The sequence below is a fragment of the Taibaiella koreensis genome (assembly GCF_003545715.1).
Lineage (GTDB): Bacteria > Bacteroidota > Bacteroidia > Chitinophagales > Chitinophagaceae > Taibaiella > Taibaiella koreensis.
The window spans coordinates 288,157-403,499 of record NZ_QVNU01000007.1 but is presented as its reverse complement, the minus strand read 5'-3'; the positions used below and the strand labels follow the sequence as shown (position 1 = coordinate 403,499).

Below are 115,343 nucleotides of genomic sequence, written 5' to 3'. Positions count from 1 at the left end.
ATTACACAAGGAGATGGTGCCCCCAACACCACCGATGATCCGGGGAGTATCTACACATTTGCTGCCGACCGCTTCAACCAACAGCATGGTTTCAAGTTTGGCACAGGTAATGCTTCTACTATAGGCGAAATGTCCTGCACCGATCTATACGAGCTTAAAGTGGCCGATAATACCTTACGGGAGCGTACAGATGATATCAATATAACCACATACGGCTCCTACAATGCCGCTACCTTGGATATGGTTAAAGTGAGCGATGTCCGCGTGGAAGCGATCCCTGAATGTGAAACCGAACAACGCGGCACGGCGCCGGATAATACCGGCTTCCTGCTTCAAAGTGCCAGCACCGTACAAATGAATACCGAACACCTTCGCATAACAACAGACAAAGCCATTGCTACCGTGCAGCTGCTCTCTATCGACGGCCGCTGCCTGTTGACAGCCGGGAATATCAATAGCAGCAACTTTCAACAGCACTTTGCCCACATCCTGGTACCAGGCATTTATGTTGTCCGCATCGGTTATGCCGACCAAAGCTCAGAAGTGCGTAAAATAAGTATTCACTAAGCCGGTTAACTGCAGGTAGCCCAATAGCCCCATTAATGCAATACCCTGTGACCGGCTGGTCACAGGGTATTTTGTTTTCGGAACAAAGCACGGAATAACAATTGGCTTCGTAACGGTTACAAGATGCCGTCTGTAAAATGCATTGCTTGTCTGAAGCTCCTGTATCTGCGCGGCAGCCCGGGTCATTGGCGATACAGATACGCGGCGTATTATCGAAACATTTTTTTACTTTCGCCCTGATCACTATGTTTTCTTTAAACGCTACTTCACTGGTCCGGCGCCGGGCATCTATCCTTTTCCATCAGCACAAAGAAAGCTACTCAGCCGGCCTTTGTGCCAGGATACTTATCCTTGCCAGGCAGGAGCCGTCAAGGGCATTTTATACCTGCTCAAAGATCATCGAGAAAAAGGCTCCGTTGCTTTTACTGGTTATTTGTCTGTTGTTCTGTAAAACCGTTATCGCGCGCAGCAATCCTTCCGATTCGCTCAGTCGCCTGGAAGACGATGCTTTGATCGGTTATAGCTTTCGCCTTTTCAGCGATGAGCTCCAATATGCCGATTCCGCAACGGCTTTAGCCAGATTGGACGGCATGATGCAGATAGCAGAAGCCAGGAAATCGTGCCCCTTGCGCACTACCGTCATTTTCCTGAAGGGTAAATACCGTTTCCTGCTGGACGCCAATAATAAATTCAGGTCAATAACCTGTCTTCCTTTTTTCGACGAAGTGCTGGCACAGCCCAAATGTTCCGATATTTTATACATTGAAGCCATGTTCTTCAAAGGGTATACGCTCAGTAAAACCCCGGCCTATTCCAAAGGCTTTGAATACATCATCCGTGCCAAAGAGATGGCGGCAGAAAAAGGCCTTGCCGCATTTCCCAATACCTTCGAACTGTATGCCATGCTGGGCAACACATTTTATTCTTTCTCCGACTATGAGAACGCCCTTGCTTTCCTGCTGGAAGGCATAAAGTTTCAGCGCACGGTAGAAATGAGGGAAGTAGTCGATGCCTATAATACGATTGCCTTGTGTTATCGCCAGATGGGTAATTACGACTCCGCCGGGTATTATTTCCAATACGCCTTCAAACTGGCCGACAAGGCGCACGTCGCCGACTGGACCGGTATCGTAAGCGGTAATATAGGCGAGCTCCTGTTCCGTAAAAAACAATACCGGGAGGCGCTACCCTACCTGTACCGGGATGTGCAGATAAGCGAGGCAACACAGCAGATCGCCAGCGCCGCCAGGGCCAGCATCGATATCGCGAAAATATACCTGGCCCTTTCGGAAAAGGACTCCGCCGATAAAATACTACAGGATGCCGCACCCCTTGTGTTTGCCGCCAATGAAAACAAGGTGTATGCCGGATATTACTTCAACCTCTTCGAGATCAACAAAGGCAGGGATGCAACAAAAGCCATCCGTTTCGTAGACTCCTTTCTCTATTACCAGGAGAAGGCTGCAAAGGAAATGGACATTGTGGCTGCGGACAGGGTAAAAAGCAAGCTGGAGGCGGAAAAGCTCCAGGCCAATATCAAATTGCTGGAAAGCGAAAGCAGGCGGCACCGTACCGAGCGAAAGGGCGTGATTATTATTGTGGTGCTAATGGCGCTGGCGGGCTGGCAATTGGTCAGACGGGTTCAGGCAGAAAAAACACACACCAAAAGACAACTGGGCAATGCCCGGCAACTGCTCGATACCTACATCAGTACCCTGAAGCAAAAAAGCAAGCTTCTGGAAGAGACAAAGCACGAACTGGCATTGCTCAACCAGACGTCGGGCTACGACCAGCAGCAGAACGATGAGATCCTGCACAAGCTGCAGCAGGCCACCATATTGACAGAGGATGACTGGCGCGATTTCAAGAAGACCTTCGGCCAGATCCATACCCAGTTCTTTGCACATCTCGAACAGCATTTTCCCGGCCTTACCAATGCAGAGATACGCCTGCTGGCACTCTCCAAAATAGGCTTGTCGATAAACGAAAAGGCGAGTGCCCTGGGCATCTCGCCTGATTCGGTAAGGAAAACAAAACTAAGGTTGTTTAAAAAGCTGGGCATCACGGAAGAAGAGATCTTCAAGCGGATGGACAGCCGCTAGCGGCCTATCGTAGCAAGGTAAGATCGCCCCTCAGCTCATACACTTTTTTATCGTCGCAGGTATAACTCATCATATACATATAGGTGCCTGCATTGGCTGCAGTCCCATTCCTGTAGCTGCCGTTCCATCCCTTTTGTATATTGTCGTTGTCATACACCAGCTTCCCGTAACGATCAAATACTTTCAGGGTAAGCAGCAACTGGCCGGGCTTCAGGGCCGGGTTAAAGTAATCGTTAAGACCATCGCCGTTGGGACTGAATGCCGTCGGTACCAGGGCCTGGCAACAGGGATGCACCAGGGCCAGTACCGAATCGACAGCATGGCAACCGTAGGGGCTGTATACCGTAAGGTATACCTTCTGGCTCTCCTTAAAGGTACCCTGTACGCTTATCCCTTCTTCTCCGCCCAACAGGCGAAACGCTTTGGCCGGCTCCCAATTGTAGTAGGAACCTGCAGCCTGCGGCACAGCCTCGAATACCAGCGTATCGTAAGTGCATAGCGAGATGGCGTCGTAGCGGATTGCGGCTTCAGGTACCTCCCTTTCGGTCACTTTTACCCTTAGAGAAGTGTCGGCGCAACCGTCGAGCAGGCCGGCTACGCGGTAGTTGCCGCCTGCAATAATTTTGTATACACTGCCTGTCTCCCCTTCGATGGGTATGCGCTCGTTCAGCCATTGGTAGGTGGCGCCGGCATCCGGGTTACCTACAGCCAGCTGCAGGGTATCGCCCATACAAAGATCGCGGCTGCGGTCGCCGGCAATGTCGACAAAAGGTAGTGGCTTTACCGTAAGATTTAAGGTATAAAGCGTACCGCAGATATCGGCCGGCCCGCTTTTGATCAAGGTATCGTAGCTCCCCGAAACCCCCAGGTAGCGGCCGTAAAATTCATAGGCGACGCCCGCGCATACCGATGCATCTATGGTCGTATGTGGGAACTCCGCCACTTCGATAATGCTGGTATCGCTTACAGCGACGCAATTATAATTGCCGGTAAGCCCCTGTGGCCCGGTCATAAACCGCACCATGTAAGTTCCCGGCGCAAGACCGGTTGTATTGAAGGAATAGTGGGTACCCGCGCTCGGTGGCCCCTGGTTTTGCCAGGTAACGCCGTTATCTGAAGTGTACTGCCATTGATACTCTGCCGGATTATAAGGGCTGTTGATCACATTGGCATCAAAATCGATGACCGTATTCTGGCAAACGGTCTCGTCCAGCTTGGGCAATATGTGGGATTCGGGTACACAGGGTTGCACAGTAATGTCGTCAATAGCCAGGTCGTTGCCCCAGCCCGAACCGACAGAGTTGTTGACCAGCTGTAGCTTAATGCTGGTGCTGGTGCCGTTGTTGAATACGATCGAGTATTGGTGCCAGGCTTCATCGGCGGCCACATCACCCGATTCGGCGGTACCCAGCACCGCGTTGGTAACCCCGTCAACGGCCTTAAGCGTCATATTGGGATATTGGTAAATAGGATTGGTGATCAGCGAAGGATCATTGGCATTCAGTATCCATACCGAGAGCTTTAATGTCGTATTGGGACAAAGGTTATCCATCACATATTCAAAGAAGACGGTAGCAGCAGTGGAGGGTGCGTTGATGAGGAACATCAGGCCATTGGTATTGCCGGTATGATCGGGCGTCGATACCCAGTTGCCTTGTCCGCTGGCGGAGGGGAGCTTAGCCAGGCCCGAAAAGCCATCGCTCAACACACCGCCTACAGGACCGGCGGCGCCTACAAAGGTCGTGGAGGTCGAGGCGCCGGGCGCATAGGCGCTCAATGGTCCGTACCAGGTATCCGTCGCTGTTCCCTGGCCAAAGGTCTGGTTGACCAGGAACTGACCCCATACACCGTTACAGCTGTTCTGTGCATGCAGGGAAAGACCTGCTGCAAATAATGCCCAAAAGAGAAAAAAAGACCGAGTCATGCGTGAAAGATTTAGGCTGAAGGGTTGCCGGTTACAAATCATAAATTGTGTCTTGTGAATTTATTCATCGAAGACATCATTTGTTGGGAACAGGTATAGACAAAGCGTAAGACAACCAAGAGGACAAAAAAAAGGACAAAGATAGTCTTGACAATGAACACATTTCATTTAACACATTTTCATCTTCGAAAACAAAACCAATACGCTCCAACATGAAAATGCGGGTAGCATTAACGATAAAACACATGCAAGGAAATACGGGGAGATAAGAAAACACCGGAAAGAAGCCGGCATTGCCGGCACCGGGCAGCAGACTATCCGGAGCATGAAGCGGCAGAGATATGCTGCACTGTTTCATCCTGCATTACTCAAATCTGTTATTACAGCCAGGGACAGACTTCAGCGGAGACCAACCGGCGTTTAAGCCCTTCCTCCGTTAAAGAGACAATGAACCTATCTGGCAGAACGAAGCGGACTGCCCGGAAAAATCCGTGCAGCCCGCTTCTGTGTGAGACACCATGCTCTTGCTATAGCTTGTTTACTTTAAAGGTAGCCTTTACCTGTCCTGTGCTGTTAAATACTTTAAGGAGGTAAAAACCCTGCGTCAGGGTATGCATAGGCAGGGTTTCTCTTTTTCTCTTAGCCTTAAACGACACCAGCAATTTGCCTTCGATGCCATAGAGATAAAGCCTATCGCCTGCCTGCAATCCGTTGATATGGATGTCGTCGCTCGTCGGATTAGGACTGATCCCGATCTCTGCAGCGCAATGGGCCGGTACCGCAACTGTCCGGCTTAATATTGCCGTTCCATCACGGTCAACCATCGATAGCCGGAAAAAGTTATGTTCTCCAGACAAAACATAAGTATAAGCATAATCGCCGCCGGTTCCGGGGTATTGGTAGGAAACATTGCCTATGGTCTCGAATAACCGGCCGTCGGTCGAATATTGAATGTCAAAACGGCCGGCGTTCACCTCCGTGCCCGTGGTCCAGGCCAGGAGTGCCGTACATTGTTCAGCCTTCGCGACAAAAGTTTGCAGGCTTACGGGCAGCGGCGTACTGAATACCGCCGACCTTTCGGCGCACAAACATTGTGTTGTATTGCCGGCAGTCAGCGGCCGCACTTTAATGGTAATTGCCGACTGGTTGCTGCATCCGCTGGCCGGGAAGGTCAGGTTTACAGTATCTGTTTGTGAAGCACCCGGAGCTACCGCTTTGGAAAGTATCGCCGTAAAAAAGGGCGCCGCCACCGGATCGCAGAAGAATTCGGCCTGGTAGGTGCCGGCCGGCGCCGAAAGCGTACCGTTATTGGCATACGTAAAGGCTGCCTCCCCTTGCTGACCGGGCATCCAATTGCCCGAGATCCTTTGGGCAGCGGACAATACCAGGTCCGGTTTGTTGATCGCTATCGGCTCAGAAAAGGCGCTGCCGATGATCATTTTACTACTACTGCAAATTACTGTGCCACAAGTCAGGGGGCGGTATCACCGAACGTTCGACGGTACATGCTATCGAATCGGAACCACAGGTAGCACCATCGGTGGCAATAGTATAGCTGAACTGGATGGGTGTGTTGGCAGGCGACCCCACCGGTAGCCCTACACTAAGATAAGTCAAGCCGTCGGACCGCACTTCCTCGGCCAGCACACAGCCGGTGCAATTGGCGCCCGGAGTGAAGCTTCCGGCATATTGTATTCCTTTCGGCAGCTGATATACTGCTGTATCTACGCCCAATGGCGCGCCCACCGGCGTTATAGTCAGGTCTACCGTAGTGCCGCTGCTGCAACCTATAGAAGGAGCAGCAATGTCGATTTGTGTCGCAGCACTGCTGACGACCGGTGGCGCGCCGAGGATATGGACCGGGTTGCTACGCAGCGAAACGCCATCGCCGGGCGCGGGCTCTCCACAGGGCCGCTGACCGTGCAGCACAAATGCCAGTTGGCTTCCGCTGGCAAAAGAGCAATCAGTAGTGAACCGGACTTTTAGCCGGGCCTGCCTGTCCTCAGCATCGGGATTGGAGAGGGTACCCGGCAGGCCATTGATCCCCATGCCGGTATGCTGCGACAGGTCGATGCTATAGCTGCCGCCCGCCAATACGGGATTAATGCCCTGCCAGTTGCCGCTGTTGAAGGGATATTCAACCTCAAAAGGTACCGTCAGGGTCATACCCTGCGGCGCCGTTACCTTTATGGCAGGGCTAGTGATATTGGCCGCCTGTGCGCTGTTCATATCCAGCACCACACTATCGGTGCTGCACATCGGTATCGGCTGCGTAGGCTGGCTGCCGATCGAGAATTGAACCTGGCTGGGCTGCAGGGAGAACGTCAGGTTGGTGGCGGGCAAAGTCCAGGTCGCCTGGGAAGGATCGGGATAATAGCCATCGCATTTCCAGCCGGCACGGGCTACCAGTGTACCCGGCTGGCAGTTGGTGGCATGGAAAAATACCCGGTATTGCTGCGCCTGGCTGGCTGGCACATTAGGCAGCTGGTACCAGGTGCCCTGGCTATAACCCAATTGGCTAAGCGCCATACCGGCTACCGAACCGGTAAGGGGGCACACGCTATCGACCACTATGCCGGTTCCGGCAGCAGGATTGAGCTGCAACCAGGTATTGGGCGAGGCATTGGGGCCGGTATTGCTTACCGAGATATCCCAGCTACTCTGCTGCTGTATAACCTGTACATTCCCGCTCAGGTTGGTCACACTCAGTTGCGGCTGCTGGGTCAGGTGGATGAATACGTTTTGGGCGATCACATCGGTTACCGGTTGGTCGGCGTAAGCATTCCTGCGCACATAATAGGTTACCGTCATATTCTGGCCGGCTTGTCCCGCTCCTTGTGAGGAGGCCCTTATCAAAAAGTTGGCGATCCGCCCATAACTGCCCTGAGCGCTTTGATCGCCGATATCGGCCGGGGCCCAGTAACCAGGATTGCCCGGGCCCGGATTGGTAGCCCTGATCATATTACCGGCAACGGTGGTGGCGACATTGACCGTGAGCGCGCCGGCAGCGGTATAGTTTAGCGGCATTGGGCTGCCGAAGTTGTAATAAGCCGGTAAAGTGGTCCTCATCGAGTCGATGATCACCGAGGGCCGGAACTCGCCGGGGTATAGGTCGCCCTCGGCAAAACCATAGCCGAAAGCCGGGGAACCAGGGACGGCGCCGCACACCGGGGCGGTAGCAAAACCGGCGTTGAAATTGCTCGTTAAAACAGGCTTCACTGCGTAGAAATAGAAGGGCGAACGGTTACATATCTGAAGCGTATCCTGTGCGCCACCCGAGCGGCTGAAAAAATAGCTGGCCGTGCTATCCACTGCCGTACGGGTACTGGAACGGGCTTCTTCCAGCCGGTAGTAAACCTCCGTCCATACCGAGTCGCCCTCTGCCAGGCCGCCGGGCGGCAGGCAGCCACTCAGGTTCCAGACCAGCCGTTGAAGCATAGCTGTGCTGGAATCGGCCGGCGCAGGCATGACGCAGCTGGAGATCTGCCCCAGACCATTCCTGATATAGAAAATACCACGCCCATAAGTAACCAGGTTGGCGCTGTTTTCTTTTCTGACCTGGAAATTATAATAGGCATTGCTGCGGCTACCGTGATTGACACCGCCCTGGCTGAGGGTAAAGCTGTCGGATTGCGCCACCGTGATGGCGGCAAGACCGGTGACCGCAGCGGCCGCTACACGGGTAGTCATGGTGTTGTTGGTATAGCCGAATGTCTTTCGCGCAAAAAGGGCGCCGTTATTGGCGATCATATCGGGGCAACCGGGCGGCTGTACAACAGCTATATTGTATAGCTGCAGGGGCAGGCCGGTAATCTTACAGTTACAGCTGTTGTCGGCCACATAATCATTGGAAGAACCGCTGGTAATGGTCGTAGCCGCACCATTATTGACCAGGTCGATCGAAAAGTTGCCGGCCGTGAAGCCAGTGCCGGCAACGACCACCAGGGTATCGGGAGCCAAAGGCACAGCAGCAGCATGAACGCTTACCTGGCCGGCCGGCACGGCCCCGCCGTTGCGGGTAATGTTACCCGTGCCTGACAGGGAAAGGCCGGGTGGCAGCAGCAGGCTGAAATAGGAGGTATTGGTAGGCGCCGGAAAGGGCAGCCAGTTGGACTGCATACTCTGGTTCACTACTATGGTAAAAGGCGCTCCCGGGCTGATCACCGTAGGATAGAGAGCATTCCGGGACCGGGGATTGAAGGTAGATCCATAGATCATGTCAGGAAAGCCTGTATCCCCGATACTACCTTGCCCCTGTTTAAGGGTGCCACAATTATCGGTATAATTCAAACGGCTTTGAGGACGGGCGAGCATGTTGGCTCCGCAGCCAAAATGCATATAATACCGCAGCCGAAAGCTGCCGCCCCGCACCAGGTCGTCGTACTGGCCGTCGCCGTCCAGGTCCTGCAGACCGCCGGGACCATCCGGATCGGCGCTCAAGAACGACATCGGTATCTGGTAGGTACTGCCGCTCTGAGTATAAGGTATGGCATTGCTCATCGTAGCAGCGCCCATATACAGGCGTATGCTGTCGATGCCCTCGGCGCCGCCAAGAGTATAAGTAGGGATCACGTTAAAGATACGGCCGCCGGGTGTGGTATCATTGGCCGTATTGCCGTTGACATAGGTGAGGTCAAAGACGCTCTGGCCGCAGGTAGCCATTTCCTGGCTGGCATTAAAGGTAACATTGGTGCTGACGGTGATGGGTGCCATGTTCATGGTGCCGGTAGCGGTCACCGTCTGACAGGCCGTCGCATCGTCGGCATGGCCCCAGCGGGCCCCGAAGGTGGTGGTGGTATTGCAACGTTTGATCGTGGCAGTCTCGGTAAAGGCTACTGTGCCGCCATTGCAGAGCCCGCCATTGGCGCTGAGCTCAGCGCCCGATGCTTTAAAGAACAGGGTATCGCCATTGCTGCGATAGCTGGTAATCGTATTACCGTTGGCCGTTAGGCTTTGCAGCTGCATACCGGACGAAGGATAACGGATGAAGAAGTACAAGGTATCCAGGCAACCGTTGCCGCCATTGATCACGGAAAGCGTACGGGTAATCATAGCGCTATTCACCGCATTGTTCAGCGGAGCTACGGCTGGCATGGTCAGTGAAGGGGAGATGATCGCATAGCTATTGACAGTACCGGTGTTCTCCGTTTGTGTTCCGCAATCGCCGGTTACCATTACCGTATCCTTGCTGCCGGCGGGCGCATTGCATAGCGCTTTTCGCCTGATGGTAAAGGTAATATCGGATACCCCGGTCACACCGGTAATGCTGAAAGTGGGAGAGCTAAGCGAACTGCCGGTAGCTGTGATCCCCACAGATGCAGAGCCACCGGTCTTGGCCACGCTACCGGGAATATAATTGACTCCTGCAGGGAACCGGATATTGACGGCGGCATTGTTGCAGGCAGCAGCAAAAGCAACGTTAACGGTCAGAAGCGAGGAATCCAGTTGCCGGGTAAGGCCCTGGGCCGGCGTGGGGTACGTAATAAAGATCTGGGCCCGCGCTGCTAAGGAGAGCAGCAGGAACAGGACACAGACCAGCAGCGAACTGTTGAAAGATACGCATGTTCTTTTCATAAGTGTAATTTTTTTGGTCAGTCAAGGAAAGGAGCGATGGTTCAGCTAGGCATGGGTAGCACGTTATGGCGGCGCCCTGGTCGACAGGTTGATCGAAGACGTCATAGCAGATAAAATGATTAACTCTTTTAATTGGATGGTACATTTTTGGGTTGACCGCAATAAGCAGGCACACCAGAATGAGGATTTTTTCAACAATCTAACAAAATGCTAAATTATAAACAATGTTTATATTTTACAACTTATTCACTTAAAACAAGGTGATTTGTAGTAATTTGCGTATTTTAAAAATACGAAACATCTTTATTTTGGTTTGTATAAAACAGGAAATAGATTTTCCTCCGGGAAAGAGTGCTGTGCTTACCGAATTGGCGGGCGGAGCCTGTGCACAGAACAACATTGCCTCATTACAACGGGAACAGCAGTTTTCTTATCGGCTGCAAGGCGGCGGAAAGATCCGGGAATGAGGCGGAGTACATTCTGATTGATACAGAAGGTATTTGGATTACCCAAAAGCAGGTTCAGGAAAAAAACGGACGTATAAAGTAGCATCCGGGTATTGGTCAATTCTGAAAAAACGAACAACCGAAAGCATAATGGGCAAACCAAAGTATTGTGCTGTTAAAGGCTTACAACCGGGACATCCTGGCAATGAGCGGCCACCTATTATAGGTTTTCCACCGGTACAAAACATGTAAGCACAGTTGGGGCGCAGGAGAGAACTGCAAAAAATACACTGTACAAAACTGATCTAATGAATGCCAAAGGCTTTATACCCGTCCTCAATAGCTCTATTTTACTTATTCGCTTTAATCAGCCGGCGAACCATACACGGCGTTATGACATGCCCCCGCCGGCTGCTGAGCACAGTGTAAACGTAACCGTGCTGCAGCGGCTCCTGATCGGCTCAGTACGGCACCAAAGCTTTAAACATCTGATACCGGCCCCCTGGAGATCATTACTTAAAGCTATTGGGTTTACTAACATAGGGATTGCCCTTTACAAAAAACCGCCAGGGTAGCAGCGCATCTTCCTTTGCATAAGCAACGCCGACACGGGGAACCGCAGCTATAGCCTCAGCGGGATAATGGATGCCCCGGTCTTCGATCCGGATATCGTCGCCCGTCAGGCTTCTTCCATTAAAAGCAAGATCGATTCCCAAGGCTTTGGCGGCTGCGCCGGGACCCGATGAAATAGCCACCCTCGTAGCCGGCATACCCCGCCTGGCTTCCATCCATTCCGTTCCTTCCAGGGGCACTACGGCGCGTAGCAGCACAGCATGTGGCTCCTCTTCGATCGAAGTGACAATATTGAACAAGTGATGAATACCGTAGCACAGGTAAACATAGGCAATGCCCCCTCCGGCATACAGCGGCCCCGTACGCCGGGTGCGCCTGCCGCCATAGGCATGCGATGCCTTATCCACGACGCCGGCATAAGCTTCCGTTTCGACAATGAGACCTGAAGTAAGCTTGCCCTCTGCATGGGTAACAAGCACTTTGCCCAAAAGGTCTTTGGCGAGGAAAAGAACATCCCTGTTCCGGTAATAGGTGGCATCCAGCTTTGTCATAGGCAAAAATAAAGATCAGGCGGCAATAGCCTTTGTTATGGTACCGGAAGATACGATGTTATTAATCTTTTAACCGCAGGAAATGGCTGCGAATTTTTTTTAGTATCAGCTTATGGATCCAGGTCAACCAATATAGCCGTTAGCTCATCCGGCCGCTGCATCATTACATTGTGGCCACAATCGATCGTCTCGACACGCCAGCCGGAAGTTTCTTTCAACCTTTCGTATTGCTCCCTGAAAGGCGTATCCTCCCAGCCGCTGAGATAAATAAATATGCGGTCGGAGACCTGCTCACGCCCTCCGGTCAGCTGTTCGTGTTGCTCAAAAGGGGGCATCGGTTTTCTGATGTAAAAAGTCAATTGTTTCTGCTACTGTACCTTTAGCAGCGATCATTTCAATTGCTCTGCAAGCGAATATATTTTCCCTTTAGCGGCATATTTCTTATCCAGGCTCCCGATATATTTCAGCGTCGCGGGCGATAATATATAAGCGCCTTGCCTGTCTTTTTTTGATGCCCGATCGTACAGGTATATATAGTAAAAGGGGTTGCTGATGTGCGCTATCAATTCCTTCCTGTAACCATTGCGTTCGATCACCTGCATCATGTAGTACCCGGGAATATGGCCACTGGTATTGGACGTATTGATCAGCTGATTTACTTTAAGTGCGCCCTTATCCACTTTATCTTGTGCCAATAGCGAATCGATATGCTTGAGCACCGGAACGCCTTCCTCTAGAAAGCTTTCCGGGTATCCTTTCTGAAATTCAAGGAGGCCGGAACGACTACCCATGTACGGCTTGTCGATAAGGTCGGCGCTGCCCTCGTTGAGGATGCGCTGCAATACAGTAACCACAACTTTGTCTTCCGCTTCTGTTTCAAAAAGGAACCTGGGCCGCAATATATGGTGCAGCTCATGTCCACCCAGCACACCCAATTTGTTGGCATCATTAAAATAAGCTGCCATCAAAGTATAAATGATCCAGCCATTTTCCACATGCGCATCATTGTGTAAAGGGATTATCGAAAAGCGCAGACCAGGTACGCGTCCATGAGCCTGGACCGGCAACATACCATAGCTGTAATGATAACAGGTATCAAGATAGTCCGTCTTGCTTTTATCGATCCACTCCAGGTAGGCCTTCATTTTATCTTCGTTTACCTTATATTCATTTACGATATAGGTCCACCAATATTGTTCGGGGTCTTTCAATTGCCGCTGCAACTTTGCCTCGTTGGCAGGCATATAAACAATCTCCATGATCCTGCGGTAACGTTCAAAATAAGCGCTATCGACGCCCTGGTCCTTCATGTAAACCCTTATCGCTTCATTTTGCAGGAAACCGTTCCATTCTTCCTTACTAAGGCTGTCGCCGGCTTTTAAGCGGGCTGTGATGTTGAAGTATTCCCAGCAGGAACGATCGTCGATAGATTGGGCCATTGACCGTGTGGCAAGCCAGCTCAAAGCAAGCAGCAATATTATTTTCTTCATTCTGCAGGTTATTCGTTTGGGTGGTTAATGGTTTTGGTTGGGATCTGGCATGCAAGATAAAAAGAAATAAAGTTAGCGCTCTGGTCCCGCGTGGGGCTTGGGGCAATTCGTTTAATGTGACAGGCCTGAAACCTGTTTAGACAGACTCTTCTTGTACCACAAAGAGAAATGCTTCAAACACTAATAACGTTTGGGGTATCATTAAATGGCAACCAGATGATGACATTCCCGGAATGTCAATAAGAAGGCAAGGCCGGCCCCACGCTACTTATCCGGTGAGGCTGTTGTATCATTGCAACGTCTTCGTGCCTTCCTTGCCTGAAGCCGGCTTTTCTATATTTAGTGTATGATTGCCGAAAATGCGCTATTTTTCGACAAACATATGCTTAATGCGAAGTTTGCTTGTGATTCTTCTATGCTGCGCTCTTTCTTCGCTCAGAACATTTGCACAAGAATATAGCTATACCCATTATGATACAAAAGATGGGCTGGCTAATTCGACCGTATATAATATATGCCAGACTAAAGACGGTTTTATCTGGTTTTGTACCGAAACAGGCTTAACCCGCTTTGACGGTTGTCGTTTTAAAACATTTACAACTACAAATGGGTTACCCAGTAATCAGGTTCTGAATGCTTGGGAGGACAGTCGTGGAAGATTATGGCTAATGATGTTTAAAGACGCTATCTGTTATTATGCAGACGGTAAGATACACAACCAGGAAAATGATAGCATTTTAAAAAAGGTTCACATTCATGCGAGTTGGAATGCCATAGTGGAAAGTCCCGATGGCAATATTACAGTTCAGGAGGCAAATTTTACGCATATCATCACTGCCGCAGGTAAGGTTACTACTTATCCCTGGGGAACGAGTGACTGGGATAAGTTGGCAGCAATGTTAATTAATATTTCTACTTTCTCGGGTACACTTCCGGCCAATTTTGTCATGTTACCAAATGATATCCGTAAAGCGGTCAGACCTAACTGGATCTTCTTGCGTAAATCAGGATCAGTGAATAAGCCGTATTACGCCTTTGCAGGCACGGATACACTTTGGTTTGTTACACCCTCGGGAAATGAAAGGATATATGCGCCTCATTCGCAATATAGAACCGTTTTTTTAAACGATCATCAGTATGTTATTTATAATCGCCTGAAAGGCGTCAAAGTAGTTGAACAAGGCAGGGAAATGACATCCTGCAGCTATTTTACCGATTATGATATCAACGCTGTCATCAAAGACCGTGAGCAAAATATTTGGTTTTCCACTCAGGGTTCGGGCGTATTTAAAGTTAGCCCAAACCGGTTTAAAAGCCTATTTACGAAAGAAAAGGCAGACACTTATATTTGCGATATTCATAGGGTAGGATCTTCTATATGCATCGGAACCAAGAGTAATGATTACTGGAAATTTGATACCATTAGTGATGCTTTTTTTGAGAATGAAACAAAAAATAAATCGAGATCGTTTGTTGCAGATGACCATTTTTTACAGCAATTGCCGAAACAGACCATCTTTCAAGTCGCAAATGCTGATTTTCTAAATCTTGGTCGCTTGAGTGCTAAATTTTCATCGGGAGTAAAAACAATGCAATCGCTTCAGGATACATTACTCCTTACGAACAGTGCCGGTGTATTCCTTGTCAGTATAAAGAACAAAAAGATTATTAAAACCCTTTATCATGAACGGGCGACGTGTGCCTATAAACAAGGGGAGACTTATTATATAGGTACGCTTAAAGGCCTGTACACAACTTCCGATGGTAGTAAAGCGCTTTACAAAGGGACACGATTTCCTGAGTTCAAAAATAATATCAGCACATTCGCGGAAAGTAACGATGGTACCCTTTGGGTGGGAAGTAATGGCGGCGGTGTTTATGGATATAGAGAGGGCAAAATTATTGCCGCTTTTGACAATTCAACCGGCCTGAGCAGTAACATGTGCAGCAGTCTTTGTGCCTCCGGGAACAAGCTTTGGGTTGGATCGGAAAAAGGACTCAACCAGATCGATATTACACCGGGCGTCTATAAAGTGGTTTCAAACATAACGGTAAGCGACGGCCTGAACTCAAATATTGTAAACTCGGTTTATGTTGATGGGAGCTTTATATACGTAGGAACGCCGGTTGGTATTACGGTATTTGATGAAAGAAAAGTCCAGACTCATGGAATCTGTTATCTGAACATGACGGACATTATCGTTTCAGGACAATACAAAAAACCCAGCCAACGGAGTCTTTTATTGAAGCATGAAGAAAACAACATCTCTTTTGCGTATTCGGGCATTTCTTTTTTATCCGGAGGCGATATCACCTATAAATATAGGGTATTGGGTTTGGACGATACCTGGAAATACACAAAGGAAACAGTGCTTACCTATCCTTCATTACCTTCCGGAAAATATACACTCGAACTGATCGCGATTAATAAGTTTCGTAATGAAAGCAAACCGCTGAGATATCATTTTGAAATTGAAAAATCCATTCTGGAAACCGCCTGGTTCAAAAGCGTAATGATAATTGCAGGCATAATCATTATCATCGTGATTGTCCGGTATGTCATTCTTCTATCTCACCGGAAAGAGAGGAAGGCGTTAATGGCTGATCATAAAATGAAGTCTCTGGAACAAATGGCATTGAGGGCACAAATGAATCCTCATTTTATTTTTAATTGCCTTAACTCGATGCAGCGATACATTATCGACGGAGACATTAAAAAAGCAAATTTTTACCTGTCCCGTTTTGCTGCATTGGTACGGGAAACACTTGATAATGCAGCGAGGGTATTTATCACCATCGAAGAAGAAATCCGGTACCTGACCAATTATATTGACCTGGAGCGTGTACAGATACAAGATGCATTTGAGTATGTTATTCTTATTGACCCGCTTATAAATCAGGCAGAGCTCATGATCCCCAACATGGTATTGCAACCGTTTGTTGAAAATGCAATCAAGCATGGCCTGGATCATCCCGGGATACAAGGTAAGCTGACAGTTTCCTTTATTCTCCTGGAAGAGCGGCGGATGCTGCAATGTGCGATAGATGATAACGGCCCCGGCATAAAACAAAGCATGGAGCTGAAACAAAAATATGGCCGGCAGTTCCCCGCGAAGGGCATGTCCATTACCAACCAAAGGATACTTACTCTTAATCAATTACAGTCGGGAGACCGGCCGATACGGATACAGGTAATTGATGTCGGCGAAGAGGAAAGTGTTGGGGGCACCGGAACAAGAATTATGATTAACCTTCCTGTTAAATACTATGATGAAGAGTCTGATTATTGATGATAAATCGGCCAATATAGATACGCTGAGCAAGCTCCTGGGCTTATACTGTCCGCAGGTGCAGGTTTGCGGAACAGCGGGAAATGTGGAAGACGGGTATAAAGCTATCCAGGAGCTTAGGCCTGCGCTGGTTTTTCTCGATATTGAAATGCCCAATGGTAACGGATTTGATCTATTGAAGAAATTCAATACCCTTTCTTTTGAAGTCATCTTTACAACGGCTTACAACCAATATGCCGTTCAGGCCTTCCGGGAAAATGTACTGGACTACCTGTTAAAGCCTATCGACATAGACATTTTGCAGCAGGCGGTAGTTAAGGCAGAGCATCGAATCATTCAGAAGCAAACCAATGAATACCTGGTCAGATATATGCAAACCCTGCAACCCACCCACAACAACAGGATCAGCATACCGGTACTGGATGGCTATCTTTTCCTCAACTGCCAGGATATTATCAGGTGTGAGGCTTCCGATAGCTATTGCTTTTTCTTTACTACCGACGGTAAAAAAATACTGGCAAGTATGCGGCTCAAGGAATGCGAAACGTTATTACCGTCAAACCAATTTTTCAGGGTGCATCATTCCCATATTATCAACCTGCAATACATGGTCCGATATATTCGCGGAAGAGGCGGTAGCGTAGTCATGCAGGACAAAAGTATCGTAGAAGTGGCTGCCAGTAAAAAGGACGCTTTCTTAGGAAAACTCCGGGATGGCTTCTAGACGAAAACACAAAAGGCAGCAAATCCTGCATAACTACGGCCTCGGATAACACAACGGCGTATTTTCTTTTTCCGAATTTAAAATGAGCGCTATTATTGTGTCAGTAAGGCTTTTCAATGTTCGGCTACTATAAAAATTAAAGCCAGATTGACCAGGTTTACACATACGCTCATTTAAAACCATTTTCAAAAAACAAAATGCTATGAAAAAGAAAAAAATCGAATTGAATGCCAAATTGTTTTTAAACAAAACTGTTGTGAGCTCCCTCAATAGCTTACAGACAGTTGGTGGCGGCAATAATACGGCAACGAACTGTCCGTCCAATGCGACGAGTCCCTGCGCTCTTTGCCATGAAACGCAAACTCCAGACTGCGTTAACACCCAGATAACCCAACCTGTTAACCTTTGTAACTTTGCAACCTCCAAGATCCCTGGCGATTGTAATCCAACCGGGAATCTCGCCTGCCAGAGCGTCCTTAAGGGTGCCTGCGGTACCATAGTTTCTACTCCCGGCGGTGGCTGCGGAGGTTAATCAGGCACAAAATCCTGCTTTGATCACTATTGTTTAGCTGACAGACCAGCCAGCTAAACAATAGTTGTCGCAGATGCCGGGTTTCACGGACATATGCTGGTGCTTAGGGCGGACCAATCAATTTGAAAGAGGGCATAAAATTATTGGGGGCTTTCTGAATACGCACACTTCATTCAATCAGCGAAACCCAGGTACAAACGTTACCATTATTAAGAGCGTGAGGAACTATGCTACCAACCTGACCCATGCCACGCTTCTGGATGGATTTATGTTTACGGGTAGCAAAAGTGGCCGGGCGGTGCCCTATACAATGAAAATGCCAGTCCGTTTGATCACCAACTGCATTTTCTCCGGAAACGAAGGGGGCTAAGTACACTATAGACTCGGTAGGCATAGGGTTAAGTTGACGAAATGGCCTTCCTGACTGCACGTTAAGCCGGCTGAACCGCTTCCAATACAACAATAATATTGTGGATAAATGATGCGTCTATCTCACTGCCGCTGTCAACGGCTTGTACCAGCGCACGAAATTCGCCACTATCATCTCGTTCAAACACAAGTTCCCTGCCGTTTACCATAACGTAAAACTTGTACGTGTAAGCAAAGGTGACCAATCGCCCCTTTAGCAATAGCTCTTCTCCATTGTGATTTACTGGTAACTCAAAAAAATGTTCCATTTCCTTACTTATATGCTCAAGCTAAACTAATTCATCCCACCCCTTATAATCGTGTTTATAGTTGCGCCCCAGCTAGCGCAACGTTTCTACCGGTGCCTTCCTTTGATCTGGTTTTTGGTCGTTTTTCCCTGCGCTATAGGCGAAGATGAAAGACATACCAACAATAATAAGAAAACAGGCCGCGACAATCTTTAGTCGTTTAGTAGTCTTACGCAACGAAGCTCTTTCGTAGATTGTCAGTGTGTTCGGTTCCCTATAATTGCGCCGATTAATTTTCAGTTCTTCAATTTGTTCCACAAAAACCGAAAGCCGGGACTTGTTGCGACCCGGTAATTTTCCCGGATCATTAAAGCCGGAACTATAGTGCTTTCGCTTTCCGAAGTTCAAAAGAAGCGCTATACCGGCGATGATACAAGAAATACCTACTATGATTACCGGCATAAAAGCAGACAGCATTGATCTGGCTCAAAGCTATGCACTATTTTTAGATTGTAGCAATTGATTTGTGGAATGTACAACATCTTACAGGTAACATCAGATCTGCTACATCCCGCTTGACCCGGAGCTTCCAGCTTGAAGTAGAAGCAATAAAAAAGCCTGCAAATTTGCAGGCTATTCTTGTACCCCTAACGGGAACTCAATTGAACACTTTAGGCGAAAATGGTCTTACAGATATGGGCAAGATCTTGAATGTTGTTAGAGAAATTACGGATATGCATTTATAATTATCAGTTTCATTCTGCCTGGAGAACCTGTCAAAGTTCGAAAATTTTTTATGCTTATTTATATGAAATTCAGTTTTTTAGAGATTAGTTCGTAAAGACTCTAGATGTTATTTCCTGATCTGATTGAGTTTGTTGATAAAGATCTTATTTCTTTGACGAGCTCTTTGAAGTAGCGTCGAATACTTAATTACTTCAGAATATATTGAGCCATTTGTCCTTCCATCAAACCCTATTACATTTTCCGATGGTCTAAATAGATAGTCAAATTGATAAGATTGTTCATATCTACTTACTGCTCCTAAAACGTCTCTTGGTTCTATATTTTCTCCTAGTAGATATCCATAAAACGTAGTTATTTGAAACTCATCTTCAGTATAGTTTCTAATAAAATTTGCGTATTTATCTATTTGAGTTAAGTGGTCGGAAGCGTTAACATGCGGTGCCTTAAATTCAATGATTATACATTTACCTTCTTCTGGAAATAGCAATACATCCGGCCGTTTAATTTTTCTATCTTCGCCTAAAGAGCTTAAATAACGTTCTTCTTCATCGGAAAAACTTTTTTTAAATACGGGCTTTCCATCAATTTCCAATTTGCTCAATCGTTTTTCTGAACTTCCTTTAAAATAGATGAAATCTTCGTTTATCATCCACAAATCACTGTCAGACGCATCAGTTGAGCCCTTCTGAAATAAAAGATTATGAATTAAAGCTTCGTCATAGTTTTCCTTTTGTTGCTGGACATTCAGTTCCCTCATCAAAATCTTATCGAATAAATCCAATATTAGCTTACGGCGCGCGACATAATGAGTTAAGGCCAATTTGTTTTGTAATGGAATTGCATTAACTAAAATATTTATCTCCTTCTTTAATTCTTCGTCATAATTTGGACTTCTAGTATCAAGGTTATTCAAATTATCCATTGATTTTTTAAGAGTGGCGTCAATAGCAGCTTCCTTTTTTGCTTCTGCCTCGTAAAATTTTTTCAAGATATCCGTTTCACTGTCATTGATTGATATTGTTATTGACTCCGCTGTTTCATCATCAAGCAAAAACATCTCCTTTAATTTTTCAAAATCCTCAGCATGTTTTCTTTTGACATTCTCGATTTCTGGATACATTTCATTTATCTTGCTATTCACTTCGGATTGAATATCTTCGATGAAGATTTCCGAGTCATTACTAAATGCATCCTTATAAAATGAATCTCTGTTTAAGATATTCAATTCACCTCTAAGATTAGTATCCCGTGCATCTATGAAGTCACTTGATACGAGAAATAGATACTTATAACCTTTTATTTGGTCATGTTGTGATAAGCTTTCAAGAAGAATAGCGGAATCTTCAATGACCTCATTCTTCGAAACCAAATTGAGCTTGTTTTCATTTAGGAGACTCTGCTCAATCTTAAAAGCTTCAATAAAAAAATTCTCTTTCTCATCTTTCTTTTCAATACCTTTTGCAGTTTTATGATAGTAATTAATGGAGATTTTGTCTTTCTTATCAATAGGTGGTATATCACTTTTTGAAATAGTAGCGGTACCTTTTAGTTCTGTTTGCTCATAAAACTCAATTGAAATTTTTGGCAATTTATTGCTGTTGTGGCATAGATAGGGCAAATATCTTTCTAATAATTTTTGCTTAAGAACCATTTCATTTAGCTCGTTATAGACATTACTATTATCAATTAAGCCCTCAAACTTAATGGTTGTCTCATTTAATTCTGTTTCTATTTCATTGCAAAAGCGATGTTTTACAATAGCATTGAGCCTTAGAAATTCTTCTCTTTTAGAAACCACAAAGTTGCGATGCCAGAATTTCTTCTCTGATTCAAAATAGCTATCTACTGTTGCTGATTGAAAAAAATGTACGTATTGGATTCTGCCGGATCCCAAATTTTTGAATCCTTTAGTTGTTAATTTAAATGTGTTGAATCTTTGAAATTCTTGATCGTTAAATCCGATCCCATTATCAGTTATTGATAAACTTTCAAATTCCTTTCCACCATCTATCCGTTCTTTAGCAACAAGGCTAATTTTAATCTCACCCTTATAGCCTTTGGCTCCCTTTGACTTAATTTTTATTGCTTCCAATGCATTTGTAAATGCTTCAAATACCGGCTGCATCGCAGTTCGCGACTTTTTTAAATCGTGGAGTACACCAACAAATGATAAATCTTTTGCCTTTATAAATTCATCGTTTTGGTAAAGCATATAAGATTAGATGTTTGATACTGAAGTTAAAAATTTGACTCAAATTATTATTCATTCTTGTAATTTGTGGTAAAATTAAGTTATAATTGCTTTGCCATAGGAAACAAAATTACGATGAACGAAACACAGGAACTTAAAGACGTAGAAAATGCGATGAGAGATTTCATCGCTGTAAAAATGGAAGCACAGTTTGGCGCTGATTGGTTTCCATCATCTGGGATTTCAGCCGAGAGAATAGAGAAATGGAAAGAAAAAAGGGAGGAGGAGCGTAGGAAATTTGGTGCGGTAGTATTGGAAGAAAGACTATTGTATTTTTCAGATTTCTACGATCTCGGAGTAATTATCGAGAAGAATTGGGAGAAGATATTTCACCCAGTATTTGAAGATAAAAAGACGTTTACGATTTTTTGGAAACTACTTGGAGATTATCGCAACCCTGACGCTCATCGTAGAGAACTATTGACTTTTCAAAAACATTTGGTAGCTGGAATGTCCGGATATCTTAGAAACAAAATAGTAGTACATCGCAGCAAAATGGAAACAGATAATGACATTTTTCCACGCATTGAAAGCATCACGGATAATTACGGGAATGTTTGGGTGCCAGGACAAGGGGCGGGAATGTTCGAAACAATTTTATATCCAGGGGAAAAATTAGAATTTAACGTGAAAGCTACTGATCCTGAAGGTAGAAAACTCCAATATGGATTTCATCCGAATCTACAATGGCAAGACAGTCACGTACTAAAGGTGGATTTAGACAATTCTCATATCGCCAAATGGAAAGCGTTTGTTATAATAATCAAGAGTGACCGAGAATATCATGCAGATGGTGATCATGACGGTGCTGTCATGCTAAATTATAAAATTCGACCAGCTAAATGATGGGGTGAGAAAAACAAAACGAAAATTTATTTGACCGTACCAAATACCCAAAACAAAAAACATAAAAACTATGAACTCAAAGCTTACGGATTATTTACAACTTCATTATGCAACACCTGAAATAAAGCAACGTCTCGATGCTGTATCAAAACTCGTTAATGATATTTTGCGCGATAATAAAGGGGATGTATCTATGAATGTTATCACCCACTTAGAAGAAGCGAGGCAGGATAAAATCGCGATTCAAGCTGAATTAACTAATCACGAGAATGCTATTCAAAAGTTGAAAGATGAAATATTTGAATGGTTGAGTGAAAGTCCTGATATAAATTCTGTAACTGTGCCAAGATCAAATATCAATGCGCCTACAAGAATGATTTTTAACCGCAAGGATAAGAATATTGAATTGTATGGAGCATAGAGCCTATCAAATTAATAAGGCTTAAGATGTCCGAAACCTTATTGCTTATAATCCACATTGTCAAAAATTTGAGTGTTCAATTCCCATTAAGGGTTATAACACAAAACCCGCTCTGAGAGCGGGTTTTGCTTGTGTACCACGTACGGGAATCGAACCCGTGATTCCTCCGTGAAAGGGAGGCGTCTTAACCCCTTGACCAACGCGGCGTTGATTGCTTTGGGATGGCAAAGGTAGCATACTTTTTTACATTTCCAAAAAAACGCAAAAAATTTTCCAAAAAATCATTTTGCTTACGCAGGCTGTCCACATTAATTGGAAAATACTTTGCTTGCATTTACCTTTGCACCGATTTTTTAACACAGTAAAAATCCGATTTTAAACAATGAGTAAAGTTAAAGTTGCCATTAATGGTTTCGGGCGTATTGGCCGCCTCGCCTTCCGTCAAATCTACAACATGGAAGGAATTGATGTCGTTGCCATCAACGATCTTACTGAGCCGAAGGTACTGGCGCATTTGCTGAAGTACGATACCGCCCAGGGCCGTTTCGGACAAGAAGTAAATCATTCCGAAAACGCCATTACCGTTAATGGTCACGAGATTAAAATATACGCTCAGCGGGATCCTTCGCAGATCCCCTGGGGACAGCATGAGGTAGATGTTGTACTGGAGTGCACCGGTTTCTTTACTGATGCGGAGAAGGCTAAAGCCCACATTACTGCGGGCGCCAAGCGTGTCGTGATCTCCGCTCCTGCTACCGGCGACCTCAAAACCGTAGTGTTCAACGTAAACCACGATATCCTCGACGGTTCCGAAACTATTATCAGCTGCGCTTCCTGCACTACCAACTGCCTGGCTCCCATGGCTAAAGTCCTGCATGAGCAATACGAGATCAAGGCCGGCCAAATGACTACCGTGCACGCTTATACCAACGATCAGAATACGCTGGATGCACCGCACGCCAAAGGCGACCTGCGCCGCGCCCGTGCTGCTGCCGAGAACATTGTTCCCAATTCCACCGGTGCTGCCAAAGCCATTGGCCTGGTACTACCCGACCTGAAAGGCAAGCTGGACGGCGGTGCACAACGCGTGCCTACTGTAACCGGCTCCCTCACCGAGCTGACCACCATCCTGGGTAAAAAAGTAACCGCCGAAGAAGTGAACGCTGCAATGAAAGCTGCCGCCAACGAATCCTTCGGCTACAATGAAGATGAGATCGTCTCCAGCGATATCATCGGTACCACCTTTGGTTCCCTGTTCGACGCTACACAAACCAAAGTGGTGACTGTAGGCGACGCACAGCTGGTAAAGACCGTAAGCTGGTACGATAACGAGATGAGCTATGTGTCTCAGCTGGTGCGTACCGTAAAATACTTCGCGGGACTGATCAAATAAGCAGCTCAGCGATATACTATATATAAAATGCCTTCCTTTGCGGAGGCATTTTATATATACAGCCTTTGGTAAATTATTCGTTATTTAATGTTTCCCTGTTTTATCCCATCTAAATTGCTATTACTTTTGTGGCAATAATCGAAACGATTCTTCGTTTGAACCTAAATGCCCTTCGTCCGCTTATATTCTAGAAAGTTCCTCCTGGTTATCCTGGCCTTGCAGATACTGAACCTCAGTATTTACAATACGAACTTCTATTGCAACAACTGCTTTTGCTCTGCAAAGGCCCAGTTAAAGGATGCTAACCCTATCGATTCCTTCGCCGAGCTCATGGTAGAGGATGTTGCAGGCTATCAGAACGCTTTCCCTGAGCCCAGGCACAAGAACGATAAGCAGTCGGGCGAGCTGAAGCACAATATCTCTTTCAAAATGGTCCACCAGGATCATTTCGCCAGGCTTCCGGAGAATATCGTCTATCATAATGATGGGGCCGCCATGGCCCTTCCCGGCTTTTGCGATAACTATTCCTATTTGTTCTGGAAAGAGATCAATCATCCCCCTGCATAGTTATTCCTCTTCCAGATTGATGCATTGCTATGCCTTTTAAGAGGCCTTGGCTCATTGTTCCTATACCCGGATCACGTCTTTAATCTATTATTTATTTATGATTACCCTCAAACATTCCCTTCGTGGATGGGGCTGGGTCCTGCGTATCGCACCAGGTCTCTTTACCCTGCTGCTGGGGACACAGCCGGTCCAAGCGCAAAGCCGGACCGACACCCTCTCCCTGACACTAAAACAAACCGAAAGGATCTTCCTGGAGAAGAACCTTGAACTGTTGGCACAGCACTACAATATCGAAGCCAGCAAAGCGCTGGTACAGCAGGCCAGGCTTTGGGACGACCCTACGCTAACGACAGATCAAAATGTATATTCCAACAACAAATGGTTTGAACATGGCACCAATCCTGACGGCACGCCCAAAGGGCAGTTCTTCGTCCAGGTGCAGCAGTTGATCAAGACCGCCGGTAAACGCGGCAAGCAGATCAGCATGGCCCAAACCGGCGTTAACATCAGCCAGTGGCGGTTCACCGAGTTGATGCAACACCTGAAATTCCAGCTGCGCAGCGACTTTCATACACTGGTGCAGCTGCAGGCAGTACAGGACTTGTATACCGAGCAGGACCGGCAACTCGATCAATTGCTCGCAGGCATGACCGGCCAGTTCAGCGCAGGCAACATTGCCCGTAAAGACCTGCTTCGTGTGCAGGCGTTACAGGTAAACCTGAAGCAGCAAATGGCCGATAACCTGAAGCAGATTGAAGACAGCCAGTCGGAATTGAAAACACTGCTGCAGATCACCGGCGACACCGTGCTCCACCCCATACCGGAAGTACAGTCGGGCCAGCTGCGTCCTTCGCTTAATGTGGCTTCGTTGGTTGATACGGCCAAAGAGAACAATGCCACTTACCAGCTGGGACAGCTGCAGGTACAGTACCAGCGGCAGAACCTGGCGTTCCAAAAAGCGCTGGCAGTACCCGATGTAACTGTAGGTCCCAGCTACGATCATAACAGCAATTATACGCCGCACTATGTAGGCCTGGGCCTGTCGTTGCCTTTGCCCATCCTGAATGGCAACAGGGGCAATATTAAGGCTGCACGCTGGCAAGTGAAGCAGGAGGAAACTAATTTGTCGCAAGCCGACGTGCGCCTGCAAAACGATGTGGCCAGCGCCTACAAAAAATACCAGTATACCCTGCAGCTACAAACGGGCGCCCACCAGGACTTCTATGCCGATTATAAGAAGTTGCAGGAAAACATTGCAGAAAGCTTCAGACAACGGCAGATCAGCCTGCTGGAGTTTATCGACTACTTCAACGATTACGAGGAGGTGCGCACCAAACAGCTGCAACTACAGCTGGATACCCAGCTGGCCAAAGAAGAGCTGAACCTTCAATTGGGTGCCGATATCTTTTAATACAACGGCCCTGAACCTGCCGTTCCCGAAAAAAATCAATTTAAGCATATGAAATCTTCAATAGCCATCATCCTTATCACCCTGATCACGCTGGCTTCCTGCAAAGAAAAGCAGGAGCAGAAAGAAGCGCCGCAGCCTTTTACACTAAGCGATTCCATGCAGCGGCTGATACGGATCGATACGGTATCTTACTGCAATATCAGCGATGAGCTGTCGCTGAGCGGCGAGGTAAGCTTTAATGAAAATAACCTGGTACGTATATTTCCGCGCAGCAGCGGCCAGGTAACCGATACCCGTGTATCGGTGGGTGATAAAGTAAGCAAAGGCCAGGTGCTGGCGGTGATCCGCAGCGCCGACGTGGCCGGCAATTACAGTGACCTGAGCAGCGCCAAGGCAGATGTTTCGATCGCCAAAAGGCAGCTGGACAATGCGGAAGCACTTTATAAAAATGGCATCAGCAGCGAAAGGGAATATACCGAGGCGAAACAAACCTATGAAAAAGCCCTGGCAGGCAGGGAAAAGGTACAGGCCACGATCAGCATCAATGGCGGCGGCCGCACCAATGCTAACGGCGAATACGTGCTCACCTCTCCTATCGACGGCTATGTGGTGGAAAAAAAGACGGCTACAGGTGCATTTATCCGTCCCGACATGGGCGACAACCTGTTCACCATTTCCGATCTGAAAAATGTATGGATCTACGCCAATGTATACGAGACCGATATCGCCAAAGTGCGGGAAGGTTTCGAAGTAAAAGTAGTGCCTGCCGCCTACCCCGATAAGGCCTATACCGGTAAGATCGACAAAACCGGCCAGGTGCTTGATCCGCAAAGTAAGACCATGCGGATAAGGGTGGTGCTCGAGAATACAGATATGCTGCTGAAACCCGACATGTTTACCAAAGTGATCGTAAGCAACAACGAAGGACAAAAAGCGATCTGTATCCCTACTGCAGCCCTGGTGTCGCAGGACGGCAAGACCTACGTGGTGGTATACAATGGCAAAAGCGATATCAAGATAGCCCAGGTCACTGTATTGAAGACGGTGAACGATCGCACTTACATTTCCGAAGGTGTACAGCCGGGAACAAAGCTCATCACCAGTTATCAGAACCTTATCTTCAACCAGCTGATGAATGAATAGGTGCAAGGCCGCTTCCAGAGTAGCTTTCGCCATATTTTTCCCACAAACGATAATCAATGAATAAAGTCATAAAGCAAATCATTCATTTCTCGCTAAGGCACAGGTACCTGGTCTTCTTCCTGACCGCGGTGCTGGCAGTGATCGGCTTCATTAGCTACCGCAACACGCCTATCGAGACCTTTCCAGATGTGACCAATACCCAGATCATCATCATTACGCAATGGCCGGGACGCAGCGCCGAAGAGGTGGAACGCTTCGTCACCGTTCCGCTGGAAACCGCCATGAACTCGGTGCAAAAAAAGATTAACCTCCGCTCGACTTCTTCCTTTGGCCTTTCCTACGTACGGCTGATCTTCGACGACGATGTAGACGACGCCTTTGCCCGCCAGCAGGTATTCAGCCGGCTCAACGACGCCGACCTTCCCGACGGCATCAAGCCCGATGTGCAGCCGCCCTATGGCCCTACGGGTGAGGTATACCGCTATACCCTCGAAAGCAAGAGCCGCGATATAAGAGAGCTTAATACTATACAGGAATGGGTACTCGACCGCCGCTTTAAATCGATTCCCGGCGTAGCCGATGTAAACACCTTCAGCGGTGGTGAAAAGATATACGAAATACGGGTAAATCCCAATAGCATCAACCACTACGGCCTGACGGCACTCGATGTATACGAGGCCGTCAACAAAAGCAATATCAATGTGGGCGGCGATGTGATCGAACGCAACGGACAAGCTTTTATTGTAAGGGGCATAGGCCTGCTCAACAACGTGGATGAGATCAAGAATGTGATCGTGACGAAGATCAACGGCGTGCCCATCCTGGTCAAAAACCTGGCCGATGTAGTAGAAACCGAAAAACCCAGGCTGGGACAGGTACACCGCGACAACAAGGACGATGTGGTAGAAGGGATCGTAGTGATGCGCAAGGGTGAGAATGCAGCAGAGGTATTGGGACGCATCCATGATAAAGTGAAAGATCTGAATGAGAATATCCTGCCCAAGGATGTCAAGATCGTTCCCTTCTACGACCGTACCACACTGATGGACTTCGCCACAGAGACCGTGCTGCACAACCTGTTTGAAGGTATCGTATTGGTAACCGTGATCGTGCTCCTCTTTATGGCCGACTGGCGCACCACGCTTATCGTGAGCCTGATCGTGCCGCTGGCGCTGCTTTTCGCCTTTATGCTGATGCGTATGCGCGGCATGACCGCCAACCTCTTATCGATGGGTGCTGTCGATTTCGGTATCATTATCGATGGTGCGGTCGTCATGGTCGAGGGCATCTTTGTAGCGCTCGACCATAAAGCAAAAGAGGTAGGCATGGAACGCTTCAACAAGCTGGCCAAGCTGGGACTGTTCAAGCAGGTGGGCACCGAAATGGGCAAGGCGATCTTCTTCTCCAAGCTCATCATCATTACCTGTCTTATTCCCATCTTTGCATTCCAGAAAGTTGAAGGTAAAATGTTTTCTCCGCTAGCCTTTACCCTTGGCTTTGCCTTGCTGGGTGCGCTTATCTATACACTTACCTTCGTGCCTGCCTTTGCCAGTGTGCTGCTGCGTAAGAACGTTAAGGAAAAGCATAACATCCTCGTCTCTTTCTTCGAAAAGAACATCGGGAACGCTTTTCGCTGGGTATTCAGACATCAGCGTCTCAGCCTCATCGCAGCAGTTTCCTTTATGGTGCTCACCTTCTTTTCCTCCAAATTCCTGGGCTCCGAATTCCTGCCCGAGCTGGACGAAGGCGCACTGTGGGTAAAAGCGCAGCTGCCTATGAGCGCTTCGCTGGAACAGTCCAACGATATGGCCCGCAAGATGATGAGCATCATTGAAAAGTATCCCGAGGTCAATCATACGCTGGCACAGGTGGGCCGTACGGTCGACGGTACCGATCCTAAAGGTTTTTTCAATGTAGAGATCGCGGTCGACCTGAAACAGAAAAAAGACTGGCCCAAAGGCGTGACTACAGAAAGCCTGGTTGAGGATATGAACAAGAAGCTGAGCCAGTTTCCCGGCATCCTGTTCAACTACTCGCAGCCTATACGCGACAACGTAGAAGAGGCCGTGGCTGGTGTGCCGGCATCGCTTGCGGTCAAGATCTTCGGTCAGGATTTCAATACGCTCAATGGCCTGGCCAACCAGGTGATGGATCAGTTGCGTACTGTCCAGGGCGTAGAGGACCTGGGCGTATTGCGTAATCTGGGCCAGCCCGAATTCCGTATCGAGCTCAACCAGCAGAAAATGGCTTTGTATGGCGTCAGCATTACCGATGCCAACTCCGTGATCGAAATGGCGATCGGTGGTAAAGCAGCCACTCAGCTTTACGAAGGCGAACGCAAGTTTGACATCCGTATCCGCTACGATAAGGAATTCCGGAATACGGAAGAAAAGATCGAGCAGCTGATGGTACCTACCCAGGACGGCTCCAAGATCCCCATTAAGGAGATCAGCGAGATCAAGGTGCTGACCGGTCCTTCGTTTGTATACCGTGACAACAACTCGCGTTATATCCCGGTAAAATTCTCCGTACGTGGCCGCGACCTGGGCAGCACTATTAAAGAGGCACAGGAAAAAGTAAAAGCCCATGTAAAGCTGCCCAAGGGCTATGACCTTACCTGGAACGGTGAATTTGAAAATGCACAAAGGGCATCCAAAACACTGTCCAACGTGGTACCGTTGTGCCTGCTGGGCATCTTCATGATCCTGTTCGTACTGTTCGGTAATGTAAAGGACTCAGTATTGACATTGATGAACGTGCCTTTCGCGCTTATAGGCGGTATCCTGGCCCTGCACATCACCGGTATGAATTTCAGCATCAGCGCCGGTATCGGCTTTATTGCCCTCTTCGGAGTGTGTATCCAGAACGGCGTTATCCTCATCAGTGTATTTAAGAAAAACCTGGAGGCCAAGATACCGATCAAAGAAGCATTGGAACAGGGTGTGATCGCCCGTACCCGGCCCGTGGTCATGACAGCCCTGATGGCAGCCATAGGCCTGCTGCCGGCGGCGATCAGCACAGGCATTGGTTCCGAGACCCAAAAGCCCCTGGCCATTGTGGTGATCGGCGGCCTGGTTACCTCCACCATATTGACACTGCTCATCCTTCCTATATTGTATTACAAAGCTTACAACCTTATTCATAAAAGGGAGAACCGTAAGCTGCTCAAAAAGATTGGCGCTGTAGGCCAATAACAGATAATGGCCGCTTTTTCCAATCCGGCCTTGTTCTTATTTTTTGTTGGAAACGGCCGCTTCTGTTCAGAGGCGGCCTTTCTTTATTATCGCCTCAGATTCCCGGGTACACTAAAGATCACAGCGATAATCCAGCTTCAGCTGCCAGTTTAAAAAGAAGGCGCTTCGAAGAAATGCCACATCCCGCTGGCGAAGGTCCCACAACAGGACCTTATCATTTATCTTCTGGTAGGTAAGCTTAGAACGGAAGCGATGCACAAAACGGAAGATCTCTCTGCTGCTCGCCTCGCCGGCGCATCTGGGTTTCATGAAAAAATAGAAATAGGGAATAGCCTCTTTCAACAACAGGCGCTCACCGATATCCAGTATCAGGCGGCGCCGCACGGTTCCATACCAGGTAGCCCTCCCCTTTTCCACAATATACTCCGGATCCAGCCGGATAAAACTATCGCCTGAAGGGAAAGGCAGCAGGAGAAAAAAGTCGTATTCCGGCCTGCTGGTTCCGGTAAGCGCTAGCGCTTCTTTCACGTATTCGAAAGGGATCACAGCCGAATGCAGGTACAGCACCGAATCGACGCGCTGCGGGACCAGGATACCGAGTTGCTCGGTACAAAGCAACATGCTGCCCATACGTGAGCCATAGCGCAACAGGTTAAAGGAAGACATCTCCTGCTTCTTGCCTGCATGAGCCTCGATCGTAACCAAAGGTATTTCCTGCGAATGAATATCGCTTTCCTGGGCAAAAGCGTTGATAGTACAACGCAATAATACTAACAGGCAACAAACAGACCGTTTCATAGATTAGGGTAGCGCATTCAGATCAGCGGTTCTAATGCAATATGCTTTAACGCATCTTCCCCATGAAGGTATATGCAGGAGGACACAATTAACATGTTCCGGTTTGCACAAAAAAATGCCGCACCAGACGGTACGGCATTCGTAAGCAAAATGCAATAGCTTATTTACCTTTCTTTTCTTCGGTTTCGGCCTGACGCAGCGCACGGGTCATTACTACCGAAGCGATAGGCTGACGGGCTGGATTCATCAGCTCCACATTGTCTATCTTTACGTCCTCTACACGAATGTTACCATTCAGCTCCAGGTTGGTAATATCAACATCAATGGAGGCCACCAGATTTTCAGGCAGCGTACGTACCTTCAGAGATTTCATTTTGATTACCAGACGGCCACCGGCTTTTACACCTTCAGACTGTCCGTGGAAGTTCAGCGGCAGGTTGGCAACCACTTTGCGGCCTTCTACCAGCTCCAGGAAGTCGATGTGGTTCAGCGCGTCGGTTACCACGTCAAATTGCTTGTCCTTAAGGACAGTGCGATAGGACTTACCGTCAACTTTGATCTCGGCGATCAGGAACTCGGGGGTATACACCAGGCCACGGAAAGCCATAACGGGTGCAGAGAAATGAATCTCTTCCTTACCACCATAAATTACGCCTAATACTTGTCCTTGTGAACGCAGATCACGGGCTGCTTTTTTACCCATGTCGGTCCTCGGTTGTCCTTCAATAACAACAGATTTCATTTTTGTGTGATTTTTTACTACCCAAAGTCAAATGTGGTCCCGGCGAACATCTGTACTCTAAGCTGCTTTTAAAAAAAATAAAGGTGTGGCGGCATAGCCGGCCGGGTTTTCTTGCTTAAACAGTCATTTTATACTATCCTGTTACAGTACAGGCGCTTATTTATTTTTTCTCTGGCTGTGGATGAACAGGGAATGGATCGATTTATTCTCGAACGTATTCCTGATCGCAATAGCAAACAATTCGGCTGTGCTCAGTACTTCGATCTTGCTGCATTGCTGCTTCAGCGGGATGGTATCGCATACCACCATGCTTTCCAACTCAGAATTTTCAATATTCTCATACGCCTTGCCACTCAATACGGGGTGGGTACAGAAAGCGCGCACGCTCAGGGCTCCCCTTTCTTTCAGTATGGCCGCAGACTTGGACAAGGTACCTGCAGTATCGCAGATATCGTCGATCAGCACCACATTCCGGTTGGCCACATCACCGATCACCGTCATGGAAGCGATCTCGTTAGCACGCTTACGATGCTTGTCGCAGATCACCATTTCCGCATTGAAATAGCTGGCCACCTCACGCACCCTGTTGGTGCTACCTACGTCGGGGGACGCAAAGGTAAGGTTTTCCAGATTTAATCTTTCAATATATGGGATAAAAATAGCGGAGCTGTCCAGGTGGTCCACAGGGATGTCGAAAAATCCCTGGATCTGGGGCGCATGCAGGTCCATGGTCATTACCCGGTCTGCACCGGCTGTCGTCAGCAGGTTGGCTACCAGCTTGGAAGCGATGGAAACGCGGGGCTTATCTTTCCGGTCCTGGCGGGCAAAGCCGAAGTAAGGGATCACCGCAGTGATGTAGCCGGCGGAAGCACGCTTCGCAGCATCGATCATCATCAGCAATTCCATCAGGTTATCGGAAGGCGAGAAAGTCGATTGTACCAGGAAAACATAATCGCCGCGGATCGACTCCTGGAATACAGGCTGGAACTCGCCATCGCTGAATTTCTGGACGTTGATATCGCCCAGCTTATCCCCGTAGGCATTAGCGATCTTGCTGGCTAAGTATTCGGAATTGGTACCGGAAAAGATTTTAACCGAAGGTTGCATTGAGAAAATGGAATGAGGGCGCAAAGGTAGGAATAAAATCAGGATTCTGGTGTAGCCGGATTATTTTTTTGTTACGTAAGAACAGACGAGCACCTTGCATAGGTTGCCGTATAGCTAAGGCGTGCCGTTCAGGTTGCTAGCGTGCTTTCAAGCGGAGCCGGCTTTCCGTTCTGGTCGCTGCGTGTACCGACCGGCAGGTTCGATATGGGAAAACGGTCGGGATACAGCGCAGCGGGAAGAGGTTTTCCCACATCTCTGAGCTATACATCACCCTTGTCGTTCAGGTCGCTAGCGTGCTTTCAAGCGGAGCCGGCTTTCCGTTCAGGTCGCTGTGCGCCCCGACCGGCGTGCCGCAGCCCTTGCCGTTTAGGTCGCTGCGCGCCCCGACCGGCGGGTTTGATACGGGGAAAAGGGTAGCATAAAAAAGGGCGCCCTACGCGCCCTTAAAATTTTCCACCCCGCTGTTTAGCTGAAGGCATCTTTTATTTTTTCAAAAAAGCTACGCTCTTTACGGGCTTCTTCACCAGGCTCGAAATTGACTGAGTCTTTCAGCTTCTCGATTGCGCGGCGTTCGTCGTCAGTCATCTGCTGCGGCGTCCATACCTTTACCTGTACCAGTTGATCGCCCCTTCCGTAACTGTTGATCTCGGGAAAACCTTTGCCTTTCAGCCTGAAAATTTTGCCGCTTTGTGTTCCGGCAGGAATCTTGATCTTGGCTTTACCATCAATAGTCGGCACCTCTACCTGTGTGCCGAATATCACATCGTAGAAGGACAAGGGCAGCACATACTGCACGTCGTTGCCGTCGCGAGCCAGTTCGGCATGCTTTTCCTCTTCGATCAGGATCAGCAGGTCGCCTGGCATACCGCCGCGCTCGCCCACATTACCTCTGCCGCTCATGCTGAGCTGCATACCATCCTGTACGCCGGCCGGCACATCGATCGTAATCGTCTCTTCTCCGAAAACACGACCTTCGCCCTTACAAACAGTACATTTGGCGGTAACTACCGAGCCTTCGCCATTACAGGTAGGGCAAGCAGTTACCGTCTGCATCTGCCCCAGGAATGTGCTTTGTACCCTGCGCACCTGGCCGCTGCCATTACAGGTCGTACAGGTTTGCACAGCGTTCTTGTCCTTGGCGCCGCTGCCGTTACAGGTGCTGCAATGCACATGTTTCTTCACTTTGATCTTTTTGGTAGCACCATGGGCGATCTCGGCATAAGACATTTTGAGCTTTACCCGGAGATTGGAACCCCTTGAGCCCCTACGCCCACCCCCTTGGCGGCCGCCACCGAAAAAGCTACCAAACATATCGTCGCCGAAAATATCGCCAAAGTTGGAGAAGATATCTTCCATACGCATGCCGCCGCCAAAGCCGCCACCGGCAGCTCCACTCATACCGGCATGGCCGAAACGGTCGTACTGAGCCCGCTTATTGCTATCGCTCAATATTTCGTATGCTTCAGCCGCCTCTTTGAATTTCTCTTCAGCGGCGCTGTCACCGGCATTCCGGTCGGGGTGATACTGCATAGCCACTTTACGGTATGCCTTCTTGATCTCATCGGCCGATGCTCCCTTCTGGACACCCAGCACTTCGTAATAATCTCTCTTGCTCATATACGTACCTGTTCCGGCAGAACAGCGCTTTAAAATTTTAATTGTACTGTTTCGATCTCTTTCTTTTCCACCATCCGCTGGCCAGTATGCCCAGGCCTACCATGCTCCACAGCAACCAGGCCGTTCCGTCCCTTCCTGTTGTGGCCGCATAAGCGACACCACCCAATCCTATGGTCGTTACCACGCCACCTTCCTGCATTCTTGTCTTTGCCAAGCGCCTGGCTTCGGCTACCTTAAGCGTTTTGTCTACGATAGCAGGTATCCTTTGCTCACTCACCTTTCTCCCCCTCAGGTACGCCTGAAGATCGGCATCCGGCACATCGCCTCTTTGCTTCAGGCAGTCCAGGATCAGTTGCCTTTCTTCGGCAGGAATCGCTGCTTTCATAGGGACGAAAGCATTATTTGCCAACCACCACTTTGGCGTGGCGGATAATCTTGTCGTTCAGGTAGTAGCCTTTTTGTACCTCATCCAGCACTTTGCCTTTTAGCGCTTCAGTGGGTGCGGGGATCTCGGTAATGGCTTCATGCAACTCTGTATCGAATTCCTGCTCTTTACTTTCCATCGCTTTCAGCCCTCTTTGTTGCAGTATATTCTTTAATTTATTAAAAACCAATTGAACGCCTTCTTTAATTAAATTCAGATCGTCGCTGGTTTCCATTTGCTTCATGGCACGTTCCGAATCGTCAACTACATCAAGCAAAGATTTAATTACGTCTTCTCCTGCATTCTTGATCAGCTCTATACGCTCTTTAGCATTACGCTTACGGAAGTTGTCAAAATCCGCTACCAGGCGCAAATATTTATCATTGGACTCCCTGAGCTGGCCTTCCAGTTGCTGCACTGGCCCGTCCTCTTCATTGGCCATTTCGTCATTTAAATGTGTCGTACCTGCCAAACTATCATCCGCATTAAAGCTCATGGCTGCTTCGTCTATATTTTGTTGATTCGTTTCGTCCTTGCTTTGGGCCTCATTCTGAAGCTCTTGGTCTTTGTTACTCATACGCTTTTTTTTATTGAAAGGGTTAAACCGGTTCATTTTATAGTTTGAGTGTTCAATTTACTTGCCAAATCTTCTTTTTTGTCAATTTGACATTATTTAAAGCCCTCTGTTCCTTAGTATTGCCGGTTCAGCAGCCAGGCGGCAAGCTGGCGCAAGGGCTGCTTCCGGTCATCGGGCAAATTGATCTTATCCAGGTGTGCAAATGAATATTCCGAATATTGGTTGATAATATTCCGGCTATGCTCATCTATATTAAGATCGAGGTACAATCGCCGCATACCATCCACTCTTTCATCCTCTTCTTTCTGCATCAGCTCGGTCATCACAGGATGCGCTTCGGCAACTTCCCTTGTCTTCAGCGCCAGGAAGGTCTTTTTATTGGCCCTGATATCGCCCCCTGGCTTTTTGCCAATCTTTTCCTCTGCACCGAAGGTATCAAGATAATCATCCTGTAGCTGGAAGGCAATGCCCATATTTTTTCCGAATTCATAGAGGTGCCGGGCATCTTCATCCGGTGCACCTGTAACAATGGCGCCGATCTGCAGGCTGGCCGCCAGCAATACAGAGGTCTTCAACTCGATCATTTTCAGGTATTCGTCAATAGAGACTTCTTCCTGTGCCTCGAAATCCATATCCCATTGCTGCCCTTCGCATACTTCGATCGCGGTTTTATTAAAGACCTGGAATACCTTTTGCAGATACTCCGGTTTTACCATTCCCAGGCAGTGATAGGCAAATATCCCCATCACGTCGCCCGACAGGATACCGGTGGTCAGACCGTATTTGGCATGTACCGTAGGCTTGCCCCTGCGCAAAGGCGCCTTATCCATAATATCGTCGTGGATAAGGGTGAAATTGTGGAATAGCTCCACAGCCATGGCGGCATGGTAAGCATCGTCGTTAACGCCGCCAAACAGTTCTCCCGCCATCAGGCATAAGGCGGGGCGCACCCTTTTGCCACCTGCTTCAAGCAGGTAGCGGCAAGGCTCATACAATTGCTCCTGGTGGCCGGGGAAAGGCAGGGATGCCTTTAGATATTGTTCGAAGAGTAAGGAAATCTCCTGGAAGCTGCGCATACGATCCATTTCTTGGTGCGCAAAGCTAAGAAGAAACGGGCAGCTTAGAGGCGCTTTCTAGCCCAGGCACAAAAAGCCTGCCGGACAGGAACATGCGTTCTATACTAAAGAAACCATAAAAGTAAAGCCTCTTCCGCCTTTTATGTACCATATACCGAAAATGCCCGCATAATTCATACCCAGTCACTTAAAATAGTTTTGTCATAAGTTCATGACATATAAATCGGATTTATCTATGTTTAAATAGCATCAAGGGGTTGTTTATTTTATCACAATTAGATACTTTTGAACAATTGGGCTATTATTTATTCATTAAAAAATAAAATAAAAGGGGCTTATGCAAAAAATCAGAGTGGGTTTGTTGATGATTGTGATGTGTGCATCTTCATTTTTTGTACAAGTAGTGAAAGGGGAAGAAAATTCAAGATTTAATAATCCCCGAACAGGTGTTAACCAGAAAGCCGACCAGGTTTATAACCAGATAGATTTTGGAAAAAACGAGCCGCTCTCCAGGGAAGTGTTCCGTAAAGCCTACACCGGCTACCTCAATTTAAAAGAAGCAGGTAAGTTGGACCAGGCGCATGCCATGCTCAGCATCTGCGATTTCAGTCTTTCGGCCAATGTAAAGCGACTTTGGGTAATCGACCTGGAGCGCGCCAGGGTGATGTTCCATACATTGGTGGCTCATGGACAAGGTACCGGTGAAGAATTCGCCGTTAACTTTTCCAATCGTGAAAATTCTCATCAAAGCAGCCTGGGATTTTATGTTACCGAAGAAACCTACGATGGTGATAATGGTTACTCCCTGAAGCTGAACGGCATGGATAATGGCTATAACGACGCCGCTTACAGCCGCGCTATCGTGATGCATGGCGCCGACTATGTATGCGAATCTTATATCCGCGACAACAAGCGCCTGGGCCGCAGCTGGGGATGCCCGGCCATACCTGTAACACAAAGCAAGGCGATCATTAATACGATCAAGGAGGGTACCTGCCTGTACATTTATTATCCCAGCCGCGCTTACCTGGCACAGTCTGTCTGGCTCAACCGTATGCCCCAGGTTTCGGAGGATGAGCTGATCAAAGGCGAATTCCAGAAGCTGAACAAACAAAGCAATAATCCCGCCATGGTGACCAGGACGCTGGCCCAGGCCGACTCCAACCTGGATGTTGCTCCCCCGGCGTCGCAGCTACCTTCTTACCAGGGCGTACAGCTGGCCGTAGGCGCACAGTAATCAGACTTATCATTTTACCGGGTAATGATCATATGCCTATACAAAAACAGGCTGACCTTCAGGGTCAGCCTGTTTTTATGTACTTGCTGTGATACCTTCAAAATCAATCCCCAGCCGCCGTTCAGACCGCTATCGCGTTCCGACCGGCGCATGCCCGCAGGTTATTGCCTGACCAGGCGACGGGTTTCCCGTATCGTCCCATCGGCCGAATGGGCTGAAAGAGCATATATGCCGGATGCCAGTTCGGGTAATGCCCAAGACAATGTTTGCGCTCCTCCATTAAGTACAAAGGAATGAGCGCCTACCTGGCGGCCGTCCATACCTGTCAATACCAGATCCAGCTGCGTGGCGCCAGGAGTGGTTATGTCTAGCTTCAGGAGATTATTCCCTTTGTCCAATAGCGTAGGATACACTTTAAAATCGCTCTCCATGGTCATTTCTCCTACACCTTTATATTGGCTACCGGTGCCGGAACACTGGTTGTAGGTGGTAGATACAGGCGAAAGATCGAGAAAATCGAGTGTGGGCATACAAACAATGTCATAATCTCCATGTGGGTTGGAAGAGAAAACCGGGATTATGGTACCCTGTTTTACCGGGTATTCTTCAGCGCCGCAGGTACTCCCGTTGATATCGGTAGCAATCATCCTGATCTCTTTCGTTGCGCTTTTGGCTGCGGCAAAAACAAGCTGTTCCTTACCGGTAAGCGGGTCGCTGATGCTTACCGGTTGGGTAGCGGCCAGGGTGCTGGTATAGATATTAAAGCGCTTGAAAAACGTGGCACTCCCGGTAGACTTATCCACGCGTAGCAAGCAGGCATTTTTTTCCGGGATACTTGGGTTCGGGGGAGATGGCATGATGCTGCAGGAAATGAAATAACCTTTATAGCCTTTGTCCTGCATGATGCCCGTAGCATAATTTTCGGTTGTCTGATCCACCCAATAGTAGTTCGTCCGCAAATGATTCATGGTAACCGCGTCAAAGCGGCTGAGAGCGATTTGCGAAGCCGTAGGAACGCCGACAACATTATTGTCGCCCATGGTGTAAGCCAGAACAAAGTTATTGTTCACCGGGTCAAAGATAACATCATGGTTGAAGCTATAGGTGGGCACGATCAGCTCCCGGTAATTATCAACAATGCCTCCGCTGTTGTCGATAGTCATCAAAAAGGATGCTGAACCACCGGGGAACCGCTCTCTGGCCCCCACGATCAGGTATTTACCTAAGCCATAGCGGATCACCGAAGGACTGATGAGCAGGCCCGTCATGGCCGGTGAGCCTATAGCTGCGCGGGTAGCCATATTTACAGAATACTTTTTGTCCCACATAACGTTTCCCGTACCATCGATACGCAATACATTCAGGATACAGTCCTGATCGTAAGGCGGTAAGATGGTTTGCTGGCTTGATGCCGCTATGATATAAGATTCTCCGGGCGCATCCTGCACCTGTTCGATACAGACACCTTTCCCAAGCTGTGAGGTGCCATAACGTGCGGTATTGCAGGGATACTCCCTTATCCACAGGAAATTGCCTGTATTGTCGAACCGGGCAGCGAAGGGCTGCTGGACAAATAGTCCGCTCCGGGGTGCACATACACCTACCACAATATAGCCGCCGCTCGCTGCACGGATCACCTGCTGCGGGATCACATAAAGGTCAGGTCGCCGGTAGAGGGTCTCGAAGAGAATATTCCCGTTAATATCCAACTCCCGGAGCAGGATATTATCGTTAGGCGAGGCTCCCATGACCGGGTCATAAGTGATGTCCGTTGCCAGCAGTACCGAAGTGCCGGGATTTGCCGCGATAAGGTCGACGGCGCCAACCGGCATGGCGGCGGGATTGAACGACTGGTAGGTACGCACATATTGGGCCGATACCGGCGCCGGCAATAAATTACTGCAGGCCAGGGCCAGTAGCAGCACAAAGTTCCGTTTTTTCATAAAAGAATGTTTTACAAGTGGGTATAAGGTAAAAATACCAATGTACTATACCAGATACCAAGTACCATTGAGCAGGTGCTGCCGGTAGACAATAAATGTATCCAGCCGGCAATAAGCGTAAACGACAGAAAGAAGACCAAAGAAAGACTGCCGGAACAGGGCGGCACAAAAAAAGCTGCCCATTTCGGGGCAGCCTTGAAAATAAACAACAACTATCGGTCTTTATTGCTTAACGAAACGGCCGTTGAAGGAGGCGCCGTCGTTGGTATAGCGAACGGTATACACACCGCTGGCCAGCCGGGATACATTCAGCTGAATAGTACCTTGCGTCGCGACAGCATTGTCCCTGCTCAGCACTACCCTTCCCAGGTGATCGTAAACCGTCACGGCGTTGCGGGAAGACTTCACTATCGCCGGCAGCGCAATATTCAGCTCGCTGTTGGTGGGATTGGGATAGATCATAAGCTCCTGTTCTTTTGCCAGAGGATCGTTGATACCTACTTCCAGTTTCTTAAAGCCCAGGCTACCACCGAATACGCCATAATTGCTGGAGAATTCGGCATATTTATAGCTGCCCTGGGTGCCCAGGCGCCAGTGTGTCGCATCGGCTGTATTGCCATTGGTATAGATGCTTACGGCGCTGGCCGAAGCCGTTGCGGGACTGGCTGCTGCTGCCTGGCTTTTGAAGGCCACAGCGGACAATTCGCTGGCCTGTGCGAGCTCAGGAATAGAACCTTTAATATCGAGCACATCCTGGTCCAAAAAAGGGAAGCGGATCAATACGGCTGCCGTAGGCTGGCTGCTCAGGGTCACGTTCCAGCTACGGTTGGCTTCTTTCCAGCCGCCGGTGGCATAGGGTGCGGTTACGGTACGGCCGGTATTGGTGCCATAAGCAGCCTCTGTGGTCACTTTGACCTGGAATCCGGCCTGGTCCACATTACCGATATTCTGTCCGTTGGTCTGGATCATCAACACCATTTCGTCATCGGTATCGATTGCGGTATTGTTATCGTTGTAGTAGTATGTCCATTGACCGTCGGTACACTGGCGGTTGGCGATGCTCACTTTGCTGGCGGAGGCAATCGTTGTATCGGGCACTGCCGTGGAAATACAGGGACTGGAGCTCATGCTCTCGCGTAGCAGATCGCCGGGCAGGGGGCCAAAGCCCAGGGCCAGGTTGATACCGAAGCTGGTGAGGTGACAATAGCTCATTACCGTTCCGCCCGAAGGATCGGGATCGGGACCGGGAGCACAGGTTCCATCTTCTACAGGGTAGCAGTCGTCTATGGGACCACCGGGCCATGAGCAGCTGTGAGTATGCGGCGAGCCTATATTGTGTCCCATCTCATGAGCCGATGCTTCTACATCCCAGGAGAATATAGGCAATTGTGGAATGGGGTCCAGGATATAGTTGTCAGAGATACCGAAAGGTCCTACCCATACATTGCCCATACCCGGCTGATTAAACTGCGCGGGCGGCATACAAATGGTTCCCAGCCAGGCCACGCCGCCCAGGGGCGGGAAGCCGCTCTGCTCGTAGGCAGTAACCAGGTGCGCGATATCGCCGTTAAAGCTGCTGTGCACCTGCGCTCCGAAATGCATCAGCACTTCCCTGGAGCTACCGAAGGTATAACCGTCCGGCGCACTGTTCACTACTGTTTCAGATACTACCGCATTGATATCTTCATTGCTGTATAGCGTAGAAATCACATTGAAAAGCGCCAACAGATAGCTGGTAGCACCGGCTACGCTATTGCCCCTCTTTTGATAAGTAAGGTAATCGGCATTCATCGATACCCGCAGCTTGGCACAATTGGCAAAGCTGCCTCTTGCTGCCGTTTGCTTGTGTTTTTGCATACTTTCCATAGCCTCTGTCACACCACAAGGGAAAGCTTTGCGGGTTTTGATATCAGCCTCGCGGAACAGCAGGTAATGATCTCTTTGCGGACCAGGATTTACATAATCCAACACCAGGTTGTAGTTACCTCCGTCTGGTGTGCTGACTACCGCGGCAACATCGTCGCCGGTAAAGGTGAAGGCAGCCAGGGAACGGTTTTGATCATCGACGATACCCCGGTAAAAGGTACCGGTAGCTATCGAAACTTCCCTTTTCTGCCCATCGGCACCTCTTTCATAAGTCTTGAACCCATTGTCCAGGATGCTATAGCTGTTCAGGGTAAAAGGCAGGGTCTTACCGTTGTCGAGGGGCAGCGTCAGGCGAACCAGGGGGGCCTTTGCCGCAACCAGTGTCTTCAGCGCTGTCTTGTCCAGCTTCAGGTAAACCACATTATTGATCTCTTTGTCGACAAGCGGATCGCGTTCAGCCAGTGGTGTAAACAGCCCATAAGCCACGGCATCCCGCATCTCCAGCTCGTTCTTGATCGCGGTAGCCAGCCGGTTAGGCTTTTGCTGCGCCTGTGCGCTCATGACCGTCAGCATCGCCGCAGCCAGGATACCTGATGACCAGGTTTTCATCTGTATCGATTTCATTTTTTACCAGATAGAATAAAATTCCCTGCGAAAGTATTGCAAATTATATTACTGTAGAAGACATATCCATGTCTTAATAAAAACAATAAAAAAACAGCAGGAAATCCCTGCTGTTTTTGACAAAAAATCCTTATGGAAATGATCAGGCTACGCCGAATTCTTTGCGGATGATATTCAGGGCACTACCGGCCTTAAACCATTCGATCTGCTGCTGGTTGTAGGTATGGTTTACCACAATCTCATCTTTGGTACCGTCCTTATGGTTAGCCACCACGGTAAGCGGCACACCCGGGGCAAAGGTAGTGAGGCCCAGCACATCGATCGTATCGTCTTCCTGGATCTTATTGTAATCGTCGTTGTTGTTGAAGGTCACGCCCAGCATGCCCTGCTTCTTCAGGTTGGTCTCATGGATACGGGCAAAGGATTTTACCAGCACCACACGCACACCCAGGTGACGGGGCTCCATAGCCGCATGCTCACGGCTGGATCCTTCACCATAGTTCTCGTCGCCTACCACGATAGAGCCGATGCCTGCGGCTTTATAGGCACGCTGCACTTCCGGTACCGGTGCGTAATCTCCCGTCAGTTCGTTCTTTACGCTATTGGTCTTATCGTTAAAGTAGTTGGTGGCGCCAATGAGCATGTTGTTGGAGATATTGTCCAGGTGGCCGCGGAATTTCAACCAGGGGCCGGCCATGGAAATATGATCCGTAGTACACTTACCTTTTGCCTTGATCAGGAGCTTCAATCCTTTCAGGTCGGTACCTTCCCAGACCGGGAAGGGCACCAGCAGCTGAAGCCTTTGCGACTCGGGCGATACGATCACCTGGATACTACTGCCGTCTTCGGCGGGCGCCTGGAAACCAGGATCGTCCACTGCAAAGCCTTTGGGAGGCAGTTCGTAGCCCGTAGGTGCATCTAATTTTACCTGCTCGCCGGCCTCGTTGGTCAGGCTATCGGTAAGCGGGTTGAAGGTAAGATCGCCGGCAATAGCCAGGGCAGTCACTACTTCGGGGGAGCCTACGAAAGCGTAAGTATTGGGGTTGCCATCCTGGCGGGCGGCAAAGTTGCGGTTGAAAGAGTGGATGATTGTATTTTTTTCCTTTTTATCGGCGCCTTCGCGGGCCCACATACCGATACAGGGACCGCAGGCGTTGGCAAATACCGTACCGCCGATCTTACCAAAGGTATCAATGAAACCGTCGCGCTCGATGGTAAAACGTACCTGCTCCGAGCCAGGGGTGATGGTATAAGCGGCTTTTGCCTTCAGGTTCTTATCTACTGCCTGCTGGGCCAGGTTGGCTGCACGGCTGATGTCTTCATAGGAAGAGTTGGTGCAGGAACCGATAAGGCCTACTTCAAGTCTGGTGGGCCATCCGTTGGCTGCTGCTGCATCCTTCATTTTTGAAATGGGCGTAGCCAGATCGGGAGAGAAGGGTCCGTTGATATAAGGTTCCAGGGTAGAAAGATCGAGCTCGATCACCTGGTCGAAATATTGTGCGGGGTTGGCATATACTTCCGGATCGCCGGTAAGGTGTTCCTTAATGCCATTGGCCAGGTCGGCTATTGCAGCGCGGCCTGTAGCACGAAGGTAGCGCTCCATGCTTTCGTCGTATCCGAAAGTCGAAGTGGTCGCTCCTATTTCGGCGCCCATATTGCCTATGGTGCCTTTACCGGTACAGCTGATATTGGTAGCGCCTTCGCCAAAATACTCTACGATGGCGCCGGTACCACCTTTAACGGTGAGCTTACCTGCTACCCAGAGAATGATATCTTTAGGGGTTGCCCAGCCATTGAGCTTGCCTTTGAGGTGTACGCCGATCAGCTTGGGCATCTTCAGCTCCCAGGGCAGGCCTGCCATTACATCGCAGGCATCGGCACCGCCTACGCCGATGGCGATCATACCAAGACCGCCGGCATTGGGCGTATGGGAGTCGGTCCCTATCATCATACCACCGGGAAAAGCATAGTTTTCCAATACCACCTGGTGAATAATGCCCGCACCCGCTTTCCAGAAGCCGAGACCGTAACGATCGGAAACGGAGGAAAGAAAATCGTATACTTCTTTATTGGAGTCCACGGCTACCTGCAGATCTTTGTCAGCCTCTACTTTGGCCTGGATCAGGTGGTCGCAGTGAACAGTGGAAGGCACCGCTACTTTGTCGCGTCCGCAAGTCATGAACTGAAGCAATGCCATCTGCGCCGTCGCATCCTGCATCGCTACCCTGTCAGGACGGAAGTCCACATAAGCCTTGCCCCGCTCGTAAGCGGCAGTCGCAGGCTTGTCCAGGTGCGCGTAAAGGATTTTTTCCGTCAGGGTCAACGGACGTCCGAGCAATTGGCGGGCAATTTGCACTTTGCCCGGCATTTCAGCGTAAACTTTTTGGATGAGATCTAAGTCGAAAGCCATTTTTAAAAAGAAGATTTGAAAAACATTGAATATTGTAGGGATCAGGAGGGGTATTTTTAGACCAGTCAAGATTTAATTCGTCCCTTCTCCTAAACCGGCACGCAAATTTACTTCATAAAAAAGAGAAAAGAAAAAAAAGACAGGATTATGACAATTGTTTTTTCTGATTTCACTATCCTATAGCATTATGGCCTGCAGTCATTGATCTTAATCAACAAAAAAAAAGGATCATTTGCGGTTGCCATGCTTTTGCCTACATTGAAAAACATGCGTATACTTCCTCGCAGCGGGGGATGATTCTGAATATGCCCAAGCTTTATCCGTATGGTAAAACACGAGTATACCTCCTCGCAGCGACGCTGTGCCCGCAGCGAGGGAACAATGCTGAATATGCCCCAAGCTTTATCTGTATGGTAAAACACGAGTATGCTTCCTCGCAGCGACGCTGTGCCGCAAGCGGGGGAAATGATTCTGAATGGGCTTAAACCATGTCTGTATTGCAACGTATGGTACACCTTCTCCACTATGCTGTAATAGAATATCTCAAATGTGTCCTCTACCGCGAGGGAACAATTTATATAGCGATTAAAAAAGGACTGGTCGAATAACCAGTCCTTTTTTGTGTACAATATGCGGCAACCCGCCTGTATTGCTGTTTTATTTTGCTGCAGGTGCTGCAGCTTTCTTGTCTTTATTTTCTTTGTAGCGCATATCGGGCGTACCGTCTTTTTTCATCTTTTTGTTCTCCTTGTAGCGCTTGTCGGGCGTGCCGTCCTTCTTGGTATGATCGCCGGGAGCAGCTTTATCGGCAGGCTTGCTGGTTTGCGTCGCAGCCGGTTTCGTCTTGGGCGCTGTTTTGTCCTGGGCAAAGGTCACTCCCGAAACCATAAGCATAAGGGCCAGGAGTAATGCGCTGATCTTTTTCATTGTTGTGTTTTTTTAGTTACCCTAAAATTAAACATGTAATACACATGTAGGGAATATCGTTTTGTTATCGGTTTGTGATTTTTGTAATTTTTATAGCGATCACAGCCGGCAGCATACATTATACTTCTTCGATCGCCTTCGGTTCCGGCTCCGACGGCGCGCCATGCAGGCCATTATAAATGGCCTTGAGCTCGATCAGCATTTTTTCGATGTAGACCATCTGGCTTTCCACGGGGTTCATGGTATTAAAGCCTTCTTCAGGAAAGGTCTTCAGGTATTTATCCTCCACAAAATCGTTACCCGATTGCCTCAGCAGTTGTATGTTGTCCCGGAACAGATCGTCGCATTGGTTCAGCATCTGGTAGAATTTTTCCTTCTCCCGTACTGGTATCTTTTCCGTTTCCAGCTCAGTTTCTCCGTGGAAGTTATTGAGCTCGCGGGTGATGCGCACGTTATGCGTAAGCAGATAGTAATAGTTGGCATAGCCCTTTTTGCGCCGCATGCCGGGTTCCTGCATAAAGCGGGTAAAAGAGTCGAAGGCATTGCTGCTACGGGATTCTGCTATGCGCTTCAGCCTGGTCCAGGGTGTACGCTCCTCACTACGGTAAAAAGTGCCCTGGAAGTAGCTGAAATTGGCGGTAAAGGCCTGTGCCAGGTATCGGGGCAAATGATCTTTGTCCCAGGAAGGCAACAGCAAAAAGCCGGCGCCGATGGCCAGTGCCGATCCGATAAGGGTGCACAGGATACGTGTCTTCATGAGCCCGGCATCGAAGCCGGGGTCGATGGCCAGCAGCCCCACCAGCATAAGGGTAATAAAGAAGGCCGCTACGGAATACTGCCGCCGCAGGAAATAGATGAGGAATACCGAGCTGAAGAATACCAGGATAAAACGTGACAACAGCGGGAAAGGCAGCAGCAGGAAGCCGGAGCCTACTATGATGCCGGCCACGGTCCCGGCGCTGCGTTCGATCCCCTTCTTTAAGGTAGCTCCGAAATAGGGCTGGGAGACGATGATCGCGGTAAAAGCGATCCAATAACCATGATGCCGCAATTGTACCAGGGGCAGATCGAGTGTATTGTGCAGGAATAGCGCGAAGGCGCTGCCCTCGCCCAGCAAATAACCGATAAGCGTGCCCAGGAAGGCTGCAATGCCGATCCTGATGGCGTAGCGGGTGGTAATGCTGTCGAGGTTGAACAATTGCCGCAGGTTGTTCTTAACGTACCTGGGGTGAAGGATATTGAGGGTTTGGGTAAAAGAATAGGCGCGGTACACCCTTCGCTCCCCCGGCTGCGCCAGCAGCTCCAACGACTTTTCAACCAGCTTTGCCACACGCTCGGTAAGTACGAGTATCTTCTTCATCGTATCCGAAATGCCGGGTTGCGTCGCTTCCGGCAACTCGGATATCTGCAGCGAAAGCTTGCGCAGGCGTTCAACACGGGAAGTGACCAGGATACGTTCTTCTTCCTTTAGCGTAAGCAGGTATATTTCCATACGCTCTCCTATCTGCTCCAGGGCCCTGAACAGGCTGTGAAACTGCACCATGAGCTGCCGGTCGCCGGTTTGCCGGTATAGCTGCTCGGCAGCCTCGCTGATCTGTATGATGTGCATGCTCACCAGCGAGGCGCAGCGGCGCGACTGGGCCAGGGCATACTTGGTCTTCTGGCTTTTGCTTACCTGGTCGGCCGTTTCTTCAAAGAGGAACAGCGAGCTGTCGATGGCGGTACGTACATCTTTTTCTTTAAGATAGACATCCCTTACCGAGCTCCGGGTAGTGGTACCGTCCCAGCCCTTACCTGTGGCCTGCGCGAGGGCAGCCACCGACTTCCATATCACGGCGATGGTACGGCGATATGGCGTGCCGATACGGATGAAGAGAAAGCTGCAAAGCCCCACCACTGTAGTCCACAGGGCCCCCAGGGATACCCAGCCGCAACGGGTCCACAAGGCTTCGCTGGTTGGCACCGGGTAAGCGCTGGTGATGATGTAAAAGATATAGACGCTGAGCGCAAGACCCATGCCACGATCGCCCAGGTTCTTGAACAGGCCGCTGAGAAAGCCTACGGCAAACATGCCCGGCAGGCTGATCCATATGAGGTTGCCGGCCAGACTGCCTACAACACAGAACAGCACCGACAACAGCGAGGCACTGAGCAACAGCCGCACACGCTGACCGATGTTGCCTTTGAGCTCAATAAAAGAAACACTTTCGGCTGCGATCGCCATCCATTCGGCGCCGCTTTCCTTTTCAAAAAAAGCGCCCCAGAGCAGTGGTATCGTTACCGACATGGCTACCCTGAGCCCCCATCCCCAGGCGGGTTCACGGTATTGCGACTGCAAACGTTTGTTGACAGATTGGTAAGAAGCAGCTAAATCCATTTGTATCTTGCAAGATAATAACAATTGGTCAAAGCTGCAGATTACGATGGTATTAAAGTGGTACTTTACCGGTTACCTGACTACAAATTTGCCCATCGCTACTTTTCCCTCTTCCGTATACAACCGGTAATAATAGATGCCGGGAAGGTAACCGCTCCGGCTGATGGTTATCTGGTTAGTCTTGCCGGCCTCATACGCTTTAACCTTTCTGCCGGTAACATCGTATACCATCATCGTTTGCAGGTGAGCATTCCCTTTAAGGGATACCTGACTGGTAGTAACGACCGGCTGAGGATAAAAAAGAATTTCTTTAGAATCGATAATATGGCCTGCAATACCTACGAGCGCTTCGTCGCAACCCGGCAACGGCATATCGGGATTAGTAGCGCTGGCGGGATTATGATATACCCAGTTCCCGTCGCGGCCAAAACAGATGAGGTCGTTCCAGGTACCGTTATTGGGCCAGGTACCAGAGTACCACAGTAAGCCTCTCAGGCCATTACCCACGCCCTCTATCCAGTTCGTCCACAAAAAATCAAATTTAATACGCCTGTGGTACACGCCACCAATATTGACAGAATCGGTAGCAATAACGTGCATAGTAGTCCTCCAGTTATTCTGCCCCATGTTGTCGTCGTACTGAACAGAATCGCCTACCTGCAGCGAAAAATCATAGAGAAGGCCGCTCGGGATGCTAGGGTAGAGCGTCCGGAAATAAACTTTTTTCTCATCGTCTTCCCTTATCCCTCCAATTAGCTCAGATGCATCAAAAAGCGTATCCGTTGACTTATAGAGTTTGTGATAACTCATGCCGTCGAGGATCGTATCCCCGTTTTTCAGACCGTAATAATGAATAGTATAAGGTGATTCGTCGTCTATACGGAATCGTTCCCGCCATACAGTATTCGTCGTGGGAAACGGCACATAAGTCTGGGCCTGCGCCGTGATAGATGCAATGGAGAATAGCAGGCAATAAAGCAAAGCATTTTTCATGATAGTAAAAGATAATTTCAAGAGATGATATTTTTTCAAAAATATTAACAATCCGAAATCCGCTCTTTAAGTATTTGACAGGTGTGCTTTATCGCTTCATAAATGTGCAGGATTGCCCGGAAGTGAAAAAGTAATTTGACGGACAACCGATTGCTGTCTATTTTTGCCTGCTCAAAGGAAGCAAGATTTATGTACAAGTACGGGATGACGCTTTTGTTGCTGCTTTTTGCTTATGGAGCCGGGGCGCAGGTTTTCACCGATCCGGCAGCGGCGTTTGCGATGGCTTCGCAGCATCAAAAACCCGTTCTGCTCGTTTTCCAGGGCTCCGATTGGTGTATTCCCTGCATCAGGCTCGAGCAACAGGTGCTTTCTGCCCCGCGGTTCACCGACTTTGCCCGCGACCGGTTCTTTATCCTGAAAGCCGACTTCCCGCAAAAAAAGAAAATACCGCCTGCACTGCAGCAGCAATATGATTCATTGGCCGAGGCCTTCAATGCCGAGGGCCGTTTCCCAAAAATACTCCTGCTGGGAAAGGACAGGCAATTGCTTCATGCCTTTCAACAGGACTACCCCACTCCAGCCATCCTGATCGCCGAAATAGAAAAGGCTTTAAAAGAGATCGATGCAGCAATGTAAACTACAGGCAAGGCTGATGGGCTCTGATTTTGAGCTGATCGTGACCGGTGAATCCGTATCGCAGATGCAGCGCCTGCTTCAGGCCGGTGTAGATGAGATCAGAAGACTGGAACGATTGCTTACCGAGTTTGACAAGGGCTCCGACACCGGCAGGATCAACAGCCAGGCAGGCGTGGCGCCTGTACCGGTAGATCCGGAAGTATATGCGCTGGCGAAACGCTGCCTACAGCTATCGGACCTTACCCAGGGCGCTTTCGACATATCGTCCGGCGCGTTAAAAGCATTGTACAATTTCAAAGGCCATAGCGTTGCGCTACCTTCTACGGAACAATTAAAGCAGGCCTTGCACAGCACCGGCTACCGGCATATCGATACCAGTCGTACCAATGAAGTATTCCTGCGCCGGAAGGGCGCCCGGATAGGGTTTGGGGCCATTGGCAAAGGTTATGCTGCCGACTGTGTGCGGCGGCTGTGGCAACGCGAAGGCGTTACCTCGGGCGTGGTAAATGCCAGCGGCGATCTTACCGCCTGGGGGCTGCGTCCCGATGGCCAGCCCTGGAAGGTCGGCATCGCCGATCCGGAACGGCCCGAGCATATATTACTGTGGCTGCCAGTAGACCAGGCCTCTGTAGCGACCTCGGGCAATTACGAACAATATTTCGATCTCGATGGCACGCGCTATTCTCATAATATCGATCCGCGCACGGGGCTTCCGGCCCGCTGGATCAGGAGCGTCACCATCATTAGTCCCAGCGCAGAACTGTCCGATGCCCTGGCAACAGCCGTTACCATTATGGGTATCGAAGTAGGGCTCGACCTGGTGGAGCAGCTCCCCGGCGTCCATGCCCTCATTATTGATCAAAACAACCGTATGCACACCTCTCAACATATTGCTACCCATGCACAAGCTTAGATCCCGCGGGCTTATGCTGTTGTTAGCCGGGCTCCTGGGGCTCGGCGCCTGCACTACGGTAAAGCCTTACCAGAGAGCCTACCTGAACGATAGCTATATGCAGGCCGGCAAGCTGGATGTAGAACGCTTTGACGAGAATGCACAGTCGTACCGCGAAGGCGCTTCGGGCGGCGGCACAGGTAAAAGCAGCGGCGGCTGCGGCTGCAATTAATACCGGTAAACCCTATGAAGAAAAGATACCTGCTATTTGGATTATTAGCATCTTCTTTTACCGGAAGAGCGCAGCAACAGGAATCCGTATATCAAAAACAACAGTTGAAAGAAACCGAAGTACAGGCGTTGCTATCCTATTATAGCCAGGACGGCAATCATTCGGCAGTCACCGGCGGCAAGGGAACCGAGCAGCTTACCGTCTTTGCCGCGGAAGCGACGATTACCCACCGGCCCGACTCTGTACAAACGATGAGCATCAATATCGGCGCCGACGTGATCACCTCCGCCTCAACCGATAACATCGATTATGTGATCAGCTCAGCCTCCCGCTCCGATATACGCAGCCACCTCGGTATCGGCTATAGCCGCAAGCTGGGACGAAGTGGTATTACCGCAGGGCTCCGTACCGGACTTTCGGTGGAATCGGACTATACTTCTCTTCCTGTAGGGCTATCGCTCTCTTATACCAATGCAGATGGCTCCACCGAGCTGCAACTGGGCCTGCAAACCTATTTCGACGATCTGCGCTGGGGGCGTATCAACAAGCGGTACTGGCGGCCCGTAACCCTGGTATATCCCATCGAGCTGCGCTATAAGCAATGGTTCGATACTTATACCCGCAACTCTTATAACCTGAGCTTTGCATTGTACCAGATCGTTAACAGACGTGTACGCGTTGCTTTGATGCCTGAGCTGGTCTACCAGAAAGGCTTGTTGTCTACGCCCTTTCACCGGGTGTATTTCGATAATGAAATTTCGGCACGGGTCGAGAACCTGCCTATGGAACGCTGGAAAATACCGATCGGTCTTCAGGCCAACATATTCGCTTTCCGCAACCTGATCTTCCGCGCCTACTACCGCTTCTATTGGGACAACTTCGGGATCACGGCGCATACCTTTCAGCTGGAGGTGCCGGTGAAACTGTCGCCGCAGCTGGCGATAGCGCCACACCTGCGCTGGTATACCCAAACCGCTTCGCGTTACTTCAAGCCTTATAAAGAACATAGTTCTTCAGAAGTTTTTTACACTTCCGATTATGATCTTTCTGCGTTTAATGATATCAAGATGGGCCTTACCCTGCGTTATGCCCCGCAGGCAAGAATGGGCGGGCATTGCTTCTTCGACGAAGCCGCATTGCGTTATGCCTGGTATAAGCGCAGCGACGGCTTGTATGCGCATATGGTGACGCTGTTGTTGGATGTAAAGCACTCCAGGATCAAAACGTTGACAAGTCTTTAAAAGACGTTATTTACCAAGAACATCCTCCTGCCGGCGCCGGTAGGAGGATGTTCTTAGTGGATCTGGCTCAAGCGGAAAGCCGGGGGATAAAAAAATCTAAAGATTCAGCTTCCGTTCCGACCGCTGGCGCGTTCAGACCGGAAGCCGGACAGGACGATCTGTGTCCGCTCCAAAGAAGTGGTAGCTGAAACATAATCCCGGGTCTGCTTGCTCCCGATTCTCTCTATGGCGAATGGAAAGGGAAAGGACATGTCTCGCGGCGTCGCAGCGACGCTGCGAGATCAGAATATTAAGACGCCAGTATCTTCGCCATTTCCAGCATTTTCATATCCAGGGGTGCATGCTGCTTGATGGCATGATCGAAGGATGTGTAAATGATCTCCTGGTTTTCGAGCCCGACCATGACCTGCGTCTGGCCCGAAACAAGGGCGTTCACGGCGGCATAACCCATACGGCTGGCCTGTACACGGTCAAAATAACTGGGTGAGCCGCCCCGCTGAATATGGCCCAGTATGGTAGACCGTACATCGAGCTCGGGCAGGTGCTCCATGATCTTTATGCGCAGAGCGTCGGCCCCGCCGAAATCGTCGCCTTCGGCCACCACGATAATATTCACCAGCTTTTTCCGGCGCTTATCGTTGCCTATACGCTCCAGGATAACATTAATGTCCGAAGCCTGCTCAGGGACCAGTATGTCTTCGGCGCCGCAGGCAATACCACTGTTGAGGGCAATATAGCCTGCATCGCGGCCCATGACTTCTACGATGAAAATACGGTCATGTGCCTCGGCCGTATCCCTTATCTTATCAATCGCTTCCACAGCGGTATTCACCGCGGTATCAAAACCCAGCGTATAGTCGGTGCCGGCAATATCATTATCGATAGTACCGGGAATACCAACTGCCGGTAACGAATATTCCTTAAAAAAGACATTGGCACCTTTGAAGGTACCATCGCCGCCGATGAGGACCAGGCCATCTATATCGTGCTGTTTCAACTGCCGGTAAGCTTTTTCCCTGCCTTCCAGCGTCAGGAATTCCTTACTGCGTGCCGTTTTCAGTATGGTGCCGCCTCTTTGTATGATATTGGATACCGAGGTGGTTTCCATTTTGAAGATGTCGCCATCGATCATCCCCTGGTATCCCCTGCGGATACCGAATATTTCCAGGCCGTTGTACAACGCCGTCCGTGCCACAGCCCTGATGGCTGCGTTCATGCCCGGCGCATCGCCGCCCGAGGTAAGCAAAGCAAGTTTTTTCATAGCTATTTAAAAAACGGGATCGACCCGTCTGGTTTAGTGAACGCCGGTATGCCCGAAGCCGCCGGCGCCCCTTACCGTTTCGTTCAGGGCTTCTACCGCTGTCCATACAGCCATCTCATGCTGCGCGATCACCATCTGGGCCACCCTTTCGCCGTCCTCTATCGTCTGCGTTTCGTTGGACAGGTTCACAATAGGTATCTTGATCTCACCACGATAGTCGCTGTCAATGGTACCTGGCGCATTGATCACGGTGATGCCTTTTTTAATGGACATGCCGCTACGCGGACGGATCTGCGCTTCGTAGCCCATCGGCAACTCAATGAATAGACCTGTAGGTACCAGTACACGTTCCAGGGGCTTTAGGGTAATGGCTTCCGGAATAAAAGCGCAAAGGTCCATACCGGCCGAACCTTCGGTCTGGTACTTTGGAAGATCGTGATGCGATTGGTTGATGATATTGATGGAGAGCATTTTTTAGATGTTAGACTTTAGATGTTAGACTTTAGATATTAGATGCAAGATGTAAGTGATTGTAAGTGTTGGGTATTGGGGAGTTGGCAATGAGCAGTTGGCAATGGTAGTTGGCAAGACATGTACATTTTTCCCTTTCTAATTTTGAATTTTGCCTTTTGGAATTTACGCTATAATCGCCTGCCGCAATTCTTCATGTATCTTACCATTGGTGGCTAATGTTTCCTTGTCCCATACCGTATAGGGGTTGTCGCGAAAATCGGTGACTTTACCCCCCGCTTCTTCCACGATCAGGTACCCGGCGGCAATATCCCAGGCATTGAGATTGTACTCCCAGAAGCCATCGAAACGGCCGCAGGCCACCCAGCAAAGATCCAGCGCCGCCGAACCCAGACGCCTCACCGGTATACCGCTGGTGACCATACGCTCAAAAATCGAAAAAGGATTCTTGCCTTCAGGAAAGTGATAAGGGAAGCCTGTAACGAGGAATGCTTTGGCAAAATCGCTCTTTTCCGATACGCTGATCGGGCGATCATTCAACCAGGCGCCCTTGCCCTTCTCGGCAAAGAACAGCTCGTTCATCATGGGATTGTATACCGCGCCCAGGATCATGGTCTCGTCTTCCATAAGGCCTATGCTCACGCAGCATAAAGGTATACCATGGGCATAATTAACGGTGCCGTCGATAGGGTCGATAATCCATTTGTACCGGGATGAGGCATCGTGCGCGCCATATTCTTCGCCTATGATACCATGATCAGGATAGCGTTCCCTGATGATCGAGGTGATAAGCCGCTCAGAGGCCTGGTCCACTTCGGTTACCAGGTTGTTGATACCTTCTTTGTGAGAAACGGCAAAAGTGCCGTTAAAATGCTTGAGGATCAGCGTTCCCGCCTCTTTTATGGCATTGAGCAGCGTTTCTTTCATTCATACTAATTGTACCACGAAAGTAAAATTCCGCTGCTATTTGAGCAAAACATATTTGCCTGCGCCTGTAACGGCACTTTGTCAAATAAAAAGCGGGAGCAGCCTGCCCCCGCCATATAGTATATGAAGATGATGTATTACAGCTTGATTTCTTTACCCAGGTAATAGTCGATCACTTTCAATTTAAACAGCAGATCATATTTAGCAGAAAGCGCATCTGCCTTTGCTTTAAAAGCCGTGTTCTGCGTCGTAAGCAGCTCCAGGGCATTCATAAGGCCCAGCTCGTAGCGCTTCTGTGCAAATGTGTACGCCCGCTCAGAGGCTTCGTCGGCACGCATCGTCGCATAGTGTTTCTGCACGGCGGCCATAGCATCGTAATAAGCTTTATATACATCCTGCTTCAGCTTCAGCTTTGCCTGGTCGAGTCCCAGCTGCTTGCTTTGCACATCGACCTTACTCCGGTTAACATTGGTCCTTGAGGCCCAGCCGTTGAACAGTGGTATAGACAAGTTCAGGAGGTAGGTTTGCCTGAAGTTGTCGCTATACTGCTTAAAGAAACCCACATCCCTGCTTGAAGGTGGCGCAAAGTTAGGTGCATAAACATCAACTCGCTGCCCGTTTAAATTGATATAAGCGCCAGAAGGCTCGTCGCTGATATAGGTATAACCTCCAACCGTCTCCCTATAGGAAGAGGCATAGTTGGTACCAAATTGTCCGCTAAGCGATAATTGGGGGTAAAGAGCGCCTTTTGCGGCGGCCAGTGCGCTACGGGAAGCTTCTATCTTCAACTGGTTGCTGCGGATCGAGCCAAAATGTTTCTGGGCCGAGGCAAACACCTGCTCGGGTGTCAGCCCGGCCAGCTCGCCAATCGGTATATTGTTCACCTCCGGGGCCACAGGCGTAAAAGGTGCGCTGATCTCAAAGTTCATCAAGGCTTTCATGTCCAGTACCGATTGCTGGAAGGTAGCCAATGCTGTAAAGTAGCCCGAGCTATCGGTAGCCACCTGCGCCTCCATCTGGGCAAGGTCCAGTTCCGGTGAGCGGCCCGCCTTAACGAAATAGTCGGTCTGCTCCCGCTGCTTGAGGCTGTATTTCAGCTGGCTTTCGGCCACATGGATCTGCTCCTGCGCCATCAGGATCCGCAGGAAGGCCGTGGCCACATTCAGCGATATATCGTCCTTCAGCTGCGACAGATCGGCCGACGCCGACTGGCTCAGCAGCTTATTTTGCTTGATCGTATTCTGCTTCTGGAACCAGCCGAACAGCAGCACATCCACATTTCCGGATGCGCCGGCAAAGGTGTAGCCTGCATTGAGGAACTGGTTGGAAGTAGGGTCGATAGAACGGCCGTAGCTACGTCCGACGTTGGTCGAGACCTGCGCACTGGGCAGCATCGACAACTGGCTTTGCAGCTGCTGCAGTTGCGCCAGTCGCTCGTTCAGCACGCTTTGTTTGACATCAAGGTTATTGTCGACAGCATAGCGTATGCTTCGCTGCAGCGTCCAGAGGGAGTCCTGGGCACTTGCGGCTACGGCGGTGAGCATGGCTGCAGCAAAAAGGGTCTTTTTTAGCATAGCGCAAATGTAATAATAAAAAAATGTGCTTTGGCCAGGTCCGGCCTCACCGGGCAAAGATATCACCCAGGCAGTTATGACGGCTATAGCCGGTAAAATTATGCATTCCAGTATTTCCGCAGCAACCATTCCGCAATGGCCGTGAGCAGGATGATCCCGAAGAACCAACGGAGATCGATCAGCGCGGTATAGGTCTTGTCGGTATGGATCAGGGGCTTTACCTGGCTGTTGTTCCTCAGGCTATCGGCGAGGGCATCCATACTGCGGTAGGTAAAGAAACCGCCACCGGTCTGGGCTGCCATCCGGCCCAACAGATCGAAATCGGCGTTGGTACGCAGACGCTCCAGGGGTACCGATTCCACGAGAAATGAACCTTCGGAAACCGCACTTTTTCCGTTATTGCTCACCGTTCCTTTAAAGTGATAGCTTCCCGGCGCCAGCAGCCCCACATTCAGGCGGTAGCTATTACCGTTTTTTTCCATTTCGTAGGCAAGCGCCTTGCCGGCGCTGTCGGTGAGCGATAATTTTACGGCAGGGCCGTTGACGAGCTCCCCGTTATCGTTGCGCAGCTCGGCATATAGGTTTACCGGCTCATTATCGCTCAGCACATATTTATCCATGAACAAGCGGAAAGGCCTGTTGTCCTTTTTGACGCTCAGCAAGCTTACGGTCTGGCGGATCAGTTCGTCCACAACCTCGTGCTTACCCGAGTTCTTATACTCATACAGCCGCCAGCGCCACAGTCCTTCACCGCATAACATAGCCTGCGGCGTACCGCTGTTCCGGAACACCCATAGTGGATAATTGGTGCTGATATTGCCGATCTGCTGCCGCATCAACACCTGCGCATCCGGCGCTACAGAATAGTTGCCGTAGGGCGCCTGCAAGGGCGGCATTTTGCCCATCACTTCCTTTATACTGACCGGCAGGGTGAAATAGCTGAAAGCGGTATTGATATTGGGTAGCACATCGTTGGGATTACCGCCGCCGGCGATCTTCACCAGGTCCTGCTGCTGGCTAAGAACATTCAGGTTACTTTGCCGGCCCAGGATATACCATACGGGTTTGCCGGCCGCCTGAAGCTGCACACCCGCTGAAGAAGGCACCTGGTGCGCGATAATCAGATGATACGGCGTTACAGGGGGTACATCGCTGCCGAAGCGTACATCCACTTTGTATTGCGGAACGCTTTCCAGCGCCTCTTTTATGGCGGCAATATCGGGATGTGGTGCTGCGGCCAGCAAGAGCACTTTGGTCTCATCGTCGATCACTTCGACAAAAAAGTCCATACGGTTGTTGAGCGTATTCTGCTCGCCTTCCTGCACCGGTATTGCTATGGAATAGCGTTGAAACCCTTTCTCTTTTGCCTCGGCTTCAAAGTGGAAAGAGGCGGTATAACGGTCCTTGTCGATCTTTACCGGCTGTTGTCCTATTGTGCTGCCATTGTGGAGCACTGAGAGCGTGGTATTGCCGCCATTCAGCTTATCGGCACGGAGGTCGACCATGATCTCAAACTTGCTGTTCAGCGCCACCGTCTTATTGGCATATACCCTGCCGATGCTGATGTCGCGGGGCTGTGTACTATCGCCCAATCCGATGGTATATATAGGTACCGGGGCGCTGGCGGGCGCATATAGCGGATCCAGTCCTTCGTTGTAAATCCCATCGGAGGCAATAATGATCGCACCTATATTCTGATCCTGGTATTGTTCTGCCGCCGCCTGCAAAGCCCTCGCTATATTGGTGCTCCGCTGGTCGTAATGGAGCTGGCTGTCACGGGAAAGATCGGCGCCGAAAGCAAACCGCACCACAGTATAGTCTTTCCGCCATCCGGCCTCAAGCCGCTGCATTTTTTCCCTATAGGCCACCGAATCTTTGCCCAGCGCCGCACGCATAGACGAAGAATTGTCCTGCAGCCAAAGGAGCAGCGGTTTTTCCTCTTCCGTATGTGTAGTGGGAAAAGCGGGCGCCAGCAGCAAGGCAGCTGTAAAAAAGCAAGTAAGAAAACGCAGCAAAGCGGGCAGCCACTTTACCGGTATATTCTTTCGCCGGTCGCTGCGGTAAAGCAATACTGCAGGAATAAGACCAATGAGCAGACAAAGCAGCCAATATATTAAATTCATTAAACGTTCCGGATTCCAGGATTTTAGTATGCAAGTTTAACGGAAAATGAGGGCATCACAAATTATTCATTACAGATTAAATGCTTTCTGCTCTTTCCTTTAGCGGCACCTCACCCTCATTTGTAGGCATTTTAACTTTTCGCCGGTTTAACCTCGATGGTATTTATAACTCTCAATGCTGCTCCACAAACTTAATCACATCACATGGCAGTGAACAACCAGACCAGGAACCAGCATTTATTGGGACGCGCAGGCTTCGGCATTGCCGCCAGCACGCTTCAGCGATTGGATGATATAACACCGCATAAATTGTATAAAAGATTGGAAAAGGCTTCCGCCACACCCACCAAAGCGCTGGATACGGTGAGTCCCTTTGTAAAAGAGGCTATGGCAGGCAAGGAAATGGACGATTCCAATAATGCCATGATGGATACCGATGCCCGTAAAGCGGCGCGCGCCGAACAAAGAAAGCAGATCAACAAGCAAAGCAATGCCGATATCAGGCAGCTGAGCATAGCATGGATGAACGAGATGGTAAGCAGTGAGGCACAGTTGCGGGAAAAAATGGCTTTGTTCTGGCATGGCCATTTCGCCAGCAGGGTGAACAACAGTCTTTACCAGCAGCAGCTGCTCCGGGTGATCCGGGAAAATGCGCTGGGATCTTTCGGCGATCTCCTGCGTGGCGTCAGTAAAAGCGCGTCCATGCTGGCTTTTCTTAACAACCAGCAAAACCGGAAGAAGAAACCCAATGAGAATTTTGCCCGGGAGGTAATGGAGCTGTTTACCCTGGGCAGAGGACATTACAGCGAAAAAGATATTAAGGAGGCGGCACGTGCCTTTACAGGATGGGGGTTTGAGCGCGACGGTACTTTCGTGTTCCGTGAAAAGGTGCATGACGAAGGGATGAAGACCATATTGGGCAGCGGCGGCAACTTCGATGGCGATGCTGTGCTGGACCTTATCCTGCAGCAAAAGCAGACTGCACTTTTTCTTTGCACCAAAATATACCGCTACTTCGTAAATGAGGTGGTCGATACACAGCAGGTCGGCTGGCTGGCCGACCGGTTCTACAGCAGCCAATATGACATCGGCAAGCTCATGCATGATATTTTTACGAGCGATTGGTTTTACGAAGAGCGCAATATTGGCACCCACATCAAGTCTCCGGTTGAATATCTGGCCGGGATAAGGCGTTTCCTGCCGATGACCCTGCGAAATGAAGAAGTACAGGTATTGCTGCAACGTCTGCTGGGCCAATGGCTCTTCAACCCGCCCAATGTAGCCGGATGGCCGGGCGGCACAGCCTGGATCGACAGCTCCAGTCTGATGCTGCGCCTGCGCATTCCAGGTCTCATCCGCGGCGATGAGACCATCAGCATCAAGCCCAAAGGCAACGATGATGTGCAAATGGGTGGTAAAGAGCTGCTGCCAGCCGGCGGCGGCAAAACGAAGAAAGCGGGCGGTAGCTACCAGATGCTGGCGCACATCGACTGGACTGTGCTTGATAAAGCACTGGACGAGACCAACCGGGAAGTGCTCTACAATAAGCTGGAGGCCTTGTTGCTGCAAACGCCTCCCGGATCGGCCGACAAAGACGCGGTCATGAAGCTGGTAGATCAGACAACAGATGAAACCTACCTGCAAACCCTGGTGATCGCGCTCATGAGCACACCGGAATATCAGTTGTGTTAATTGGCAGTTGTGTTAGTTGGCAATGGGCAGTTGGCAATGAGCAGGTGGCAATGGGGAGTTGGCAATGGGCAGCGGATAATAGAGAGTTGGCAATTTGGAATTTAACTATTGGAGTTTGGAATTTATTCATTGGAACTTGATCCTTTGAATTTGATCATTCATCATAAATCATCTTTGTTTATGTTGCTTCAACGCAGAACATTTCTTAAAATGGGATCGCTGGCTACGGCCTCACTGTTTGTTCCCAAAATGCTACAGGCGATCATTCGCAAAGGGGATGAAACGCTCCCTGCCGGCAACAAGGTACTGGTCATCCTGCAGCTGAGCGGTGGCAACGACGGCCTCAATACGGTGATACCCGTGCGCAACGATATATATTACCGCTCCAGGCCCGCACTGGGTCTGGCCCGTGAGAAAACGCTCAGCCTTACCGATGAAGCGGGGTTACATCCTGAGCTCACTTGCTTCAAATCGTTGTACGACGAGGGACACCTGGGTATACTCAACAGCGTGGGCTATCCCGATCCCGACAGAAGCCACTTCCGCAGTATGGATATATGGCAAAGCGCCAGTGCCAGCAGCGAAGTATGGCAAACAGGCTGGCTGGGCCGCTACCTGGACCAGCAATGCAAAGCCTGCGACCTGCCCACCCAGGCGCTGGAAATAGATGATACCCTGAGCCTCGCTCTGAAAGGAGAGCTGCAGAAAGCCATCGCGCTGAAGGATCCGCGGCAGCTATACAACAACAGCCACCAGGAGTACCTGAAACGACTTTCCGAAGCCTACCGGGCAGGCCATCACCAGTTGGAGCATGAACGACCCGTAGACTACCTGTACCAAACCATGGCGGGCACCTTAAACAGCGCCGACTATATATTTGAAAAAAGCAAGGCAAAAGAGACGACGACCGTCTATCCCAAAACGGAACTCGGCAAAAACCTGAAAACAATAGCCTCCCTTATCCTTTCGGAGGCCAATACGCGTGTCTATTACGTGAGCGTAGGCAGCTTTGATACCCATGTGGGCCAGGAAGGCCAGCAGGCAAGACTATTCAAACAGATCAACGAGGCTGTTACTGCTTTTACACAGGACATGAAGGACAATCGCCGGTTTGAGGATGTGCTGCTGTTCACCTTCAGCGAGTTTGGCCGGCGGGTAGCGCAAAATGCAAGCAACGGTACCGATCACGGTACGGCCAACAATATGTTCTTCATCGGCGGTGGCCTTAAACAGCAGGGTCTGCTGAATGCCTTACCCAACCTGGAGGAATTGCAGGATGGTGATCTCAAATATGAGGTAGATTTCAAAAGTGTGTATGCCACGGTGCTGAAACAATGGCTGGCGGCCGACGATGTTGCCATACTGGGTAAAGAAATGCCCCGTCTCAGCTTCATCTGACCGGCCGGAGGGTCACAGGATTGAACATGTTTACTGTATCTTTGTTTTACGTTTACCTTAACCGTAATTAATGAAGATCAAATCTTTCCTGGCCAAACCTTATGCTTCCGTCGTACACAAAAGGATACAGAAATCCATGCAGACAGCCGTTGCCGATCAGCAACATATTCTGCAGCAACTGTTGAAGCAAGGGGTAAAGACCATTTTTGGCGCAGACCATAAGCTGAAAGACGTAAAGAACTATACAGAATACAATGCAGCGGTTCCAATAAGGGACTATGAGGCCATCAGCCCCTATATTGAGCAGATCAAGGAAGGCAAGCATAATGTATTGTGGAAAGGCAAGCCGCTTTATTTTGCCAAAACATCGGGCACGACCAGCGGCGTTAAGTATATCCCTATCAGCAAAGATTCCATCTCCAATCATATCAATACGGCGCGCAACGCCCTGCTCTGCTATATGGCCGAAAGCGGCAATACTGCTTTTGCCGATGGTAAAATGATCTTTCTTTCCGGCTCTCCCACCCTGGAGCGCATTGCCGGCATTCCTACCGGCCGCCTCAGCGGTATCGTAAACCATCACGTACCGGGCTACCTGCGTAAGAACCAGATGCCCGACTACGAAACCAATTGCATCGAGGACTGGGAAACCAAGCTGGCGCGGATCGTTGATCAGACCATTGATCAGGATATGACCTTGATCAGCGGTATTCCGCCATGGATGCAGATGTATTTTGACTGGCTGATCGAACGGTCGGATGGTAAAAAGGTAAAAGAGCTGTTTCCCAACCTGCAGGTGCTGGTGCATGGCGGCGTCAACTTTGAGCCTTATCGTCAAAAGCTGATGGATAGCCTGGGGCAATCCGTAGATGCGATAGAGACCTTTCCGGCTTCCGAAGGCTTCTTTGCCTTCCAGGATACGCTCGATAAGGAAGGCTTATTGTTGAACACAAACTCGGGTATCTTCTTCGAGTTTGTTCCTGCCCAGGAGATCTTCCACGACAATCCCACACGCCTTTCTCTAGAAGAGGTGACGCTGAACGAGAACTATGCGCTTATCGTCAACAGCAATGCCGGCTTATGGGGATACAATATCGGGGACACGGTAAAATTTGTAAGCCTGGACCCTTACCGCATCGTGGTAACCGGCCGTACCAAACATTTCATTTCAGCCTTTGGCGAACACGTGATCGCCGAAGAGGTAGAACATGCACTGCTGCAAGCCACACAAAAATATCCTGCCCGTATCGTTGAATTTACAGTGGCGCCTATGATCCAAACCGAGGACGAGCTTCCTTTTCATGAGTGGCTGGTTGAGTTTGAACAGGCGCCCGACGACTTACAGGCCTTTTCCCTGGAGGTGAACAATCAGCTGCGGGAGAAAAATATATATTACGACGACCTGATCAGGGGATCGATCCTGCAGCCGCTTAAGATAAGGCCCCTGCGTAAGAATGCTTTTATTGACTATATGAAATCGGTAGGCAAGCTGGGGGGACAAAATAAAACGCCGAGACTCAGCAATGATCGTAAAATAGCGGATGCTTTATCTTAGACATGCTTTCAAAAAAAGAGATTCAAGTTTTTGAAACTTGAATCTCTTTTTTTTGTGAAAAACTTCTGCAAAAAAATGCAGCCCCTTAGACAAAGGGCTGCTTAAACCAAACACCAAAACTATGGCACCTTCTTGATTGTTCTATTGCTATACTAGCTATGCTTATTTCTTAATGATCTTTTTCTGAAGAATAGTGGCGCCGCCATTCAGGTCCCTTCCCTGCAGGAAATAGATACCGGGAGCAAGGTGGCTGAGGTCCCATTGCTGATTGGTGGCGTTCAACGTTGCCTGCTGCATCAGCTTTCCGCTCAGGTCGAATACCTGCAGCTGGATCTGCATAGCCGGATTATTATTATCAAAAGCCAGGCTCAGCTTACCTGAGAAAGGATTGGGATAAACGCTGATCGCATTGTCACCGGCAGCTATGGCCACAGACCGCACAGGGCTGTAGGTATACAGTCCATCGACATCTTCCATTCTCAGGCGGTACAGGTTTACCGTAGCAGCAGGATTATAATGGGTAAAGCGGTAGCTATTCTCCTGTTTGCTGCCATTGCCGGTCGCAGCTATTGAACCTACTGTGGCCCAGCTGCTACCGTCTTTGCTGTATTCAATGGTAAAGCCTTTTACATCTATCTCCTGTGCTGTTTCCCAGCTCAGCAATACCTCTTTGTTCATTAAAGCCGCATCGAAACGGATCAGCTTTAAGGGCAGCGGCGTAATCCCGGATGGCTGGAATGTTTGCTGGCCGCAGTAGCCGTAGAAGCTGGCGGTATCGCCGGGCACCATGCTTGCAGGGCGTACGACATGGTTACCCTGCATGCCGAAGTCAAAATAACTACCACTTTGCTGAGGCGATGTAAGACTGGCATCGTAAAATTTAATCGCGCTATCGGGACTGTTGTATGAGCCGGAAAAAGAGCTCTGCTGGCGGGTATCGCCGGTAAAATAAAATTCACCACTACCGGAAAGAGGGGCATTGTTGTGGAAATCGGTTCCCCTCACTTTGCCGCGATAAGTATTGGTCCAGCTGCCGGCATTGTTCTGTATCTTTCCGGTGCTGGTATTGGTCACCCACATCAGGCCATCGTTCACGAATACAGCGGCATTGTTGAAACCATTACCGACTACGAAGCGGCAGTTATTGTATACATTGCCACCATTGAAATTAATAAAATCGTTTACTTTGATAAATCCATTATTGGTAAGGGTACCGCCGCTGTTGAAGTTACCGCTTCGTACTTCAAACCTGCCGTAGTTGTTGAACGAGCAGCCGGAATTCACGGTAGCGTCGCCCGAGGCCGCAATCACCGTACCACTGTTGTTGAACGTGGCGTTATTGTTCAGCGAAAAGGTGACGTTATAAGTAATCACAGCATTCTTGTTGTTGGTGATCGTACCCGAGCCGTTGAAATTAGAGGTCCCGTTAAAAGTCAGGCTATTGTTGTTGATCAGTGTGCCACCGTTACCGAAATTGACATTTCCTGTGATCAGGGTACCATTATTAATCAGCGTACCGTTGAAATTATTGAAGTTCTGAATGCTGAGGGTATAACCGCTTGCCACCTTTAGTGTACCGCCGCTGGCGACATTCACATTGGCATTATAGATATCTGAAGTAACGCAGACTACCTGTCCGGCGTTGACATCAATGTTGTTTCCCGAAGCGGTAGCTGTGCAGTCCTGGGCCAGAGCATCAGTAGTGGTTCCCGTAAAAATCGTTCCAAAAATAACGGCAGTGACAAAGGCCGGCAATCTGTTTTTCATCTTGATCTATTGGTTTAAATTGGTGGATGCAAAAGTGTGCACACCTCCCTCATAAATTGATATAGATCACTGATAGCTGAACCGCCAAAGAAGTAACTTAGCAGCCTGGAATATAATCATCTGTTACCTCTATATTAATTTTTCACATTAAGAATGATCACAATGGATCAAAAGGCCGATCCGGTGCCTCAGGCAACCTTAAGCCGCTTCTCTCTTATGCTGATGACTATTAGCGCCGGATTGGTAGTGGCCAACATCTATTATTGTCAGCCGGTGCTGGGTAAAATTGCGGCAGAGCTGCGCCTGAGCGAGACCAGCGTGAGTAGCATCGCTACGCTGACGCAGGTAGGCTATGCGGCCGGCCTGCTGTTTATCATTCCGCTGGGCGATATGCTGCAGCGCAAAAAGCTGATCCTGGTCGATTTCATTTTTATCATACTGGCACTATGCTGCATGGCCTGGGCGCGCAATATCTATCTGCTTGCAGGTATCTCCTTTATTATAGGATTTACCTCCGTTGTGCCGCAGCTACTCATACCCATGGCCGCACACATGGCCAGCGACAAAGACAGGGGCCGGGCCATAGGCACCGTTATGGGGGGCTTGCTTATCGGCATTCTCTGCAGCAGGAGCATCAGCGGCTATGTAGGCGAGCACTATGGCTGGCGTATGATGTTCAAGATCGCAGCGATAGCCATGCTGATCAATGCCACTGCCTTGTGGCGGTTCCTGCCGGAAATACCCTCCCATTATAAAGGCACTTACGGCGGATTGATGAAATCGCTGCTTCATTATGCCCGTACGGTGCCCGAGCTACGCCTTTCGGCCGTAAAGGGCGCCTTGGGCTTTGCCAGCTTCAGCGCTTTCTGGACTACACTGGTATTTCTTATGGAAGGACCACCGTTCTTCAAAGGCAGCGATGTTGCGGGCGCATTTGGCCTTATCGGCGCCGGAGGCGCGCTGGCGGCGTCTCTTGCCGGCAGGGCAAGCAGCCGTATCAAGCCCTATACGCTCCACATCGTTACCATTACGTTGATGGTACTTTCCTGGATTATATTCGGTCTGTCGGCGAGTAGTATGACGGGGCTTATTATTGGCGTGGTGGTGCTGGATATGGGTCTGCAGGCGACGCATATTACCAACCAAACGATCATCTTTGCTATTTATCCGGAAGCACGGAACCGGCTGAACACGGTCTATATGGTAACCTATTTCATTGGCGGGTCATTGGGCACGCTTATCGGCAGCTATGCCTGGGACCACTGGAAATGGTCGGGGGTATGCGGTTTCGGGCTTTTGTGCACCGGCCTGGCCCTGCTGCTGCATTTTGCGTTTGGGAGCGCCAGACGTGAGAGATTAGACGTGAGAGATTAGACGTTAGACATCAGATGGTGGCTACTGGCGGGAAATTGAAAATCAGAAATTCTATCGCGCGAAGAAAATATAAACAGAAGGACTTTGTGTTCTTTGCGCAACCTTTGCCTCTTTGCGGTTAACTACTCGGTGGGCAATTGGCAATTTACAATGCCGAACTTTATTAACCGCGAAGGGCGCTGAGCGATACGCAAAGGGCGCAAAGAGGCGTCATAATGTGCCCTGTGATCAATACCCAATACCCAATACCCAATACCCAATACCCAATACCCAATACCCAATACCCAATACCTAATACCCAATACCTAATACCTAATACCTAATACCCAATACCCAATACCCAATACCTAATACCCAATACTTAATACCCAATACTTTCATTCACTTACATCCTGCATCCTGACTCTTTGCATCTAGCGTCTAACATCTAGCGTCCAATCCCCACACACTACTGATGCGCAATACCATTATTGATCAGCAGCAGGGGCTCATTCTTTTTCTTATAGGTAAGGAAGGTGCTGATGAGCGCCAGCTCTTCGGCCGATACATTACTTTCCGATACCTGCTCTTCATGCCGGGGATTGGCTACCCTGATAGAATAGGCTCCCAGCTGGTCTTCCGTAAAATCGGGGATAAGCAGCTTACCCTTGACCAGGCTGTTGTGGCATTTGGCACAGCTGAGCTCATATAGCACACGCCCCTTCTCTGCAAGCTTCAGGTACTGGTCCCTGACCGGCTGCGCCATAGCATCGGGAAATACATAATCGATCTTAGGGCTTTTCTTTTGAGCTATTGAGCTTGTGCTTGCTAAGGCCGCGCCAATAGCCATTATAGATACAATAATCGGCTTCTTCATGATCTGTTCTTCATTTTTGTTTTTAATATTCACCACCCACTTTTCGACGATTTAAGGCAGGGTTCCTTGAACGGGGCAACTTTGCAGGCGGCGCTTCAAAGACGACCTGCTCGTCCAGAGATTTTATAAAGGCGATCAGGTTTTCCTTTTCTTGGGGGCTGAGATGCAGCTGATCGGACGACAGGGTCTGGTTGCCAACCTGCAGCCCCTTACCGGCGCCGCCACCGGCGTCGTAGAAGTCAACGACTTCCTTCATAGTACGAAAAATACCATTGTGCATATAAGGCGCTGTATGCGTTGCATTGCGTATAGAACCTGTACGAAAGGCATTCAGGGTCTCCTTTGCCGGGTTCACTTTGTACCGGCCAGGGTCGGGAGACAACTGGCGATAAGCCGTATCGGCCGGTACGCCCAGCACTTCAAACTCCGAGCTTACAAAAGGTGGCTTTACACCATTGAACTGGGGCACAAAATGGCAGGTAGCACACTGCGCCTTGCTCATAAATAAATTAAAGCCTGCGATCGCATCGGCGGGCAAGGCTTTTCCTCCGTCCATCGCCTCATCAAAAGGTGCGTAATAACGGCTGAACTTGCTATAGTACATGGTGATTGCCGAAGAAATATGCTCCAGTGTGATCTCGGGCTCCTGGGGTGTATAGGCCAGCAGGCGGGTAAAGGCTTTTTTGTAGTCGGCGCAGCTCAGTACTTTCTCCAGTATTTTCTGCTCGTCGCTACCCATCTCCAGGGGATTGGTCATCACGGCCAGTGTCTGGTTCTGCAGGGTAATATGGCTGCCATCCAGCATCAGCAGGTGATTGAATGGTGCATTGATGAGCGAGGGTGTATTGCGGGGCAGCAATTCTTTGCGATTGAACTGCAGATTGGCCTGGCCCTGTCCATCGGCAAAATATTCGGTGGGCTTATGGCAGGAAGCGCAACTGCGCAGGTTATTGCCCGAAAGAATAGGATCGTAAAAGAGCAGCTTCCCTACCCTGTCGATCTCGTTTAGTACCGCCGTATCTTTTACCCGTAGAAAAAGACCCTTGGCATTGGAGCCATTGTAAACGGCCTTATCAAAAATGGAAGCGGCCGCCTTATTGAGCGAATAATCGACCATACTCCGGGATGCTACGCGATAGCGAAGGATCATCTGCTGGCTGAGGCGATACAGCGGATTGACATAATCCCGGATAAAGGTAAAATGATCGAAGACGCTATAGCTCCTGGGCTGCCGGTGTACGAAGGCTTTCAGGTCCCGGTACAGCCGGAGGTATTCATCTGTTAAAGGTGTTGCCGGGTAGCTCTCATTGAAAGCCAGGTAAATGCTGTCAGTCGCTTCCAGCATTGTGCCGAGCTCGGGAATGATCGCTGCCGTATCGGGACATTCAAAGCCTGTGGTATACAGGGCAGCAAGATTCAGCAGGAACAGGCGGTTGCATAAGAAAAAATGGTGGTGATCCCTCAGGTTCCGCGTAATGGAATCGGCTCCGTATACCGGCATTATGGCTATTGCTTCTGCCACCAGCCGCGCCAGGATATCCTTGTTTTTATCCGTCTCTTCGAGGTACTGGGCCGCCAAGGTAAGCCCCGCACCATCGCGCTTGTAGGGCTTCTCAAATTTTTCAAAAACTTCCGTCTCCCACTCTACCGGCAAAGGGCCGTTGATCTTCTTATAGCTGATGGGCTCCAGGTAGCGCAGCCAGAAATCAGCCGCTTTCATACGGCTGCGACACAATTGTATTGCCGCGCCGATCTGCCGCACATCCGCCTCCTTGTCCAGGTCGCTGTGCCGGATCAATTCCTGCAGCGCCTCTTCTCCTGCTGTAAGCGCATTGACATACCTGTAGTAAGTCAATGTGTATGCATTGGTGGGGCTGCTGTTGTTGAAGGAGAACAGGAAAACAGCGGAAAGGGCAATTAAGGCAAACAATGTAATTTTCCGATTCATATCGCACAAGGCTTTGGCACAGCAGCACCCGGTGGGTCCTGTTCTTTTGTTAATTCAAACGGGTGTACCGGTGGTTCCGGCACACCCTGTTTGAGTATTATTACGGCTGCATTTAAAGCCATTTTATTGATTACCGGCTTAGTGTTTTACCACAAGCTTCAGCTTCACGGCATCCTGCTCGGAGGCCAGCTGTACAAAATAGACACCGTCTTCGATACCGGCAATATCCAGACGCAGGCTTTGCTCACCGGCTCCAAACTTGCGGTCGATCGCAGGCATTACTTGCTTACCCTGGATATCGAACATGCTGATGATCATGCGTTGCTCTTTCACCAGGTTCAGTGCAAGGGTAGCTTCGTTGCGGGCCGGATTGGGATACAGCTTCACCATACCACTGATGCCAGACACCCCGTTAACGCCTACCGGCTCTGAAGCGATACCCTGCAGGGCAAAGCTATAGGCGCCATCATTGGCATCGTCGTTGGCTACCGCCAGCGTAGCCATACGGATACCCGCGGCTACGGGAGCAAATTTCACGGTTATGGTCTGTGTATCGTTGGCCGGGATCACCAGCGGGAAGCCGGGTGCAGATACAAGACTAAACTCGGCTGCATTGCTACCGCTGAAGGCAATACCCGACACGGTAAGCTTACCGGTACCGGTATTCTGGATCACAAAGGTTTTCGTGGTGGTCGTATTCTTCACAATCGCGCCAAAATCGGTATTGTTTGCGGTTCCGGGCGTAGGATCACCGTTCATGATCGCCAGGTTATTGCCTTTCACCACGATATCGGGCGATACGCCGTTACCTTTCAGCGCAAAGCTATAATTGCTTTCATCGTAATCGTTATTGGCGATGTTCAGGATCGCGCTGCGCAGACCGTCGGCAGCAGGCGTGAAGGTTACACGAATGCTGTCGGAACCATTTGCTGCAATGGTCATGGGGAAAGTACCACCGGCAAGGCTGAAGTCGGCCGCCTGAGCGCCGCTGAAGCTAACGCCGTTTACCATCAGGTTGCCCGGACCCGCATTGTGTATACGGAAGGTCCTGGTGAGCGATTGCGTTGCGTTAATATTACCATAGTCGGTATTATCGGCCACAGCAGGCGTATTGTCGCCGGCAGCGATGTCGATACCATTTCCGGTCACGTTCATTTCCGATACGGCAGCAGCGGAAGCCAGGTTGTTGAACACCAGCAGCTGACCACCTTCTACTACCTCGCCCGGGATACTGTAATGCGCCTGATCTACTACCAGGAACTTACCGGGGCCGAGAATAGCCTGTGCATCCAGGATACCGGAAGCTTCTTCGTCCTGGGTCAGGAAGTTAGCGCTGCCATTGAGGAAGCGTGTGCTATCGTGTGCACCGATCTGTACAAATTCATCGGTAGCGATGGTATACTGCCATATTTTGCCGAGGTGCGCGTTACCGCCTACGTCTTCAACCAGCAGTACGTGGCCGGAGTTGTCGATGGTGATATTGTCCAGCATCTGTTGTCCTTCATTTCCTTCGAGCACCGCGGTAATGGTACCGCCATTCTCAAGACTGTCGAGGTTATTGAAGTGAAGCTTCCACAGACGGCTGTTGTTGTTGAAAGCATTGGTGGTCGCAAAGTAAAAGTCGTTATGGTTGTTGGGATCCCAGGCGCCATCTTCGGGACGCAGGAAATTGGTTACGCCGGCGTTGTTACTGTTGGTATTGAGTGTAGAACCGGTCATATTCTTCACATCGCCCAGGTCGACCATGTTGAAAGCAGTATTGGGCGTAGGTACACTGGCATTGGTTTCTACCAGCATATTGCTTACCGCCACGCTGTACAGCTTACCATTGCTCAGACCGGCTTTCTCGATCTCGTTGCCGGTAGTGCTTTTGTTGCCGATGTAGAAATATACCTGTCCGGGAGTAGCATCATCCATGCCGGCCACGATGGTTTTGTCGCTGGCCTGGGGATTGGCTACAGAGTTTTCCCAGGAGAACTTACCCAGCGAAGGCAACTCATAGGAAGTGCCGGCTTCGGGACCGGTGGCGATGTGTGCAAAACCGCGTCCTTCGTTACCGCTCTCTTCACCATTCATAAAGATGCGGGCCTGTGTACCCTTACCGCTGGCACTGTTGAAATAAGCCGAAACCGGCGCCAGGTCAGCAGAACAGAAGCGACCGAGCGCTGCGGCGGAAGTAGGGAAAGAACCGTTGTAAGTGATATAGCTTGATGTAAGCGGGTTCCATAGCTTGATCGTCTGGATGAGGTCGGAACCGCTTAGTACGGTGAGGTCCGATTTGTTGATCACCCATTTGGATACGAATGCGCCTGTAGAACCGTGCGCCCGTACTACGCCGGAAGTGTTGCCCAGCTCGTGGTTCATGAGCAGCGTAAAGGTGCCGTCGTTGTTGTCGAAAGCGCCCAGACCATCGGGTACACCTACCATTTTATAACCATTTACCACATCACCTGCAGAGATAAGCGAAGTAAACTGCATGCCAGGCATTGTGGGTACCAGGTAAGGCGCCTGGCTGCTGGCAGTAGCAGTGCGGCCCTGGCTGAGCGTAGGTGTGAGGAAGTTGAAGTTCTGCAGCTTGTTGTTGCCCTGCAGACCGTATTTAAGTACATGCGACAGGTAGCCCGTAGCAGTAGCGATACCGTTGGCCGCAGGCGATACCTGGCCGAAGTCGTTATCGTTACATACAACGATGGTGCTATCATTGATGATGGCCAGGCCTTCTGATTTTTCCAGGCTTGAAGGCCAGCCGTTGGCATTCAGGTCCAGGAACAGCGTCTTCTTCACCGCGTTGATACCCTGGAAAGCCAGGCCGGCAGAATCTACCAGCGCTTCCAGTGTCTGGCCGCCGTAAAGGCCCGAGTTCACCGGCGTAGCATTGTTGATATTGATCTTATAAATGCGTTTGATATCGGTGGTGCCTCTCAGTGCAGCTTCGATCACCAGCAAGGTGCTGTCGTTGATCGCGGCCATATCGCCGACCTTCCAGTCGCGCAGGCGAATCTGGTTGGCGCCGGTACCAATGATGCCATCGTTCAGGTACACCAGCATACGCTGTGCATTGGTAGCCGGGTCGATCTCCAGCAGACGGTGTATACGGGTGTTTTCACCAACAGCCGTAGTAGGGTTCAGCAGCGGGCTCTGGATAAGCACATATAGTTTGCCATTGGGTGCAATCGCCATCGCTTCAAAGCCACGATTGTTTTTGCGGTATTTGTATATGCTATCGATCTGCACATCCTGTGGCTGTGCGCCGGGCAGGTTGGCATAAGGGCTGTAACGCTTGATCACAACGCCATTAGGGTTTAGCTTCCAGATGGTGGGACCATTTTCTTCCGATACGTAAAAATTACCGTCCTTATCGACCACCAATGCTTCGGGATCGATAGCCCATATATCTTTTGCAGCTACTTTTGAACTGAAGTTCGCACAATTCATTACGGTGTCGGTAGAAGCCAGCTCAGTCGCGGTGCTACCGAAGCCCGTAGGGTTCATCACGCCGGTAGCATTGGCGCCGCCGGGACGCTTCATGGTAATAGAGCGCAGGATACGCACCGAATCACCTTCGATACGGATGCGATGGATCTTGGGCGCATAGCCGGGAAAGCTAAACATCTTGTCGTAAGTGGGTGTGCAGCCGGTAGGGTTAGCGCTGGCACAATCGATGTTTACACCACGATCGGAGCAGGTCCAGAATTCCTTTCCATCGGTACCCGGAATAGGATACAGCGTGGAAAAGCCGCCTTCCCGGAAATTGATCCCCTGGAAAGTGCCGATAGGCGCAGAGGTGTAATTTTTGTAGTCCTGCAACAGGTTGATCTGTCCCTGGCTGCGCGTAGGCATCATAAGGGCAAGACCCAGGCAACCGAGGCCGGACAACATGCTTGTCAAATTGGTCTTCATGTATGTCATTTTGTGCGGCGAAACTAGATGTGTAGTATTTTCTTAATGCTAAGCCTGGATTATGTAAATGTTAATCATTTCGTTAACAGCGTTCCAGCCGACTAACATACAGCCCCCTTTATTTAATCAAAATGCAGCATATGTGTCAATTGTCAACTAATTGTCAGCAAAAAAACAGCGGGAAGCACATGTGCTTCCCGCTGTTGTCCGGAGCGGCCAGAGCCATTCCACCTATTTTAAGGCATTTTTTAGATTACCATATCCGCACCCTCAGACTATCGGCAATGTACATGCCGTCGCCTGGTTTTACGCTGAACACTTTGTAGAAAGCATCTACATCGGAGAACGGACCATTTACCCTGTATTTGGCAGGTGAATGCACATCGGTAAGCAATTGCTGCGCCAGCGATTCTTTACGGAAACTGTACAGCCAACCCAACGAATAGCCCAGGAAGAACCGTTGTCCCGGATCCAGGCCGGCAATTTTTTCTCCCTTTTTATACTGCTCTTTTTTGATAAATGCATCCCAGCCCAGCAGCACGCCGCCAAGGTCGGCGATATTCTCGCCCAGGGTAGCGCTACCGTTAATATGCTGGCTGTCTACCGGAATATAGGCGTTGAACTGTTTGATCATTACCGCTGCTCTGGTATTAAACTTCGTTTCGTCTTCTTTGGTCCACCAGTTCTTCAGGTTGCCATTCTCATCATACTGGCGTCCCTGGTCGTCGAAGCCATGTGTGATCTCGTGCCCGATGGTAGAGGCGGCCGCATAGCCGTATACCAGGGCATCGTCCAGCTCTTCATCGCGCTTGCCCGGTACGGTAAAGATGCCCGCAGGCAATACGATCTCATTGTTGGAGGGATTGTAGTAAGCGTTGTAGGTTTGCGGCGTCATATCCCATTCCTCGCGATCGACAGGTTTACCCAGCTTATTGATCTCATAGCGATGCCACCATTCGCGGGCGGCGATCACATTGCGTACATAGGCCTGGTCTTTAATCTCCATAGCGGAGAAGTCTTTCCACTTATCGGGGTAGCCTACCTTTTTCTTCATCTTCGCCAGCTTTACGAGCGCTTTCTCCTTGGTACCCTCGCTCATCCAGTCCAGCTTTTTAATGCGGTCCTTCAACGCTTCGCGAATGTCTTCTACCATATCGCTGTAACGCTTCTTAGCTTTTTCGTTGAAGTATTCTTTTACGAAAAGCTGACCCAGTGCTTCGCCCATTGCTTTTTCTTCTTCATCCAGTACTCTTTTCCAACGGGGCTTCTGCTTTTTGGCGCCGCTAAGCATCTGGCCATAGAAAGAGAAATTGGCCTGCTCCACCTCAGCGCTCAGGTAAGGCGCCAGATCGTTGATCACATTCCATTTCAGGTAGTCCTTCCATACATCGATACTTTCTGACAGCAAGGCAGCATTCAGCTCTTTAAAGAACTCGGGCTGTCCCACGATCACGGTATCCAGTTTGTTGACGCCCATCATCGGGAGCCACTTTTGCCAGTCGATATCCGGTGTCAGCTTGCCTAGCGCCGATACGGCAACCTTGTTGTAGTTCTTATACGGATCACGGAGGTCTTCCAGCTTGCGGCTGGCTTTGGCCAGACGGGTTTCCAGCCGCACAATGCCCTGGCTTTTCGTTTTGGTTTCGGTGATGGGCGCCAGGGCGGCCAGGTTGAACATACGTTCGATATGGCCGGGATAGGCGTCTCTTATCTTTTTGGTACGATCGTCCATGTTGAAATAATAATCCCTGTTGGGCAGTCCCAGACCACCCTGTACCAGCATCATGGCCATTTTTTCGCTGTTCATGTCGTCTTGTCCTACATAGTTACCAAACATGACGCCTATGCCCATGACGTTAAGCTTAGCCGCTACTGCCAGCACATCTTCCTTGCTTTTGATCTGGTCGATCAGCTGCAGCTCAGGCTGAATGGCAGTCATGCCCTGCTTGTTGATACAGGCTGAATCCATACCGCTTTTCCAAAAAGCTGCGATCTTTTTTGCCGTGGCATTATCCGCCTTTGCCACTGCCTGCTCATTGATCGTCTTCAACCGGTTGTAAAGATCCTCCTGCACCAGGTAGGCAATACCCCAGCTTTTTTGTTCATCGGGGATCGGATGGGTCTTGATCCAACCGCCATTGGCATAGTCAAAGAAATCGTTAACGGGGTTAACCGTCGTATCGAGATTGGCTTTAAGTATATCGCCGGTCTTTTTGTTGACATCGGCTTCGTCGTGGTGACTGTTGCAAGCGGCAGCAAACAATAGGGCCGAACCACAGGCAACAGACAGAACTTGCTTGATCATTTAATTATCTGGTTTTACGTTTGAAACGATAAGATTATGCCCGCCAAAGATAAAATTTCCTGCCCAACCATTTCCTCCCCCGGATGAAGTGAGGTTTTTTGGAACAATTTTTGCATTACCCTGTTTTGTCTACAAACATTGCATCCTATGAAGCCCTTACTTACTTTTTGTCTGTTATCCCTCGTCACCCAGCCTTTATTGCATGCCCAGGAAAGCCTTTCCGATCGCTGGAAAGAGACCCAGAGACTAAACCTGAAGCAGAAAGCGGTAGCCTATACCGATACCCTGCGTCTTTCCGATATCACCAAAGAAAGCCTGAACATGCGCCGGGGATCTTTTCTTTACAAAGGAACCATACAGAACGACCTCCTGGATATGGGCGCACTCACCTATGGCATCGATAAGCAAACCAACAATGAGATCCGTCTGCGGGATGAGGAATTCATCCACGTGTTCAGCAGGGAAGCCCGGGACTTGTCGGCAGCAGACGCTGCCGCCGGCAAAGCAGCCATCGATCTGCCGGCGCAGCCGGTAAGTGCGATCGATATGACCCTACTCCGGGGAAGCTGGGAGGTGTACAAACGCAAAGGCAAAAACGGCCCGCTGCCTAAGATCGATTACAGCACCCTGATCAAGGGATTGAAGACAGGCGAAGCTACCGGGGAAAAGGCCATTGGTACCGTTTCCGGCGGGCAAGGGACCGGACCTTTGTATACGATAATAAAGGCAGAAGCTTCCGACCTGGTAGTTGCCGATGCTGCGCAAAAGGAACATAAGATCAAGGTGTGGCGGCTTAGCGATAGCGAGCTCGTGATCGAAGATGAAAGTGGTATTGTTTATTACCTGAAGCATTTCCGCTAGTACGGCTCTTTATCCGGATTTCCCTGAAGCACAACCAGTGTATTACCTGACTGACGAAGGGTGTATCATCTATTTTTTATACAGGATTTTTCCCTATAGATGCCTGCTGGCAAGGGGCCCGGAGCGCGCTTGTATCAAGGCTTTCGAATTTAATGTTCTATTAACCACTTTCAGGAACGAGTAACTTAATTTTGCCTTCAGACCCGGCTGCCACATGATACTTTCCCTGCGTCGTTTTATTCCGCAACTTTCCCTGCTGCTTCTGGCTTCCTGCGCCGTTTCGCGGAAACAGGTAAGCCAGTACCATACCTCGTATACCGTGATCGACACTACCCTGCGCAAAGATGACCGCATGGCGCAAATGCTGCTTCCCTACAAGAAAAGCATGGACACGGCTATGAATGTGCTTGTGGGCTACAGCGAGGTACCCTTATCAAAGGCACAACCGGAGTGTACCATGGGCAACTTTATGGCCGATGCGCAGATGGCGCTGGCTTTGCGTTCCGATCGCAGCGTCCAGGTCTCTATTCTTAACTATGGCGGTATCCGTATACCCTATCTCAGCCCGGGATCGGTAACCAAAGGCAAACTTTACGAGATGATGCCTTTTGACAATAAGCTGACGATCGTAGAGATACCGGGCAAGGTCATGCGTATCTTTTGTGATCATATCGCGGCCTGGGGCGGCTGGCCTGTAGCGGGTATCAGCTTCCGCATCAAGGCTAAGAAAGCCGTCGATATACGTATACAGGGCGAGCCGCTTAATGAGCAACTGGTCTATCATACCGCACTATCGGATTACCTGGCCAATGGCGGCGACAACTGCGACTTCCTAGTCGATTGTAAAAAAACCTATTATAACATATTCATCAGAGATATGCTGATCGACTACCTTTCGGAGCTGAACAGCAAAGGCGCCAAACTGAATATTGTTCTGGAAAAAAGAATCAGCTATGCAGAATAGAAGAGCATTCCTGAAGCAAACAGCCCTGGGCAGCGGCTTATTGCTCGCCGGGGGATTCCCTTTCGGGGCTTTGGCCGCAGCGGAAACCACCAGGCTTACGATCTTGCACACCAACGATGTGCACAGCCGGCTCGACCCTTTTCCTATGGACGGTTCAAAGTTCCAGGGATTGGGTGGTATCGCCGCCAGGGCTGCGCTTATCGAGCAGGTCAGGAAGGAGGAACAGCACGTATTGCTGTTCGACGCCGGCGATATTTTCCAGGGCACGCCTTATTTCAATTTGTACAAGGGAGAACCGGAGATCAAGGCCATGTCGATGATGGGTTATGATGCCTGTACCATGGGTAATCACGATTTCGACGCTGGTGTAGCGGGCTTCGCGCAGCAGCTGCCGCATGCTAATTTTCCTGTGCTGATAGCTAATTACAACTTCAATCATACCGAGCTGGAAGGCAAAACAAAACCGTACCAGATATTCAGGAAAGGAGACCTGAAAATAGGGGTATTCGGACTGGGTATACAGCTATGGGGATTGGTACCCAAAGAAGCCTATGGCAGGACCTGGTACCACGATCCTTTGCCCATTGCACAGGAGCTAAGCGAAAAGCTAAAAAAGAAAAAAGGCTGCGATATGGTCGTATGCCTGTCGCACCTCGGCTACCAATATACCGGAAACAAGGTAAGCGACTGTATCCTTGCACGGGAAACGGAGCATATAGACCTCATTATAGGGGGGCATACACATACTTTTCTTGACGAACCGACCCTTATCAAAAACAAGGCTGGCCGCGATGTTATCGTTAACCAGGTGGGATGGGCAGGTATTCGCCTGGGAAAATTAGACTTCACATTTGACAGCAAAAAAAATACCAAACTCACCAATGCCCAAACTGTAATTCTAAGGAAACAAACAATAGGTTGAGGATTTTTTTTTTCAACAAAATGTTGAGAATTTCGTCGTCCCGCTAAAGAAAAAAGGGACCTGGTTTTTCGGACCGCAGCACACGCTACGAACGCACAAAAAGACGCTCCTGTTATTACTGATTTTTTGAGAATTCATTAAGAAAAAAGATTAAAAAAACGGACTGATTTTTGATTATTGAAAATAATCGAAAGAGCGCCTTGTCGACTGTAGAAAAAAAATTACATTTGAAAACAGGAAAAATATATTTGGCTAACTAAATGACTCCATCCCAATCCAACAACTCTACTTCTAATCTTGACGCAGTAGCGGCATGGGACAAATGTCTTGGCATTATCAAAGATAACGTCAACTGGCGTGCCTTTCAAACCTGGTTTGAACCCATCAAAGCTGCTGCCCTTACCAACAACATTCTGACCATACAGGTGCCCAGCCAGTTCTTTTACGAGTGGCTGGAAGAGCATTATGTAGAACTGTTGGGCAAAACGATCAAACGTATACTGGGCAGAGAAGGGAGACTGGAATACCGGATCCAGATGGAAGCTTCGGCGCAGCAACGCCAGCAGCCTGCAACCATGCAGCTACCGGGCAGCGCGCATCCCAAAAACGCCAAAGAGAATAACTTTGTGAACCTGGATTATGTAATGGATGATCCGCAGAAGATCAAGAATCCGTTCGTAATACCGGGTATGAAGCGGGTGCAGATCGATCCGCAGCTGAATCCCAACCTTACCTTTGAAAATTATATAGAAGGCGAATGCAACCGCCTCGCACGCACTGCCGGTGTGCACATTGCCCAAAAGCCCGGCGCAACGGCCTTTAACCCGCTGATGATCTTCGGCAGCACCGGCTGCGGCAAGACGCACCTGATGCAGGCTATCGGTAACGAGATCCGCCGCCAGCATCCCAACAAATCGGTATTGTATGTGAGCACCGAGAAGTTCATCAACCAGTTCATCGATCACTCGAAGAACCAGGAGGTGAACGATTTCATACACTTCTATCAGCTGATCGATGTGCTGCTGCTCGACGATATTCACCTGCTGGTAAGTGCGACCAAGACACAGGATGTATTCTTCAATATCTTCAACCACCTGCATCAAAACGGTAAACAGATCGTGCTGAGCAGCGATACGCCGCCCAAAGACCTGGAAGGCATGCCGGAACGCCTGCTGAGCCGCTTCCGCTGGGGATTGCACGCCGAGATACAGGCGCCCGACTACGATACCCGCAAGGCAATACTGGAGATGAAGATGCGCAACGAAGGCCTGGAGATACCCGAAGAAGTAGTGCAGTATGTAGCCTACAATGTGCAGAACAACGTGCGTGACCTTGAAGGTACCGTCATCTCCTTGTTTGCACAGGCTACTCTGAATAAGAAAGAAATTGACCTGGAGCTGGCCAAGCGCGTGCTCAAGAACTTTGTGAAGGCCTCTTTCAAAGAACTGAGCATCGACGATATCCAGAAGATGGTCTGCAACTTCTATAACGTGCCTTACAACGACCTGTTGACGAAGACCCGTAAAAGGGAGATCGTGCAGGCGCGCCAGATCACGATGTACTTTGCCAAGAAGTTTACCCGTAGCTCGTTGAAGACGATTGGGGAGCACTTTACCGGCAAAGATCACACTACGGTTATTCACTCCTGCCAGACTGTAGAAAACCTGATGGAGACCGATCAATCCTACCGCGAGAAGTTGCTTGAAATCCAGCAGAAAGTGCAGCTGGCGGCCATGTAGGAGCACAGCGATGGCGAAAAAATAATTATGAAAATTTCAAAAAATAATTTCGCCATTCGAACTCCAGACATTACCTTTGCACTCCTTTAACGAAGGAAACCAGTTCTTAAACTTAATGGTGAGGTGGATGAGTGGCTGAAATCAGTAGTTTGCTAAACTGCCGTACGGGTTAAACTGTACCGGGGGTTCGAATCCCCCCCTCACCGCTGAAGATCTTTTTATAGGTTTTCGGTTTATGAACCGGTTACGGGAAGTAGCGCAGGCCGGTAGCGCACCTGGTTTGGGACCAGGGGGTCGCAGGTTCGAATCCTGTCTTCCCGACAAAAGAAATAAAGCTCTCCGCAATGCGGAGGGCTTTTTCTTTTGACACGAATGGCAGAAAACTTGTTTTCGAACAGAAGGGACAAAAGAAAAAAGCAGCGTAGCAAGCTTTATTTCTTTTGGACTTCCACCTTTAGGATCATGTAAATAATCCTGTCTTCCCGACTTGAGAGGACAAAATGGAAGCGATTCCATTTTGTCCTTTTTTATTTCCGCCTATTTTGCTCTCTATCTGGTAGATATATTGCACAAACTCATTAACCCTTCCGGTTCGAAGCCTGTTGTTTTCAAAATGCAATTTTTCCGGGAACATCGAACCAATGACTGCCCGCTTCTTTTCCATATCGGCCCCTTCATATATAGAATCCAGCTTTAAGAGGTTATCCATACCGGTTTCCAGCAAGTCTTTGATATTGATATTTTCGTGGTTCAACCCATTCAGCTTTGCTTCGAGACGATCCAGCTTCAAGCCATAATCAGATTTCATTTCTCTGAAATCATCAGGTTCGATCTGCCGGGAAGAAAGTAGCTCCCTAATGTAAGATAACTTATCCTTTAGCTCCGATATTTGCCTTATGGTTTCTTTCCGGTCATCGGATGCGTGAAGATTTTGGCCCTCCCAAGACTCTTTAAGCAGAAGGCTGCCGGTTGACCGCCCTGTTCATTGTCAAAACGACGCTTTTCAAAGGGATAACATACAGCCTGGGCCATACGCAGGTCATAGTGGGCAGCAGCAAAATAGTAATAGCCGGATGGGTTCTGTGCTGGAAGCATTAATGGGCCGTACGGCCGTATACACTCCCACTGAACCTACTGAAATAGCAGCAAGGAAGAAGAAAAAACGAAGAAAAATAAGACAATAAATCTGATAAAAATGGAAGAGAACGAAGAAAAAAAACCGTTAAGCAAGGCATTTTACCTGCTGCGGGAGGAGGCAAAAGAAGATGACCTGAGGGCGATCAACCAGGCCATCAATGACCTGGCTACAGGTGTAAATCTTATGCCAAAGCTATACTTTCCCGTGTGTGTTCGATTAGTATTATACTCATTGATCCATGCGTCCAGATCTTCCTGTATCTGCTGGAGAGTAGAATAGATCCTTTTCCTAAAAGCAATACCACTATAAAAAAGAGAAACCTTACTTAAAGGTTCCACTTTTGTCTTTTTTGAAATTTTATTTTTTATTAGAAAGACGTAAATTCTCAAACTTCGCAATAAAATTTTCCCATGTCCAATCTGGAAATATCTCAGGCATTTCAGTTTTAAAATTTTCCATTTCTACTGAACCAATACCGCTACCATCCATATAATGTAATAAAACAAGTTGCCAATGATTAAATACACGCGCTTCAACTGCCATTTGGGTGTAACCGTTATAGTCCAAATCCAAATTATCTAATTCATAATTACTTGTACTCATATAGTAAAGCGACTTATATACGATATCTGGCTTCATTACGAAACCTACATAAGTCTCCGGCGATGGATAATCAAGGGGACGAAAATATTTGAGATCTGTTTCATCTCCTTCATCGTATATTCCATTATCTTCTGCAAATAAATATTTAGTTTGAGCTAATGCTATTTTCCCTCCTATTCCTTTTTCTCTATTTGCCCACCATTCTAATTTAAAGCCGTCACTTCTTTTTTCGTAGTATTCCTTGATTCCTTGATGAACAAAATCTAACTTACTTAAATTTTCTATTTCAACTTTCAACGATGGTTGATTCCATGATTCAAAATTCGCAATCTTCTTTGCTGTTTTTGCTTCTGATAACAAATCATCCAAGTCATCGTCAAAAAAAAATGTATAATTCATGTTATTTCAATATTACATAGTTTATATCGTTTAACCTTTCAACTGTCCCGTTTAGTCTAGCTGACATTCTTGCATTTTTTCCATTTCATTATCCCAAAGGCTAAACGTCCAGGAGACTTAAGTTTCGATTTTTGACTAATTTCTTCAAATATTCGAGATCACTTTTTTCCAAACTTTTGATCTTGCTTAAATAATCGAAACAATCAGTTAAAGGCCTGACGAAATGCTAGCGGCGATAAATTCGTCTTCTTTTTGAAAAGCACGCTAAAGGACTGCGGATGCTCAAAGCCCAGGGCATAGGCGATCTCACTGACTGAAAGGCTAGTCGTGGAAAGTTTTTCTTTTGCTTTGACGATCAGTTTTTCGTGAATATGCTGCTGTGTGTTTTGCCCGGTATGGACCCGAAGCAGGTCACTCAGGTAATTCGGCGACAAATTCATCTGCGCAGCAATATGTTGTACGGTGAGCAAACCCTGTACGTCGCTGTTATAGTAGTCATCGATCAGCTGCTCGAACCTGGTCAGCAGCGCTGAATTATTATTCTTACGAGTCAAAAACTGCCGCTCATAAAAACGGTTGGAGTATTTTAGCAGACCCTCGATCTGGGTGAGAATGATCTCCTGCGTATGCTTATCGATATGCTGGCACTCCTTATCAATTTTATGTAGGATAGCAATCAGGTCATCTTCCTCCTCGGCTGATAGATGCAGCGCTTCGTTTACCGCATAATCGAAAAAACCGTAGTGATGAATATTGTTCGCCAACGTATGCTGCAGCAAGAAGTCCGGATGAAAAATCAAAAGATAGCCGGAACCGCATTCTGTATTTTGCAGGTCCAGTTGTTGAACCTGATTAGGTGCGGTAAAACTCAATACTCCTTTATCGTAATCATAATGCTGCTGTCCGTACCTAATCTTGCCTTTGGCTTCGCGCTTGAGCGCCACGCAATAAAAGCGGTTAACGAAACTTTTCCATATCTCGTCTTCCAAAAAAACACTTTCTGCCAGATTGATCACGCTCACCAGCGGGTGGCGAGGTTCGGTTAAGGATAGCAAACGGTGAAATTCCGATATGGAGTTAATGGCGTTCATAGTCAAAACTAATCAATTAAACCCATACTGAACTCATCATAAGGCGCACCGGTATCCGTACCTAAGGGCACAATGCTTTCCAGTTGTGATAGATCCGCTTGAGTTAATACAATAGTTGTTGCCTCAATGTTTTGCTCCAGGTACTTCCGGCGTTTCGTTCCTGGGATTGGCAGAATGCCTTTGCTCATAATCCAGGCCAAGGCCAGCTGCGAAGAAGTGACATGCCTGGCTTCAGCCATTACTTCGATAGCCTTCACCAATTCAATATTCTTGTCGAACTGTATGCCCTGGAAACGAGGGATTGCCCTGCGGAAATCATGCTCAGGCAGGTCATCGATGCTTTTGATCTGTCCAGATAAGAATCCACGGCCCAGCGGTGAGTAGGCTACAAAACCAATACCCAGTTCCTTTAAGGTTGTCAAAACCCCACGTTCCTCCACCGTGCGCTCGAACAAAGAGTACTCGCTTTGTACGGCAGTGATTGGGTGCACGGCATGCGCCCGCTTAACCGTTTCAGACGAAACTTCCGATAAACCGATATAACCCACTTTACCCTCTTGAACGAGCCGTGCCATCGCCTCGACCGTTTCCTCAATCGGCGTATTTTTATCCAGGCGGTGCAAGTAATACAGATCGATGTAATCCGTATTCAGATTTATGAGCGAACGCTCCAAAGATTTCTTTACATAATCTTTCTTACCATTGATGGCCCAGGTTATCTTATTGTGATCATCGATCTCCCAGCCAAACTTGCTCGCCAAAATATACTGATCTCGTTTGCCACTGATCGCTTTAGCGATCAGCTGCTCATTCTTCAACGGTCCGTACAGATCGGCAGTATCTAAAAAATTACCGCCTAACTCAAGCGAACGTTGGATTGTCGCGATGGCTTCCTGCTCATCCGCAGGACCATACATATGCGCCTCTTCAAACCCAGTCATGCCCATACAGCCCAGGCCGACCACCGGCACAACCAAACCCTGGCTGCCCAATACTATTTGTTTTATTTCCATGATCCAAAGGTCGGTAAGTCAAATCGTGCGCATGTATGCAAACCCCTGAAGCTTGTAAGCAAATCAAGGAATGATTTTTAGAACATCTATAAACGTTTCGACTTAACGGCGGATCTGGGCGTTATTGACCCTGTTGCAAATGACGGTTCCAACGAAATTATCATTCTCATAACAGCCTGTTTTCCGTGCAATAATGGGAAAAGACATAGGTTGCCTAGTATGATTCGGTGATATTAAAACAAAAGTGGAAATTCCGAAAGACCTGGCCGTAAGATTCTGTGATAAGCTGACTATAAATGCTATTGACCATTAATGCTTCCTTGTTAAAGGAGACCTTCAAAAAAGTTCAGTCGCAATACAATTTTGCAAGTATTACTTTGTCCATAAACAGAAGTTGTAGAGGAATAAAGCCCGATAATAATCACGATGGCTGTTTTTCATAGATTTGATATTGAGTAACTCTATTTTTTAAAAGGGTATTCACGACAATCATTCTATGGTCTTAATTTAACTCTCGCTTGAAGCCGGTTTAGTTGGAGTTTTTCCAAATCGGATAAGCGGCATTTATCGACAAGCCTACAGGTAGAGGTATAGAGGTATCAGGAAAGGAATAGTCTCCAAGTCCACCCCAATATTCGTATTGAATCACGCCAAATTCCTTGCAATAAAGAAACATCCAGTTGTTAAAATCTTCATTCCAAAAAGAAGATGATAAATCGCTCGATATCTTATAAACAACAAACTCTTGCTTGCCTTCCTTAACCATTAAGGTGTCATATAGCGCATACCCTACGCTATCGATTTCGTAATCCTGGAATACGGAATTTAGCATATCTATCCTGTAGTCCAATTCACTTGTTATAGCGCTATCTGGTTTAAGTAATTTTAAAGAATCAATGATCTTATTTACAATAATAGTACTTTTCCCCTTCGCCGGTGTCGTAGAATAAAATCCTTCATTTTAAAAATTTACACTATGAAAAAATTATTACTGTTTATCCTGCTTTGTATTCCGATTATGAATTATGCCCAAACCACATTTGCGCCTGTAGGGGCAGAATGGTGGTACGGCGGGAACTATGGAGATTATGCCGACCCGCAATCTCCTTTTGTCAATTCCACCTGGGTAGATCACGTAAAGTCGGTTGGAGACACCGTGGTTAATGGTATTCCATGCAGGCAGCTGGTCACCACTGTAAGGTCCAGAAGTGCCGACAACCCGGATGTAGTCCATACCAGCGTCAAGACTACTTTCGTCTACGACAATACTGATACGGCATTCGTTTATGCCAATACCTCCGGAAAGTTTATTCCGCTTTATGTTTACAACGTATCAGAGGGCGACACAGTACGCCTTTCGGGACTGTTCAATTTCTTTGGAGATACTACATTTCGTTATATTGTAGATTCCATAAGAACAGAGTTGTACGACACGAGTCATTTAAAAACTTATTATACGCATACAATTATCGACAATTTCAGTTATGCTGTTAACTGGGGCATATCCTTTCCCAATAGTGGCAGTGGCCCCGGTGGATGGCTTAACAAAGGCCGGTATACCGAAAAGCTGGGGGGCACTTTAGCCAACGTAAGCGGGCTGTACCCAACGGTCACCACACATGCAACAGACGGCAGACAGATCATCAACAATGGGCCGTTTTATGGTAAGCTGAGATGTTACACCGATTCCGCTCACTCGATTTCACTGATCTCTCCCCTTCCCTGCGATACCTTATTCAGTCCGGGAAAACTGAGCGTAAACGATCTGGAAAAATTACCCTCATTTTTGTCCGTCTCCCCCAATCCGGCAAACGAGGAAATCACCATAGCCTGCACAAAAACACTCAATACTGACTTGACGATACAGATTTATGATATTACCGGCAAACGGATTGCAGAAAAGGTTTTAAGCAAAGGCCAGCAAAAGATGGGTTATGATACACGCCCACTACCTGATGGGTTGTATTTTCTCAGATTCAATGCCGATTCAGGCAACTACTATAGCAAAATGATTGTACAACATTAGGTGCGCCTACGTTCATCATTCATTTATCGAATTGTATGTGTAGATAAAAAAAACAAAAGCCAACACTCAACCTGTTGGCTTTTTGTTTCCATTCTTCTTTATGAAAAGAATTGCCAGGAAATGTATATTATCGTAAACCGGCCCTTATACTATACGAGGATACGCCGCTTGTTAGTTTCCAGGTCTTTCCATCGATGTTCCTTTGGATCTCAATAATCGAAGATTTATTTCTTCGGTTGTGTGACAACTGAGTTGGGTTGTACCCACCTGTTCGTAGCGTCGCGCTACGACCTACTTTATTAAGATTACCGGGCGCGCAGCCATTTCTGCCAGTACGTTATCAAATGTGCCCTTTGCGCTCCGGATAGGCCATAAAGGCAATTGCTTCAAAAAACCAGCGTTTTATTGAGTCTTCTATCGCGTATTTCTTCTTAGCACAGCTAACTAAAATATTAACCCTGCAAAAGCGACATTTTACTTGCTGATCCTTATGGAATGTGCAGGGCTCATCGCATCCAGAAAGTCCTGTTTCCTGCTGGCAGCCACGTCCACCCGTGATCCATCCTGCATCACTATATACCCTCCCCTGCCACGTATATATTGCTGTACAAACTGAAGGTTGATGATATGGGAGTTATGTATCCTGAGGAATAATGCTGAGGGCAACAAATCTTCACACTTTTTCAAAAGCATGCTGACCACTATCTTTTTGCCTGAACTCATATAAAAATTGCTGTAGCTGCCGGAAGCTTCGCAACGTATGATTTCCTGGGGGGCGATAAAAAGATAACCGTCAATAGTCGGGAGGCTGATCTTGCCTGGCGCCAGCTTCTGAAGGGATCTCAAATGTTTTGCAACCTCCTCGTTCGATTTTTTCAGTGCAACTTGCTTTTCGACTTTAGCTACAGCACGCTGAAGATTGGAAATATTGATCGGTTTCAATAAATAATCCAGCACGTTCTCCTGGAAAGCTTCAATGGCATATTGGTTGTAGGCTGTAGTAAAAATGACTTCGAAGGGGACGGGATCAAACTTGCGAAGCAGGTCGAATCCGCTTCCTCCGAGCATTTCAATGTCCAGGAAAGCCAGGTCGGGCATATGTTGGCGGAGCATGGCAAATGCGCTGTCAATATCTCCGGCTATACCAACAATATTTACTGAGGGGCAGTAGTTCCGGACCATGGCCTGTAATGTTTTTGCATTTATGGCTTTATCCTCAATTATTACAGCGTTTATCATTGGTGTAAAATTATTTCAGCGTATATCTGTATTACAAAGGAAAATGAAGGATGACGCGCGTTCCCTTATTGATCGCATCCGGGCTTACTTCTTCCAGCCTGACATTGATCTTATTTTGCGAACCGGAAAGCTGGTTCAAAGTCTGTATCCTGTTTTGTGTAATGGAAAGCCCCTTAGAGGCATGAAGCCTTTTGCTTTCCCTGTCCATAGCAAGGGTTTGCGCCATCCCCGGGCCGTTATCTTCGATAATGCATTCCAAAACATTCGTACTGCGCTGCAATCGAAATTGAACCAGGATCGTTCCTCCTGCAGCTAAACGGCCGATGCCATGTTTAATGGCGTTCTCCACATAAGGCTGGATAACCATATTGGGCACTTTGATCTTACTTCTGTTTAAAGCCGGGTCGACGGTTATGCTATAACTGAGCTCATCGCCTATTTGCAGCTTTTCCAGTTCCATGTAGCTGGTAAGATACGCTATTTCTTCGCTGAGCATAATATGGGTCCTGGGCGCGTTATTTAACGTCTGTCTTACCAAGTCTGCAAATTGGGACAGATAAATATTGGCTCCCATGGTATCTTGCTGCATAATATGATGCTGAATAGAATTGAGACAATTAAATATAAAATGGGGATTCATCTGCGCCCTTAAGGCCATGTGCTCCAATTCCAATAGTTGCTGCTGTACCCGGCTTCGCTCTGCTTCCTTTTTTTTCGCCATGCTAAAACGGGCCAATACCAGCAACCAGATAATACCGGTTATCAGGACAAGGATCAGGACCCTGAACCAGATTTCCTCCGGCAAGCTTTTCCTGATCTCAAATTCCCTCACCATCAACTCGCTCTTGTCATTGAATTTATTTACGGCGATAATTTCAAGTGTATATTTTCCCGAGGGTAATGACGGATAAGTAAGGATTGGTACCGAAGTTACTTTCCACTGGTCATTCATGCCCCTGAGCCGGTATTGGTAACGGATATTTCCTTCCGACAAAAAGGATATACCAACGAATTCAAAGCTTATATTATTATCAGCGTGCGGTAGCTCAAAGGAAGGCGCTTCGGGATCATAACTTTTTTCAGACACCCGGATGTCCGTCATCCGGAGATAACAAATGGAATGCTGCGGTACTTTGGTTTCGTTAAAACGTACCAGTCCGTTTGCTGTCCCTACATATACTTCAGGGCCATTCACATAAATTGCATTGACAATATCCGAAGTTAACCCATCGGCCATACTGAACCTTCCGGTTACTTTATATTTTTCAATACCAGTCATATCCACTTTGTTCAGCCCTTTCTCCGTGCCTACCCATAAAGTATTTCCCGAACGATAAAGACATCTGCAGATATTACTGTTGAGCCCGCCATTCGTTTGTGTAATATTTACGGTAACACTTCCGTTCCTGTATCCTACGATTCCATTTTCATAGGTAGCAATCCAAAGAGTACCTTCCTTATCCGCCGCAAAAGAACTGATGCGGTTCCTGAAAAGGCTATTGCTATTGCCCAGATAAACTTCCTCCCCTTCGTTTGTTGTCGTATATAGTCCGTTCAATGTACCAATATAATAGAGGCCCTCATGCCTGTAAGCACAGGTAGCACGGCCCTTATGTAAACACTTTAGGAGTGTGCCATCCCGGAGATTGGAAAGAAAGACGCCGTCGCAATTACTGATCAACACGGTGTCATGAAAAAACATTAAAGTCTTTATATCAGTAGCACGTCGCTTTGCAAAATGCAGGTAATCGGAGCTCGCATAATTGATAAACAGCGGTTCTTCCCAGCTGCTTTTCAGTAATGGGGAACGTTCGTTGTCCTTTAAATTTATCCTGCTAAAATTCAATCCTTCGGTGGGGTAAAGTTTCCAGCATTGGGCTTTGTTGGTACCCACCAGCAGTTCCTTTCCGCATTTAAATATACTTAAGACAGCAACCGGTATGGGATTTGTGGTGAAAAAGAAAGACCTGAATACTGCAGGGCTTAGTTTAAATACTCCGGATTCTTTTGTAGAAAACCAGATGTTGCCTTCTATATCCCGGAATACATCGTGAATAGTATAACCCCGAAGGAATTGCGCTGTAAATTGTTTTCTATAAATATTAAAAAAACGGGCGCCATTCCCCGGAGTATTCATAATCGCAACGATACTATCATCAACTATCTTCACCCTTGCCTCCCGCGGCAATTTTAAATAATAGGCAGGTGCGGTGCTATTGTATAGGATCGCAAGGCTACTGTCCAGGTAGGAAAAAAAAACAGCGGCACTCGATTTCGAAAAATTCCGGTTATCCGGATGCGCCAGATAATTGAAATTTTGCCCCATCCTGGCCGATATCATCGTCGCCGGAAACCGCCCTCCTACACCGGCCACGGGCTTGAAATCCAACCCACCGATCTCATACTTTTCCGGAACTTTAGCGTAGAATTTTACCGTATGCCGGCCGGCATAAATGACAAAAGCTTCTCTTTGCGTTTCCACTAAAAGATTACCAGCTGCATCTTCAGCAATGCCATTGACTTCGTAGGTAAACCTCAATTTCCTTAACGTAGTATCATTCTGGTCGTTGTATATTTTCCCATTCCAGTAATAGCATATCGTGTTTTTATAAGGGATGATCCAGATCCTGCTTTTGGTATCGGCATATACGGCAAAAGTCTCGTTACTGGGAAGCCCGTCTTCCCTTCTGAAATTTTTGAATTTTGTTCCGTCAAAACGGCTAAGTCCCGTTTCTGTACTGAACCATATAAAACCTGATTTATCCTGGGTCATACCGTTCACAGTACTGCCGGCCAGGCCATCTTTTATATCATAGTTAGTATAACTGTATCGCTGGGCATAAACTGGAGCAACTACAGACAATAGGTACAGTAGCGAAAGAAAAAACAGCTTGAAGGGCATTTCAAAGCTGCGGTATGCTGCAAGCAATCTGCAGCTCACTTTTCTATTATTCATATTGGGGAAAAGGCAGATCGTCCGATAAATTAAAGGCTCAATTACATACTGATTATCTTTTTCGTCCAACAAACCGTTGTTTTATCAGCAGAGGGTTAATATTATTCTTTCAGAAGGTTTAGCATAAAATGAAAAAGAACGATGACTGAAATTTCCATGCCATCTTTTTTGCAATACATCTTTCCCACCTACCTGTTCAATTAAAAACCGGCGACCCTTTCCATCAGGAAGAATGCTTGATCCTAATCCAGGCTTCTATTTCAGGCTAACAAATATGGTATTCAAGTACATTTTACGACGCTGCAAAGTAATGATTGCAATCGAAAACCGGTAATTGATTTGCCGTGTTCATGCGATAAACGTTGCAAATGATATGTACGCATTTGCAGGTATATTATCGGCTAGGATGTCTTCAAAATAGTATAGGTAGCGCCGACCTGACAATCATGTGTAAGAGAGTTCCTTGTCAGCTGTTAACCGGTGCTTTACCCATATCATTAGACACTTCAAATGGTACGGGCATTTTGGAAACCCTTATTCATCGGGACCTGCGATTATTATCAGGCATCTTCCCGTAAGCATATGCCCTTGTCACTTCCATTGTTTATTCCTGCATGATTACAAAGTGATCGTGCGTAATCACCAATTGCCTCTTTCTCCGGGTTTTAAAAAAAAGAACTTGCAGCAAATATTAAAAAAGGAGGTCATTATTCAGGAATCAAATTAACCATCAGCTCCGCACCTACACATGCTTAACCTGCGCTTTAATTGCTTTGGCGTGCACCTATTTTCATGCCTCTAATCCAAACTTCTAACCAACTAAGTACACAATCTAAACTAACATCATTCCATCAATGAAAAAGATCTTTTTAGCGCTTTCCCTATGGGGAGCAGGCGTTTCTTATGCGCAGCAACAGGTCGAACCCCGTTGCTATGGTATCCAGCATGGCGCTGGTCTAACCAAACGCATTGTAACGACTCCTTGTGTGCCGCAATCGCCGGACTTTGTCAATTTCTACCGGAACAAAGAGAACTATGTACCGAATATCAATACCCCTACCGCCGCTACAACACAAAAAAAAATAAAAGTAAGGATCATCGTTGTTCAGACCAGTCAACCAGGAGACAACTACAGTATCGTGGATACGAATAAGATAAAGGATATCTTCTTTTACATGAACGATTACTTAGCTAATCCGCAGGCGCCAAACTTTCCACAGAGCAATATCTGCGGCACCTGCCGGCTCACCGATGCAAAACTCCAGATAGAATGCGCGGGCATCGACTTTGTAACGGACAACAACATGAACCTGGTGCCTTATCTTCATAATAATGATGAGGAACTCAATGTCTTCTTTTACCGGAACCCCTCATTCGGCACCAGCGCCGGCGGCTATACCGTTTGCAGCACGCTGCCCTGGCAGGATATCGTGAATGGTACCAATACCTTTGCACCAAGCGGGGAGTATATCGCCGTTCATAATTATTTTGTCAACCATTACGACACACAACCCTGGGTGGCAGCCACCAATCTTTTACATGAAATAGGGCATGCTGTGGGGTTGATGCACCTGTATCGTACCTCACCGGGAACCAATTCATCCACACCGGAATCTTGTGATGAAACAAATCTTGATTATCTGAAGGACATTTTTAATACCGGTCAGCTGAAACATTGTTTATGGCCCGACAATTTTATCTGGGGCGAGGATGATACAGATCCTACCGGACCTTATACCAATAACCTGATGGGCAGCTCCAACGGCGTTTACCTCTCTCCCTTGCAGGTGGGCCGCATACACCGCAATGCACATTTTCTCGCCGGAAGGAATTTTGTCTACAATGTAAATTCACCTGAGTTTGATCCCTGGATACTCTCCAAGGATGAAACCTGGGATTTTGACATCCGTGTCTTCAGTAATATAAGGGTATCGGCCGGACATACACTCACTATCAAATGCCGTGTGTCGATGCCGGAAAACGGGCAGATTATTGTAGAACAAGGCGCCAGACTGGTGATTGACGGCGGTATCATTACCTCCTACAACGATCATTCCATGTGGGATGGTATCGTGGTGCTCGGGCGTAGCTATAAGAGCCAGATGGACGATCCGGCAGCAGGGGCGCCTTACAACAACTGGCAAGGTAATGCGACGATCAGCAACGGCCTTATCGAAAATGCCTCTAGAGGAGTAATGCTTTGGGAACCCAATGGCGATTATTCCCAGACGGGCGGATTTGCAACGATCAGTAATACTACTTTCAGCAATTGTTTTAAAGGCGTTGAATTTGCTCCGTTTCACAACACAGCGGTGGGAACAGGAATACCAATAGGCAACCGTACCATCATTACCCAATCTACCTTTGAATGGACGCATGCGCCCAACCATCCCGGCGCGTCTTTGGGTATTTCCCTTTGGGAAGTAGAAGGTGTAAAAATCGAGGGTTGCACCTTTATAAGCGAGCTGGCCACCCGCTCCGACTATGTACCTACCACAGGTATCGTCTCTTATGATGGTGGCTTTAACGCAGGCGCCTACTGCCTGACCAATACCGTACCCTGCTCGAATCAGTTAAATAATACTTTCCGCGGATTGGACGAAGGCGTAACCGTAGGTCATATAACCGGCGTTCAAAGCTTCAGCATTAAAAACTCCGACTTCATCGACAACAAAACGGGAATCGATGTCTCGGCAGCGCAGGCATTTGCGATCACCCAGAATAGCTTCCGGGTGGGTTACACTGTATCCAATACGCCCAATGCCTACGGTGCCTTACTCAATGGCAGTACCGGTTATAGCTTTAATAGCAATGACTTTACAGCCAGCGCCGGTACCGGTATACAAAAGGTAGGCGTTGTGGTTAAAGATGGTGGTTCTGCCAATACCAAAGTGACCAATAACAGCTATTCCAAATTGTATGTGGCCAATGAGTCCCTGGGTTTAAATACCAACGGGCGAAAGGAGAGCTCGGCCACAGGCTTACAGTTTCTCTGTAACACCTACAAGCAAATGGGATTTGATGAAAGTGTATTGGGGTCTGATCCTATGCAACATGGCATGTGCCGCCTTCAGGGCAGCGCCGCCACTCCTGCCGGGAATGCTTTCTCTGCATTGGGCAATGGTGGCGGACTGCACCGGCATATTACTGCGCCAACGAACCAGGTGCTCAACCTCATTTATTATTATGGAACGGGGGCCAATCAGCAACCGGTGCTCATCAACACTACCGAAACAACACCAATCAATGCTGCCATTGGTGCTTCCTGTAGCTTGCCTTCTGGCGAAAAACTGTCTGCAATGCCTCCTTATAACCTGCCCGCTACTATGACGCTGACAGATTATAAGAGCTTGCTGTTGCCTCAGCTCATCGCCAGTACCTCTGCCGACCGGGATAAAAACCTGGAAACCTTCCTGACCCAGTTTTCCGATCCCTATACCGATCTCCTGCGTGTTGACCTCTATACCCAACAGGGAAGGGCGACTGATGCGATACAACTATACGACCAGATATTGAGAAAATATGTAAGCATGACCCCGCAGGAATTCGGAGAGTTTACGAATGCCAGGCCCATGATGCAGCTACTGGCCGGCTTTAAGGCAAAAAACAGGAATCTGAAAAGTGTAACCGGTGAAGAATTAAAGCAAATCCAGGATGTGTTCGATGGCACATCTATGTGGGCACAAGTAAGGGCCGGCAACTGGATCCGCCTGGCAACCGGAAAGGACTATGAAAGAAAAATCAAGCTTCCCGATGGAACAGAAGAAAAAGCGATCCAGGATATTGCAGCTCCCCTTGCTGAAGTACTACCAGGAAAGGCCTTTGTCTTATTCCCCAATCCGGCCAGCACGACACTTCACATGGAATACAGCGGAGGCGTAAAGCTGGACATCGAATTTTTTGATGCCTATCACCACAGGGTGAAAGAGCTGACGCTGGAAGCCAATGAGTCGAAGAAAACAATAAATTTATCTTCCTGGCCGTCCGGTACTTTATTCTATACGGCAAAGACAGCAAGCGGCGAGTTGTTTACCGGAAAAATAGTTATAGTTAAATAAGCTGACTATGCTGACAAGTCAGATTAAATAAAACTGATGGGGCTGGCCTGGGGGCCAGCCCCATTTTGTATCCAGGCTTATTGAGATAACCGCTAAAGAAGTGCTTTATACCAATGGCTAATTTTTGAACGACTGCCTGAACGCCATGGGCGAAAGCAGGGTTTTGGCTTTAAACAACCGGCTAAAAGATTGCAAATGCTCAAATCCCAGTTCGTAAGCGATCTCGCTCATGGAAAGATCCGTTGTGGCTATTCTTTCTTTAGCCCTTTCAATCAGTTTTTCGTGGATATAGTGCTGGGTATTCTGTCCCGTATGTATCCGTAACAGGCTGCTTAAGTATTTTGGCGTGATATGGAGCATAGCAGCAATATCGTTTACGGCCGGCAAACCTTTAATAGCCGGTTGTCCGCTGCTTAAATAACTATTCAATGCTTTTTCAAGGCGGTCAAGTATTTTATGGTTAGTCTTTTCGCGTGTAATGAACTGGCGGTTATAGAACCGCTCGGCATAGTTGAGTAAGCTTTCTAACTGTGATATAATGATCTGCTTGCTGAATTTGTCAATATTAGCGTGCGTCTCGCGATGAATATTCTGGATGATGTTGATGATGATCTCCTCTTCTGTTCCGGAAAGGAATAAGGATTCGTTTGCAGCATAATCCCAAAACTCGTATCTCTTAATAGTACTGGCCAGGGACGTGTTCCAAAGGAAATCGGGATGGATGATCAAATGCCATCCCGATTGCTTTACTTCAATGTCCTTTTCAACGGAAAGGCTTGTCACTTGCCCCGGCGATACAAAAGACATGATCCCTTCATTAAAATCATAGGATTGTTGCCCATATTTTAATTTGATATCTCCGGCGCCTGTAACCCGCTTTATTGCTATGCAATAGAAGTCGCAAAAACAGGTCAATGTGTCGCCACTGCGCATCATGCTCGCAACATCTGTCTTCACTACGCTGATCAGCGGATGTTCGGGCTTTGGCAGTTGAAAGGCCTCGAACCATTCGCTGATGGTTTTATAATGTACCATATGTTTTAATCTTCTTTACGAATTTCAAGCACAATTTTTCCGCGGACATGCTTCGTTTCGATACTGCGATGGGCCTCCGCTGCCTGCTCCCACGGATAAACCTTACTGACTATAGGTTTCACGCTGCCCGCGTCAATAAGTTTAGCTACTTCGGTCAGGCAATGCCGGTGATCAATACCAACACCGGCCATGGAAACGGTTGCATTTTTACGGGCCAGTAATGCCTTAAACTCTTCGTTGGGCCAAACGCCATGCGTACAGACAAAGATACCGCCTTCTTTCAAAACCGGAACGGACCTGAGCCGCAATGCTTCATCAACAGTAGTAGTAGGCGTAGCATTGAATACCACATCGATATCACTTGCAACATCCTCAAATTTTTGGGTGTTATAATCAATCACTTCGTCGGCGCCCAGCTGTCTTAAAAAATCAGCATTATGTGCCGATGCAGTACCAATAACATAGGCGCCACATGCCTTGGCAAACTGCAACGCCAGGTTTCCGATACCACCTGCCGCTCCATGGATCAATACACGCTGACCTGGCCGGACCTTCGCCTTCTCCACCATACCGCTCCAGGCCATGCGTGCACAGGCCGGCAACGAGGCGGCGTCGTTAAAGCTGATCGTGCGCGGCATAAGGGCAAATTGATTGGCTTTCGCTGCGAGATATTCTGTGTAGCTGCCATCTAAATAATTGGGGACACCATATACGCGGTCACCGTGTTTGAATCCGGTTACATCGCTTCCAACCTCTTCTACAATGCCTGCGGCATCAATGCCTAATCCCATGGGTAACTTCAACAGTGGCTTTAAGCCATCGTTTCCTCCCCGGCGTATGATGTAATCCGCCGGGTTTACGCTCGCAGCGTACACTTTTACCAGGATCTCGTCTGCTGCGGAAACAGGTCGTTCAACCGCGACAATTTTCATCACTTCCGGTTCGCCGAATTCATAAATTCTGATTGCTTTCATCATTTCTTTTTTACAAAGGTCCGCAACCGAATGGCGTTACATGAAACCGTAATGCCCTTTGTTTTAACCAAAGCGGCGACTAATTGCCTGATGGCCTCCATCAGGTATCCCAATACAACAGGGGCCGCCCCTGCTTTTGGAACAGCCCCTGATTCTTTATCCCAGGCTACAAGCCCCGACAGGCTTAGCATCGTAAGCTTTATTCTTTTACGAACTTCTGCCTTTCCGTTTTGCCTTTTGCATCTTCCGCCACCAATATGTAGGTACCGGCAGCGAGCCGGGACACATCAATCGTTGTTGTAGCACCGGCTGCTTGCTGCGTAGATACGATACGACCCGAAATCTCGTATACCGATATTTTCCTGAGCTGCACATTACCGGCGCTTACTTCCAGCTTGTCGTTGGCAGGATTGGGAAATACGACAATGTCATTCGTTGCGCTGACATTGGCAACCGAGGTCGGTCCTGGTTTGGGTACACCACAAGCCAGGTATTCGTTAACGTTCACAGGATATCTGACGATGCTATATTTCTTACCCGGAATTTTACCAATGCTCTTATAGGTAATGCGGGTAATATTCAGCTCCAGATCACGATCGCTTACAGGGATATCATTGCCGCAATCAAATCCATAATTATTACGGATGGCAAAGGATTCGTTATTGTAGGTAAAACCGGAAAAGGCCGGATAACCTGTTGCGCCATTATTCACGATGCCCTTGCCGGAATAGGCGATATCGGGAGCCAAATGAGTGTAGCGTACAAGACTGCCGTCATATTTCACCTCAAGATATAGCCCGGCAAGCCATACATTGCTATAGGCCCAGTCGACAAAGCCCCCCCATCCGGTCACGGAAATATTGCCCTGGATACCGGGAGCATGTACAATGCTGCGTCCGCTGCCCCTTGTAAACGAATCGGCAGCGCTCACGAAATAAAAATATGCCTTCACAAAGCTTAAGGAAAGCGTTAACGGCTGTATCTTTATAATAACAGGGTTGATAAAAAAGGTATTGCCGGGATCGGAATAATACTCGCTGGTCTCGCCTGTGATTACCACGCTGCCATCGTTGGCATCGTGGACGCCCCAGCCTTGAATCGAAGGGTTGCCGCGTTTCAGGATGGCATCCTGATAATGCACACCATTGGCATCCACCACGGTAAGCAGCATGTCGCTTGCTGAGACATTTTTGTTCGAATTTCCGACAACCGCATAATAGGTTTTGCCACCGGAGGTAAAGGGCGCTACTTCTGAATAGGCTGATGTCAAAGGAATAGTTGTTGTCCAAAGGCTGTTTCCGTTCTTATCCATTCCTGCTACCATCGCTTCCTGGCCATAGGTACCGCAAACAATAAAATTATCGGTTACCGGATCTTCTACCACACTCGTAAAATTTGCCTTGTTGTTGTAGCGCATATACCATCTCGGAACGCCAGCCCTGTCGGTCTTCAACAAAAAGGGCTCATCTACCGCGGGGCCGCCACAGCCACCATCCTCGACATTCTTGCGCACGCGACCGCAGATGATAAATCCGCCATCCTGCGTTTGTTTGGTATCGGTAGTCGTAAACCATAGATTCAGCCTGCCGCAACCCGATGACTGCATTAACTGGATTTCGGCCGAATCTACATAGGTCGTAAGCAGCTGCGTGTTCAGCGCAACGTTTGTTGCTTGCAGGCGTATACGCGAAATCATGCCTACCGGGCTGGTGTTATTGAATCCTCCGATGGTGGGCCGCTTCAGGCTGCCTCCCAGCACATAGCCATTACCCCATGGCATGCCCTGTATGTAATCAATACTTACATTATCAACATCGGTATAATGCCGTACCATGTTTTGGGCAGGCACTGTGGCAGGCAGCAACAGGAGGCACAGCGCAGCAAGGGCAGGTAATTTCGTCCACTTGGGGCTTTTGCCTGTCGCAGAAGCGTTAGGTACAGTGACCGCTTTTGGGGTGCTTAATAGTTTTCTGGTCATTTCAACATATTTTTTAGTGAAATAGTAAATTAGCGTGTATCGGGATCAGAACAGCTATACCATCCGACGAAGGGCAGATCCCATCCGCCCGTCATCAGGTTTCATCCGTCTAACCGCGCTATGGGTTACCTCCAATCATCTAAACAATAAGTGGAATGTTGGCGCATTAAAGTACGGCCATGACGTATGCGTACATCGGCCGGCCTTGAGCCTGCCGAAAGGACTAGCCATAGCGCGGTGCTTCGGCAAGCACGGGAACAGGGGGTAATGTTGCGCTATGCTTTTTGTATCAGCATAGTCAGCTTTTTGAAAACCTCTTCTATGGCATCATTTCTTCCGGCGGCTTCCGCTCTTCAGGCCGTGCCCCTACCCCACTGCCCGTATTCTTTCTGAACGATGATATCCATTGGGGTAAAACGGAAAAGCGCAGAAAAGCGAAAAGCCCTCCGGAAGTTTAACCTTATTTTTCTGAACTTTTATCGCCGGATTGCTTTTGTAATGCAGCGGAGACGATCGCACAGATTGACTAACCGGTGGCGCCACTTGTCGCATCTAAAAATCGAAACCTATAACTTAACAAACAGGAGGGCAATATGCTGCACATTGAGAAAACCAGGCATCATCTGATGAAAGTGGATGGGGTAAACCTGTTCTATCGCGAAGCAGGGCGACATAATAACCCTGGTGTACTACTGCTTCACGGCCAACCCTGCTCATCGTATAGCTTTCGTCATATCATGAGCCCCCTGGCGGAGGTGGCATGGGTCGTTGCGCCCGACCTGCCCGGTTTCGGCTTCACAGAGGCGCCCGATGATTATGCCTATACTTTCGAGGCCATGGCACGTACCATCGACGCTTTAACACGAGAGATCGGGATGGAGCGCTTTTTCCTTTATGTTCACGATTTCGGGGCGCCGGTAGCTTATTACCTGGCGCTGGCGCATCCCGACCGTGTGCTGGGACTCATTATCCAGAACGGCAACGCCCACGAGGAAGGTCTCGGTCCCGACTGGGATGCCAACAAGATTTACTGGTCGGACCCAACTCCCGAAAACAAGAGAATGCTCCCGGAATGGCTGAATTTCGAAGGGGTGCGCCATACCTACGTCGGCGATATTCCCGACCGCCTCAAGCCGCTGTTTGCACCTGAAGGATGGCACCTGGACTGGGAACGGATGAGCCGTTCCGGACGCGTAGATATCCAATTCCGGATATTCGAAGACTATGGCCGCTATGTTGCTCTTTTCCCTGATATTTCGGCCTATCATCGCAAGCACCAGCCGCCTGCACTACTGCTCTGGGGACGGCACGATCCTTATTTTGAGATTGAAGAGGTACTCGCCTATGCCCGTGAGCTTGACCGGCTCGACATGCACATTTACGACGGGGCACATCTTCTGCTGGAGACGCACTATCAGGAATGTGCAGCGCTGATGCACGAATTCATTCTGAATAATACGAACCAGTCAGCACAAGGCTAAAGATCGCTGCCGGCGGCTACGATAAAGCTATTGCTTCGTCAGCATAGCTTGCCAGCGCCTGTTCGTGGCATCGGCAAAGCGTATCCAGTATACACCCTGCTGCCCTCACGGCTGTTGAGCCTGTAGAAGCACCACCATTGCATCGTTGCCCTTTCGACTGGGCTCAAGGACCGGATTTAATTGGTTGCCTATATGCGGGAGTCAATTTACTTTTCGGTGGTAGGCCTAAAGCGTTTTTTTCAAATCCTGTTCCAGTTTTTGGCCGGGCGCAACCTTGATTTTCTTTTCAATATTAGCAGATGCATTCTGGCCTGCCGCATAGATTCTGTTAATCGGACTCGAACCCTGATAGTTTCCGTTAATGTAATGGTCGGTCTGCCCTACTGTTTCCGTACCAATATGGGTATGTTCATAGCCAAACGAAACCACCAGGTAGTAAGTACCTTCGGGTACATTTTTGATTTCATAGTTACCCTTATCGTCCACTACCGTTGTACTTCTGATGGTCATCAGGAATTCGTCGGAAAGGGGCTCTACCCTGGCGGCGGACTTTGATTTTTTTTGTTGTTTTAAGTCTTCCCTGAATTTTTCAAAATAAGGTGTGCCAGGTATCAGGTAGACCGCCGTCCCTACAGGCGCATATTGCTTCTTGTTGATATTAAGTATCGCTATACCCTTTCCAAGACCTTCATTTTGGTTGTCCCTTGCAAATACCTGTCCCGATATACTCCCGTTCCCGAGCTTCAGCTCATTATCTACATACTCCATCCGATTGCCATTGGCGGTAAAGGATACCATCCATAGCTTATGCGATTCCTTATCGATATAGTAACTGGACTTGTCGTTGGTTGCTTCTTCTACTACATCTACTTTCCATACATTGCGCGCTCCCAAAACATTGCTCTGGAATACCGCATCCTCAACGCTATTAATGTTTACACTATTAACCCGTTTTTTGTTCTCGGGGGTATATTCATAAGCCGACAGGGTTGCCTTAAAGGCCGGGGCCAGCGGAAGCGTGCCGAGCACATAAGAATAAATGTAACTATCAAATGCATTTTTGTTCACAGGCTCTTTAACGGTTGTTCTTTTTCCTGTTGCTTTGTCTAAGTAATAGCCGCTGATCTCATTGCCAAAATTTAACGCATAATTTCTCCTGTAGCTATAAGATGAACGGTACTTTGGACTAAGATTGACCACATCGGCGATACAGGTATCTACATAGGTCGCCCTGGAATCCGGCACATAGATATGGGTAAAAACAGACAAGGTACTGGCATTGACTTTTACTTCTACATCGAAAACGCCAAATTTGGTTCTCTGATCACCGGCAACCAGATAGCAATCCATCTGGTATTTTTCGTTTTTCAGCCGTTTTGCATCAAATATTCTCCCGTCCGGCAACAGGTTTGTTTGTGCATGGCCAGCGGCAACACCAATCATAAAAAGGATAATCGTAAGTGCTTTCATACATAATCGTTTTTGGTAAGCTTCTATCTGCTTATTATATGAAAGTAGGAAATAAAGCGGAAAACAGGATCCGGAAAAGCAAGTTATGGACTACCGGAGTGGCCGGAACAATACGGGAGCAGCATTAGTTAACCTCAATTGTAACACTCAAGTAATACAACAACATTAGTTAGCTATTGCTATCTGCTATATGTTTGCTGATCTAATGTTCGTTTTGCGCTTGAGCGCTCATAAAGGAAACAAACGGGCTTATATCTTCTCTTACCGCAGGGATTTTCCGCAATACAGTTAAGTTTTTTTAAGTCAGGGATAATAATTTATTAACATTAAAAATAATATATTATTCTCTAGTTTTGCGGACGATGAAAAAGAATATTTTACTACTACTCACCTTTGTGCCACTTATTTCTTTGGGACAAAACAACAATGCACCATCAAGCTATGACCCGCACGACATTAAAATTACCGGCTACCTGCAAGCGGAATTTCAAAAGGTGCAGTCCCCGGGAGTAACCTCTTTTTCGGGAGGCGATTTTTCCGCTAATTCCGATAGCCGCTTTATGATCCGGAGAGGACGCTTAAAAATTGACCGGGTAGACAAGTATTCAAGCATCGTTTTCCAGCTTGATGCCACACAGGATGGCGTTCAGCTGATGGATGCTTTTATTCAGCTGCGCCATCCGCACTACAAAGCTTTCAGTGCTACAGCTGGTTTATTCAACAGGCCTTTCGGATATTCTATCGTCTACTCTTCGGGATATCGTGATTTCCCGGAGCGTGCCCGCGTTTTCCAAACCTTAATGCCCCGGGAGCGGGATATCGGCGCCTTAATCGGCTATCATCCGCAAAAAGTTGCCAAATTCCTGACACTGGAGTTTGCCATAGTAAATGGCAGCGGAAAAAATGCCAAGGACTACGATGGCAAGAAGGATGTTATCGGCAATGTTGCGTTTAAATTTGACAGCCTTCTTAATAAGAAATTCCATATCGGCTTTGGCGCCTCCGCTTATAAGGGTACGGTACGGAGCAATACCAAAACATACTATACGCCGGTCAAGGATGGTTATGTGGCGCACACAAGCGAAGACTTTGCCGGCAAGAACCTGGACAGGAATTATTATGGCGCCAACGTGCAGTTGCAATACGACAACACCTTCGGAAGTACTACCCTTAAGGCAGAGTATGTTGCCGGCAAACAGCCGGGCGTAGCCGCCGGCGGCCCCGATAAACTACTGGGGCCTTATGCCAGCCAAAGCTTCGGCACACAACCATTGGGCGATCTGTTTGAACGCAGCTTTAATGGCTATTATTTATGGTTCACCCAACAGATTGCGAGAACAAAACTTACTGCCTTACTGGCGTACGACGTATATGATCCCAATACCGACGCTTCGGGCAAGGCCATAGGCGTGGCCGGCAATTTTACCAACGACGGCGATGTGAAATTCAGCACGCTGGCCTACGGCCTTACTTATCAGCTGACCGAGCGGGTGAAATTGACTCTTTATGAGGAGCACGTTACGAATGAAGCCACCAGCCTTAAAAACTATACCCAGGATATTAAGGACGATGTATTTACGGCGAGGGTCCAATATCGCTGGTAATACATCAATGCATTTACAATCAATCCCATTTTAAACACTGAACTTAAGCAATTATGTTTTTAGACATACCTTTTATAGGCGAATCCGGTTTGACCATAGGTCTGGCAATTGTCTTCGGACTGTGCCTGCTCGCAGTAGTCGCATTTGAATTTGTAAACGGTTTTCATGATACGGCAAATGCCGTGGCCACCGTAATTTATACCAAAGCACTTAAGGCCGTGGTCGCGATACCCTGGTCGGGATTCTGGAATTTCCTGGGTGTATTTACAGGCGGGATCGCCGTGGCGATGGGCATACTAAAGCTGGTACCGATGGACACCTTAATGACGCTTCCTGTAGCTGTCGGGGCCTGCCTGGTGCTTGCGGTGTTGCTGGCTTCCATTATATGGAATCTGGGCACCTGGTACCTGGGGATACCTTGTTCCAGCTCCCACACCCTTATCGGGGCCTTGATAGGCGCCGGTTTAGGCTTTACCTGGTATTACGGCGGCAGTGGCGTCAACTGGCATAAAGCAGAGGAAATAGGGCTGTCGCTTATTCTGTCACCGGTAATCGGCTTTGGCCTGGCTATCCTGCTGATGTGGCTTTTAAGATACGTAATCAGGTACAAGGCCCTTTTTCATATCCCGGAGGGTGAGAACGACAGGCCGCCGCTGCTGATAAGGGGAATCTTAATTACCACCTGTACCCTGGTCAGCTTTTTCCATGGCAGCAATGACGGGCAAAAAGGTGTCGGTCTTTTTATGCTGATCCTGATCGCATTTCTACCCGCTAAATTTGCCATAGATCATAATGTCCCTAACGATAAAATTATTGCAACATTAAATCAGACCGAGCGTATTGTACAGACCATTGCAGCCGCCAATACTGCAAACAGCATTGAATTTACAAAGCTGAATGCCGACATTGAAGCGGTAAAAATACATCTGGCGCACAAAAGCGAAACGGATAAGGAAGCCACCTACAAATTCAGAAAGCAGGTGGAAGCTCTGGTGGCATCCATTAAAAAGCTGCACGAGAATAAAGCGATTGTTATAGATGGGAAAAGCAGCGCCGCCCTTAGTCATCAGGCATCGGAGCTTAAAAAGCTGACGGAGTTTGCACCCATATGGGTCATCATCACCATCTCCATTGCCTTGGGCCTGGGCACGATGATAGGCTGGAAGAGAATTGTAGTAACGATTGGCGAAAAAATAGGGAACGAGCATTTAAATTATGCCCAGGGCGCCTCAAGCGAGATTGTCGCCGCTTCGACCATAGGTCTCAGCACCCTTTTCGGGCTGCCGGTAAGCACCACCCATGTGCTGTCGAGCGGTATCGCCGGCTCCATGGTGGCATCGGGTGGTAAAAGCAACCTGAACGGGGCCACGTTAAAAAATATCGGCTTGGCATGGGTGCTCACCTTGCCGGTTTCCATATTGCTATCCCTGTTGCTGTTTATGCTTTTCCACCTGTTTGTTTAGCAGAGTATGTACTTTTGATTCACTGACATTTAATTCCAAAAAAATGAAACAAATACTCGTCGCCTCAGATTTTTCAAGCAGCGCAGGCAATGCATTGGCAGCGGCCTTCTCTCTTGCCAAGGTTCTGCAGATGGAGATTGCCGTCATTCATGCGGTGCATCCTACTGAAGGCATCAATAATAACATGTACAATGCGATTTTCATCGAAGATTATTATGCCAAAAAAAGATCGGCCTTAAAAGAATGGGCAGAAGCCATCGGCCGCGAAAAAGACCATACAGACGTTAACATTAAAACCATCTGCGACGTGGGCTCGTTGCGCAACGTGCTTACCAAGTATACGGAATATAACGACGTTTCCTTCCTGGTAATGGGCATCACCGGCGCCACGGGCATCAAAGGCATCGTGGGCAGCAATGCCAGTATGGCGGTTACCAAACTGAGGATACCGACGCTGATCGTGCCTTTGGAAAGCGCATTGCCTGCCGTCCCGGTTGTCACGCTGGCTACGGACTATAAAACGACCAAATTCTCTGTGAGGGATGTGAAAGCGCTGAAACAGATACTTAAGGTCTCCAAACCGAAGAAGCTGGAAGTGCTCCATATTTCCGAAAAGGATATGGATGAGAAAGAAATAAAAAACGGTGAGCAGAAATTAAAGGATATGCTCCCTACCGTAGAGATCAATTTTAATTACGTCGATGACGATGATATTAAGACATCGCATGGCATTATCGATTTTATCGAAAGCAATGAAACCGATATCCTGTGCCTGGTAAAACGCAATCACAACATTATATATCGCCTGTTTGCCAGCAGCACGGTCAATGAGATATTGAACAAATCCGTTAAAGCGATACTGGTGCTGCACGAGTAAGTCTATCGTATCTTCTTGCAGCAGGCGCTATAAACACACGCCAGACTCTGGTACGTCGGTGCTGCAACCGGGCTTAAGAATAGTGTACCGGTATGCTGCACGCTTCAGCAGAAAGGACCTAACTCCTCTTAAACAATGATCGGGAAAACCATGAAGTGAAAAATCATGGCTTTTCCCGATTGTTTTACCGTCTTGTACGCTATTACATTTACAGGATATTCATGCCATCTTCTAACCCGTAAATAGCTGCAAAATGAAAAAAACCAACACCTTCTCTTTTAAAAAAATTAAGCGTGCTTCTTTTCTGATGGGTAGTAAAGTTATTCTTCTATGGCTTTGTCTGGCGATGGGTAAAATGACTTTAAGTGCACAACCCTGGGGGCCACTGGGCACAGGCGCTAATGCCTTGAATGCAAATGGCAGTATCACCGATATTCTCGCCATTGCCGAGAACGATGTGTATGTTGCCGGCGACTTTAAAAATAGCGCCGGAAAGCGTTATGTAGCACACTGGAACGGCATTCAATGGTCGGAGCTGGGAACGGGCGTCAATACCCTTAATGCCAACTATTTTATTGGTGAGCTGGCCAGGGATCAGCAGGGCAATATTTATGCGGCGGGTGGCTTTACCAATAGTTCCGGAAAATATTACGTGGCTAAATGGGATGGTACCACCTGGAAGGAACTCGGCTCCGGCGCCACCGCCCTCAATGCGACCGATGAAATTCAGGCGCTCACCACCGATGCCAGCGGGAATGTCTACGCAGCGGGCTTCTTTTTCAACAGCTCAGGAAGACCCTATGTAGCGAAATGGGACGGAACGACCTGGGCAGAGCTGGGAACAGGCCCCAACCGGCTGAACGCAAACGGCTATATACACGATCTCATGAGCGATGCTGCGGGTAATATATATACGGTCGGCAATTTTCAGAACAGCGCAGGAAAAAAATATGTCGCGAAATGGAATGGCACCACATGGTCGGCGGTAGGAACGGGCGCTAATGGGCTCAACGCCGACGCACAATCTCATAAGTTATGCCAGGATGCATCGGGCAATCTGTATACCGGCGGACAGTTCGAAAATGAATTGGGAAAGGTCTATGTTGCCAAATGGGACGGCGTTTCCTGGGCGGAAGCCAGAAATGGCGCAGACAGAATGTATGTAAACGATCATGGTGTTATCCTGGGGCTCGCTGTTGATGGTCACAATAATGTTTATGCAGCCGGAACTTTTGAAAATAGTAACGGGAAACCCTATGTAGCCCGTTGGAGCGGCACAGCCTGGATAGAGCTCGGTGCCGGTGCCCGGGCATTGAATCCAAACAGCTGGATTACCAGTGTCACCTGCGCTGGCAGCGCTGTCTTTGCCGTCGGCAATTTTACAGATAGTACCGGGAAATTTTATGTAGCGCGGTATATGTACAAATCCGCCGCCGATCAGGTCTCTGGCGAAAAAGGCGTTGCGCCTGTGACGCAAAGCGACGCCCTGTTCCAGGTATATCCCAATCCGGCTACGGACAAAGTGATCATACGTTACGGCCAGGATCATCCGGCACTATTAATCGAAGTTAAAGATATCAACGGACGGGTGCTGAGTAGCCAGAAGGTGAAAGCCAATGATCTCGAAAACGGTCACACGGTTTCGCTGGAAACGCTTCAACCCGGGATATATATGATTGGGATCAGTGGTACCGGGGTCAGGTTCACGCAGAAGATCGTGAGGAAGTAAGCCTATTTTTTAACTCAATGTCGTTTAGTTAAGCATTTAAGGAAAAAGGCATGTAGTTAACCGCGAAGGACGCTAAGTTGTACGCAGAGGACACAAAGAATTAGTGTGAAATGCGTCGCTTAGAAGTATTTTACCATTAAAGGGATATGCCGGTAGCCAACAACCGACCTTGATCAGCTGCACTTTTTAGGTGCAGTGTCTTAAGTTGTTCAAAGGTATTGAGATGCTTCTATGACGCCCGCAGATGTGAGCATGAGCATGGTATGTTTATGGCTTGGGCTAACGTAACAATAAACTCGCCATTGTCATCCTGATCCGACGCTTGCGCAGCTTGCGAAGGGAAGGATCTCTTGCTGTTGAAAAAGGATATTTTTATAGGTTAAAAGAAAGCTATTCCCTTAGTTCAAGAGATTGCCCTCGCGGGGCGAAATTTTGAAATGCTATAGATACCTGATTTTCTCAACTAAACGACATTGATTTTTTAATTTCAAAAAGAATAAGTGGCTGTCCCCTATGCTTGCGCAAACAAGCTTTGGAGGCAGCCACTTTTAATTATCAGGTCCGAAGACCATTTCTTCCCCAGCCAGCAGGGAAATAGCCGTTTACAAAGCCCATGTCTGCTTTTTTCGTAATTTGTCTGGTATTAAAGCAGCCTATATGGATACCGGCACTACGGCAGACCTCACCCGCGTATACGATACACTCAGTTTTGTGACAGAGCACTACGACCGGCTCATTTCCATTAAAGAGCTGGAGCAGGTATCTCATTACTCCTACAGGAATATCCAGCGTATCTTTAAATATACCTGCGGAGAGACCATAGGCGCTTACCAGAAACGGCTTAAGGTGGAGCATGCCTACAAGATGATGCTGTATACCCGGGAAACACTTTCCTCTATAGCCCTTGAAACAGGATTTGCCAACCTGGCCTCCTTCTCCAAAGCCTTCAAACAGCACTTTGGCATGCCTCCCCGGACGGCAAAGCAGGGGAAGCATTCGCTGCTGGCGCGCGCAGCCATCGTTCCGCTCACAGCAGAACAGCATTTGAAGCCGGACATTGTGTATATGCCGCCTGTGACGGTCCACTATCAAAGCGCCTTTATTGATTACAATTACGAAGACATCGAATTGCTCTGGACCAGGTTTATGCTCAATTCCTTTCCTGCCGGTGAGACCCACTTCTACGGCATCGTGGCCGATGAGCCGTTGGTACGGGAAAACCTGAGGTGCCGGTACGATGCCTGTGCTTCCTGCCGGCCGGAGAACAGGAAGCTGGCCGTCAAGACTATCCCGGGCGGCAGGTATGCCTGCTTTCTGCACCAGGGCAGCTACGAAACGATAGAAGAAACCTACAGGAAGATCTATGCGGGATGGATACTCGAAACCAACCTTACGTTTGCGACAACACCGGTCATAGAGCATTATGCGAAACATCCCGGCAACACGGCCGCCGTGCAGGATCTGCAAACAAGCATATGGTTGCCACTGAGGTAAGATTGTCAATTCCGGACAACTAAAAGCGCGGCGGCGCCGGTAGCTTTGCCCTATCAAAATTCACCTTATAATGACACGCACAATGACGACACTGCTCATAATGTTATCCGCCGCTTTTATATCCTGCACCAAAGAGGAGCCGGGCAATCCTGATCGTCCTGCCGGAAATTCCGTTGGATACATCATGCCCGAAGAGGCGGGCCCGCATGAAGGTACCTGGCTTCAGTGGCCGCACCAATACCAATATGGCAAAATGTACCGCGACCGGCTGGATGCCACATGGGTAGCGATGACGCAAGCGCTGGTACCCGGCGAAAAGGTACACCTTATCGTCTACGATCAGGCGGAGCAGGATAGGGTTACTGCCCTGTTGCAGGCTTCCGGAATACCTATGGCAAATGTGGATTTTGTTATTAGTCCTACGGACGATGTATGGGTACGGGACAATGGACCAATATTTGCAAAGGATCCTAATGGCCGGCTGGTGATCGAAGACTGGGGCTTTAATGGCTGGGGCAGCAAAGCATCCTACAGCCATTGCAACAAGATACCCGCGGTAATAGCGGACGCCCGCGGCGTGGTACAGGTGGCGCTAAATGAGGTAATGATCAACGAAGGCGGGAGCGTTGAGCAGGATGGTAACGGCGTTCTGATGGCTTGCAAAAGCTCCGTTTTGAATGATAACCGCAACCCGGGAATGACCCAAAGCCAGGCCGAAGCATTGTTTACCAAATACCTGGGCGCCACCAGGTTTATCTGGCTTGAAGGGAAGGCCGGCCTGGACATTACAGATATGCATATAGACGGCTTCGCCAGGTTCGCCGATAGCACTACCCTGATTACCATGTCGGAAGAAGATCTTGATTACTGGCAGGTGCCGCAGCACGACATCCGTACTTTATACCAGGCTGTGAACAAGAACGACGTAGCCTATAAGCTGGCAACCATACCGCTGACGCAAAACGATGTCGTCACCACTTATGGTAAGAACGTAGGCAGGGGCTCCTATATCAATTATTATATCGCCAATAAGGCGGTGCTGGTGCCTAATTATAACGACCCTAACGACGCCATTGCCAATCAGCTGATCGGGACGCTTTATCCGGGAAGAAAGGTGATCGGGATCGACTGCCGCAACCTCTTTGCCAACGGCGGTATGGTCCATTGCGTTACGCAGCAGCAGCCCCGTTAAGCCGCAGCGAACTGATGCAAATGGGATAAGATACGCTCCCCTTCAGCCGGGATTGTGTTGGCCTTGTTGGCAAGTAAACGGCCTTGTGGCCGTAAGCTTAAACATACCTTCGCTCAGGTATGTTTAAGCCAGCTATTCCAGTACCGGCGGCTTATCCAAGGCTGGTTGTTCCCGCCGGGTGTATATTTATGACGTAAATTCTTTGTTATGCTGCAAGCGATATTGATCCCTTTCTACGAAAGAGATATCCGACAATTGATGGAAGAGCTCAGCCTGTTTGAGCGGGAAGAGGACCTGTGGAAGGTCCGTGGTTCTATAAAAAATGCAAGCGGTCATCTCGCGCTGCATATCACCGGAGGCCTCAATTACCTGGTCGGGACTTTGCTGGGACACACCGGCTATGTCCGCAACCGGGACCTGGAATTCAGCAGTCCGCCCGTACCCAGGGAACAGCTCATTGCCGGACTGGAAGCCCTCATTCCCATGATCCAAAGATCGCTGAGCACCCTGGACATGGCTTCCGATTATCCCATCCCTTTTGACGATGCGGTAAGGACCAATGGCTATGTGTTGCTGCAGCTGGCCCTGCACCTCAATTATCATCTCGGGCAGGTCAATTACCTGCGTCGCATGCTGACATAACAGGATATGGCCTTTAAAAATAGGGGCTGCCCTTCGCGGACAGCCCCTATAATGAAAAATGTAAACCTTTACTGCTATCAGCGGATAATGACTTTCCGGCTGATGTTGACGGAAGCATTGCTGGCTTTTACAAAGTAAACGCCTGCTTTTAATCCTTTGATCTCTGTTTGACCGGCAAAGCGGCCTTCACGCAACATTTTCCCGGTCTGGTCAAATAGCTGGTACACCACCTCATCCAGGTTATTTACCTTGATGGTAATGCCTTCCTGCTCTCTGGCCGGATTGGGGAAAATGGCAATAACCGCATCCATACAGCTGTTATGCAGCGATACAACGGGGCTGTAGCGGAAAGCACCATCCGCATCGGTCATCTTAAGCCGGTACAGATTGCGTCCTTGCGGCGCGGCAAGATCGACATACTGGTAATCCTTGTGATCCAGTCCCCTGCCCAGCGCAGGCACCGTTGCCAATATAGTCCATTTGCTTCCCGCAGCACTTCTTTCTATAGTCATATCTTTCAGATCTTCTTTTGCCGTTTGCCAGGTGAGGTAAGCCCTGCAATCGGCCATAGCCCCTTTGAAGTATATCAGCTCCAGCGGTAAGGGCGTCGGCGGCGGCAGAATAAGCACATAGGTGGTATCGCATACGGGTCCGTTACAGCTGGTGATACAGGTGGTTACCGTATCTGTAGCCGGCTGGGTACCGTTGGGCGTCCAGGTAGCGCAACCGCTGGCATCCAGCACCAGGGTACCATAGTTGGAACCTGCCGGTGTAATGCCGCAAGTGCTGTGTGTAGTGGTGTCGGTTACAGGAAGCTCGGGATTGGGCGTATTGCATATGGTTACCGGACAGGTATCGCAGGGCGGTACAACCAGCGTATCGGAGATACAATTGATCACCCGTACGGCCACGGTATCGGTACAGTCTGGTCCATTGGTCCAGATGAAGTGGTACAGGCCGCTCTGGCTGAAATCAGTGATGGTCGTATTGGCATTGGCTGGGTTGGTAATGGTAGCCGTTCCGGGGTTGTCTCCCTGGGCCGACCATTGCACACCGGATACCTGGCTCGCCGTCATGGTAACATAAGTGGAGATACAGATCATGGTATCCCTGCCGGCATCGGGCTTCACGCAGGAATTATGATTCAGGGTACCATCGTTGCCTGCAGAAGGCTGCCCCTGCGAGCGCAACGCTGCTGTGGTATTGCCCACTACATTGTGCACCGTATTGATCTTAAATACGCCGCCTGCAGTATTATCGCCAACGTAAAGATTACCTGATGCATCCATATAGGCCGCACCGAAAGAGCCTGCTGTAAAAGCGGCATTGCCGGTTACATTACCCACAGTAGTTACCGTGCCGGTGGTTGGGTTAACCCGGTATAAAGGATGCGGGTTACCGTTGCCTACACCATAGAGCAGCCCATCCATCGGGTTAAAGGCCCAATCGGCTATATTCATGGCTGTGGTATTAAGTACCGGCGCCAGGAGTGTGAGGAAGGTAGGCGAGGTTGGGTTAACATCCACCCGGAAGATCTGGGTCTGGTTGGAAGAATAAAGGTATAACACGCCATCGTTATCTACTGTGCCTACATTATAGCCACCGCTATACAGGCCGGGCACTACGTAATAATGCGGGATACCGTCTTCACCGATGCGGGCAATGCTGTCGCCGGTGAGTGCCTGGCCCGTGCCATTCACGACACTACCCCATATTTCACCATCGGTAACGTTGTAACCCACGGCATTGATATTACCGGCAGAAATGTTGACATCGGTGTACAGCGTACTTTGTGCTCCGGTACCCAGGTTAACGGAAATAATATCGGTTGCCGAACCGGCTACCGACTGGTAGAGGTATGCACTGGTATTGTTGACGAGCGGGCTCAGACAGTCGTCGACAACTACTGTTACCGTATCCTTACAGGCTGCTGTACCCCATGCAAACTGGTAGGTGCCTACTACAGTAAAGCCATTGATACGCGTACCCGCGGCAGCGGCATTGACGAAAGTCGTCACAGCAGGGTTGCCGGGGAGCACGTCCCAGGTAGCGCCACCCAGGGCCGCGGCCGTCATAATAGCCGGCTGATACTGGCATATCTCCTTATCGCCGCCAGCGCGGGCCGGACGGAGAATATTGAGATTCGCAGCCGGGTTGGATTCACAGCCGCTCGATACGAGCCGGCATACCGGGCTATATGTGCCCGAAGGCAACGTACCGAAAAATACCTGGCCGGTAAAACCATAGGTCGTACCACCATCGATGCTATACTGATAGTTGCCAATGGGCGTCGGTCCGGTAAAGGTGATCGAACCGTCAGGACTGGCGCAATCGGTTACGTCCGTTTTGCTCGCCGTAGGAACAGTAACGACGGGGTTGCTGAGCGTTTTGTTCACAGTTGCCGATACGCATCCGGTAAGCACCGACCGGGCCTTGGTGGCATAAGTGCCGGCAGCAAGATTGGGAAAGTTTACCACGCCTGCAGCGCCGAAATTGGCGCCGCCATCGATGCTGAATTCATAATTGGCCAGGGCGGTAGGACCTGTGAAATTAATGGCGCCGTTGGGGGTATTACAATTAGTAGGATTGGTACCCGCGGCAGTCGTCGGCGCGGTAGTCACCGTATTGGTGATCACCTTATTGGTAGAAGCGGCCGATACGCATCCTGCTGCAGAGCGGCTTTTGGTTACATAAGTGCCCGCCGGCAGGTTGTTGAAGACCGTTTGTCCAGGCGTTCCGAAGGTAGTACCGCCATCTACACTAAATGAAAAACTGGCCAGAGGTGTTGGTCCTGTAAACGTAATAGAGCCTGTTGCAGTGCTACAGCTGCTGGGGGCTACTGTAGAAGTGGGCGCTGTAACAGCAGGGTTGGCGATTACCTTGGCCGCAGGTGTGGGTGAGATACAGCCGGAAGAAACCAGCTGCGCCACCGTAGAATAGTTGCCTGCCGCAAGATTGGGAAAGGCCGTTTGTCCCGGTGTACCAAAAGTGGTACCGCCATCGACACTAAAGCGGTAATTGGCGAGAGGGGTAGGTCCTGTAAACGTGATCCTGCCATTGGGGGTAGTACAGTTGGTGACATTGGTTACAGTTGAGGCAGGTGTGGCCACAGCCTGGCTGGCTACGGTCTTATTGACTGTTGCTGACACACAGCCTGAAGAAACAAGCTTAGCCACGGTCTGATAAGCACCGGCGGTAAGCCCTGTAAAAGCAGCCTGGCCGGCATTGCCGAAAGTAGTGCCGCCATCGGTGCTGAACTGGTAATTGGCCAATGGTGTAGGTGCGGTGAACGTAATGCTGCCATTAGGCGCAATACAGTTCGTTACATTCACCACAGTAGATGCAGGACTCGTTACTACCGGTGCAGCAACCGTCTTATTGGCGGCAGCCGAAAGACACCCGGTAGCCGTTACTTTGGCGCGGGTGACATAAGTACCCGGGCTCAGATTGGGAAATGCTGTTTGTCCGGCAGTACCGAAAGTGGCGCCGCCGTCGATGCCGAATACCACACCAGCCTGCGCGGTAAAATTGATCGCACCGTTGGGTGTAATACAGTTTGTGGCTGCCGTCACCGTTGAGACCGGCGCTGCTATAGCCGGATTGGTGATGGTTTTGGAGGTTGTAGCAGAAACGCAGCTTGTCGCAACGTTGCGCACAACAGTCGGATAAGTTCCGCCTTGCAGGCCGGGGAAAGACACGACACCCGGCGCGCCGAACGTAGCGCCGCCATTGACACTAAAGGCATAGTTGGCCAAAGGCGTAGGGGCGGTAAAGGTAATGCTGCCGTTAGGCGTGCTACAATTCGTATTGTTCACCACGCCTGAGGCAGGGTTAGCCGGAACGGCCGGATTGGTGATCGTCTTAGCGGTCGCGGCAGAAACACAGCCCGTAGCAATCAGCTTGGAAACGGTTGCATAACTGCCACCGAAAAGCCCTGTGAAGACCGTCTGGCCTGGCGTTCCGAAGGTGACGCCGCCATCAATGCTGAATTGATAATTGGCCGTGGGAACAGGGCCTGTAAAGGTGATCTTGCCTGTTGCCGCAGCACAATTGGTATTGTTGACCACGGTGGAGGTCGGTGCTGTACATTGTGCGCGGGCTTCCTGTACCGGAAGCAGGGCCGCCCACGACAACAGCATGCTTAAAGCAAAGCTGCGTAGATGTCTGGTCATAGTCTGGGATTGATTTGGTGTAAAATAAAAGGCATGGTATCGTCTATATCTTTTATTCACATCAGCACATCGTTCCTCAAATGGCGCACGACACCCCGGTCATCTGTATGCTTCACATATAAGACAACTGCTACCGGTAACAGAGACCTGTAGCTCATTTGCAGCAACAACGGGCCGCTAACCGGTTAGGGGGCGGATGAGTGGCAGCCGGGATGTGTTTTGTAGATTGAGGTGCCTGAGAATTGTTTGGTTATGGTTTGATTCGGTTTCGGTGGTTATACTAAACGGGAACAAACTTAATTGTTTTCCTAATATAAAATACCAATACGCAATAATTAATCGTAGTAATTTATGATCAGATATGAGGATGGGTTGGTAGTATTTGGCTAAGGGCTGGCAATTCTATAGCTGGCAGTTTGCAGCTGTTATAGCCGTACTGCGGCGCACCTTTCATACTGTATCGTCCATGCCCGGTTACTGCATCAGGAGCCGGCTCCCTGAAAACATTTAGTATGAAAAACAATGCTTATCCCGATTGCAGGGGCCACCGGTATTGCTTTGCTTTGTGTTATCGGTCCTTGCCACATCACAACCGGGGTTTATTATGGTGCAACCGATTAAAGACAAGGATCAACACAACCCATGAACCACTATATACGACTATGCTTATTCATTGTCCTTGGAGGCGCAACACTATTGTCCTGCAGCAAGCAGCAGGACAACCCGGCGCCTGGCGCCGAAGGGGGCTACGCATCATTGGGTAATGGCACGATCTACTATGACTGGGCGACCGACGGTATTTTGAAATTCAGCCTGGCTACGGCAACTGTTTCGACAGCACAGCAGGATGATCTAAGCCGCAACGGCTGGGATATCAGCATCGATGGTACCAGGTATCTGCAAGCGGAAGATAAGAGTGGCGGCGGTTATGATACCGAGATCTATACGCTT

General features: G+C 48.8%; 81 protein-coding genes and 3 tRNA genes (2 of these 84 only partly in view). 39 read left to right on the top strand and 45 right to left on the bottom strand.

Translation table 11 applies throughout. The features are described 5' to 3' along the window. A protein-coding gene (locus tag DZK30_RS21955) for a T9SS type A sorting domain-containing protein (protein WP_118976331.1) crosses the window boundary here: on the top strand, positions 1 to 567 show its final stretch. It extends 1,134 nt beyond the left edge of the window; the window shows 567 of its 1,701 coding nt (coding positions 1,135–1,701); its start codon lies off the left edge, out of view; it ends in the stop codon at positions 565 to 567. Positions 568 to 713: 146 nt separating this feature from the next. Then, entirely contained in the window at positions 714 to 2,669 is a 1,956-nt protein-coding gene (locus DZK30_RS21950; RefSeq protein WP_205529526.1) for a tetratricopeptide repeat protein, read from the top strand. 4 nt (positions 2,670 to 2,673) lie between these two features. On the opposite strand, the gene DZK30_RS21945 is transcribed toward DZK30_RS21950, so the two are convergent. The 6 genes from DZK30_RS21945 to DZK30_RS21920 all read right to left on the bottom strand — a co-directional run bounded on the left by DZK30_RS21945 (position 2,674) and on the right by DZK30_RS21920 (position 13,227). Next, positions 2,674 to 4,593, bottom strand: coding sequence for a T9SS type B sorting domain-containing protein (locus tag DZK30_RS21945; protein ID WP_162903326.1), 1,920 nt, complete (start codon positions 4,591 to 4,593; stop codon positions 2,674 to 2,676). A gap of 527 nt (positions 4,594 to 5,120) precedes the next feature. Next, positions 5,121 to 6,032, bottom strand: coding sequence for a T9SS type A sorting domain-containing protein (locus DZK30_RS26050; RefSeq protein ID WP_162903325.1), 912 nt, complete (start codon positions 6,030 to 6,032; stop codon positions 5,121 to 5,123). A 7-nt stretch (positions 6,033 to 6,039) separates the two neighbouring features. Then, a complete protein-coding gene (locus DZK30_RS21935) occupies positions 6,040 to 10,167 on the bottom strand; it encodes a hypothetical protein (RefSeq protein WP_118976328.1) in 4,128 nt (1,375 codons plus the stop codon). A gap of 958 nt (positions 10,168 to 11,125) precedes the next feature. Then, positions 11,126 to 11,737 carry a DNA-3-methyladenine glycosylase gene (locus tag DZK30_RS21930; protein ID WP_118976327.1) on the bottom strand — a complete coding sequence of 204 codons (612 nt, stop codon included), beginning with the start codon at positions 11,735 to 11,737 and terminating at the stop codon, positions 11,126 to 11,128. Between the two features lie 110 nt (positions 11,738 to 11,847). Further along, positions 11,848 to 12,072: a hypothetical protein gene (locus DZK30_RS21925; protein WP_118976326.1), complete on the bottom strand. Its 225-nt coding sequence runs from the start codon at positions 12,070 to 12,072 to the stop codon at positions 11,848 to 11,850. Positions 12,073 to 12,126: 54 nt separating this feature from the next. Continuing rightward, positions 12,127 to 13,227 (bottom strand): DUF5700 domain-containing putative Zn-dependent protease, encoded by a 1,101-nt coding sequence (locus tag DZK30_RS21920; RefSeq protein WP_162903324.1) that lies wholly within the window; start codon positions 13,225 to 13,227, stop codon positions 12,127 to 12,129. Between the two features lie 389 nt (positions 13,228 to 13,616). Between DZK30_RS21920 and DZK30_RS21915 the strand changes: the two genes are divergently transcribed. The 3 genes from DZK30_RS21915 (at position 13,617) to DZK30_RS26045 (ending at position 17,773) form a co-directional block, all read left to right on the top strand. Then, complete coding sequence (locus DZK30_RS21915) at positions 13,617 to 16,517, top strand: ligand-binding sensor domain-containing protein (RefSeq protein WP_162903323.1); 2,901 nt, start codon at positions 13,617 to 13,619, stop codon at positions 16,515 to 16,517. Further along, positions 16,495 to 17,241: a LytR/AlgR family response regulator transcription factor gene (locus DZK30_RS21910; protein ID WP_118976323.1), complete on the top strand. Its 747-nt coding sequence runs from the start codon at positions 16,495 to 16,497 to the stop codon at positions 17,239 to 17,241. The genes DZK30_RS21915 and DZK30_RS21910 overlap by 23 nt, the downstream gene beginning before the upstream one ends. A 202-nt stretch (positions 17,242 to 17,443) precedes the next feature. Beyond that, positions 17,444 to 17,773, top strand: a complete 330-nt coding sequence (locus DZK30_RS26045; RefSeq protein WP_162903322.1) for a class I lanthipeptide — start codon at positions 17,444 to 17,446, stop codon at positions 17,771 to 17,773. 431 nt (positions 17,774 to 18,204) lie between these two features. Here the strand turns inward: DZK30_RS26045 and DZK30_RS21900 are convergent, their stop codons facing one another. The 3 genes from DZK30_RS21900 to DZK30_RS21885 form a co-directional block, all read right to left on the bottom strand. Continuing rightward, a complete protein-coding gene (locus DZK30_RS21900) occupies positions 18,205 to 18,450 on the bottom strand; it encodes a hypothetical protein (protein ID WP_118976321.1) in 246 nt (81 codons plus the stop codon). Positions 18,451 to 18,522: 72 nt separating this feature from the next. Next, entirely contained in the window at positions 18,523 to 18,891 is a 369-nt protein-coding gene (locus DZK30_RS21895; RefSeq protein WP_118976320.1) for a hypothetical protein, read from the bottom strand. Between the two features lie 391 nt (positions 18,892 to 19,282). Beyond that, positions 19,283 to 21,388 (bottom strand): ATP-binding protein, encoded by a 2,106-nt coding sequence (locus DZK30_RS21885; RefSeq protein WP_118976318.1) that lies wholly within the window; start codon positions 21,386 to 21,388, stop codon positions 19,283 to 19,285. A 114-nt stretch (positions 21,389 to 21,502) separates the two neighbouring features. Between DZK30_RS21885 and DZK30_RS21880 the strand changes: the two genes are divergently transcribed. After that, on the top strand, positions 21,503 to 22,273 hold the full coding sequence (locus DZK30_RS21880; RefSeq protein WP_118976317.1) for a hypothetical protein: 771 nt from the start codon (positions 21,503 to 21,505) through the stop codon (positions 22,271 to 22,273). Positions 22,274 to 22,343: 70 nt separating this feature from the next. Continuing rightward, complete coding sequence (locus DZK30_RS26040; RefSeq protein ID WP_162903321.1) at positions 22,344 to 22,694, top strand: hypothetical protein; 351 nt, start codon at positions 22,344 to 22,346, stop codon at positions 22,692 to 22,694. Between the two features lie 134 nt (positions 22,695 to 22,828). Here the strand turns inward: DZK30_RS26040 and DZK30_RS21870 are convergent. After that, positions 22,829 to 22,900, bottom strand: a tRNA-Glu gene (locus DZK30_RS21870). 176 nt (positions 22,901 to 23,076) lie between these two features. Between DZK30_RS21870 and gap the strand changes: the two genes are divergently transcribed. The 5 genes from gap (at position 23,077) to DZK30_RS21845 (ending at position 30,402) form a co-directional block, all read left to right on the top strand. Continuing rightward, on the top strand, positions 23,077 to 24,087 hold the full coding sequence (gap, locus tag DZK30_RS21865; RefSeq protein ID WP_118976315.1) for a type I glyceraldehyde-3-phosphate dehydrogenase: 1,011 nt from the start codon (positions 23,077 to 23,079) through the stop codon (positions 24,085 to 24,087). Between the two features lie 165 nt (positions 24,088 to 24,252). After that, positions 24,253 to 24,654, top strand: a complete 402-nt coding sequence (locus tag DZK30_RS21860) for a hypothetical protein (RefSeq protein WP_118976314.1) — start codon at positions 24,253 to 24,255, stop codon at positions 24,652 to 24,654. 97 nt (positions 24,655 to 24,751) lie between these two features. Further along, positions 24,752 to 26,065, top strand: a complete 1,314-nt coding sequence (locus DZK30_RS21855; protein WP_118976313.1) for a TolC family protein — start codon at positions 24,752 to 24,754, stop codon at positions 26,063 to 26,065. A 48-nt stretch (positions 26,066 to 26,113) separates the two neighbouring features. Next, positions 26,114 to 27,208 carry an efflux RND transporter periplasmic adaptor subunit gene (locus tag DZK30_RS21850; protein WP_118976312.1) on the top strand — a complete coding sequence of 365 codons (1,095 nt, stop codon included), beginning with the start codon at positions 26,114 to 26,116 and terminating at the stop codon, positions 27,206 to 27,208. 56 nt (positions 27,209 to 27,264) lie between these two features. After that, positions 27,265 to 30,402 carry an efflux RND transporter permease subunit gene (locus DZK30_RS21845; protein WP_118976311.1) on the top strand — a complete coding sequence of 1,046 codons (3,138 nt, stop codon included), beginning with the start codon at positions 27,265 to 27,267 and terminating at the stop codon, positions 30,400 to 30,402. Positions 30,403 to 30,513: 111 nt separating this feature from the next. Here DZK30_RS21845 and DZK30_RS21840 read toward each other — a convergent pair whose 3' ends face one another. The 7 genes from DZK30_RS21840 to DZK30_RS21810 form a co-directional block, all read right to left on the bottom strand. Next, on the bottom strand, positions 30,514 to 31,200 hold the full coding sequence (locus tag DZK30_RS21840) for a hypothetical protein (protein ID WP_162903320.1): 687 nt from the start codon (positions 31,198 to 31,200) through the stop codon (positions 30,514 to 30,516). Between the two features lie 160 nt (positions 31,201 to 31,360). Next, positions 31,361 to 31,942, bottom strand: coding sequence for a 50S ribosomal protein L25 (locus DZK30_RS21835; RefSeq protein WP_118976309.1), 582 nt, complete (start codon positions 31,940 to 31,942; stop codon positions 31,361 to 31,363). 156 nt (positions 31,943 to 32,098) lie between these two features. Further along, on the bottom strand, positions 32,099 to 33,049 hold the full coding sequence (locus DZK30_RS21830; RefSeq protein ID WP_118976308.1) for a ribose-phosphate pyrophosphokinase: 951 nt from the start codon (positions 33,047 to 33,049) through the stop codon (positions 32,099 to 32,101). 465 nt (positions 33,050 to 33,514) lie between these two features. Next, positions 33,515 to 34,666, bottom strand: a complete 1,152-nt coding sequence (gene dnaJ, locus DZK30_RS21825) for a molecular chaperone DnaJ (protein ID WP_118976307.1) — start codon at positions 34,664 to 34,666, stop codon at positions 33,515 to 33,517. A 37-nt stretch (positions 34,667 to 34,703) separates the two neighbouring features. Beyond that, positions 34,704 to 35,051: a hypothetical protein gene (locus DZK30_RS21820; protein ID WP_162903319.1), complete on the bottom strand. Its 348-nt coding sequence runs from the start codon at positions 35,049 to 35,051 to the stop codon at positions 34,704 to 34,706. A 13-nt stretch (positions 35,052 to 35,064) separates the two neighbouring features. Next, positions 35,065 to 35,667 carry a nucleotide exchange factor GrpE gene (locus tag DZK30_RS21815; RefSeq protein ID WP_205529525.1) on the bottom strand — a complete coding sequence of 201 codons (603 nt, stop codon included), beginning with the start codon at positions 35,665 to 35,667 and terminating at the stop codon, positions 35,065 to 35,067. Between the two features lie 113 nt (positions 35,668 to 35,780). Continuing rightward, complete coding sequence (locus tag DZK30_RS21810; RefSeq protein WP_118976304.1) at positions 35,781 to 36,743, bottom strand: polyprenyl synthetase family protein; 963 nt, start codon at positions 36,741 to 36,743, stop codon at positions 35,781 to 35,783. Between the two features lie 337 nt (positions 36,744 to 37,080). On the opposite strand from DZK30_RS21810, the gene DZK30_RS21805 reads away from it, so the two are divergent. Then, on the top strand, positions 37,081 to 37,980 hold the full coding sequence (locus DZK30_RS21805; protein ID WP_118976303.1) for a murein L,D-transpeptidase catalytic domain family protein: 900 nt from the start codon (positions 37,081 to 37,083) through the stop codon (positions 37,978 to 37,980). Between the two features lie 161 nt (positions 37,981 to 38,141). Here the strand turns inward: DZK30_RS21805 and DZK30_RS21800 are convergent, their stop codons facing one another. The 6 genes from DZK30_RS21800 to DZK30_RS21775 form a co-directional block, all read right to left on the bottom strand. Then, positions 38,142 to 39,923: a hypothetical protein gene (locus tag DZK30_RS21800; RefSeq protein WP_118976302.1), complete on the bottom strand. Its 1,782-nt coding sequence runs from the start codon at positions 39,921 to 39,923 to the stop codon at positions 38,142 to 38,144. Between the two features lie 222 nt (positions 39,924 to 40,145). Continuing rightward, complete coding sequence (locus DZK30_RS21795; RefSeq protein WP_118976301.1) at positions 40,146 to 42,413, bottom strand: zinc-dependent metalloprotease; 2,268 nt, start codon at positions 42,411 to 42,413, stop codon at positions 40,146 to 40,148. A gap of 142 nt (positions 42,414 to 42,555) precedes the next feature. Further along, a complete protein-coding gene (locus DZK30_RS21790) occupies positions 42,556 to 44,823 on the bottom strand; it encodes an aconitate hydratase (protein ID WP_118976300.1) in 2,268 nt (755 codons plus the stop codon). 657 nt (positions 44,824 to 45,480) lie between these two features. Next, complete coding sequence (locus DZK30_RS21785) at positions 45,481 to 45,750, bottom strand: hypothetical protein (RefSeq protein WP_118976299.1); 270 nt, start codon at positions 45,748 to 45,750, stop codon at positions 45,481 to 45,483. 118 nt (positions 45,751 to 45,868) lie between these two features. Further along, complete coding sequence (locus DZK30_RS21780; RefSeq protein ID WP_118976298.1) at positions 45,869 to 48,127, bottom strand: FUSC family protein; 2,259 nt, start codon at positions 48,125 to 48,127, stop codon at positions 45,869 to 45,871. Positions 48,128 to 48,199: 72 nt separating this feature from the next. Beyond that, positions 48,200 to 49,120: a T9SS type A sorting domain-containing protein gene (locus tag DZK30_RS21775; RefSeq protein ID WP_118976297.1), complete on the bottom strand. Its 921-nt coding sequence runs from the start codon at positions 49,118 to 49,120 to the stop codon at positions 48,200 to 48,202. A 189-nt stretch (positions 49,121 to 49,309) separates the two neighbouring features. Between DZK30_RS21775 and DZK30_RS21770 the strand changes: the two genes are divergently transcribed. Genes DZK30_RS21770 through DZK30_RS21755 form a run of 4 tightly spaced genes read left to right on the top strand, consistent with a single transcriptional unit; the run spans position 49,310 to position 52,121 of the window. Continuing rightward, positions 49,310 to 49,756 carry a thioredoxin family protein gene (locus tag DZK30_RS21770; RefSeq protein ID WP_118976296.1) on the top strand — a complete coding sequence of 149 codons (447 nt, stop codon included), beginning with the start codon at positions 49,310 to 49,312 and terminating at the stop codon, positions 49,754 to 49,756. Beyond that, the gene (locus DZK30_RS21765) at positions 49,743 to 50,669 is read left to right on the top strand and encodes an FAD:protein FMN transferase (protein WP_118976295.1); all 927 of its coding nucleotides are present in this window, start codon (positions 49,743 to 49,745) and stop codon (positions 50,667 to 50,669) included. The genes DZK30_RS21770 and DZK30_RS21765 overlap by 14 nt, the downstream gene beginning before the upstream one ends. Beyond that, entirely contained in the window at positions 50,656 to 50,880 is a 225-nt protein-coding gene (locus DZK30_RS21760) for a DUF4266 domain-containing protein (RefSeq protein WP_118976294.1), read from the top strand. The genes DZK30_RS21765 and DZK30_RS21760 overlap by 14 nt, the downstream gene beginning before the upstream one ends. Positions 50,881 to 50,894: 14 nt before the next feature. Next, positions 50,895 to 52,121: a DUF3570 domain-containing protein gene (locus tag DZK30_RS21755; protein WP_118976293.1), complete on the top strand. Its 1,227-nt coding sequence runs from the start codon at positions 50,895 to 50,897 to the stop codon at positions 52,119 to 52,121. Positions 52,122 to 52,410: 289 nt separating this feature from the next. Here DZK30_RS21755 and pfkA read toward each other — a convergent pair whose 3' ends face one another. The 5 genes from pfkA to DZK30_RS21730 form a co-directional block, all read right to left on the bottom strand. Next, positions 52,411 to 53,382, bottom strand: coding sequence for a 6-phosphofructokinase (gene pfkA, locus DZK30_RS21750; protein ID WP_118976292.1), 972 nt, complete (start codon positions 53,380 to 53,382; stop codon positions 52,411 to 52,413). A gap of 33 nt (positions 53,383 to 53,415) precedes the next feature. Continuing rightward, the gene (gene dut, locus DZK30_RS21745; protein WP_118976291.1) at positions 53,416 to 53,853 is read right to left on the bottom strand and encodes a dUTP diphosphatase; all 438 of its coding nucleotides are present in this window, start codon (positions 53,851 to 53,853) and stop codon (positions 53,416 to 53,418) included. A gap of 165 nt (positions 53,854 to 54,018) precedes the next feature. Next, the gene (locus DZK30_RS21740; RefSeq protein WP_118976290.1) at positions 54,019 to 54,780 is read right to left on the bottom strand and encodes an inositol monophosphatase family protein; all 762 of its coding nucleotides are present in this window, start codon (positions 54,778 to 54,780) and stop codon (positions 54,019 to 54,021) included. Positions 54,781 to 54,917: 137 nt separating this feature from the next. Next, positions 54,918 to 56,354, bottom strand: coding sequence for a TolC family protein (locus DZK30_RS21735; protein WP_162903318.1), 1,437 nt, complete (start codon positions 56,352 to 56,354; stop codon positions 54,918 to 54,920). A gap of 98 nt (positions 56,355 to 56,452) precedes the next feature. Next, entirely contained in the window at positions 56,453 to 58,477 is a 2,025-nt protein-coding gene (locus tag DZK30_RS21730; RefSeq protein WP_162903317.1) for a vWA domain-containing protein, read from the bottom strand. Between the two features lie 204 nt (positions 58,478 to 58,681). Between DZK30_RS21730 and DZK30_RS21725 the strand changes: the two genes are divergently transcribed. The 3 genes from DZK30_RS21725 to DZK30_RS21715 all read left to right on the top strand — a co-directional run bounded on the left by DZK30_RS21725 (position 58,682) and on the right by DZK30_RS21715 (position 63,122). Continuing rightward, positions 58,682 to 60,169 carry a DUF1800 domain-containing protein gene (locus DZK30_RS21725; RefSeq protein WP_118976287.1) on the top strand — a complete coding sequence of 496 codons (1,488 nt, stop codon included), beginning with the start codon at positions 58,682 to 58,684 and terminating at the stop codon, positions 60,167 to 60,169. Positions 60,170 to 60,349: 180 nt separating this feature from the next. After that, entirely contained in the window at positions 60,350 to 61,567 is a 1,218-nt protein-coding gene (locus tag DZK30_RS21720) for a DUF1501 domain-containing protein (RefSeq protein ID WP_118976286.1), read from the top strand. Between the two features lie 70 nt (positions 61,568 to 61,637). Beyond that, a complete protein-coding gene (locus DZK30_RS21715; RefSeq protein ID WP_118976285.1) occupies positions 61,638 to 63,122 on the top strand; it encodes a GH3 auxin-responsive promoter family protein in 1,485 nt (494 codons plus the stop codon). A 162-nt stretch (positions 63,123 to 63,284) separates the two neighbouring features. Here the strand turns inward: DZK30_RS21715 and DZK30_RS21710 are convergent, their stop codons facing one another. Then, on the bottom strand, positions 63,285 to 64,889 hold the full coding sequence (locus DZK30_RS21710) for a T9SS type A sorting domain-containing protein (protein ID WP_118976284.1): 1,605 nt from the start codon (positions 64,887 to 64,889) through the stop codon (positions 63,285 to 63,287). Between the two features lie 153 nt (positions 64,890 to 65,042). On the opposite strand from DZK30_RS21710, the gene DZK30_RS21705 reads away from it, so the two are divergent. Further along, positions 65,043 to 66,263, top strand: coding sequence for an MFS transporter (locus DZK30_RS21705; protein WP_240432969.1), 1,221 nt, complete (start codon positions 65,043 to 65,045; stop codon positions 66,261 to 66,263). 448 nt (positions 66,264 to 66,711) lie between these two features. Here DZK30_RS21705 and DZK30_RS21695 read toward each other — a convergent pair whose 3' ends face one another. The 4 genes from DZK30_RS21695 to DZK30_RS21680 form a co-directional block, all read right to left on the bottom strand. Then, on the bottom strand, positions 66,712 to 67,119 hold the full coding sequence (locus DZK30_RS21695; protein WP_205529524.1) for a hypothetical protein: 408 nt from the start codon (positions 67,117 to 67,119) through the stop codon (positions 66,712 to 66,714). A 22-nt stretch (positions 67,120 to 67,141) separates the two neighbouring features. Continuing rightward, positions 67,142 to 69,067 (bottom strand): cytochrome-c peroxidase, encoded by a 1,926-nt coding sequence (locus DZK30_RS21690; RefSeq protein WP_118976283.1) that lies wholly within the window; start codon positions 69,065 to 69,067, stop codon positions 67,142 to 67,144. Positions 69,068 to 69,205: 138 nt separating this feature from the next. Continuing rightward, the gene (locus tag DZK30_RS21685; RefSeq protein WP_162903316.1) at positions 69,206 to 72,967 is read right to left on the bottom strand and encodes an esterase-like activity of phytase family protein; all 3,762 of its coding nucleotides are present in this window, start codon (positions 72,965 to 72,967) and stop codon (positions 69,206 to 69,208) included. Between the two features lie 253 nt (positions 72,968 to 73,220). Continuing rightward, a complete protein-coding gene (locus DZK30_RS21680; protein ID WP_118976281.1) occupies positions 73,221 to 75,272 on the bottom strand; it encodes a M13 family metallopeptidase in 2,052 nt (683 codons plus the stop codon). 147 nt (positions 75,273 to 75,419) lie between these two features. Here DZK30_RS21680 and DZK30_RS21675 point away from each other — a divergent pair, with 147 nt between their 5' ends. The 6 genes from DZK30_RS21675 (at position 75,420) to DZK30_RS21650 (ending at position 80,079) form a co-directional block, all read left to right on the top strand. Further along, positions 75,420 to 76,133 (top strand): hypothetical protein, encoded by a 714-nt coding sequence (locus DZK30_RS21675; RefSeq protein WP_118976280.1) that lies wholly within the window; start codon positions 75,420 to 75,422, stop codon positions 76,131 to 76,133. 214 nt (positions 76,134 to 76,347) lie between these two features. Further along, entirely contained in the window at positions 76,348 to 77,097 is a 750-nt protein-coding gene (locus DZK30_RS21670) for a 5'-nucleotidase C-terminal domain-containing protein (protein WP_118976279.1), read from the top strand. Beyond that, the gene (locus tag DZK30_RS21665) at positions 77,087 to 78,019 is read left to right on the top strand and encodes a metallophosphatase (RefSeq protein ID WP_118976278.1); all 933 of its coding nucleotides are present in this window, start codon (positions 77,087 to 77,089) and stop codon (positions 78,017 to 78,019) included. The genes DZK30_RS21670 and DZK30_RS21665 overlap by 11 nt, the downstream gene beginning before the upstream one ends. A gap of 260 nt (positions 78,020 to 78,279) precedes the next feature. Continuing rightward, a complete protein-coding gene (gene dnaA / locus DZK30_RS21660) occupies positions 78,280 to 79,758 on the top strand; it encodes a chromosomal replication initiator protein DnaA (RefSeq protein WP_118976277.1) in 1,479 nt (492 codons plus the stop codon). Between the two features lie 117 nt (positions 79,759 to 79,875). Then, a tRNA-Ser gene (locus DZK30_RS21655) sits at positions 79,876 to 79,964 on the top strand. Between the two features lie 41 nt (positions 79,965 to 80,005). Next, positions 80,006 to 80,079: transfer RNA gene (locus DZK30_RS21650), tRNA-Pro, on the top strand. A 139-nt stretch (positions 80,080 to 80,218) separates the two neighbouring features. Here DZK30_RS21650 and DZK30_RS21645 read toward each other — a convergent pair. After that, positions 80,219 to 80,566 (bottom strand): hypothetical protein, encoded by a 348-nt coding sequence (locus DZK30_RS21645; protein WP_118976276.1) that lies wholly within the window; start codon positions 80,564 to 80,566, stop codon positions 80,219 to 80,221. 387 nt (positions 80,567 to 80,953) lie between these two features. Here DZK30_RS21645 and DZK30_RS26035 point away from each other — a divergent pair, with 387 nt between their 5' ends. Continuing rightward, entirely contained in the window at positions 80,954 to 81,175 is a 222-nt protein-coding gene (locus DZK30_RS26035; protein ID WP_162903315.1) for a hypothetical protein, read from the top strand. 78 nt (positions 81,176 to 81,253) lie between these two features. On the opposite strand, the gene DZK30_RS21635 is transcribed toward DZK30_RS26035, so the two are convergent. From DZK30_RS21635 to DZK30_RS21620, 4 genes are all read right to left on the bottom strand, one after another. Continuing rightward, positions 81,254 to 81,898 (bottom strand): hypothetical protein, encoded by a 645-nt coding sequence (locus DZK30_RS21635; protein WP_118976274.1) that lies wholly within the window; start codon positions 81,896 to 81,898, stop codon positions 81,254 to 81,256. A gap of 203 nt (positions 81,899 to 82,101) precedes the next feature. Continuing rightward, complete coding sequence (locus DZK30_RS21630; protein WP_118976273.1) at positions 82,102 to 82,989, bottom strand: helix-turn-helix domain-containing protein; 888 nt, start codon at positions 82,987 to 82,989, stop codon at positions 82,102 to 82,104. An 8-nt stretch (positions 82,990 to 82,997) separates the two neighbouring features. Continuing rightward, the gene (locus tag DZK30_RS21625; protein WP_118976272.1) at positions 82,998 to 84,002 is read right to left on the bottom strand and encodes an aldo/keto reductase; all 1,005 of its coding nucleotides are present in this window, start codon (positions 84,000 to 84,002) and stop codon (positions 82,998 to 83,000) included. Positions 84,003 to 84,531: 529 nt separating this feature from the next. Further along, positions 84,532 to 84,852, bottom strand: a complete 321-nt coding sequence (locus DZK30_RS21620; protein ID WP_118976271.1) for a hypothetical protein — start codon at positions 84,850 to 84,852, stop codon at positions 84,532 to 84,534. A gap of 126 nt (positions 84,853 to 84,978) precedes the next feature. Between DZK30_RS21620 and DZK30_RS21615 the strand changes: the two genes are divergently transcribed. Beyond that, positions 84,979 to 86,028 carry a T9SS type A sorting domain-containing protein gene (locus DZK30_RS21615; RefSeq protein ID WP_118976270.1) on the top strand — a complete coding sequence of 350 codons (1,050 nt, stop codon included), beginning with the start codon at positions 84,979 to 84,981 and terminating at the stop codon, positions 86,026 to 86,028. 474 nt (positions 86,029 to 86,502) lie between these two features. Here DZK30_RS21615 and DZK30_RS21610 read toward each other — a convergent pair whose 3' ends face one another. Next, positions 86,503 to 87,267: a LytR/AlgR family response regulator transcription factor gene (locus DZK30_RS21610; RefSeq protein ID WP_118976269.1), complete on the bottom strand. Its 765-nt coding sequence runs from the start codon at positions 87,265 to 87,267 to the stop codon at positions 86,503 to 86,505. Between the two features lie 31 nt (positions 87,268 to 87,298). Continuing rightward, complete coding sequence (locus DZK30_RS21605; protein ID WP_162903314.1) at positions 87,299 to 90,169, bottom strand: sensor histidine kinase; 2,871 nt, start codon at positions 90,167 to 90,169, stop codon at positions 87,299 to 87,301. Positions 90,170 to 91,077: 908 nt separating this feature from the next. Here DZK30_RS21605 and DZK30_RS21600 point away from each other — a divergent pair. Then, on the top strand, positions 91,078 to 94,281 hold the full coding sequence (locus tag DZK30_RS21600; RefSeq protein ID WP_118976267.1) for a hypothetical protein: 3,204 nt from the start codon (positions 91,078 to 91,080) through the stop codon (positions 94,279 to 94,281). A 117-nt stretch (positions 94,282 to 94,398) separates the two neighbouring features. On the opposite strand, the gene DZK30_RS21595 is transcribed toward DZK30_RS21600, so the two are convergent. The 3 genes from DZK30_RS21595 to DZK30_RS21580 form a co-directional block, all read right to left on the bottom strand. Further along, a complete protein-coding gene (locus tag DZK30_RS21595) occupies positions 94,399 to 95,316 on the bottom strand; it encodes a helix-turn-helix domain-containing protein (RefSeq protein WP_118976266.1) in 918 nt (305 codons plus the stop codon). Positions 95,317 to 95,321: 5 nt separating this feature from the next. Further along, positions 95,322 to 96,293: an NADP-dependent oxidoreductase gene (locus DZK30_RS21590; protein ID WP_240432967.1), complete on the bottom strand. Its 972-nt coding sequence runs from the start codon at positions 96,291 to 96,293 to the stop codon at positions 95,322 to 95,324. A 196-nt stretch (positions 96,294 to 96,489) separates the two neighbouring features. After that, the gene (locus tag DZK30_RS21580) at positions 96,490 to 98,268 is read right to left on the bottom strand and encodes a T9SS type A sorting domain-containing protein (protein ID WP_118976263.1); all 1,779 of its coding nucleotides are present in this window, start codon (positions 98,266 to 98,268) and stop codon (positions 96,490 to 96,492) included. A 593-nt stretch (positions 98,269 to 98,861) separates the two neighbouring features. On the opposite strand from DZK30_RS21580, the gene DZK30_RS21575 reads away from it, so the two are divergent. After that, positions 98,862 to 99,749 (top strand): alpha/beta fold hydrolase, encoded by an 888-nt coding sequence (locus DZK30_RS21575; RefSeq protein ID WP_118976262.1) that lies wholly within the window; start codon positions 98,862 to 98,864, stop codon positions 99,747 to 99,749. Positions 99,750 to 99,974: 225 nt separating this feature from the next. On the opposite strand, the gene DZK30_RS21570 is transcribed toward DZK30_RS21575, so the two are convergent. Beyond that, on the bottom strand, positions 99,975 to 101,219 hold the full coding sequence (locus tag DZK30_RS21570) for a DUF3108 domain-containing protein (protein WP_118976261.1): 1,245 nt from the start codon (positions 101,217 to 101,219) through the stop codon (positions 99,975 to 99,977). A 362-nt stretch (positions 101,220 to 101,581) separates the two neighbouring features. On the opposite strand from DZK30_RS21570, the gene DZK30_RS21565 reads away from it, so the two are divergent. The 7 genes from DZK30_RS21565 (at position 101,582) to DZK30_RS21535 (ending at position 110,220) form a co-directional block, all read left to right on the top strand. Further along, positions 101,582 to 102,823, top strand: a complete 1,242-nt coding sequence (locus tag DZK30_RS21565) for a porin family protein (protein ID WP_118976260.1) — start codon at positions 101,582 to 101,584, stop codon at positions 102,821 to 102,823. 53 nt (positions 102,824 to 102,876) lie between these two features. Further along, positions 102,877 to 104,286: an inorganic phosphate transporter gene (locus DZK30_RS21560; protein WP_118976259.1), complete on the top strand. Its 1,410-nt coding sequence runs from the start codon at positions 102,877 to 102,879 to the stop codon at positions 104,284 to 104,286. Positions 104,287 to 104,329: 43 nt separating this feature from the next. Further along, on the top strand, positions 104,330 to 105,163 hold the full coding sequence (locus DZK30_RS21555) for a universal stress protein (RefSeq protein WP_118976258.1): 834 nt from the start codon (positions 104,330 to 104,332) through the stop codon (positions 105,161 to 105,163). Positions 105,164 to 105,416: 253 nt separating this feature from the next. Next, complete coding sequence (locus DZK30_RS21550; protein ID WP_118976257.1) at positions 105,417 to 106,892, top strand: T9SS type A sorting domain-containing protein; 1,476 nt, start codon at positions 105,417 to 105,419, stop codon at positions 106,890 to 106,892. A 657-nt stretch (positions 106,893 to 107,549) separates the two neighbouring features. After that, positions 107,550 to 108,386 (top strand): AraC family transcriptional regulator, encoded by an 837-nt coding sequence (locus DZK30_RS21545; protein ID WP_118976256.1) that lies wholly within the window; start codon positions 107,550 to 107,552, stop codon positions 108,384 to 108,386. Positions 108,387 to 108,456: 70 nt separating this feature from the next. Next, positions 108,457 to 109,578, top strand: coding sequence for an agmatine deiminase family protein (locus tag DZK30_RS21540; protein WP_118976255.1), 1,122 nt, complete (start codon positions 108,457 to 108,459; stop codon positions 109,576 to 109,578). 207 nt (positions 109,579 to 109,785) lie between these two features. Next, positions 109,786 to 110,220, top strand: coding sequence for a DinB family protein (locus DZK30_RS21535; RefSeq protein ID WP_118976254.1), 435 nt, complete (start codon positions 109,786 to 109,788; stop codon positions 110,218 to 110,220). Between the two features lie 77 nt (positions 110,221 to 110,297). On the opposite strand, the gene DZK30_RS21530 is transcribed toward DZK30_RS21535, so the two are convergent. Next, positions 110,298 to 114,392 (bottom strand): DUF6923 family protein, encoded by a 4,095-nt coding sequence (locus tag DZK30_RS21530; RefSeq protein ID WP_118976253.1) that lies wholly within the window; start codon positions 114,390 to 114,392, stop codon positions 110,298 to 110,300. A gap of 642 nt (positions 114,393 to 115,034) precedes the next feature. On the opposite strand from DZK30_RS21530, the gene DZK30_RS21525 reads away from it, so the two are divergent. Continuing rightward, positions 115,035 to 115,343, top strand: partial view of a TolB-like translocation protein gene (locus DZK30_RS21525; protein ID WP_118976252.1) — the 5' end (the start) only. 654 nt of this gene lie beyond the right edge of the window; 309 of the gene's 963 nt are visible here — the first part of the coding sequence; it begins with the start codon at positions 115,035 to 115,037; its stop codon lies off the right edge, out of view.

Excerpts from the sequence above, each read along its gene's own strand:
- DZK30_RS21945 (WP_162903326.1), bottom strand. The coding sequence starts at position 4,593 with ATGACTCGGTCTTTTTTTCTCTTTTGGGCATTATTTGCAGCAGGTCTT.
- DZK30_RS26050 (WP_162903325.1), bottom strand. The coding sequence starts at position 6,032 with ATGATCATCGGCAGCGCCTTTTCTGAGCCGATAGCGATCAACAAACCG.
- DZK30_RS21935 (WP_118976328.1), bottom strand. The coding sequence starts at position 10,167 with ATGAAAAGAACATGCGTATCTTTCAACAGTTCGCTGCTGGTCTGTGTC.
- DZK30_RS21930 (WP_118976327.1), bottom strand. The coding sequence starts at position 11,737 with ATGACAAAGCTGGATGCCACCTATTACCGGAACAGGGATGTTCTTTTC.
- DZK30_RS21925 (WP_118976326.1), bottom strand. The coding sequence starts at position 12,072 with ATGCCCCCTTTTGAGCAACACGAACAGCTGACCGGAGGGCGTGAGCAG.
- DZK30_RS21920 (WP_162903324.1), bottom strand. The coding sequence starts at position 13,227 with ATGAAGAAAATAATATTGCTGCTTGCTTTGAGCTGGCTTGCCACACGG.
- DZK30_RS21915 (WP_162903323.1), top strand. The coding sequence starts at position 13,617 with ATGCGAAGTTTGCTTGTGATTCTTCTATGCTGCGCTCTTTCTTCGCTC.
- DZK30_RS21910 (WP_118976323.1), top strand. The coding sequence starts at position 16,495 with ATGATGAAGAGTCTGATTATTGATGATAAATCGGCCAATATAGATACG.
- DZK30_RS26045 (WP_162903322.1), top strand. The coding sequence starts at position 17,444 with ATGAAAAAGAAAAAAATCGAATTGAATGCCAAATTGTTTTTAAACAAA.
- DZK30_RS21900 (WP_118976321.1), bottom strand. The coding sequence starts at position 18,450 with ATGGAACATTTTTTTGAGTTACCAGTAAATCACAATGGAGAAGAGCTA.
- DZK30_RS21895 (WP_118976320.1), bottom strand. The coding sequence starts at position 18,891 with ATGCCGGTAATCATAGTAGGTATTTCTTGTATCATCGCCGGTATAGCG.
- DZK30_RS21885 (WP_118976318.1), bottom strand. The coding sequence starts at position 21,388 with ATGCTTTACCAAAACGATGAATTTATAAAGGCAAAAGATTTATCATTT.
- DZK30_RS21880 (WP_118976317.1), top strand. The coding sequence starts at position 21,503 with ATGAACGAAACACAGGAACTTAAAGACGTAGAAAATGCGATGAGAGAT.
- DZK30_RS26040 (WP_162903321.1), top strand. The coding sequence starts at position 22,344 with ATGAACTCAAAGCTTACGGATTATTTACAACTTCATTATGCAACACCT.
- gap (WP_118976315.1), top strand. The coding sequence starts at position 23,077 with ATGAGTAAAGTTAAAGTTGCCATTAATGGTTTCGGGCGTATTGGCCGC.
- DZK30_RS21860 (WP_118976314.1), top strand. The coding sequence starts at position 24,253 with ATGCCCTTCGTCCGCTTATATTCTAGAAAGTTCCTCCTGGTTATCCTG.
- DZK30_RS21855 (WP_118976313.1), top strand. The coding sequence starts at position 24,752 with ATGATTACCCTCAAACATTCCCTTCGTGGATGGGGCTGGGTCCTGCGT.
- DZK30_RS21850 (WP_118976312.1), top strand. The coding sequence starts at position 26,114 with ATGAAATCTTCAATAGCCATCATCCTTATCACCCTGATCACGCTGGCT.
- DZK30_RS21845 (WP_118976311.1), top strand. The coding sequence starts at position 27,265 with ATGAATAAAGTCATAAAGCAAATCATTCATTTCTCGCTAAGGCACAGG.
- DZK30_RS21840 (WP_162903320.1), bottom strand. The coding sequence starts at position 31,200 with ATGAAACGGTCTGTTTGTTGCCTGTTAGTATTATTGCGTTGTACTATC.
- DZK30_RS21835 (WP_118976309.1), bottom strand. The coding sequence starts at position 31,942 with ATGAAATCTGTTGTTATTGAAGGACAACCGAGGACCGACATGGGTAAA.
- DZK30_RS21830 (WP_118976308.1), bottom strand. The coding sequence starts at position 33,049 with ATGCAACCTTCGGTTAAAATCTTTTCCGGTACCAATTCCGAATACTTA.
- dnaJ (WP_118976307.1), bottom strand. The coding sequence starts at position 34,666 with ATGAGCAAGAGAGATTATTACGAAGTGCTGGGTGTCCAGAAGGGAGCA.
- DZK30_RS21820 (WP_162903319.1), bottom strand. The coding sequence starts at position 35,051 with ATGAAAGCAGCGATTCCTGCCGAAGAAAGGCAACTGATCCTGGACTGC.
- DZK30_RS21815 (WP_205529525.1), bottom strand. The coding sequence starts at position 35,667 with ATGAGTAACAAAGACCAAGAGCTTCAGAATGAGGCCCAAAGCAAGGAC.
- DZK30_RS21810 (WP_118976304.1), bottom strand. The coding sequence starts at position 36,743 with ATGCGCAGCTTCCAGGAGATTTCCTTACTCTTCGAACAATATCTAAAG.
- DZK30_RS21805 (WP_118976303.1), top strand. The coding sequence starts at position 37,081 with ATGCAAAAAATCAGAGTGGGTTTGTTGATGATTGTGATGTGTGCATCT.
- DZK30_RS21800 (WP_118976302.1), bottom strand. The coding sequence starts at position 39,923 with ATGAAAAAACGGAACTTTGTGCTGCTACTGGCCCTGGCCTGCAGTAAT.
- DZK30_RS21795 (WP_118976301.1), bottom strand. The coding sequence starts at position 42,413 with ATGAAATCGATACAGATGAAAACCTGGTCATCAGGTATCCTGGCTGCG.
- DZK30_RS21790 (WP_118976300.1), bottom strand. The coding sequence starts at position 44,823 with ATGGCTTTCGACTTAGATCTCATCCAAAAAGTTTACGCTGAAATGCCG.
- DZK30_RS21785 (WP_118976299.1), bottom strand. The coding sequence starts at position 45,750 with ATGAAAAAGATCAGCGCATTACTCCTGGCCCTTATGCTTATGGTTTCG.
- DZK30_RS21780 (WP_118976298.1), bottom strand. The coding sequence starts at position 48,127 with ATGGATTTAGCTGCTTCTTACCAATCTGTCAACAAACGTTTGCAGTCG.
- DZK30_RS21775 (WP_118976297.1), bottom strand. The coding sequence starts at position 49,120 with ATGAAAAATGCTTTGCTTTATTGCCTGCTATTCTCCATTGCATCTATC.
- DZK30_RS21770 (WP_118976296.1), top strand. The coding sequence starts at position 49,310 with ATGTACAAGTACGGGATGACGCTTTTGTTGCTGCTTTTTGCTTATGGA.
- DZK30_RS21765 (WP_118976295.1), top strand. The coding sequence starts at position 49,743 with ATGCAGCAATGTAAACTACAGGCAAGGCTGATGGGCTCTGATTTTGAG.
- DZK30_RS21760 (WP_118976294.1), top strand. The coding sequence starts at position 50,656 with ATGCACAAGCTTAGATCCCGCGGGCTTATGCTGTTGTTAGCCGGGCTC.
- DZK30_RS21755 (WP_118976293.1), top strand. The coding sequence starts at position 50,895 with ATGAAGAAAAGATACCTGCTATTTGGATTATTAGCATCTTCTTTTACC.
- pfkA (WP_118976292.1), bottom strand. The coding sequence starts at position 53,382 with ATGAAAAAACTTGCTTTGCTTACCTCGGGCGGCGATGCGCCGGGCATG.
- dut (WP_118976291.1), bottom strand. The coding sequence starts at position 53,853 with ATGCTCTCCATCAATATCATCAACCAATCGCATCACGATCTTCCAAAG.
- DZK30_RS21740 (WP_118976290.1), bottom strand. The coding sequence starts at position 54,780 with ATGAAAGAAACGCTGCTCAATGCCATAAAAGAGGCGGGAACGCTGATC.
- DZK30_RS21735 (WP_162903318.1), bottom strand. The coding sequence starts at position 56,354 with ATGCTAAAAAAGACCCTTTTTGCTGCAGCCATGCTCACCGCCGTAGCC.
- DZK30_RS21730 (WP_162903317.1), bottom strand. The coding sequence starts at position 58,477 with ATGAATTTAATATATTGGCTGCTTTGTCTGCTCATTGGTCTTATTCCT.
- DZK30_RS21725 (WP_118976287.1), top strand. The coding sequence starts at position 58,682 with ATGGCAGTGAACAACCAGACCAGGAACCAGCATTTATTGGGACGCGCA.
- DZK30_RS21720 (WP_118976286.1), top strand. The coding sequence starts at position 60,350 with ATGTTGCTTCAACGCAGAACATTTCTTAAAATGGGATCGCTGGCTACG.
- DZK30_RS21715 (WP_118976285.1), top strand. The coding sequence starts at position 61,638 with ATGAAGATCAAATCTTTCCTGGCCAAACCTTATGCTTCCGTCGTACAC.
- DZK30_RS21710 (WP_118976284.1), bottom strand. The coding sequence starts at position 64,889 with ATGAAAAACAGATTGCCGGCCTTTGTCACTGCCGTTATTTTTGGAACG.
- DZK30_RS21705 (WP_240432969.1), top strand. The coding sequence starts at position 65,043 with ATGATCACAATGGATCAAAAGGCCGATCCGGTGCCTCAGGCAACCTTA.
- DZK30_RS21695 (WP_205529524.1), bottom strand. The coding sequence starts at position 67,119 with ATGAAGAAGCCGATTATTGTATCTATAATGGCTATTGGCGCGGCCTTA.
- DZK30_RS21690 (WP_118976283.1), bottom strand. The coding sequence starts at position 69,067 with ATGAATCGGAAAATTACATTGTTTGCCTTAATTGCCCTTTCCGCTGTT.
- DZK30_RS21685 (WP_162903316.1), bottom strand. The coding sequence starts at position 72,967 with ATGAAGACCAATTTGACAAGCATGTTGTCCGGCCTCGGTTGCCTGGGT.
- DZK30_RS21680 (WP_118976281.1), bottom strand. The coding sequence starts at position 75,272 with ATGATCAAGCAAGTTCTGTCTGTTGCCTGTGGTTCGGCCCTATTGTTT.
- DZK30_RS21675 (WP_118976280.1), top strand. The coding sequence starts at position 75,420 with ATGAAGCCCTTACTTACTTTTTGTCTGTTATCCCTCGTCACCCAGCCT.
- DZK30_RS21670 (WP_118976279.1), top strand. The coding sequence starts at position 76,348 with ATGATACTTTCCCTGCGTCGTTTTATTCCGCAACTTTCCCTGCTGCTT.
- DZK30_RS21665 (WP_118976278.1), top strand. The coding sequence starts at position 77,087 with ATGCAGAATAGAAGAGCATTCCTGAAGCAAACAGCCCTGGGCAGCGGC.
- dnaA (WP_118976277.1), top strand. The coding sequence starts at position 78,280 with ATGACTCCATCCCAATCCAACAACTCTACTTCTAATCTTGACGCAGTA.
- DZK30_RS21645 (WP_118976276.1), bottom strand. The coding sequence starts at position 80,566 with ATGAAATCTGATTATGGCTTGAAGCTGGATCGTCTCGAAGCAAAGCTG.
- DZK30_RS26035 (WP_162903315.1), top strand. The coding sequence starts at position 80,954 with ATGGAAGAGAACGAAGAAAAAAAACCGTTAAGCAAGGCATTTTACCTG.
- DZK30_RS21635 (WP_118976274.1), bottom strand. The coding sequence starts at position 81,898 with ATGAATTATACATTTTTTTTTGACGATGACTTGGATGATTTGTTATCA.
- DZK30_RS21630 (WP_118976273.1), bottom strand. The coding sequence starts at position 82,989 with ATGAACGCCATTAACTCCATATCGGAATTTCACCGTTTGCTATCCTTA.
- DZK30_RS21625 (WP_118976272.1), bottom strand. The coding sequence starts at position 84,002 with ATGGAAATAAAACAAATAGTATTGGGCAGCCAGGGTTTGGTTGTGCCG.
- DZK30_RS21615 (WP_118976270.1), top strand. The coding sequence starts at position 84,979 with ATGAAAAAATTATTACTGTTTATCCTGCTTTGTATTCCGATTATGAAT.
- DZK30_RS21610 (WP_118976269.1), bottom strand. The coding sequence starts at position 87,267 with ATGATAAACGCTGTAATAATTGAGGATAAAGCCATAAATGCAAAAACA.
- DZK30_RS21605 (WP_162903314.1), bottom strand. The coding sequence starts at position 90,169 with ATGCCCTTCAAGCTGTTTTTTCTTTCGCTACTGTACCTATTGTCTGTA.
- DZK30_RS21600 (WP_118976267.1), top strand. The coding sequence starts at position 91,078 with ATGAAAAAGATCTTTTTAGCGCTTTCCCTATGGGGAGCAGGCGTTTCT.
- DZK30_RS21595 (WP_118976266.1), bottom strand. The coding sequence starts at position 95,316 with ATGGTACATTATAAAACCATCAGCGAATGGTTCGAGGCCTTTCAACTG.
- DZK30_RS21590 (WP_240432967.1), bottom strand. The coding sequence starts at position 96,293 with ATGATGAAAGCAATCAGAATTTATGAATTCGGCGAACCGGAAGTGATG.
- DZK30_RS21580 (WP_118976263.1), bottom strand. The coding sequence starts at position 98,268 with ATGACCAGAAAACTATTAAGCACCCCAAAAGCGGTCACTGTACCTAAC.
- DZK30_RS21575 (WP_118976262.1), top strand. The coding sequence starts at position 98,862 with ATGCTGCACATTGAGAAAACCAGGCATCATCTGATGAAAGTGGATGGG.
- DZK30_RS21570 (WP_118976261.1), bottom strand. The coding sequence starts at position 101,219 with ATGAAAGCACTTACGATTATCCTTTTTATGATTGGTGTTGCCGCTGGC.
- DZK30_RS21565 (WP_118976260.1), top strand. The coding sequence starts at position 101,582 with ATGAAAAAGAATATTTTACTACTACTCACCTTTGTGCCACTTATTTCT.
- DZK30_RS21560 (WP_118976259.1), top strand. The coding sequence starts at position 102,877 with ATGTTTTTAGACATACCTTTTATAGGCGAATCCGGTTTGACCATAGGT.
- DZK30_RS21555 (WP_118976258.1), top strand. The coding sequence starts at position 104,330 with ATGAAACAAATACTCGTCGCCTCAGATTTTTCAAGCAGCGCAGGCAAT.
- DZK30_RS21550 (WP_118976257.1), top strand. The coding sequence starts at position 105,417 with ATGAAAAAAACCAACACCTTCTCTTTTAAAAAAATTAAGCGTGCTTCT.
- DZK30_RS21545 (WP_118976256.1), top strand. The coding sequence starts at position 107,550 with ATGGATACCGGCACTACGGCAGACCTCACCCGCGTATACGATACACTC.
- DZK30_RS21540 (WP_118976255.1), top strand. The coding sequence starts at position 108,457 with ATGACACGCACAATGACGACACTGCTCATAATGTTATCCGCCGCTTTT.
- DZK30_RS21535 (WP_118976254.1), top strand. The coding sequence starts at position 109,786 with ATGCTGCAAGCGATATTGATCCCTTTCTACGAAAGAGATATCCGACAA.
- DZK30_RS21530 (WP_118976253.1), bottom strand. The coding sequence starts at position 114,392 with ATGACCAGACATCTACGCAGCTTTGCTTTAAGCATGCTGTTGTCGTGG.